The sequence below is a fragment of the Burkholderia humptydooensis genome, assembly GCF_001513745.1.
GTDB lineage: Bacteria > Pseudomonadota > Gammaproteobacteria > Burkholderiales > Burkholderiaceae > Burkholderia > Burkholderia humptydooensis.
In genome coordinates this window covers 168343-283685 of the sequence record NZ_CP013381.1, presented here as the reverse complement: position 1 = coordinate 283685, position 115343 = coordinate 168343, and the positions used below count along the sequence as shown (strand labels likewise).

Annotated in this window: 79 protein-coding genes and 9 pseudogenes (1 of these 88 running past the window's edge); 34 read left to right on the top strand and 54 right to left on the bottom strand. The window is 66.0% G+C overall.

The window, feature by feature from the left end; translation table 11 throughout:
* The first annotated feature begins 546 nt into the window (after positions 1-546).
* Positions 547-1251, top strand: coding sequence for an N-acyl-homoserine lactone dependent regulator BpsR2 (gene bpsR2, locus AQ610_RS19460; RefSeq protein WP_080595249.1), 705 nt, complete (start codon positions 547-549; stop codon positions 1249-1251).
* A gap of 116 nt (positions 1252-1367) precedes the next feature.
* On the opposite strand, the gene AQ610_RS19455 is transcribed toward bpsR2, so the two are convergent.
* Positions 1368-2225, bottom strand: coding sequence for an alpha/beta fold hydrolase (locus AQ610_RS19455; protein ID WP_006029275.1), 858 nt, complete (start codon positions 2223-2225; stop codon positions 1368-1370).
* Between the two features lie 50 nt (positions 2226-2275).
* A complete protein-coding gene (locus AQ610_RS19450; protein WP_043283265.1) occupies positions 2276-3508 on the bottom strand; it encodes a cation:proton antiporter in 1233 nt (410 codons plus the stop codon).
* A 630-nt stretch (positions 3509-4138) separates the two neighbouring features.
* Here AQ610_RS19450 and AQ610_RS19445 point away from each other — a divergent pair.
* The 10 genes and pseudogenes from AQ610_RS19445 (at position 4139) to AQ610_RS19400 (ending at position 11465) form a co-directional block, all read left to right on the top strand.
* Positions 4139-4546 carry a DUF4902 domain-containing protein gene (locus tag AQ610_RS19445; RefSeq protein WP_043283296.1) on the top strand — a complete coding sequence of 136 codons (408 nt, stop codon included), beginning with the start codon at positions 4139-4141 and terminating at the stop codon, positions 4544-4546.
* Between the two features lie 82 nt (positions 4547-4628).
* Positions 4629-5249, top strand: coding sequence for an N-acylhomoserine lactone synthase (locus AQ610_RS19440; RefSeq protein WP_006029278.1), 621 nt, complete (start codon positions 4629-4631; stop codon positions 5247-5249).
* A gap of 68 nt (positions 5250-5317) precedes the next feature.
* Positions 5318-6835 (top strand): amino acid adenylation domain-containing protein, encoded by a 1518-nt coding sequence (locus AQ610_RS19435; RefSeq protein WP_006029279.1) that lies wholly within the window; start codon positions 5318-5320, stop codon positions 6833-6835.
* 116 nt (positions 6836-6951) lie between these two features.
* Positions 6952-7971, top strand: coding sequence for an IS110 family RNA-guided transposase (locus tag AQ610_RS19430; protein ID WP_045554675.1), 1020 nt, complete (start codon positions 6952-6954; stop codon positions 7969-7971).
* A 289-nt stretch (positions 7972-8260) separates the two neighbouring features.
* The gene (locus AQ610_RS19425; RefSeq protein ID WP_006029280.1) at positions 8261-8506 is read left to right on the top strand and encodes an acyl carrier protein; all 246 of its coding nucleotides are present in this window, start codon (positions 8261-8263) and stop codon (positions 8504-8506) included.
* A 165-nt stretch (positions 8507-8671) separates the two neighbouring features.
* Complete coding sequence (locus AQ610_RS19420) at positions 8672-9595, top strand: chlorinating enzyme (protein ID WP_004528420.1); 924 nt, start codon at positions 8672-8674, stop codon at positions 9593-9595.
* A 90-nt stretch (positions 9596-9685) separates the two neighbouring features.
* Positions 9686-9982 carry a phosphopantetheine-binding protein gene (locus AQ610_RS19415; RefSeq protein ID WP_009915110.1) on the top strand — a complete coding sequence of 99 codons (297 nt, stop codon included), beginning with the start codon at positions 9686-9688 and terminating at the stop codon, positions 9980-9982.
* Positions 9983-10112: 130 nt separating this feature from the next.
* Positions 10113-10602: pseudogene (locus tag AQ610_RS19410) on the top strand (MFS transporter); the annotation flags it as partial.
* Between the two features lie 214 nt (positions 10603-10816).
* The gene (locus AQ610_RS34175) at positions 10817-11065 is read left to right on the top strand and encodes a DUF4160 domain-containing protein (RefSeq protein WP_080595245.1); all 249 of its coding nucleotides are present in this window, start codon (positions 10817-10819) and stop codon (positions 11063-11065) included.
* The gene (locus AQ610_RS19400) at positions 11052-11465 is read left to right on the top strand and encodes a DUF2442 domain-containing protein (RefSeq protein ID WP_009917079.1); all 414 of its coding nucleotides are present in this window, start codon (positions 11052-11054) and stop codon (positions 11463-11465) included. The genes AQ610_RS34175 and AQ610_RS19400 overlap by 14 nt, the downstream gene beginning before the upstream one ends.
* Positions 11466-11862: 397 nt before the next feature.
* Here AQ610_RS19400 and tnpC read toward each other — a convergent pair whose 3' ends face one another.
* The 3 genes from tnpC to tnpA are packed head-to-tail and all read right to left on the bottom strand — an operon-like array spanning position 11863 to position 14213.
* Complete coding sequence (gene tnpC, locus AQ610_RS19395) at positions 11863-13416, bottom strand: IS66 family transposase (protein ID WP_045554676.1); 1554 nt, start codon at positions 13414-13416, stop codon at positions 11863-11865.
* Between the two features lie 30 nt (positions 13417-13446).
* Entirely contained in the window at positions 13447-13791 is a 345-nt protein-coding gene (gene tnpB / locus AQ610_RS19390) for an IS66 family insertion sequence element accessory protein TnpB (protein ID WP_045554677.1), read from the bottom strand.
* Positions 13788-14213: an IS66-like element accessory protein TnpA gene (gene tnpA / locus AQ610_RS36240; RefSeq protein ID WP_231748975.1), complete on the bottom strand. Its 426-nt coding sequence runs from the start codon at positions 14211-14213 to the stop codon at positions 13788-13790. Before tnpA ends, tnpB begins: the two co-directional genes overlap by 4 nt.
* A gap of 45 nt (positions 14214-14258) precedes the next feature.
* Between tnpA and AQ610_RS34170 the strand changes: the two are divergent.
* Positions 14259-14603, top strand: a pseudogene (locus AQ610_RS34170) (glycoside hydrolase family 32 C-terminal domain-containing protein); the annotation flags it as partial.
* Between the two features lie 156 nt (positions 14604-14759).
* Here AQ610_RS34170 and AQ610_RS19375 read toward each other — a convergent pair.
* The 7 genes from AQ610_RS19375 to argH form a co-directional block, all read right to left on the bottom strand.
* Positions 14760-16154, bottom strand: coding sequence for an MmgE/PrpD family protein (locus tag AQ610_RS19375; RefSeq protein WP_051990355.1), 1395 nt, complete (start codon positions 16152-16154; stop codon positions 14760-14762).
* Positions 16151-17059, bottom strand: a complete 909-nt coding sequence (locus AQ610_RS19370) for a polysaccharide deacetylase family protein (RefSeq protein ID WP_006029673.1) — start codon at positions 17057-17059, stop codon at positions 16151-16153. The genes AQ610_RS19375 and AQ610_RS19370 overlap by 4 nt, the downstream gene beginning before the upstream one ends.
* The gene (locus AQ610_RS19365; protein ID WP_009917210.1) at positions 17056-17928 is read right to left on the bottom strand and encodes a polysaccharide deacetylase family protein; all 873 of its coding nucleotides are present in this window, start codon (positions 17926-17928) and stop codon (positions 17056-17058) included. Before AQ610_RS19365 ends, AQ610_RS19370 begins: the two co-directional genes overlap by 4 nt.
* 7 nt (positions 17929-17935) lie before the next feature.
* Positions 17936-18775, bottom strand: coding sequence for an ABC transporter substrate-binding protein (locus AQ610_RS19360; protein ID WP_006029672.1), 840 nt, complete (start codon positions 18773-18775; stop codon positions 17936-17938).
* A 96-nt stretch (positions 18776-18871) separates the two neighbouring features.
* Positions 18872-19675 carry an amino acid ABC transporter ATP-binding protein gene (locus AQ610_RS19355; RefSeq protein WP_006029671.1) on the bottom strand — a complete coding sequence of 268 codons (804 nt, stop codon included), beginning with the start codon at positions 19673-19675 and terminating at the stop codon, positions 18872-18874.
* Positions 19672-20565 carry an amino acid ABC transporter permease gene (locus AQ610_RS19350; RefSeq protein ID WP_006029670.1) on the bottom strand — a complete coding sequence of 298 codons (894 nt, stop codon included), beginning with the start codon at positions 20563-20565 and terminating at the stop codon, positions 19672-19674. Before AQ610_RS19350 ends, AQ610_RS19355 begins: the two co-directional genes overlap by 4 nt.
* Complete coding sequence (gene argH / locus AQ610_RS19345; RefSeq protein ID WP_006029669.1) at positions 20559-21992, bottom strand: argininosuccinate lyase; 1434 nt, start codon at positions 21990-21992, stop codon at positions 20559-20561. The genes AQ610_RS19350 and argH overlap by 7 nt, the downstream gene beginning before the upstream one ends.
* 126 nt (positions 21993-22118) lie before the next feature.
* On the opposite strand from argH, the gene AQ610_RS19340 reads away from it, so the two are divergent.
* Positions 22119-22997, top strand: coding sequence for a LysR substrate-binding domain-containing protein (locus AQ610_RS19340; RefSeq protein WP_009917209.1), 879 nt, complete (start codon positions 22119-22121; stop codon positions 22995-22997).
* 46 nt (positions 22998-23043) lie between these two features.
* Here AQ610_RS19340 and AQ610_RS19335 read toward each other — a convergent pair whose 3' ends face one another.
* Positions 23044-24177, bottom strand: coding sequence for a porin (locus AQ610_RS19335; RefSeq protein ID WP_006029667.1), 1134 nt, complete (start codon positions 24175-24177; stop codon positions 23044-23046).
* A gap of 245 nt (positions 24178-24422) precedes the next feature.
* Between AQ610_RS19335 and AQ610_RS19330 the strand changes: the two are divergent.
* A pseudogene (locus AQ610_RS19330) lies at positions 24423-24698 on the top strand (GntR family transcriptional regulator); the annotation flags it as partial.
* 282 nt (positions 24699-24980) lie between these two features.
* Here the strand turns inward: AQ610_RS19330 and AQ610_RS34160 are convergent.
* A pseudogene (locus AQ610_RS34160) lies at positions 24981-25797 on the bottom strand (IS5 family transposase).
* A gap of 317 nt (positions 25798-26114) precedes the next feature.
* Between AQ610_RS34160 and AQ610_RS19325 the strand changes: the two are divergent.
* A complete protein-coding gene (locus tag AQ610_RS19325) occupies positions 26115-27338 on the top strand; it encodes an IS110 family RNA-guided transposase (RefSeq protein WP_043283425.1) in 1224 nt (407 codons plus the stop codon).
* A gap of 282 nt (positions 27339-27620) precedes the next feature.
* Here AQ610_RS19325 and AQ610_RS34155 read toward each other — a convergent pair.
* Positions 27621-28110, bottom strand: a pseudogene (locus AQ610_RS34155) (PDDEXK nuclease domain-containing protein); the annotation flags it as partial.
* Between AQ610_RS34155 and AQ610_RS36230 the strand changes: the two are divergent.
* A pseudogene (locus AQ610_RS36230) lies at positions 28111-28426 on the top strand (integrase core domain-containing protein); the annotation flags it as partial.
* A gap of 97 nt (positions 28427-28523) precedes the next feature.
* Here the strand turns inward: AQ610_RS36230 and AQ610_RS19310 are convergent.
* The 10 genes from AQ610_RS19310 to AQ610_RS19265 all read right to left on the bottom strand — a co-directional run bounded on the left by AQ610_RS19310 (position 28524) and on the right by AQ610_RS19265 (position 61741).
* Positions 28524-29324, bottom strand: coding sequence for a thioesterase II family protein (locus AQ610_RS19310; RefSeq protein ID WP_045554678.1), 801 nt, complete (start codon positions 29322-29324; stop codon positions 28524-28526).
* Positions 29321-30235: an alpha/beta hydrolase gene (locus AQ610_RS19305; RefSeq protein WP_043283376.1), complete on the bottom strand. Its 915-nt coding sequence runs from the start codon at positions 30233-30235 to the stop codon at positions 29321-29323. Before AQ610_RS19305 ends, AQ610_RS19310 begins: the two co-directional genes overlap by 4 nt.
* Before the next feature lie 67 nt (positions 30236-30302).
* On the bottom strand, positions 30303-31208 hold the full coding sequence (locus AQ610_RS19300) for an NAD(P)/FAD-dependent oxidoreductase (RefSeq protein ID WP_006029660.1): 906 nt from the start codon (positions 31206-31208) through the stop codon (positions 30303-30305).
* 56 nt (positions 31209-31264) lie between these two features.
* Positions 31265-32230 carry a phosphotransferase family protein gene (locus AQ610_RS19295; RefSeq protein WP_009916649.1) on the bottom strand — a complete coding sequence of 322 codons (966 nt, stop codon included), beginning with the start codon at positions 32228-32230 and terminating at the stop codon, positions 31265-31267.
* Positions 32227-33399, bottom strand: a complete 1173-nt coding sequence (locus AQ610_RS19290) for an acyl-CoA dehydrogenase family protein (RefSeq protein ID WP_006029658.1) — start codon at positions 33397-33399, stop codon at positions 32227-32229. The genes AQ610_RS19295 and AQ610_RS19290 overlap by 4 nt, the downstream gene beginning before the upstream one ends.
* A complete protein-coding gene (locus AQ610_RS19285) occupies positions 33396-39167 on the bottom strand; it encodes a non-ribosomal peptide synthetase (protein WP_099975905.1) in 5772 nt (1923 codons plus the stop codon). Before AQ610_RS19285 ends, AQ610_RS19290 begins: the two co-directional genes overlap by 4 nt.
* Entirely contained in the window at positions 39164-48409 is a 9246-nt protein-coding gene (locus tag AQ610_RS19280) for a non-ribosomal peptide synthetase (RefSeq protein ID WP_082262297.1), read from the bottom strand. Before AQ610_RS19280 ends, AQ610_RS19285 begins: the two co-directional genes overlap by 4 nt.
* Positions 48406-51969, bottom strand: coding sequence for a type I polyketide synthase (locus AQ610_RS19275; protein WP_043283373.1), 3564 nt, complete (start codon positions 51967-51969; stop codon positions 48406-48408). Before AQ610_RS19275 ends, AQ610_RS19280 begins: the two co-directional genes overlap by 4 nt.
* Positions 51966-56657, bottom strand: coding sequence for an SDR family oxidoreductase (locus AQ610_RS19270; RefSeq protein WP_231748974.1), 4692 nt, complete (start codon positions 56655-56657; stop codon positions 51966-51968). The genes AQ610_RS19275 and AQ610_RS19270 overlap by 4 nt, the downstream gene beginning before the upstream one ends.
* Complete coding sequence (locus AQ610_RS19265; RefSeq protein WP_231748973.1) at positions 56657-61741, bottom strand: non-ribosomal peptide synthetase; 5085 nt, start codon at positions 61739-61741, stop codon at positions 56657-56659. The genes AQ610_RS19270 and AQ610_RS19265 overlap by 1 nt, the downstream gene beginning before the upstream one ends.
* Before the next feature lie 1606 nt (positions 61742-63347).
* Between AQ610_RS19265 and AQ610_RS19255 the strand changes: the two genes are divergently transcribed.
* Positions 63348-64259: a helix-turn-helix transcriptional regulator gene (locus AQ610_RS19255; protein WP_231748972.1), complete on the top strand. Its 912-nt coding sequence runs from the start codon at positions 63348-63350 to the stop codon at positions 64257-64259.
* A gap of 269 nt (positions 64260-64528) precedes the next feature.
* Here the strand turns inward: AQ610_RS19255 and AQ610_RS19250 are convergent, their stop codons facing one another.
* The 3 genes from AQ610_RS19250 to AQ610_RS19240 all read right to left on the bottom strand — a co-directional run bounded on the left by AQ610_RS19250 (position 64529) and on the right by AQ610_RS19240 (position 67905).
* Positions 64529-65623, bottom strand: a complete 1095-nt coding sequence (locus AQ610_RS19250; protein ID WP_006029868.1) for an IS5-like element ISButh5 family transposase — start codon at positions 65621-65623, stop codon at positions 64529-64531.
* 116 nt (positions 65624-65739) lie between these two features.
* A protein-coding gene (locus AQ610_RS34145; protein ID WP_085954782.1) for an IS5 family transposase occupies positions 65740-66550 on the bottom strand; the annotation gives its coding sequence in 2 pieces (ribosomal slippage) (positions 65740-66202 and positions 66201-66550; 813 coding nt in all).
* 131 nt (positions 66551-66681) lie between these two features.
* Entirely contained in the window at positions 66682-67905 is a 1224-nt protein-coding gene (locus AQ610_RS19240; protein ID WP_043283425.1) for an IS110 family RNA-guided transposase, read from the bottom strand.
* 317 nt (positions 67906-68222) lie between these two features.
* Between AQ610_RS19240 and AQ610_RS34140 the strand changes: the two genes are divergently transcribed.
* Positions 68223-69040, top strand: a protein-coding gene (locus AQ610_RS34140) for an IS5 family transposase (protein WP_085954769.1) whose coding sequence is annotated in 2 segments (ribosomal slippage) — positions 68223-68571 and positions 68571-69040 — 819 coding nt in all. Because the reading frame shifts where the segments join, the coding sequence is not laid out codon by codon here.
* 108 nt (positions 69041-69148) lie between these two features.
* Here AQ610_RS34140 and AQ610_RS36225 read toward each other — a convergent pair.
* From AQ610_RS36225 to AQ610_RS19230, 4 genes are read right to left on the bottom strand one after another with little or no spacing between them, the layout of a single operon-like run.
* Entirely contained in the window at positions 69149-69310 is a 162-nt protein-coding gene (locus tag AQ610_RS36225; RefSeq protein WP_156436730.1) for a hypothetical protein, read from the bottom strand.
* A 23-nt stretch (positions 69311-69333) separates the two neighbouring features.
* Entirely contained in the window at positions 69334-69468 is a 135-nt protein-coding gene (locus tag AQ610_RS37940) for a hypothetical protein (protein ID WP_006029646.1), read from the bottom strand.
* Between the two features lie 30 nt (positions 69469-69498).
* Positions 69499-69921 carry a type II toxin-antitoxin system VapC family toxin gene (locus AQ610_RS19235; RefSeq protein WP_043283366.1) on the bottom strand — a complete coding sequence of 141 codons (423 nt, stop codon included), beginning with the start codon at positions 69919-69921 and terminating at the stop codon, positions 69499-69501.
* A complete protein-coding gene (locus tag AQ610_RS19230; RefSeq protein WP_038740916.1) occupies positions 69912-70163 on the bottom strand; it encodes a type II toxin-antitoxin system Phd/YefM family antitoxin in 252 nt (83 codons plus the stop codon). Before AQ610_RS19230 ends, AQ610_RS19235 begins: the two co-directional genes overlap by 10 nt.
* Positions 70164-71168: 1005 nt before the next feature.
* On the opposite strand from AQ610_RS19230, the gene AQ610_RS19225 reads away from it, so the two are divergent.
* From AQ610_RS19225 to AQ610_RS19175, 11 genes and pseudogenes are all read left to right on the top strand, one after another.
* Complete coding sequence (locus AQ610_RS19225; protein WP_043283365.1) at positions 71169-71996, top strand: transporter substrate-binding domain-containing protein; 828 nt, start codon at positions 71169-71171, stop codon at positions 71994-71996.
* A gap of 91 nt (positions 71997-72087) precedes the next feature.
* Positions 72088-72735 carry an amino acid ABC transporter permease gene (locus AQ610_RS19220; RefSeq protein WP_043283364.1) on the top strand — a complete coding sequence of 216 codons (648 nt, stop codon included), beginning with the start codon at positions 72088-72090 and terminating at the stop codon, positions 72733-72735.
* 9 nt (positions 72736-72744) lie between these two features.
* A complete protein-coding gene (locus tag AQ610_RS19215) occupies positions 72745-73398 on the top strand; it encodes an amino acid ABC transporter permease (RefSeq protein WP_009916459.1) in 654 nt (217 codons plus the stop codon).
* 26 nt (positions 73399-73424) lie between these two features.
* Positions 73425-74288, top strand: a complete 864-nt coding sequence (locus tag AQ610_RS19210; protein WP_043283363.1) for an amino acid ABC transporter ATP-binding protein — start codon at positions 73425-73427, stop codon at positions 74286-74288.
* Positions 74285-75427: a histidinol-phosphate transaminase gene (gene hisC, locus AQ610_RS19205; protein WP_006029639.1), complete on the top strand. Its 1143-nt coding sequence runs from the start codon at positions 74285-74287 to the stop codon at positions 75425-75427. The genes AQ610_RS19210 and hisC overlap by 4 nt, the downstream gene beginning before the upstream one ends.
* On the top strand, positions 75424-76215 hold the full coding sequence (gene hutC, locus AQ610_RS19200) for a histidine utilization transcriptional repressor HutC (RefSeq protein WP_374189339.1): 792 nt from the start codon (positions 75424-75426) through the stop codon (positions 76213-76215). Before hisC ends, hutC begins: the two co-directional genes overlap by 4 nt.
* A gap of 42 nt (positions 76216-76257) precedes the next feature.
* Positions 76258-77808, top strand: coding sequence for a histidine ammonia-lyase (hutH, locus tag AQ610_RS19195; protein WP_009916457.1), 1551 nt, complete (start codon positions 76258-76260; stop codon positions 77806-77808).
* Positions 77809-77952: 144 nt separating this feature from the next.
* On the top strand, positions 77953-79641 hold the full coding sequence (hutU, locus tag AQ610_RS19190) for a urocanate hydratase (RefSeq protein WP_045554680.1): 1689 nt from the start codon (positions 77953-77955) through the stop codon (positions 79639-79641).
* A 399-nt stretch (positions 79642-80040) separates the two neighbouring features.
* A complete protein-coding gene (locus AQ610_RS19185; RefSeq protein ID WP_006029635.1) occupies positions 80041-81441 on the top strand; it encodes an FAD-binding oxidoreductase in 1401 nt (466 codons plus the stop codon).
* Positions 81442-81564: 123 nt separating this feature from the next.
* Positions 81565-82314, top strand: coding sequence for an electron transfer flavoprotein subunit beta/FixA family protein (locus AQ610_RS19180; RefSeq protein WP_045554681.1), 750 nt, complete (start codon positions 81565-81567; stop codon positions 82312-82314).
* A 15-nt stretch (positions 82315-82329) separates the two neighbouring features.
* Positions 82330-83259: pseudogene (locus AQ610_RS19175) on the top strand (electron transfer flavoprotein subunit alpha/FixB family protein); the annotation flags it as partial.
* 69 nt (positions 83260-83328) lie between these two features.
* Here the strand turns inward: AQ610_RS19175 and AQ610_RS34135 are convergent.
* From AQ610_RS34135 to AQ610_RS19150, 6 genes are read right to left on the bottom strand one after another with little or no spacing between them, the layout of a single operon-like run.
* Positions 83329-83553, bottom strand: coding sequence for an FmdB family zinc ribbon protein (locus AQ610_RS34135; RefSeq protein ID WP_009916997.1), 225 nt, complete (start codon positions 83551-83553; stop codon positions 83329-83331).
* Positions 83554-83560: 7 nt separating this feature from the next.
* Complete coding sequence (hydA, locus tag AQ610_RS19170) at positions 83561-84988, bottom strand: dihydropyrimidinase (RefSeq protein ID WP_006029633.1); 1428 nt, start codon at positions 84986-84988, stop codon at positions 83561-83563.
* Entirely contained in the window at positions 84985-85935 is a 951-nt protein-coding gene (locus AQ610_RS19165) for a dihydrodipicolinate synthase family protein (protein WP_009916996.1), read from the bottom strand. The genes hydA and AQ610_RS19165 overlap by 4 nt, the downstream gene beginning before the upstream one ends.
* Complete coding sequence (locus AQ610_RS19160; protein ID WP_043283359.1) at positions 85932-87101, bottom strand: NAD(P)/FAD-dependent oxidoreductase; 1170 nt, start codon at positions 87099-87101, stop codon at positions 85932-85934. The genes AQ610_RS19165 and AQ610_RS19160 overlap by 4 nt, the downstream gene beginning before the upstream one ends.
* On the bottom strand, positions 87098-88522 hold the full coding sequence (locus tag AQ610_RS19155; RefSeq protein WP_043283358.1) for an FAD/NAD(P)-dependent oxidoreductase: 1425 nt from the start codon (positions 88520-88522) through the stop codon (positions 87098-87100). The genes AQ610_RS19160 and AQ610_RS19155 overlap by 4 nt, the downstream gene beginning before the upstream one ends.
* Positions 88515-88802 (bottom strand): (2Fe-2S)-binding protein, encoded by a 288-nt coding sequence (locus tag AQ610_RS19150; RefSeq protein ID WP_006029629.1) that lies wholly within the window; start codon positions 88800-88802, stop codon positions 88515-88517. Before AQ610_RS19150 ends, AQ610_RS19155 begins: the two co-directional genes overlap by 8 nt.
* A 164-nt stretch (positions 88803-88966) precedes the next feature.
* Between AQ610_RS19150 and AQ610_RS19145 the strand changes: the two genes are divergently transcribed.
* From AQ610_RS19145 to AQ610_RS19125, 5 genes are all read left to right on the top strand, one after another.
* Positions 88967-89791 (top strand): transporter substrate-binding domain-containing protein, encoded by an 825-nt coding sequence (locus AQ610_RS19145; RefSeq protein ID WP_006029628.1) that lies wholly within the window; start codon positions 88967-88969, stop codon positions 89789-89791.
* A gap of 5 nt (positions 89792-89796) precedes the next feature.
* Positions 89797-90465, top strand: coding sequence for an amino acid ABC transporter permease (locus tag AQ610_RS19140; protein WP_043283381.1), 669 nt, complete (start codon positions 89797-89799; stop codon positions 90463-90465).
* Entirely contained in the window at positions 90465-91154 is a 690-nt protein-coding gene (locus AQ610_RS19135; RefSeq protein WP_009916994.1) for an amino acid ABC transporter permease, read from the top strand. Before AQ610_RS19140 ends, AQ610_RS19135 begins: the two co-directional genes overlap by 1 nt.
* Entirely contained in the window at positions 91132-91869 is a 738-nt protein-coding gene (locus AQ610_RS19130; RefSeq protein WP_006029625.1) for an amino acid ABC transporter ATP-binding protein, read from the top strand. Before AQ610_RS19135 ends, AQ610_RS19130 begins: the two co-directional genes overlap by 23 nt.
* 85 nt (positions 91870-91954) lie before the next feature.
* Complete coding sequence (locus AQ610_RS19125; protein ID WP_006029624.1) at positions 91955-93214, top strand: M20/M25/M40 family metallo-hydrolase; 1260 nt, start codon at positions 91955-91957, stop codon at positions 93212-93214.
* On the opposite strand, the gene AQ610_RS19120 is transcribed toward AQ610_RS19125, so the two are convergent.
* From AQ610_RS19120 to AQ610_RS19045, 16 genes and pseudogenes are all read right to left on the bottom strand, one after another.
* Complete coding sequence (locus AQ610_RS19120; protein WP_006029623.1) at positions 93205-93861, bottom strand: GntR family transcriptional regulator; 657 nt, start codon at positions 93859-93861, stop codon at positions 93205-93207. The genes AQ610_RS19125 and AQ610_RS19120 overlap by 10 nt on opposite strands.
* Positions 93862-94300: 439 nt before the next feature.
* A complete protein-coding gene (locus AQ610_RS19115) occupies positions 94301-95569 on the bottom strand; it encodes an IS256 family transposase (protein ID WP_045554682.1) in 1269 nt (422 codons plus the stop codon).
* Positions 95570-95639: 70 nt separating this feature from the next.
* The gene (locus AQ610_RS19110; protein ID WP_006029620.1) at positions 95640-97358 is read right to left on the bottom strand and encodes a tannase/feruloyl esterase family alpha/beta hydrolase; all 1719 of its coding nucleotides are present in this window, start codon (positions 97356-97358) and stop codon (positions 95640-95642) included.
* A gap of 28 nt (positions 97359-97386) precedes the next feature.
* Positions 97387-98526, bottom strand: a complete 1140-nt coding sequence (locus tag AQ610_RS19105) for a porin (RefSeq protein WP_009916476.1) — start codon at positions 98524-98526, stop codon at positions 97387-97389.
* A gap of 62 nt (positions 98527-98588) precedes the next feature.
* Entirely contained in the window at positions 98589-99788 is a 1200-nt protein-coding gene (mhpT, locus tag AQ610_RS19100; protein WP_006029618.1) for a 3-(3-hydroxy-phenyl)propionate transporter MhpT, read from the bottom strand.
* Between the two features lie 155 nt (positions 99789-99943).
* Complete coding sequence (locus AQ610_RS19095) at positions 99944-101845, bottom strand: feruloyl-CoA synthase (protein WP_006029617.1); 1902 nt, start codon at positions 101843-101845, stop codon at positions 99944-99946.
* Positions 101846-101855: 10 nt separating this feature from the next.
* Positions 101856-103304, bottom strand: coding sequence for an aldehyde dehydrogenase (locus AQ610_RS19090; protein WP_006029616.1), 1449 nt, complete (start codon positions 103302-103304; stop codon positions 101856-101858).
* Between the two features lie 37 nt (positions 103305-103341).
* Positions 103342-104172, bottom strand: coding sequence for a p-hydroxycinnamoyl CoA hydratase/lyase (locus AQ610_RS19085; protein ID WP_006029615.1), 831 nt, complete (start codon positions 104170-104172; stop codon positions 103342-103344).
* A gap of 172 nt (positions 104173-104344) precedes the next feature.
* Complete coding sequence (locus AQ610_RS19080; protein ID WP_006029614.1) at positions 104345-104845, bottom strand: MarR family winged helix-turn-helix transcriptional regulator; 501 nt, start codon at positions 104843-104845, stop codon at positions 104345-104347.
* A 60-nt stretch (positions 104846-104905) separates the two neighbouring features.
* A pseudogene (locus tag AQ610_RS19075) lies at positions 104906-105810 on the bottom strand (SMP-30/gluconolactonase/LRE family protein).
* Positions 105811-105873: 63 nt separating this feature from the next.
* Positions 105874-106101, bottom strand: a pseudogene (gene araH / locus AQ610_RS19070) (L-arabinose ABC transporter permease AraH); the annotation flags it as partial.
* Between the two features lie 55 nt (positions 106102-106156).
* The gene (locus AQ610_RS19065; protein WP_006029611.1) at positions 106157-107551 is read right to left on the bottom strand and encodes an ISL3 family transposase; all 1395 of its coding nucleotides are present in this window, start codon (positions 107549-107551) and stop codon (positions 106157-106159) included.
* A 60-nt stretch (positions 107552-107611) separates the two neighbouring features.
* Positions 107612-108730: a Wadjet anti-phage system protein JetD domain-containing protein gene (locus AQ610_RS36220; protein WP_144411848.1), complete on the bottom strand. Its 1119-nt coding sequence runs from the start codon at positions 108728-108730 to the stop codon at positions 107612-107614.
* On the bottom strand, positions 108700-113238 hold the full coding sequence (locus AQ610_RS19055) for a coiled-coil domain-containing protein (RefSeq protein WP_009916781.1): 4539 nt from the start codon (positions 113236-113238) through the stop codon (positions 108700-108702). Before AQ610_RS19055 ends, AQ610_RS36220 begins: the two co-directional genes overlap by 31 nt.
* Before the next feature lie 14 nt (positions 113239-113252).
* The gene (locus tag AQ610_RS19050) at positions 113253-114065 is read right to left on the bottom strand and encodes a hypothetical protein (RefSeq protein WP_009916779.1); all 813 of its coding nucleotides are present in this window, start codon (positions 114063-114065) and stop codon (positions 113253-113255) included.
* A protein-coding gene (locus AQ610_RS19045; RefSeq protein ID WP_006029607.1) for a hypothetical protein crosses the window boundary here: on the bottom strand, positions 114062-115343 show its 3' portion. It continues 131 nt past the right edge of the window; the window shows 1282 of its 1413 coding nt (coding positions 132-1413); its start codon lies off the right edge, out of view — the gene reads right to left on this strand; it ends in the stop codon at positions 114062-114064. The genes AQ610_RS19050 and AQ610_RS19045 overlap by 4 nt, the downstream gene beginning before the upstream one ends.

The following is a 115343-nucleotide window of genomic DNA, read 5'->3' as shown; positions in this document are numbered from 1 at the left end:
GAGCTCGCCGCCGGTGCGTCGTCTCCGGCGCCTCCAGCGGCGAGCGGCCCGGCGGACATGAAAGCCCGGTGCGGCCGCTGCCGCCGAAGTCGCCCGCGAGTCTCCCTCAGCCTTCGATCACTCGGCCGGACGCGTCGGGCGCATCCGCGCGGCCGGGGCGAATGACCGCGGCCGTGCGGCGATCGCGCGTCGAGGCTCACAAAAAATACACAGAATTGTTGCGGCATGCGTCATTTTTTCGCCTAACCGGACTAGTAAAATGTTTACCCCTCAAATTAGTCGTCACGGGCTGCAAATCGGAACATCTCCGAAAATTCCAACAATTAATTTGGAAAATTATCGGATACCCGATCAATGCACAGGAGTGCTCAAAACCGTAATTGTTGTGGCAATATCTTCGCAGTCGGGATGGAGACCCTCTTCTCCCCCCGACATCATTTCACCACCAGAGTGAACCAAAAATAATCCACACCGGACTGCAGACCTTCATCGAGGTCGGCATCTGAATACTGTTTTTTCTCAGTATTTCAATGCGAGGATATGGAGATGCACGACTTTCTTCAATTTTGGCTAAACGAATTTTCCCGCAGTGAGAACCCAAAGCACGTCATTTCCGTCTTGACCCGCGCGGCCGCGACGCTCGGCTACGAATATGCCGCCTACGGAATGCGCCGCCCCTTTCCGATCAGCAATCCGCAGATCCTCATGGTGTCCAACTATCCCGCCCGATGGCAGGAACGCTATATCGAAGCGCGATTCGCAAACGTCGACGGCGCGGTGAAGGCCGCGCTCGGCAGCGACCGGCCCGTGACCTGGAGCGCGCCCGCCAACGCATCGAAAAGCGCATTCTGGGCGGAGGCGCTGTCGTTCGGCATCGCCCACGGCTGGTCGTCCGCGTCGCGGGGCGCGGACGGCGCGATCGGCGTGCTGTCGCTGTCGAGAACGCAGGGCCCGATCGACACCGCGGAGAAGTTTCGCAACGAGAGCATCGTGCACTGGCTCGCCAATGTCGCTCATGCGTCGATGGCGCCGTTCCTGCCTGCCGCCGACGAGTTCGATCCGGACCTCACGCGCCGCGAGACCGATGTGCTGAAATGGACCGCCGACGGAAAGACAGCGTACGAAATCGCGCTGATTCTCAGCATCTCGGAGAGCACCGTCAATTTTCACGTGAAGAATATCGTCTCCAAGCTGGGCTCCACGAACAAGATACAGGCCGTGGCCAAGGCCGCGTTGATGGGGATGCTGTGACGGCCTCGTCATGACGACCGCGACCTCGGCCTCGCCCCCGAACGCCCCCCGCGCTTCGCGCGTGCCGGACCCGGCCGGCTCGCACGCTCATTCGATCGGAACATTCCGAATCCGCATCAGAGCGCCTCGCGAAGCGTCGCCTCGCCGGTGACCAGGAACGCGACGACGCTGTCGACGATATCGGCATTGCCCCGGCAGATTTCGTAGTGATCGCCCGTCACGCAAACGTTGCGCGCGCAACGACGCAACAGGCGGGATATGTCGAGCGATCCGGCCGGATCGACGTGCATGTCCGCCGTCGACACGATCGACAGCGCCGGATGCGCGACCTGCCTCGCCACCTCCCTGAGGTCGACGCCGCGGTACGCGAGGTAGTTGATCCCATACCGGTGCAGATGCAGCGCCGACGAAAACGGCTCGCGCAGATGCGTATGAAACCCGGTCTGCCCGCGCTCCTGCGCCGCGGCGATCTTCTCCTGAATCGAGCCGGCGACCGAACGGCTCTTCGCCGCCAGCGACAGGAAGATGTCCATCTGGCGCTGGATGTCGGTCTGCGCGGCGACCGAAGCCGGCAACAGATATTCGCCGCTCACGAGCACGAGGCGCGAAATCGCGTCCGGATAATGCTGCGCCGCCAGCAGCGCGACGCCGGCGCCCGAGCAATAGGCGATCACGTCGACGGGGTCGTGCCGCCCGCGTCGCGCCGTCGCCCGAATGACGCTCGCCAGATCGCGCGCGTGCGTCAGCGCGGCGATGCCGGCCTCGTCGTCGTCGCGCTCGACATCCAGCACGAATCGCGACTCCCACGTCACGACGGTGAAGCGGGACCGAAGCGCGTCGTAGAACCCGTTCAGCATCGCGTGCCGCGCGCCGAACGGCAGCACGACCACGACAACCGGCGCATCGGGATGGGCGCAGGCGACGAACGCGTTCAGCTCGCGCCCGTCGTCGGCGATGATCGATCTTCTGTTCATGTGAGAAAGCCGTTCAGGATGAGGGGCCGCCGCAACCGAGCTTCGCGGCGTCAGGCGGGGCGCAATACCGCGCGCCGCCACAACCGGACGAACGGCGTCGTCATCGCCGTCGTCGTCAGCGCGACGAGCAGAAGCACCGCATAGGCGCTTTGCGACAGCGCATGGATCTGCAGCCCCGCCGACAGCACGACCAGCTCGACGAGCCCGCGCGTGTTCATCAGCGAGCCGACGAGCGCCGCGTCGCCCCGGTTCATTCCGCAGAGGCGCGCGCCGAGATACGCGCCGCCGAACTTGCCGACGAACGCGACGCACAGGAACGGCACGAGCCACAGCCACGGCGAGGCGCCGTCGAAGCTGTCGAAGGTGACGCGCAGTCCCGAATGGACGAAGAACACGGGCAGCAGCACCGCGTTCACGAAGCCTTCCATCTGGCGCTCCCATTGCGCCTGCAGCCCCGGCACGCCGCGCAGCATCACGGCGGCGAGCAGCGCGCCGAACGCGCTGTGCACGCCGATCGCCGTGGTCGCCCACGCGCAAGCCAGCACGTACGGCACGACGACGCTCATCAGCCTCGCGGGCGACGCCCGCTTCGCCGCATCGGCGGCGAGCGGCGTGACGACGAACCGCGCGGCGAGCTTCGCCAGCAGCAGGAACGCGGCGATGCCGACGACGATATGCGACGGCCCCGCGGCATCCGCACCGGCGACGGCGATGGCCGAGACGAACGCGAGCATGATCCAGCCCGCGAGGTCGGTCAGCATTGCGGCCGACAATGCGAGCAGCGACGGCGGCGCATCGACGAGCGCCATGTCGATGACGATTCTCGCCATCACCGGCAGCGCGGAGACCGACAGCGCGACGCCGCAGAACAGCACGTAAGGCCACGCGGCGATTCGCGGCGCGAGCGCGTCGTGCGACAGATAGCCGATCGCCATGCCGCCCGCCAGCGGCAGCAGCATGCCGATTCCGGCCACCACCACCGCAGGCGGCATCTTCCTCAGCGAACGCAGCGTCGGCGCGCCGCCGAGATTCATGTGCAGCCCGATCTGGAACATCAGCGCGATCACGCCGACCTCGCCCAGTTGCGCCATGCCCGACGACGCGGCGGGGCCGAAGATCATCGCATGAAAGTTCGAATCGATCGCGCCGAGCACGGCCGGGCCGAGCACGATGCCCGCGGCCAGCTCGCCGACCACTTTCGCTTGCCCGACGCGTTGCGCGAGCCAACCGAAGCAGGCGCACGCGGCGATGATCGCCGCGAGCTGCAATAACCACATAACCATCCGGATCCTCCTCGGCTCGACCGGCGTGATGGCGGGCGATCCGACAGCGTTCGTGTCCCGGCCGACATTCGGCCGCCAAAGCCGCGTCAGTACAATGCAAAGCCTCGGCCGGAACAACTATCAAATCTGATAGTCGGTCGGCTTTTTTTATATCGAATATCGTGAAACGCCCGAATGGAGATCGGTTAAGGCAATACGGATAGCGGCGCGTTACGCCATGAATTCATATCGTATTCCCATGAAAACCGTCTCGCCGAATGCCAGTTCAATTCCGCGCGGACCGCATTTCAGACGCAATTAATTGCTTGCGCATCGATCATCGATTAGGCAGAATCCGCCGAACAAAACGCTTTGTCGCCGCATTGCCACCGCATTGTCGACATTGCCGCCGCGCTACGCCGGGCCGATCGGCGTCACGCGATATGTCCGTCCGTCATTCACGCCCGCCACGATGCGGCATGGACGCCGTTCCGTCACGTTCGCGCCGCGGCGCCGATGTCCGCGGCCGCCGCGCGGGCTTGTGTCCCGGCATGCCGCGGCCGCCGCGCATGCGCGGCGGCTCGCCGCTCATTCAACCACCGGCGCGGGCAGGCAATGCGCCGCGCCCCGCGCGTCGGAAGGAGGTATCACGTGGCCCAACGCCTAGCTCCGGCTTCATCCGCACCGGCGGCCGCCGGCCGGGACGGATACGTTCGCCTGTCGCTGCCGCAACTGGCGCGCGTGTCGCTCGCGCCTATCTGCGCGGCCGCGGACGATCAGATCCTCTCCGAGCTCTGGGACCTCGGCACTTGCGCGCTGCGCGCCGGCTATTGCGAATGGATCGACGCGCACGGGGCCGCGCCGACGACGCTCGGCTGGTCGTGGTTCGTCGACGTCGAGAAGATTTGGCGAATCGTCCCGGACAGCCTGACATCGAATCTGATGATTACCAGCGCCAAAGGCTATGACGTCGGCCCGGCAAATACCCGGCAATGTCTATTGGATTGGCTGGCCAAATTCGATTGGCGCGGATTGCTCATCCCGCTGATTCATGATTGAAATTCGAAACCTGTAGAAAATCGTAGTTTTGCAAAATTCTCACATCGTCTCTAATGTGTGCATCTAAAGAGAGTACGCACACATGATCGATACGACCGTCATAAGCGCCGCGCAACTGGATTCCACCGTCAAGGCAGCACTCGGCAATTATCGTCGGGCGATATTCATCGAGAAACTCGGCTGGCCATTGCCGTTGGTCGATGGGCTCGAGATCGATCAATTCGATCGTCCCGATACGATTTACGTGGTCGGCAAAACGGAGTCCGGCGATATCTGCGGATGCGCTCGCCTGCTGCCCACGACGAGGCCCTACCTGCTCGGCGACGTGTTCCCCGATCTGATGGGCGACGCGGCGCCGCCCTGCTCGGCGCACGTGTGGGAAATCTCGCGATTTTCGTCGTCGATCCTCTCCGGAGGGCCGGACGCGCTGCGGCAGGCTCACCGCAATACGCGCATCCTGCTCGCGAAAATCGTCCGCTTTGCGCAGGCGGCCGGCGTGAAGCGGCTGATCACCGTTTCGCCGCTCGCGGTCGAGCGGCTGCTCAACCGTCTGAAAGTCCATATTCACCGCGCGGGTCCGCCGCGGCTGATCGACGGCAAGCCGGTGTTCGCGTGCTGGATCGAAGTGGACGACATCACGCTCCAAGCGCTCGACATCGAGCCGGCCGCCGATTCGGCCGCCGGCGCGCTGCGCCATTCGTGAGCGGCCGACGCCGCGCGCCATCGCCCCCGGCCCGGCGGGCATTAGCCTTCCTGAACGCGAGAGAATCCGTGACCTCAACCAGCGTCAATCGTCTGTTCACTTCGCAAGCCCGCCTTGCGCCCGAAGCGCTCGCGCTCTCGAGCGGCGACACGCGCCTCACGTACGGCGAGCTCGAACGATGCGCGAACCGCCTGGCCCGACGCCTCCTCGACAGCGGCGTGCGGCCGCGCGACCGGGTCCTGCTCTGCCTGCCGCGCTCGGTCGACGCGGTGATCGCGATGCTCGCGATCATGAAGACCGGCGCGGCGTTCGTGCCGGTCGATCCCGCGTATTCCGACGCGATCAAGCGCGGCTATGCGAGCGACAGCGGCGCGCGGCACGCGCTCGCGCGCGCGGCCGACGCCGCGGCGTTTCGCGGCGGCGCGCTGTGCGTGATCGACGCCGACGATCTGTCGGCCGCACGCGATGACGAGGGGCCCGAAGTCGATGCGGGGCACGACGGGGAAACGCCGGTGTACGTGATGTTCACCTCCGGCAGCACCGGCCGGCCGAAGGGCGTGATCGTCGCGCACCGCGGCGTCGCGCGGCTCGTCAGGGAAACGAACTATATCCGGATCACGCGCGAGGACACGCTGCTGCTGCTCTCGCCGATCACGTTCGACGCATCGACGTTCGAGATCTGGGGCGCGCTGCTCAACGGCGCGCGGCTCGCGATCTACGAGGACGCCACGTTCGATCCGAACGCCGTCAGCCGGCTCATCGCGCGCGAACAAGTAAGCGTGATGTGGCTCACCGCGGGGCTGTTCCATCTGGTCGCGCGGCGCTTCGTCGGCATGCTGGCGGGGCTGCGCGTCGTGCTCGCGGGCGGCGACGTGCTGAGCGCCGCCGCGATCGGCGCGGTGTTCGACGCGTTCCCGTCGATCACCGTCATCAACGGCTACGGCCCGACCGAGAACACGACGTTCACGTGCTGCCACGTGATGACGGCCGACCGGCGGCCGACCGGTACGGTGCCGATCGGCCGGCCGATCACGGGCACCGACGTTCGCATTCTCGACGCCGCGCTGCGCGAGGTGCCTGACGGCGAAGAAGGCGAGCTGTGCGCAAGCGGCCTCGGCGTCGCGCTCGGCTACCTGAACGCGCCCGACGCGACGCGCGCCGCGTTCGTCGACTGCCCGGCGACGGGCAGCCGGCTCTATCGCACCGGCGACCGCGCGCGGCGCCGGGCGGACGGCGTGATCGAGTTCCTCGGCCGCAGCGACCGGCTCGTGAAGATACGCGGCTACCGCGTGTCGCTCGACGAGCTGCAATCCGTCCTCGCCGGCATTCCCGGCGTCGAGGAGGCGCTCGTCAAGGTATCCGAAGAAGGGACCGGCGAGAAGCGCCTCAGCGCGATCGTCCAATCCGGCCGCGCCGAACCGGACATGAAGGCCTACGTTCGCCGCGAACTGGCCAAGCGCGTGCCGCCGTTCCAGATTCCCGACGACATCCGGATTTTCCAGCACATCCCGCTCAACGCGAACGGCAAGCTCGATCGCCACCGGCTGCCGGTCAGCGAGACCTCGACCCTCGGAGAATTGAAATGAACGCGTCCCACCCGAAACCGTGAGAGCAGAGGAAGTGGGTGGATCCTCACGGGCCAACGGCATCGAAGTGCCCAAGTGGAAAATGCACGCATTTCCCGGCAACCGGAGGATCCACGATGAACAGTATGGCAGTGGGCGTAGATATCGCCAAGAACGTGTTCCAGGTGCATTACGTCGATCAGGGCAGCGGAGAGATCGTCAACAAGCCGATCAAGCGGGCGAAGTTTCTGGAGCACTTCGCGAACCGTGCGCGGTGCCTGATTGGGATGGAGGCGTGCGGCGGCGCACACCACTGGGCGCGGGAACTGACGCGGCTGGGTCATGAGGTCAGGCTGATGCCAGCGGAGTTCGTGAAGGCATTCAACATCCGCAACAAGAATGATGCGGCGGACGCGCGGGCGATCTGGCTGGCGGTGCAGCAGCCGGGCAAGCCGGTGGCGATGAAGACGGAAATGCAGCAGGCGATGCTGGCGCTGCACCGGATGCGCGAGCAGTTGGTGAAGTTCCGCACGATGCAGAGCAACGGACTGCGCGGGTTACTGACGGAATACGGCGAGGTGATGAGCCGGGGGCGAGCGAAACTGGACAAGGCCATCCCGGCGGCACTTGACCGGCTCGCGGAGCGCCTGCCGGCGGCGCTGATCGATACGTTGCGGGAGCAGTGGAGCGGGTTGGCGAGGCTGGACGGGCAGATCGCCGAGATCGAACGCCGGATGCGTGAATGGAAGAAGGAGGATGGAGCGGTTGCGGCGATCAGCGAGATTCCCGGCGTGGGGCTGCTGACGGCAACAGCGGCGGTGGCGATGATGGGCGATCCGAAGGCATTCAGTTCGGGGCGCGAGTTTGCGGCGTGGGCCGGCCTGGTACCGAAGCAGACCGGCTCGGGCGGCAAGGTGAACCTGCACGGGATCAGCCGGCGCGGCGACACCTATCTGCGAACACTGCTGATTCACGGCGCGCGAAGCGTGTTGAGTCATGCGAAGGAGCCCGGCCCGTGGGTCGAGCAGATGAAGAAACGGCGGCCAGCGAATGTGGTGATCGAGGCGCTGGCCAACAAGATGGCGCGGACGATCTGGGCGGTGCTCGCTCATGACCGGCCGTACCGGAAGGACTACGTGAGCGTGAAGCCAGCTTGAGTGGCTCACGCAAGAGTAGAAAGATCAACGCTTAACACAGGGTGAACGTCGAAAGGTTGCGCAGCAATCGAGTGTGATGACAAATCAGGTAGGACCGGGACTCGCTAAACCTGAATGGCTTGAAGAGCTCCGAAAGCTCGCCAGGAGAATGAGGTGCGAGTCAGCGTATTTCATAGGGGCCCGCAGCGGCAGGACCGGCTGCAACAAGGCCGGATATAGAGCTGCAGCCCATCCTGTCCGTTAAAACACACGAAAACTGTTGCAAACGGGACGCGTTCATATAGAAGCCATGACCCACACGATAGACATCACCGAAACGATTCACAACACCTGCCGCAGCGTGCTCGGGATTCCCGATCTTCAGTCTGACGAAGATTTCTTCGAGCGCGGCGTGAGCTCGCTCACGATCGTCGAGCTGCAGATCCAGATCGAGCAACTGGTGCAGCGCCAGGTGCCGACGAGCAAGCTGATGGCGGCGCCCACCGTTCAAGGGTGGTCGCAGGTTTATCGGGAGGCCGCGGCCGCCGCGTCGTGACGAGCGACGCGGCGCAGCGGCGCGCGACGGCGACGTGAACGGTGCGCGGGCGCGGCGGCATGCCCGCGCGTCGCACCGGCGCCGGCCGCTCGACACGCGCACGAGCGCAAGCACTAGCACGAACAGGCCGAACGAGCCACAACCAGGATCCAGAGGAACAACACCATGTCGCAATTCAAGCTGACGCCCGACGAAATCGCCCGCTTCCGCGAGCAGGGCTACATCGGACCGTTCAAACTCTATTCGGAGGACGAAGCGCGGGAGCGCTACCGGCAGATCCGCGCGCAACTGTTCGACCGCGAATACGCGATCTACGAGCTGCCGCCGAACAGCCCGATCGCGAACTACGACCGGCATCTGGACGTGAATCTGCTGAGCGAGCACATCATGCGCGCGGAGATCGTCCACAAGCTCAATGCGATCCTGGGCCCGGACCTCATCTGCTGGCGCTCGGAGATGTTCCCGAAATACCCCGGCGACGAAGGCACCGACTGGCACCAGGCCGACACGTTCGCGCACGCGTCGGGCAAGCCGCAGGTGGTGTGGCCCGGCGACGGCCGCTTCGGCGGCGCGGTGACGGTGTGGACCGCGTTCACCGATTGCGACGAAGAAAACGGCTGCCTGCGCTTCATGCCCGGCACGCATGAGGAAATGTTCTACGACGAATCGAAGAAGATGACCTTCGATCCGTCGAACATCAACGCGCTCGAGAAGGACGGCATCAAGCGCGGCTTCTTCGGCTACGACTACCGCAGCCTGCAGAAGGACCCGGACTGGAAGCCGGACGAGCGCAACGCGGTGTCGATCAAGATGAAGCCGGGCGAGTTCGTGATCTTCTGGTCGACGCTGATGCACTCGTCGTTCCCGAACTCGACGAAGGATCGCACCCGCCTCGGCTACGCATGCCGATACGTGCCCGCGGCGGTCCAGATCTATCCGGATACCGATACCGTCAGCGAATACGGCAGCGAAGTGAAGCTCGACAAGTACGGCGTCGTGCTCGTGTCGGGCGAGGACGGCTTCCGGCACAACCGCCGGGTCGAACGCAACGCGCGCGGCGTGCCGTTCGTGCGCCACGCCGGCGCGTAATCCGGCGCGAGCCCGGCACGGCCGCGGCGCGAAGACGGAAAACCGCCCACGGGGAGCCGCCGCTCCCCGTTTTTTCTTCGGAGGAAGACCATGACGCCCCACGTCGAAGTTCCGCACGTCCAGCGTATCGACCACGCGGTGCTCGCCGTCGTGCGGGCCGTGCTCGATCGCCCGGACGCCGCGATGAACGACGCGTTCCTGTCGATCGGCGGCTCGCTCCAGGCCGCGCAGCGCGTGGTCGCGCAGCTCCAGCACCGCCTCTGCGCGGACATCGCGCCGCACCTGCTGCTGAACAGCACGTGCATCGGCGATTTCGCCGATACGCTCGCGCGCACGCTGAACGGCGCGCCGGGCGACGCCTGCGCGCCGCCGCCGCGCTCGGTCTGAGCGCGGCAGCCGCAGACGCCAACCGCGCGCGCCGTGCCTCGCGCGAGCGCGCGCAGATTGCCCTCGCCGAAACCTTGATGCCCCTGCCGCTGGACGATCTCGAAGAAGATCTCGCCGGGCCGGCGCTTGACTCGTGCTGATCGGCCTGTGGGTGCGCGCGAGCATGGACGGATCGCAGGCATTCGTCGAGCAGGTCGAGCACGGCCGCCGCCGGCTGAAGCTGCCGGTGCGCGAGGGGCTCACCCGTCATCCGAAGGCGTACGTCTACATCGTCGCGCTGCGTCTCGCCGAGCTGTTCACGATGTATATCGTCACCGCGTTCGCGCTCAGCTATTCGACGTCGAACCTCGGCATGTCGCGCGATCTGTTCCTGAACATCGGCCTGCTCGTCGGCGCGCTGAGCGGCGTGACGATCCCGTGCTTCGCGTGGCTCGCCGACCGCTTCGGGCTGCGCCGCGTGTCCATCGCCGGCGCGCTCGTCGGGCTCGCATGCGCGGTGCCGTTCTTCGTCGCGCGCGAGGCGCGCGACCGTCTGGATCGTGATCTGCTCGGTGCTACTCGCGAACGTCGCGCACGACATGGTGGTGAGTGTCCAGCAGCCGCTGTTCACCGAGCTGTTCGCGTAGACCAAAATAAAGTCGTCACCGTTTCCGAAATAAAGATGTCAACTGGCAGGCCCAGCGAGGGTCCGCTTGGAAAAATTCATAAAAATCATATGGTTGGGCACGCGAATTAAAGTCGTCACCGTCGCGCTTCTCCGCAGGTGTCAACTCGGGGCTGATTGGATCGGCGCGGCGCCTATCCCAGGCGGTTGGGTTTGTGTAAAATGACGTCATGCCGACCGTACACCGCTTCGATGGCCTGCGCGTGGTCATCTACCCGAACGATCATCGACCCGCGCATGTCCACGTCAGAGGAGCGGACGGCGAAGCGGTGTTCGTCCTGCATTGCCCCGATGGCCCGCCCCGGTTGCGTGAGAGCTACGGCTTCAGCCGAACCGAGGTCACGCGCATCGAGGCTACCCTCACGGACGTCCTCCTCGCCCTTTGCAATGAATGGAGAGACCTTCATGGCCGTTACTGATCGCGAATTCGAGCAAGCGCAGGCGCGCATGCACGCGCTGCGCGAGCACGGCTATGCCGTGGCGGCCCGCTACGATCGCCGCAGCGCCCGCGTGGTGGTGAAGCTGAACACGGGCGTGCAGATTGCCTTTCCGGCGGCACTAGCCGAAGGCCTGAGCGGTGCGACGCCCGAGGATCTGGCGCTCATCGAGATCAGCCCGGCCGGGCTTGGTCTGCACTGGCCGCGGCTCGACGCCGACATCTACGTGCCGGCGCTGCTGCAAGGGGTCTTCGGTTCGAAGAACTGGATGGCGCGCGAACTCGGCATGGCCGGCGGACGCGCGCGCAGCGCTGCAAAGGCGAATGCCGCGCGCGAGAACGGACGCAAGGGTGGGCGACCGCGCAAAGCCGCCAATGGGTAAGGCCCAGTGATTGTCGTGCCGTTTCCCGGGGTAGAGTGGCCTCGGCGCGACAAGGGTTAGCGGTCTGCCCCTCAAACAATCGCCCATCGAATCAACGACTTCCTGACTGGTCTGAATGGCGCAGCCGATGCCCGGCCGGCCGCGGGCGGGCCGACGACCGGCCCGGCGGCCAGGACCCGTCCGGGCTGTTTAGCGGCGATCATATGAATTTTCGTGGATAGCTGTCCACGAGCCGTCGCAAAACGTATTGTCTAGCGTTAGAAATGTACGTTATACAAGCCTTGAACCCTCTCGGAGCCGCGAAGCGGCGTAAGCACCTCACGACGGCCGTCCACAATGCGACGCCCGCGTGAAGCATGATCGGGATTCGGGCTACCTGGATCTCACTGGCTGGCAATCATGCAGGCGATGGTGCTGGATCCGGCTGCCGGGGCAGTTTCTTGGCGACGTTCCAGGGTAGCAGTTCGTCGATGCGGTTGATGGGATGGTCAGCGATATGGGTCAGGACGTATTCGAGGTAGGCGCGCGGGTTGATCCCGTTGAGCTTGCACGTGCCGATCAGGCCGTACATCGCCGCAGCCCGCTCGCCCCCGCTATCGGAGCCGGCGAACAGGAAGTTCTTGCGACCCAGACTCACGCAGCGCAGCGCGTTTTCGGCCAAGGCGTTGCTGATCTCGGCACGGCCCTCTTCGCAGTACAGCATGAGCGCGTCCCACTGGTTGAGCGAGTAACGGATTGCCTTGGCCAGCTCGGATTTCTTCGACAGCGTCGCGAGCTTGTCCGTCATCCACGCCTTGATGGCTGCCAGCAGCGGCGCGCTTTTCTCCCGCCGCACGCGCAGTCGTTCAGCGGCGGGTTGGCCGCGGATATCGGCCTCGATGCCGTAGAGTTCGCCGATCAATTCGAGTACCTGTCGGGTCGCGTCGGTCGGCGTGCGGTCGTGAACCTCGTAGATGTACCGTCTCGCGTGGTCCCAACATGCAGCTTCACGGATCTTGCCGCTCTCGTACAGTTCGTTGAAGCCGCTATAGGCGTCGGCCTGCAGGATGCCCTTGAATCCGGCGAGATGGGTCTGCGGGTGGATGCCCTTGCGGTCCGGCGAGTAGGCAAACCACACCGCAGCCGGTTCCGTCGAGCCCGAACGGCTGTCGTCGCGCACGTACACCCAGAGCCGTCCGGTCTTCGTCTTCTTGTTGCCCGGCGCGAGCACCGGGATCGGCGTGTCGTCCGCGTGCAGCTTGGACGGTGCCATCGTGTAGCGGCGCAGCGCCTCAGTCAGCGGCTCGCAAAGCGCCTCGCACTGGCCGACCCAGCGGCCCATGCTGGCCGGATCGAGCTTCACGCCGTCGCGCGCGGCAATCTGCGACTGCCGGTACAACGGCGTGTGGTCCGCGTACTTCGAGACGAGGATGTCGGCCAGCAGGCTCGGATGGGCGATGCTGCGCGTGATCGGCAAGCCCGGCATCGGCGACTGCGAGACATGGTGCCCGCACGGACAGACCGTCTTGCGCCGGATCGTGCGAATCACCTTGAACACTGCCGCGACCCGGGCGAGTTGCTCGGACACGTCTTCTCCGAGTGGCTGCATGGCGCTGCCGCACTTCGGGCAGGTCGCATCAGCGTCCAGCACACGTTCTTCGCGCGGCAGATGTGGCGGCAGCGCCTCTTTCGGCGACGCGTCGCCGACCGGCGTGCTTGCGCTCGATTGGCGGGCACGCCGCACATCAGCGACACCACGCCCACCCGTCAGATCCTCGAGATGCGTCTCGAGTCGCGCGACCTCCCGATCCAACTGTTCGGACTTGCGTCCGAATTGCATGCGCTTGAGCTTGTCGATCTGCGCCTTGAGGTGCTCAATCTCAAGATCGCGTTCGGCAAGCTGGGCACGGGCCTCGCTCAGCAAGGCCCGCAGCGTTTCAACATCGTCAGGAAGTTCGGCGCCGTTCGACATGCGGCGCAGTTTACGAGCCTTCTTCGCGGTTTACAACATCGACAGTGCAGCGGTACGGCGCGGCTGCCGCCAATCGATGCCTTCGAGCAACATCGACAGTTGTGCCGCCGTCAGATGAACCTTGCCACCATCAGCCTGGGGCCAGACGAAACGGCCACGCTCAAGCCGCTTCGCGAGAAGCCAGAGCCCGTCATCGGTCGCCCACAGGACCTTCACGAGATCGCCGCGACGACCGCGGAAGATGAACACATTGCCGCCCAGCGGATTCTCCTCGAGCGCCGTCTGCACCTTTGCCGCCAGCCCCTGGAACCCGCAGCGCATGTCGGTGACGCCCGCCACCAGCCAGACGCGTGTACCCGTGGGCGGAGCAATCACGATCGCAAGCTCCCCAGTACGGCCCGCAGCGTCTCGGCGTCAACGACGCCGTCGACCTTGACGACTACGCCGCCGATCCGAATCTCGATCGTCCCGGTTCGCTGAGTCGGATGGCCGACGCCGAGTGCGTCCGGTGGCATCGCCACGCACGCCGGCGGCGTCTCATGAACCACCGACACCGGAATCAGGGATGGCGTTTCGGCCTGCAATTGCGCGCGATACCGACTCCGCCAGGTGAACAGCATGTTTGCGTTGATGCCATTCTCCCGCGCCAGCTTCGCGACCGACACGCCGGGCTCACAGGCCGCGGCTGCGAGTCGGCGTCGAAACTCAGGATCATGGTTCGGGCGCCCTTTGCGGCTACCCGGCTTGACTTCCGACTCTGTCACAGTGATGTCCATCAAATCGAAAATGATGGGCACTACTTTGATGTCGCTCCTCGTCGCCGTCTACGACGGCCGTCGTGAGGTGCTTACGGCACGCGGATCGTCTACAACACCGCGAAGCGAACGCTGACGCTCGACCGGTCGCAATCGGGCGAAACGAATTTTTCCTGCGCGTTCAGCCAGCGGCACATCGTGAACCTGGCGCTGCAAAACGGGCGGTTGCCGCTCGAGATCGTCGTCGATCGCGGCTCCGTCGAAGTGTTCGCCGGCGGCGGGCGCACGGCGATCACCGACCTGATCTTCCCGCCGCTCGCGGCCGACCGGATCGCCGTGTTCGCGGAACACGGCAGCGCGACGTTCGGTGGGTTGACGGTCACGAACCTTGCGGCGCAGGACGATGCGGAACGCGCCTGCGAGGTACCGTAGCGACGCATGCCGGACGATGCCGGCGGCACGGCGCCGATCCCCGTATCCGCGCGCGTAGCGGGCAGGACTGACGCCGCTGCAAGACAGCAACGCGGGCGCGATCGGCGATCCTGGTCGTTCGCGCGGCGGACGATATGTCGATGGCGGCACCCTGCATCAACGCATCGGCTCGCTCGCCTCCGCGTCGCCCGCGAGTGCGTCCTGCAGCACGCGCGCATCGGCCAGCCGCTCCAGCGACAGGCACGCATCGGCCAGCGCATCGGCACGCGCCTGCCCGAGCGCCGGCTCCGACAACGCGCGGTATTTCGCGAGCAACGCGTCGTCCGCGAGCGGATTGCGCGGATCGCCGAGCGGGACCGGCACGTGGCGCGACGCGGGTGCGGGGCCTGTCGCATGCAGTGTCACGGTCGGTTCGTCGAGATCGCCGAGCGACGGATCGACGTCGACCGAGATCCGATCGAGCATCGCCGCGACGCGCGGATCGGCCCGCCGCTCCTCGCGATAGACGCCGATCCCCGTGTCGCCGAACACGAGCGCCGCCGCGACCGCGTACGGTAGGCTCATCTGCGCGGACGACAGCGTCGACAGGTCGCGGCCGCCGCACATTCGCACAACGAAGCCGCTCGCGCGCACGACGATCCGCTCGATCTCGCCAGCATCGAACGTGCGCCCGCCCGCGAGCTGCAGCGTCGCGTCGACTGCCGCGTGCGCGCTGCGGCACGACGCATGCGGCTTGATCGAGCAGAGCATCAGCTTCCAGTTCACACCGAGGCCGTCGGTCAATGCGTCGGCCGCGTGCGACTGCGCGGCGAACGTGCTGAAGAAGCCTCCCCACACGTCCTCGAACACCTGCGCGGGGCCGCTCACGCCCTCGCGCGCGAACAGCGCCGCGAGCACGCCGCCTTCCGCCGCCCGCCCCGCGTGAAGCCGCTTCGTCTGCGATCCGTCGTGGATGAAACCCCACAGCCCGCCCGCGAAGCTCGCCGCATGGCCGAGCGCGTCGCGCGTGCGCGCGGCGTCGAGCCCGAGCATGCGCGCGCTCGCCGCCGCCGCGCCGAACACGCCACAACTGAGCGTCGAATGCCAGCCCGCGCCGTTGTGCGCGGAATAGCCGCCGGCCGCCTCGAGCACGCGCCGGCCGACATCGTAGCCGAGCACGATCGCTGCCAGGCATTCGCGGCCCGATACGGACCTGGCCGCGCAGGCCAGCGCGGCGAGCGCGGCCGGCAGCACGACCGCGCCGGAATGATCGCAGCCGCCGGAATCGTCGAGTTCGAGCGCGTGCGCGGCGATCCCGTTGACGAACGCCGCGTCGCGCGCGCCCGCCGCCCGGCGCGTGCCCCACAGCAGCGCGCCGCCGCGCTCGGCGGCGCCGGTCAGCGCGCGGGCGCTGCGCGTCTCGACGGCCGACGCCCCCGCGAGCGCCGCGCCGAACGTATCGAGCACGTGCCGCTTCGCCTTCGCGACGACGTCGTCCGGCAACGCGTCGGCGGGCGTCTGCGCGACGAACGCGGCGAGCCGCGTGGCGCGCGTTTGCATATCGGCCGTCATCGCGCTGCCTCGTCGGCCACGCAGCGCGCGAACACGTCGACCGGATGGCCGGGCGCATTGGCCGGACCCTGCGTACGCCACCAGCGCGCGATGTCGCGCCCCGTCGCGAACCATGCGTCACCGGCGTCGCGCATGTGCGCGAGCAACGCGCGCAGCAGGTCGATCCGCCCGGCGGTGCCGATGATTTCCGGATGGAGCCGCAGCACGCAGCAGAGCCCGAAGCGCCGAAAACCATCGAAGTCGCGCCGCCAGTTGTCGAGCACGTCGCGGTAAGACGCGATGCGCGCCTGGCCGACCGGCACCGGCGGCGACAGGTTGAACACGAAATACGGCTCGTCCTCCAGTTCGTAGTGCAACGGCAACTCGACCAGTCGCGCGCCGTCGGCGCGGCTGTTGCCGGACGGATGGAAATACGGCAGATCGTCGCCGCGCCACGACGACGACCATGTGAAACCTTCCGCGACGAGGAAATCCGCGAAGCCGCCGGCCCAGTTGCCGGTGAACGAGCGGAAGCCGTCCGCGTCGCGCCCGATCGTTTCCGCGAGCGCCGCGCGCCCGGCTCGGCACGCATCGATCTGCGCGGCGAGCGGCAGCGCGTCGAAATCCTCGCAGCGGTAGCCGCTCACGCCGAGCTCGTGGCCGGCCGCGGCGATCGCTCGCACGGCATCCGCGTGCGTTTCGGCACCGACGCCCGGCACGAACCAGCTCGCCGGCACGCCGAACTCGTCGAATGCCGCGAGCAGCCGGTCGACGCCGCGCGTCGCACCGTAGCGCCACACCGACAGCGATTTCTCGCGGCCGGCGATGCCCGGCTCCTGCGTCTCGATGCCATGGATGTCATTGAAGTCGACCGTGATCGCGACCGCGCATCGCGCGCCGCCCGGCCATGAAGGAAACGTCGTCACGTGTTGTCCCGTTGTGTCGGCCCCGCATCGCCCGCGTGCTGCGCGAGCCACCAGTCGGCCACCTCCCGGCAGCGCGCGAACCACACGCCGCCCTGCGCCTGCATGTGCCCGAGCCAGGCTTCCAGCAGCGCGATGCGCCCCGGCTTGCCGCAGACCTTCGGATGCAGCAGCGTGGTCAGGCACAGGCCGTCGCGATACACGCCGTCGAATTCGCGCGTCCAGTTGTCGAGCGTCGCGTTGTAGCCGGCGATCCGGTCGAGCCCCGCCGGAAAATCCGGATTGCGGTGATACGCGAGCGACGCGTAATCGTCGGTCTCCCAGCGGCCGGGTATCTCGACGAGCGGCGGCTCGCCGTCATGGCCGGGTAGCAGGTACGGCCGGTCGTCGCCGCGCATCGAGCTCGAATAGCGCACGCCCGCTTCGCGCAGCACGGCCAGCGTCTGCGCGCTCCAGTCGCCGGACGGCGTGCGGAACCCGACGGGCCGCACACCGAGCGTGTGCGCGAAGATCTCGGCCGACTGCGCCATGACCTCCCGCTGCCGCTCGGGCGCGAGCGTCCAGAATGCTTCGTGCCGGTAGCCGTGATAGCCGATCTCGTGGCCGCGTTCGACGATCGCCGCGCATTGCGCGGGCCACGTCTGCGCGACCCACGCCGGCACGAAGAATGTCGCGGGCACATCGAAGGACGCGAGCATGTCGAGCAGCCGGCCGAGCGCGCGCCACGGCCCGTAGCTGCCGAGCGTGAAATACGCGGGGTTGCGCCAGATCGACCCGTTCAGCATCGCGTCGCCGGTCGGGCCGTCGAGATCGAACGCGAGCGCGACGCACGCGCGCTTCGCGTCCGGCCAGCGGGGAGCAAGGCCAGTCATCGCGCGCTCAGTGCGTGCCGTTGACCATCGCCTTCGACACCGCGTGCTCCTGCAGCCCCCACTTCGTCAGGATCTTCTGGTAGGAGCCGTCCGCGATCATCTGGTTGAGCGCGGTCGTCAGCGCGCTCGAGAGCGCGGTATTGGTCTTCGCGACGCCGATCCCCGTGTATTGCGACAGGAACGGCTTGCCGACCGGCGCATACGCGTTCTGCTCGAGGCTGTTCTGGTACGGCAGCGTCTCGCCACCCTGCACGGCCGCGTCGATGCGATTCTGGCGCAACTGCATCCGCGCATCCGACGAACCGTCGGTGCCGACCACGACGATCGCGGGCTTGCCGGCCTTCACGCAATTCTCCGCGCTCCACGCGGCCGTGTTGTCCGGGAACGACGTGCGTCGGCTCGAGCCGACGCGCTTGCCGCACAGCGCGCCCATCTGCGCGAATTCGCCGGCGCGCGCCTTCAGCGTATAGAACTGTGGGCCCGTCTCGATGTAGTCGACGAAGGTCACCGCGTCGCGACGCGTCGGCAGGTCGGTCATGCCGGACAGGATCATGTCGACGCGCTGTGTCGCAACTGCGCTCATCATCTGGTCGAAGCTCGTCTCGACCCAGTTCAGCTTCGCGCCCAGCTTCGCGGCGAGCGCCTCGCCGAGATCGACGTCGAAGCCCGCGAGCTTGTCGGTCGCCGGGTCCTTGTATTCGAACGGCGGGTAGTTCGGCACGATCGCGACGTTCAGCGTGTGCTTCGCGGCGGCGGGCGCTGCCTGCGCGGCCGCGAACGAAGCGTGAAGCGCGACCGCGCCGAATGCGACGGCGGCCAGCGTGCGGGTCAGGATGGATGCTTTCATGGGGTGTCGCCTTGTCGTTGTGGAGTAATGGGGGCTACGCCCGTCTCGTCGACGAAACATTCGTTCGGGCGCTTCTGCACGGGGCGTCCGGCCCGTTCACGCAATCACGGCGGAGATGAAGTCGCGCGTGCGCGCATGCGTCGGCGCGGACAGCACCTGGTCGGGCGGCCCGCTCTCGACAATCCGGCCGGCGTCCATGAACACGACGCGATCGGCCACCTCGCGCGCGAAACCGAGCTCGTGCGTGACGACGATCATCGTCATCCCGCTCTTCGCGAGGTCGCGCATCACGGCCAGCACCTCGCCGACGAGCTCGGGGTCGAGCGCGGACGTCGGCTCGTCGAACAGGATCAGCTGCGGATGCATCGCGAGCGCCCGCGCGATCGCGACACGCTGCTGCTGGCCGCCCGACAGCTCGACCGGAAACGCGTCGCACTTGTGCCCGAGCCCGACGCGCGCGAGCAGCGTGCGCGCCTCTTCCTCCGCTTCCTTGCGGCGGCGCTTGAGCACCTGCACCGGCCCTTCGATCACGTTCTCGAGCGCGGTCTTGTGCGGGAACAGGTTGAAGCGCTGGAACACCATGCTGGTCGACAGCCGCTGCCGCGCGATCTGCCGCTCCGACAGCTCGTGCAGCTTGTGCCCCGCTTGCCGGTAGCCGGCCAGTTCGCCGTTGACCCACAGCGCGCCCGCGCTGATCGTCTCGAGCTGGTTGATGCAGCGCAGGAACGTGCTCTTGCCCGATCCCGACGGCCCGATGATGCAGAGCACTTCGCCCTGCGCGACGTCGAGCGTGATGCCGTGCAGCGCCTGGAAATCGCCGTACGACTTGCGCACGTCGACTGTGCGAACGACTGCGTTCGTCATGATGTTCTCCCGATGGTTGAGGGTCGTGCCGTTCATTTGCGGCCCGCCGCGCGGCCCGCGCCGCGTGCGAAGCGCCGTTCGACGCGAGCCTGCGCGAACGACAGCACGGTGACGACCGCGAGATACCAGATGCCCGCGACGATCAGCAGCTCGATCACACGCGCATTCGCGTAGTAGATGTTCTGCGCGTTGTGCAGCATCTCCGCGTACTGCACGACGCTCGCGAGCGACGTCAGCTTGACCATGCCGATCAGCTCGTTGCCGATCGGCGGCACGATCATGCGCATCGCTTGCGGCAGGATGATCCGGCGCAGTGCCTGCAGGCGCGCCATGCCGATCGATTTCGCGGCCTCGTACTGGCCGGTGTCGACTGACAGCAGCCCCGCGCGCACGACTTCCGACGTATACGCGCCCTGATTGATGCCGAGCCCGAGCACCGCCGCGAGGAACGGCGTCATCACGTCGACGGTCCGGAACTCGGCGATCCCCGGAATGCCGAGCGTCGGAAACACCAGCGCGAGGTTGAACCACAGCAGCAGCTGCAGGATCACCGGTGTGCCGCGGAACAGCCAGATGTAGCCCTGCGCGATCGCGCCGAGCACCGGGTTCGACGACAGCCGCATCACCGCGGTGACGACCCCGAGCACGATACCGAGCGTCATCGCGAGGACGGTCATCACGATCGTGTTGCCGAGGCCGGTGAGGATCGAACGCGCGGTCAGGAACTGGCCGACGACGCGCCATTCGATCTGCCCGCGCGCGAACGCGAGCGCCACGTAGGCGAGCGCGGCGACGATCGCGATCGACGCGACATAGCGGCCCCAGTAGCACCGGCGCACGCGCACGAGTGCGGCGGTGTCGTCCGCCGCGGCGACGGCCGCGGCCGGTGCGCCGTCGAGACGATGCGAATCGGATGCGCTCAGCATGACGGCCCCCGGTAGTCGGCCGCCCACGCGGCCTGGCGTTCGATCGCGTTGCTCAGGCGGTCGATCTGTTCGAGCACGCGCGCGGGCGACGTGCCACCGGCGCCGCCGCGCGCGGCGACGGCCGCGTCGAGCGTCAGATGCTCGCGCACCGCGGGCGCCAGACGCGCATCGACGGCCTGCAGCATTTCCGCGCTCGCGTCGGCCAGCTCGATGCCGTCGCGCTCGCATGCGCGCACCAGCGCGCCGGTGATTTCGTGCGCCTCGCTGAACGGCACGCCGGAGATCGCGAGCCAGTCGGCGACTTCGGTCGCGAGCGTGAAGCCGAGCGGCGCCTGGCGGCGCATCTCGTCGACGTTCACGCGCATCGTGCGGATCATCCCGGCCATCGCGGGCAGCACGAGTTCGAGCGTGTCGATCGAATCGAACGCGGCGACCTTGTCCTCCGCCAGGTCGCGGTTGTACGCGAGCGGCAGCGACTTCAGCGTCGCGAGCAGCCCGCTCAGGTTGCCGATCAGCCGCCCCGCCTTGCCGCGTGTCAGCTCGGCGATATCGGAGTTCTTCTTCTGCGGCATGATCGAGCTGCCCGTCGCATAGCCGTCGTCGAGTTCCACCCAGCGGAATTGCCGCGACGTCCACAGGATCACTTCTTCCGACAGGCGGGACAGGTTCACCGCGAGCATGCTCGTGACGAACACGAATTCGGCCACGTGATCGCGCGCGGCGACCGCGTCGATCGAGTTCTCGCACGGCGCGTCGTAGCCGAGCTCCAGTGCGGACAGCTCGGGCCGCACGCAGATCGCCGAGCCCGCGAGCGCGGCCGCGCCGAGCGGCGAGCGCGCGGTGCGGCGATCCCAGTCGACGAGACGGTCGACGTCGCGATATAGCGACTGCGCGTGCGCGAGCAGCTGATGGCCGAACACGATCGGCTGCGCGGGCTGCAGGTGCGTGAAGCCGGCGGTGACCGTGTCGACGTGCAGGTTTGCCTGGCCGACGAGCGCGTCCTGCAGGTCGAGCACGCCGCGCACGAGCTGGCGCGCCTTGTCGCGCAGATACAGCCGCAGGTCGTTCGCGGCCTGGTCGTTGCGCGAGCGCCCGGCGCGCAGCTTGCCGCCGAGCGCCGGCAGCCGCTGCGTGAGCACGCGTTCGAGGAACGTGTGCACGTCCTCGTCGGCGAGCGACGGCGCGATCGCGCCGGCCGCGTAATCGCGCCCGATGCCGTCCATCGCGGCGAGCAGTTGCGCGAGCTCGTCGTCGTTCACGATGCCGGCGCGGTGCAGCTCGCGCGCATGCGCACGGGAGCCCGCCAGGTCGTAAGGCGCGAGGCGGAAGAAGCTCGGGTCGGAGCGCGACAGGTTCTGCAGCGCATCGGACGGTTTCGACTGAAAGCGACCGCCCCACAGGCGTTCGATCGGTTCGGTAAGACTCATTTCGGTCGACCTCGACTCGGTTGGATTGCCCCCACTGTAGGCATTCAATTTTTTTTGTTGTAGCGAGAAATCAAATCCGTTTAAATGAAATTTTTCTCAGCACTGCCAACTCCGACGAATCCGCCGATGCGCAATCGCCTGCCCCCGCTGAACCCCCTTCGCGCGTTCGAGGCCGCCGCCCGGCGCGGCAGCGTGTCGGCCGCCGCCGACGAGCTGCACGTGACCGCGAGCGCGGTCAGCCATCAGATCCGCATTGTCGAAAGCACGCTCGGCGTCACGCTATTCGTCCGATCAAAGACGCGCGTAAAGCTCACGCCCCAAGGCGAGGCGCTGCTGGAACCGGTCGGCACCGCGTTCAACATGATCGCGAACGCGACCGTCAGGCTCGACTCGCCGGCCGCCGTCGGCGATCTCGTCGTGTCGACGCCGTTGTCGCTCGCATCGCGCTGGCTCGCGCGGCGTATCGGCGATTTTCTCGAACGCTATCCGGGTATTCATCTGAAGGTGATTCCGTCGAACGACGATCGCGAGGTCTACTCGCAAGACGTCGACGTGTGCATCCGCTACGGGGAAGGCAACTGGCGCAACCGGCGCGTCGAGCTGCTGTCGCATCCGGCGCTGTTTCCGGTCGTGAGCCCGGCGTTGATGAACGGGCCCGACGCGATCCGCAAGGTGCAGGATCTCTCGGGACGCCCGCTGTTCTGCGAGCATTCGGGCTCGTGGATGCGGTGGCTCGCGGAAGCGAACGCCGACAAGCTGCCGGACATCCGCATCCTCGAGATCGGCAATGCGCACATCGGCGTCGAGGCCGCCGCGCGCAGGCAAGGCGTCGCGCTCGGCGACAGCCTCTCCGTGCGCGACGACCTGATCGACGGCACGCTCGTGCGGCCGTTCAGCGCGGCCGTGCCCGCGCGGTATGCGTACTACCTCGTTGCGCGCCACGAGCTGGCCGACACGCCGCTCGTGACCGCGTTCACGTCGTGGCTCCACGCGCACCTCGCGTGACGGCCGCGCGTTGAACTGCGGCGGGGCCCTCGGGCCCCGCCGGCGGTCAGAAGCGATGCCGGATGCCGACCAGCGCGAGCTCCTGCGTGCGCTTGCCCGAATCGATGTCCGACGGCCCGATGACGGCCTGCGCGTCGCCCGTGCCGTTCGAGCCCGATGCGTGGCCGTAGCCGACCGATGCGTACAGATCGGTGCGCTTGCTGAGCGCATAGTCGACGGCCGCCGTCACCTGGTGATAGGTCGCCGACGAATGGCCGCTCGATTTCAGGTAGTTGTAGCCGACCTCGGCGACGAGCGGCGCCGACACTTGCCACTGCGCGTACACCGACCCGTTGTTGTAGCGCTCGCTGTCCTTGAATGCCGAGCTGGCGTCAGCCACGTATTCGGAGAAGCTGTAATAGCCGCCGAGCGTCACCGGGCCGACCGCGTATTTCGCGCCGGCGCGCAGGATGTTGATCGAACGCGCGGACGCGTAGGCCTTGTTCACCGACGTCGCGAAGATGCGGTCCGCGCTCGACGTGCCGCGCGTTGACAGCGACGCGCTGCCGTTGTCGATGTGCATGTAGCCGGCCGCGGCGCCGAACGGCCCCGCGTTGTACGCGAGCGCGCCGCTGTACGACTGGCCCGAGCCCACCGATCCCGCGACGCCGCCGAACGAATAGGTCGCGACGGCCTGCAGGCCCGACCAGACGGGGCTCGTCCACTTCACGGTGTTGTTGAAGCGCAGGCTGTTGTCCGCGTCGTCGACGTCGCCCGGCGACGTGAAGTACTCCAGATAGTTGTCGCCCTGCACCGGCTGCACGAGATCGCGCAGCGCGTCGTACTGGCGGCCGAGCGTGACCGTGCCCCAGCGCGCCGACGCGACGCCGACGTACGCCTGCCGGCCGAACTCGCGGCCGCCCTGGTTCAGCACGCCGGTGTTCACGTTGAAGCCGTTCTCGAGGCGGAACACGGCCTTGAGGCCGCCGCCGAGGTCTTCCGAGCCGAGCAGGCCCCAGCGGCTGCCGGACATCACGCCCGAGGTCAGGCCGAGCTTCGTGCTCTTGCCCGCGACGTTGTGCGTGTACTGGATCGCGTCGTCGATCACGCCGTACAGCGTGACCGAGCTTTGCGCGCACGCGTGGTTGGCCGCGCCGGCCGCGCCAAGCGCGACGGCGGACAGAATCAGTCTTCTTTTCATGAAATTTCTCGTATTGAACGGATGGGATCTCCGCCCGGCCGGCGCATGCCGGCGAGGCCCGCCAAGGTTAGGCGTTGAGATTCCCGCGCGTGACGAGAAATAAATTGCGCGATCGGCGAGAAATTCTCAGCATCGTGCGACGCGGTGGACGGCGCCTCGCCGAACCGCGACGCGCCGCGCATCCGGCGGCATACTCGCGGTATGCCGAATCCGGCAATATCTGCCCGACCGAGGTAACCACTGCGATGGATATCGCGATTCACATCGAAGGCCGTCACGACCTGACGGGGCAAATCTCCCGCCAGCTGCGCGCGGCGATCGTCGACGGACGCCTCGCGGGCGGCGCGCGGCTGCCGTCGACACGCGATCTCGCGATGCAGTTCGGCGTGTCGCGCAAGACGACGCTCGACGCGTTCGAGCAGCTCATCGCGGAAGGCTACCTGTGGACGCGGCGCGGCGACGGCACGTTCGTCGCCGACGGCCTCGCGCGCGTGCCGTACGCGATCACGCCGACGATCGTCGCGGAGGATGGGGTGGCTTCAGAGTGCGCCGGGAGACCGGCAAGGAGTAGATGGTGCAAGTCCATTACGATGAAGGTGTAGCGATCCACATCGGCCCCGAGCCGTGCGCAGGCGTCCGCGAGGATGTCGGCGAAGCGTCGGCAGGGGAGCGTGCAGGCCATCCATTGAGCCGCGACATCTACGACATCCTGGGTGCCGACGTCGTTCTGAAGACGGAAGGCAACACGGCGGGGCGCGTCATCGCAAGCGCTTCGACGACCCGGCGCGGTCTAAGAGACGGTTTCATAAAGACTGCTGGGCTCGCCGCAGGGTATTCCAGCAGATCAGGCAGCAGCCGAGTTTGAGGAACGCTTCGTGAATGTCGGCGCGACGTTCAAAGCGAATACGTAGACGGCGGAAATGATGCAGCCAAGCATGAGTACGTTCGACGACCCAACGGACTTTTCCAAGGCCACTACCGTGCGGCTGACCGCGCCGCGCGATGCTGGTGGGGATGTTGCGCTCGTGAAGGATGCGTCGGTATTTGTCGTGGTCGTAACCACGGTCGGCGTAGACGCGGGCAGGACGGCTCAGAGGCCGTCCACGCACGCCGCCGATCGGCACAATGGCCTCGATCAGCGGAACCAGTTGGGTGACGTCGTTACGATTGGCGCCGGTCAGGATCGCCGCGATCGGCGTTCCGTTGGCGTCGGTGGCGATGTGGTGCTTCGACCGGGTCGAGCTCGATCGGTGGGGTTCGGGCCAGTTTTTCGCCCGCCCCAACCGCACGAATCGACGATGAGTCGACGACCACACGGGAGAAGTCGATCTTCTCGGCTGCTCGCAGTTTCGCCAGCAGCACCGCGTGCAGTCGATCCCACACACCGGCTTGCTGCCAATCGCGCAGCCTGCGCCAACAACTTACGCCTGAGCCGCATCCCATTTCGGACGGTAAGTCGCGCCAACGAATGCCCGTCTTCAGCACAAAAAGGATGCCCGTCAAAGCCGCACGGTCCGCTACCGGCTTGCGACCGGGGTACTTGAAGCGGCGCGGCTTTGGCGGAGGTAGCAGTGGTTCGACCAGTGCCCACAGTTCGTCATCAATGATTGGCTTACCCATCTCCTTGGCCCGTCTGTCACGACGGCCAAGGTTAACAGGATGCTGAAAAAGTTAACAGTTGTTCATCGGGCTTGGCCCGACCCCGAAGGATGAAGCGCACGATTCACGATTGCTACCCACGCCGGGGTAACATGGGCACGCGGCGGCAAACGAGGTCGGCCTGGGGAATGGTGCCCCGAGCCCGCTTAACAGTTGGACCCGCAGTCCTGCGCGCACCCCGGATTGTGACGACGGGCGGTCATGCCCGCGAGCACGCTTACCAGAATTCGATTACGAGGGCTGCTGTGCCGCTGCCATTGATCTGGCAGGAGGTCACTATGCAGGTTCTCTATCCTCGCTGCGCTGGACTCGACGTGCACAAGGACACCATCGTGGCCTGCGTGCGCTGCGTGTCCGCGCCGCAGTGTCACGAGGTGCGCAGCTTCGCTGCCACCACGAGCGGACTGCTAGCGCTGGCCGACTGGCTTGGCCTGCACGGCTGCACGCACGTCGCCATGGAAGCGACTGGCATTTATTGGAAACCGGTCTGGCACATCCTCGAAGGCCGGTTCGAGCTGGTCCTGGCCAATGCCAGGCACATCCGCAACGTCCCCGGACGCAAGACGGACGTGAATGACGCGACGTGGATCGCCGACCTGCTCGCACACGGCCTGATCCGCTCCAGCTTCGTGCCGCCTGCTGCGACACAGGAGTTACGCGACCTCACCCGCACGCGCAAACAGCTCGTGCGCGAGATCGCCCAGCACAGCCTGCGCATCCAGAAGGTGCTTGAGGATGCGAACCTGAAACTGGGCAGCGTGCTATCAAACGTGCTCGGTTGCAGTGGCCGCGCCATGCTCGACGCCATCGTCGCTGGCGAGGACGATCCTGAACGACTCGCTGCGCTCGCCCAGGGCAACGCACGCAAGAAAATGCCCGAACTGCGTGAGGCACTGCGTGGGCGCATTACCGCTCATCACCGGACGCTACTCAAGCTTCACCTGGGCGTCATCGAGGCCCTGCAACACACCCTCGCCGAACTGGACGTCACCCTGGGAAAAGCGCTGGCACCGATCCGGCAATGCGTCCGCCTGCTGAGCACTATCCCCGGCGTGAGTGACGTGACCGCCCAGGTCATCCTGGCCGAGGTCGGCGCCGACATGACCCGCTTCCCCGATGCCGCCCACCTGATCTCCTGGGCAGGCCTCTGTCCGCGGAACGATGAGAGCGCCGGCAAACGCCGAAGCACCCGCGTGCGCAAAAGCGCCACGTGGCTGAAAACCGCGCTCGTCACCGCCGCCTGGGCCGCCGTACGGGTGAAAAGCACCTACCTGCACGCCCAGTTCCTGCGTATCAAGGCAAGACGCGGTCCCAAGAAAGCCATCCTCGCCGTCGCCGCGTCCATCCTCACAGCGGTCTGGCACATGCTGTCCAACGGAGTCATCTATGCAGACCTCGGTGCAGACTACTTCTGTCGGCTTGACGCCGGAAAAACCATCCAGCGCCTGCTCAAGCGGCTTGCCGATCTGGGCTATCAGCCCCAGCCGACGCCTGACTCATGAACGCTTCTTACCAGCCCCTTGGACTCTTTTTGAAACCGTCTCTTAGGCCGCCGAGGCGATCGCTATCAAAGGCTCGCGAGGAACGCCATCTCACACGCCGAGCGCCTTGTGCGATGGGCACCTCGTGTTGACATCTTTGCTTTGCTCTACGATATGGCGAATGCTTCAAACAGGTGCGCTGGGAACTATTTGCCGACGCGCCGTCCGATCGACAACGCCGAATCTCGCGCTCCGCAGAAGCCGGCTTCGAGACGCTGTCGATGTTCGACAACGCGATGCCCATCATCGCGATTCCCGCTTGTCGTCGAGCCTGGCACGTGCGGCCGCGATCGATTGGTGCAGCTTCGCCTGCAGCGTCTCGCGTGGAGGCAGGCGACGTGGATACCGCTTTGGCCGAGTTCAAGCAATTCGATCTGCTCTTACTTCTTCCCGGCGCAGAGGATGATACCGATCGGCGGCGCTTCACCCGGTTCCAGTTCGTGCTTCGCGAGCCAGCGCAAGTACAGTTCCATCTGACTCTTATACTCGCCTTGAAGGAACCGAGTTTCAGCTCGATGGCGACGAGACGCTTGAGCTTGCGGTTGTAGAACAACAGATCGAGATAGAAGTCGTCGTCGTCGATCGGCAGCCGTTTCTGGCGGACAACGAACATAAAACCCGCGCCGAGCTCCAGCAGGAGCTGCCCCATCTCGCGCAGGATCGCATCTTCGAGATCGCACTCCAGATAGTGATCGTTGAGTCCAAGAAAGTCGAGTATGTACGGATCCTTCAGGCTGACAGTGAAATCGAGTGGCTGAGCGACAACGGTTCCTGCTACATTGCCGACAAGACGCTGACATTCTCGCGGGAAATCGGCCTGAAGCCGGTCACGACACCGGTCAGAAGTCCGCAGAGCAAATGGGATGGCCGAGAGCTTCGTCAAAACGATGAAGCGCGATTTCGTGTCGTGGATGCCCAAGCCCGACGTCGGGACCGCGCTGCAAAACCTGGCCATTTCATTCGACCACTACAACGAGTCGCATCCGCATAGCGCATTGAAATCCCGCCCGCCACGCGAGTTTCGCCAGCAAGCAAATTCTCCAACCTAAGCGTGATCGCCTGTCCGGTCATGCAGGGGCAAGTCCACGTCATGCCGGATTTTTCCACTTCCAAATGGAACAGTTTTATGGGCTAGGGTCAAAGTTATCAGACTTCTTGTTGTACGTGGATTCGAGGCAGGGTCAGATTTGACCTGCCCAGTTCGTCATTCAGAATATCGAACAGCCTCGTGCCTCGATCTCGCAGAAAGAAATGGCCTCCGGGAACAAGCTCCCCACGGAAGCCGCCCGTAGCGTAGGCCTGCCACGAATTCACCGCGTCGACGCTACCCGGTTCATCCCGCCCACCCAGCGCGACGAGCCGACAATCCAGGGGCGGACGCGACTTCGGCCGGTACGTCTCGATCGCCTCGAAATCGGCGCGCAGGATCGGCAGGATCATCTTGACGATGTCGGGCTCTGCCATCACGTCAGGTGGCGTCCCGTTCATCCGCATCACCTCATCGAGAAATCGGTCATCCGGCAGATCGTGGATCGGCGGCGCGTTGCCGGTCAGGTGTGGCGCGCCGCGCGCGGACACGACGAGACACGCCGGCTGCGGCAGCCTCCGGGCCTTCAGGCGCTGAGCGACTTCGAACGCCATACTCGCTCCCATGCTGTGACCGAACAAGGCATAGGGCAAATCCAGCAGCGGCGTGATGGCTTCCGTCACTTCGTCGGCCATTTCGTCCAATCGATATAGCAAGGCATCGTGAAATCGCCGGCCTCGACCGGGCGGATGCAGGGGCCGCACATCGACGGTTGCGGGGAACCGTTCCGGCCAGCCGCGAAACACGGTCGCACTTCCTCCCGCATACGGGAGGCAAAACAATCGCTGGGCGACGTCTCCTCTCGACGGCGCCGCATCGACCCAGGAACGGGCACAAGCCCGGGTCCGTCCGGATGTCATGGCGTCACCTTGCGAATGAAATCGGCCGCTTCCTCGATGGCCCGCTTCGCCTCAGGCAAATAAGGGGTGAGCGTGGGCCACGCATGCGGCAGCCGACGCCACACTTTGAAATTCACCGCGACGCCGGCAACACGGGCCTTTTCCGCCACACGCACGGCGTCGTCGAGCAGCACTTCGCTGTCGCTCGCCTGGATAAACAACGGCGGCAAATCCGTATAGTCCCCGTAGAGCGGCGAAGCAACCGGATGGTCGGCGACCGTGTCGCCGAGATAGTAGTGGGAGAAATTCGCGACCGCGACGGCCGTCAACATCACGTCGGATTCGTCGTTCTCCTCGAGTGACGCGCCCGTCGCCGCCAGATCCGTCCACGGCGAAAACAGCACCGCGCCGGCCGGCAACGGATCCCCCGCTTCGCGCAGCGACATCAGCAGCGCAAGCGCCAGCCCGCCCCCCGACGAATCACCCGCGACCACGATCCGGCCGGGCATCACGCCTTCGGCCAGCAGCCCGCGATACGCCGCCAGCGTATCGTTGACGGCGGCGGGGAACGGATGTTCGGGAGCGAGCCGGTAATCGAGCGAGAACGCGCGCGCGTCCGCTTCCCGTGCCAGCGCGGCCGCCACGGTCCGGTGCGTGAGGGGGGAACAAAAGCAATACCCGCCGCCGTGCAGATACAGGATGACCCGCCCGATCGCGCCGGGCCGCGGGGCGGTTTCCGGTTCGATCCACTCGCCGCGCACCGGATCCGCTTCGAGCTTGCGCACGCGCCAGCCGCGCGGCGGCTTCACTTCGCCGCGCGACCACTTCGCGCTGCGCGCACGCATTTCCTGGGCTGTCAAGGTCGGCTTGCGGGTCAGGGATTTGGCTGTCCTGCGCAACAGCCACGAGAAACACACGTTTTGCCAGCTCACTGTTCGGTTTCCGATAAAGAGAAAGATGAGCCCCCCGGCGCGATGACCGGAGCGGCGCGCACGCGCGTCACGCGAACACCAGCTTGCGATGCGCGGCCAGGCCCGCGAGCGCGCCATTGCCGATCGCGAGCGCCACGGTGCCGCCACGGTGCGTGATGTCGCCGCACGCGAACACGCCCGGCACCGAGGTCTCCATCGCATCGTCGGTGCGCACGTAGGGCCCCAGCGGCCCATCCTCGATCACGCAGCCCAGCTGCTCCGCAACGGGGCTCGACAGGCGCGTGCGATTCATCGTGAACAGCCCGTCGAACACGAACCGGCGACCGTCGGCGAGTTCGACAGTCGCGCGATCGACGATGCGCGCGATTCGTTCGCGCACGATCTCGACACCCCGCCGCGCGAGCGCCTCGCGCTGTTCGTCGTCCGGCTCGAAGCTGCCGTCGGTCAGGAACACGGTCTTGCCCCACTCGGGCATCAGCATCGCTGACAGGTAGGACAAGGGCCCGCTCCCGAGCACGCCGATGCGGCCCTGGTCCAGCTCGTAGCCATGGCAGTACGGGCAGTGGAAGACGCTTTGTCCCCACCGTTCGCGCACACCGGCCAAGTCCGGCAGTTCGTCAACCACGCCGAACGCGAGCACCACGTGCCGCGCGTCGTAGCGTTGTCCGGATGCGCAGTGAAGCGCGTAGCCGGTGCCGGCCGGCTCGGCCCGGGCGACCGTATCCGCGCGCCATTGCGCGTTCGGATAGGCGAGCAGTTGCGCCTTGCCTTCCGCCGCGATCGCGTCGGGCGAGCGTCCGTCCTGGCCGATCACGCCGTGCGAATGCGCGGCGAAGCGGTTGCGGCGCGTGCCCGCATCGATCACCAGCACGCGCCTGCGGGCGCGTGCGATCTGCAGCGCGGCGGATTGTCCGGCGTGACTGCCGCCGATCACGATGACGTCGAAGTGCGTCGTGGAACGTTCTGTGTCCATGGGTCAGGTGTCCGTTGTCAGGAAATGAATCTGGGCACGCGCGGGAGGTGCGGCCATCACAGCCGCCCGCTTCCGCAGGCTTGCGCCGCGCGATCGAGCAGCCAGCGCACGATCAGCCCGGCGCGCGGCACGCGCTGCCCTTCGGCGCGGCGTCGCCGCGCAAGCTGCTGCGTGATCACGGCGAGCCGCAGCAGGCCGTACGCATACCAGTAGGCGGGTTCCGTCACGTCGCGCCCGGCGGCGGCCGCGTACAGGTCGACCAGCGCCGCGCGCGTCGGCGCGCCCGGCGTGCAGCTCGGCCCAGGCGCGTCGAGCCGCAGCAGCGACGAATCGTCGCGCTCGATCCAGTACGCGAGCGCGGCGCCAAGATCGGCGAGCGGATGGCCGACAGCGGCCAGCTCCCAGTCCACGACACCCACCACGCGCGCGGGATCGCCCGGGTCGACGAGGATGTTGTCGAGTTTGTAGTCGTTATGGAGGAACGCGGCGGGTGCGGCCTCCGGAATCCGTTCGGTCAACCAGCGCGCGACGGCCTCGAAATCGGCGTCGACCGCCGCGCCCGCCTCCTCCGCGCTCCAGCGCCGCTGCCACTCGCCCAGGATGCGGCGCAGATAGTCGGGCGGCCGGTCGGCCGGCGCGATCTCGAGCGCGTGCAACGACGCGAGCGTCGCGATAAAACGTTCCGCGAGGCGGCGCACGGTGTCGGGCGCGAGCGGCCCGCACGCGGCCGGCACGACGCCGTCGAGCCGTTCGACCAGCAGCAGCGCGGCCTCGCCGTCGTCGCCCACCGCGAGCGGTTTCGGTGCAAGGCGAAACTGCCCGGCCAGCCGGGCAAGCACGGCAAAGCGGCGCTGCGCCTCCCGCGCACCGCCTTCCGGCAGCCGGTACGCGATGACGTCGCGTGCGCCGCCCTGCACCAGGAACACTTCGCTGGCCCGTCCGCCGCCTATGCGCGTTGCCCACGCGGCGGCGCCGGGTCGGCCGAGCGCCGCCATCGCGCGTTCCGCGATCCGCGCGCTCATGAGACCTCCCGCCGGAATCCGGCGAGCGCATGGCGCGCGACCAGCGCCTTGTGGACTTCGTCCGGGCCGTCGTAGATGCGGCCCGCGCGTTCGTGCCGCCAGAGCACGTTGAGGATCGTGTCGCCGCTCACGCCCAGCGCGCCCTGCACCTGCAGCGCATGATCGAGCACGGTCTGCGTCACGCCGGCCACGAAGAACTTCGCGATCGAGATGTCGATCTGCGCGCGCTCGTGCCGGTTCTGCAGGCGCGTCGCCGCCTGGGTCACGAGCAGCCGCGCGGCGTCGATCGACGCGCGGCACTCGGCGATCCAGTTCTGCACGGTCTGGCGCGACGACAGCGGCTCGCCCGCCGTCAGTTCGCGACGGCATGCGCGCCGGCACATGATCGCGAACGCGCGCTCGCACACGCCGATCCAGCGCGCGCAATGATGAAGCCGCCCGGTCGCGAGCCGCGCCTGCACGACGACGAAGCCTTCGCCGGGCTTGCCGAGCATGGCTTCCTCGCCGACCCGGCAGGCATCCAGCGCGAGTTCGCCGTGACTGGCCCAGCCGAATCCCTCGTCTCCCATCACGCGCAGGTTGCGCACGTGGCGAAATCCGGGCGCGTCGGTCGGCACGATGAAGGTGCTGGTGCGAGCATGCAGCGGCGCCGCCTCGTCGGTCACGGCCAGCACGATCGCGAATCCCGCGCGATCGGCGCCGGACGCGAACCATTTGCGGCCGCTCAGGTGCCAAGCGCCGTCGCTGAACACCGCCTTCGTCTTCAGCGACGACGGATTCGAGCCCGCGGACTCGGGCTCCGTCGCCGCGAAACAGCTGCGCACCTCTCCGCGCAGCAGCGGCTCGAGCCAGCGCCGGCGCTGTGCGGGGGTCGCGTACTCGAGCAGCACATCGATGTTGCCGGCGTCCGGCGCCTGGTAGTTGACCGCGTAATGGCCGAGCGGCGAGCGGCCGAGCAGTTCGCCCACCTCGACCAGTTCGAGCAGGCTCAGCCCCAGGCCGCCGTCCGCGCGCGACACCTGCGGCAGCCACAGGCCGCGCGCCCGGTTGGCCGCGCGAATGCCGCTCATCAGCCGTTCGACGGTCTCGAAATCACCGTCCGCGAGCGCCGCTTCCGGTTCCGCGAGCGCCGCCTCGACGGTGGCGAATGCCGTGACGCGTGTATTCATCGTTCTCCCTCCGATTCCATGACTGAAGCAGCGTGGCGCGCAGCGGCCCCGGCCGCGCGCAACGCGGCGGCAAGCCCGCTCACGAACGGGCGGCGCATGATGCCGACGTGATCGCCCGGCAGGCGGATTGCCGTCACCTCGTCTGAGACCACCGCGCGCCATCCGTCGACGAGCGCGTCGCGGCCGGGTGCGGCCGCGTCGCGATCCTCGCCGTCGGCCGCGACGATCACACGCAGCGCCCCCGTATAGCGGGTCGCCGGGGTGTAATCGGTCAGAGAATGCGCGATGAACGCGCGCACGCGGGCTGCGAATTCGGGCAGGCCGAGCGCGTCCGGCACGACGCCCGCCTCGATCAAGCGCGCACGCAGACGCTCGATTTGCCGCGCATCGTCGAGCGCGTCGAATTCGCGTGCGTCGAAGGCGAGCTCGGTATCGGCGAGGCGCGCGAAGCTGTTGCCGATCTCCGCTATCCAGCGGCCGCCCGACCAGTTCCACTTGAGCGACTGCTGCGTCGTGACGCCCGGCGGCAGGCTGTCGACCACCGCGACCCAGTCCACCGATTCGCCCTGCCCGGCCAGTTGCCGCGCGATCTCGAAGGCGACCCAGCCGCCGAATGAATGTCCGCCGAGACGGTACGGGCCGCTCGGCTGCACGCGCCGGATATCGGCGATCAGCGCGGCCGCCATCGATTCGACGCGGCTGGCGCCGGCGCCGCCTTCGTCAGGCCCGGGCAGCACCATGCCCCATACCGCGAAGGCGTCCGGCAGTTCGGCCGCGAGCGCGCGCAGATACGACACATGCCCGCCCGCGCCAGGCGCGAAGAACAGCGGCGGCGCATCGCCAGGCGCGGACAGCGCGACGAGCGCACCCACCTGCGCGCCGCTGTCGCCCGCGCCGTCGGTTTCGATCACGCGCGCCTGCTCGGCCACCGTCTGCGCCGTCAGCAGGCGGGCCACCACCTGCGCGTCGAGCCCGAACGCCCGGCCCGCACGGGAGCAGATCCGCAGCATCAGCAGCGAATCGCCGCCCAGCGCGCCGAAATCGATCGTATCGGACGGCACCTCGCGCTTGAGCACGGCCGCCCACAGCGCGTTCAGCTCGCGCCGCAGCGCCGCGCCATGGGGCCGTGCAACGGCGGACGCACGGGTCGAGGACGCGGCGCCTGCGGCCAGCGCCGCGTGCGTCGAGGCCTCGCTCCGGTGCGGGTCGCCGCTCGCGTTCGTCGCGCCGGCGGCATCCGCGTCGCGCATCGCGGGCGCGGGTTCGCCGAGCATCATGCGCAGCGCGTGCGTGTAGTGGCCCACGAAGCGGCCGACGGTCGCCGCCGAGAAATGCCGCCGCGACGGCACCAGCATGATCCGCAGCACGCCCTGCCGGCCGTCGAAGCTGCTTTGCACGACGAGCGGCACGTTCGTCATGTCGGTCGCGTAGCCTTCGGACACGTCGATGTCGCGCACGGCTTCCTCGAGCGCGCGGAAATGCGTGAAGTTGAACAGCACGTCGAACACGGTGCCGATCTGCCGATGCAGTTCGATCAGCGGGTAGCGCCTGCGGCTGAAGATCTCGAGCTCCGCCGCCTGCACCGCGCGCACCAGCTCCACGGCGTCGCGGGTGCCGGCCGTCAGGTCGAATGCGAGCGGCAGACTGTTCAGGAACAGGCCCAGCACGCGGTCGCCGTCGGCGCCCTCGCTGCGTCCGTTGAACACGACCCCGCTCGTGACCGCATGCATGCCCGTGATGCGCGACAGCGCGAGCAGATGCACCGTCAGCAGCACGCTTTTCACGGACGCGCCCGCGCGCGCGGCGAGCGCTTCGAGGCGCATCGACTGCGCGACCGAGATCGGCACTGCCATCGGCGCCGCGTCGCCTTCCGGTTCGCGCGCGAGCCGCGTGACCGGCAGCGCCTGAAGCCGCGCGCGCCACCAGTCGCGCAGCGCGTCCGACGCGACCGCCGCGCGTTCCTGCTCGACGAACGCGCGAAACCGGCTCGCGGGCGCGGTAAGCGTCAGCGGCCGGCCGGCCACCCGCGCCGTGTAATCGGAGATCAACTCGGAGAGCAGCAGGTTGAAGCTCCAGCCGTCGAGGATCGCGTGATGCTTGGTCACGCCGATATGCATCATGTCGTCGCTCAGACGATGCACGGCGAAGCGGATCAGCGGCGGGCGCGCAACGTCGAACCGCAGGCGCTGCTCGGCCGCGCGCCAGTCGCGGATCCGCGCGTCCTGCTGCGCCGGGTCGAGCCCGCGCCAGTCGCGCACCGTGAGCGGCAGCGGCACGCGGTGATGCACATACTGCAGCGGCTCGACGTCGGCGGCGAGATCGAACGCGGTGCGCAACGCCGGATGGCGCTCGAACGCGCCGTGCAGCGCCGCTTCGAGCGCGGCGGCGTCGAACGGCAAGGCCAAGCGCTGATCGCTGACGTTGTGATACGCGGCGTCGTTGCCGTGCCGCATCTCGTTGGCAAGCATCGCCATCTGCATCGCGCTGAGCGGATACGCGTCGTCGTATGCCTGGCCGCGCGACGGCGACGTGCGCGGGGCCGGGGCGGCGGCGGGCTGCGACGCGGCGCCAACCGGCCTGACGTGCGGCGCGAGCCGCTCGATGGTCAGCGACTGCATCAGGTCGTCGAGCGAGAAATCGATGCCGACCTTGTGCGCGGCCGACAGGATCTGGATGCTCAGGATCGAATCGCCGCCCAGCTCGAAGAAATTGTCCGTGACGCCGACCGGCGTGCGCTTGAGCACGGACTCGAACACCTCGGCGAGGGCCCGCTCGACCGCATTGCGCGGCGCGACGTGCGGCCGCGCCGCGTCGCCGTCCGCCGCCAGCGCATCGGCAAGCCGGCGGCGATCGAGCTTGCCGTTCGTCGTCAGCGGAATCGCATCGATCTCGATCAGGCGCGCGGGCACCGCATGCGGCGGCAGGCGCTGCGCGAGCCAGTCGCGCAGCGCGGCGACCGACACGCGCGCCGCGTCGCGCGGAACCACGAAACCCACCAACTGCGCATGGCCGTCGACAGTTGTGTCGTCGACCATGACCGCGGCACTCGCGACTGCCGCGTGCCGGGCCAGCGTCGCCTCCACCTCGCCCAGCTCGATCCGGAAGCCGCGGATCTTGACCTGATCGTCGATGCGGCCCAGGTAGTCGAGTTCGCCGCACGCGTCGAAGCAGCCGAGATCGCCGCTGCGATAGAGACGCGCGCCGGGCACGAACGGATCGGCGACGAAGCGCGCGCGATCGAGCTCGGGGCGGTTGTGATAACCGCGCGCGACGCCCTCTCCGCCGACGTGGATCTCGCCCGGCACGCCGGGCGGCACGGGATGTCCGGCGTCATCGAGCAGGTAGACACGATAGCCGGGCAAGGGCCGGCCGATCGGACTGCGCGACGCCTGCGCGTCGCCCGGGCCGAGCATGCGCTCGGTCACATGCACCGTGGTCTCGGTGATCCCGTAAAGGTTGACGAGCACAACGCCGTGCGCATCGCTCAGGCACGCGGCGAACTGGCATGGAATCGTCGCCTCGCCGCCGAAGAACACGTAACGCAGGCTGGCCGGCAGGGGCTGCCGCGCGTCGTCGAGCGCGCGCAGCAGTTGCTTGAACGCGGTCGGGGTCTGGCTCAGCATCGTGACGCCCGTGCGCGCCAGCAGCGCAAGAAACTCGCCCGGCGTGCGCGAGCAGCGGTACGGGACGACTTCGAGCCGTCCGCCGTGCAGCAGCGCGCCCCAGATCTCCCACACCGAGAAGTCGAACGCATAGGAGTGGAACTGGGTCCACACGTCCGACGATCCGATGGAGTAGGTCCGTCGCGTCGACGCGAACAGGTGGTCGACGTTGCGATGCTCGACGCACACGCCCTTCGGCTGCCCGGTGGAGCCCGACGTGTAGATCACGTAGCAGAGGTCCGCCGGCGAGGTGTCGCGCGGCGGCGGCGCATCGACGCGCGCGTCGGCCGCATCCGCGTCCGCGTCGTCGCGGATCGTCAGCCGCGTGCCGCCGAAGCTGTCGAAGCGTTCGCGCTGCGCGTCGTCGCAGATCAGCACGCCGGCTGCGATGTCGTCGAGGATCCACGCGAGGTGCTCCGGCGGATAGTCGAGATCCAGTGGGACGTAGAACGCCCCCGCCTTCAGCACGGCAAGGATCGCGACGATGCTGTCGAGGCCGCGCTCGAACGCGAGCGCGACCGGCACGTTGCCGCGCACGCCCGCCGCGTGGAGCCGCCACGCGAGCCGATTCGCGCGCCGATCCAGCTCCGCGTAGCTCAGCGCCTGGCCGTCGCACTGCACGGCGACCGCGTCCGGCCGCACCCGCGCATGGTCCTCGAAGCGTCGATGCAGGCACCTCCGCACCGGGTCGGCGGCGGGCCGCGCCTCCGCGTTCCACTGCGCGACCAACGCGCGGGCCGCCTCGCCGCCGAGCAGCGAGACCTGCCCGACGCGCAGCGCCGCACCGCCGCGCAGGAACTGGTCGAGCAGCGCAGCAAGCATCCCGAGCAGGCGCGCCACCGACGCTTGCGCGAGGCGCTGCCGATCGAAGTGCACGCGCAGGCACAGGCGCTCGCCGGGAATCGCGACGACGGTCAGCGGGTAGTTGGTCTGTTCGACGACCTCGACGTCAGTCACGCCCAACTGCTCGCGATAGCGGTTCGCCGCCGCGTGCGCCGGATAGTTCTCGAACACCACGAGGCTCTCGAACAGCGGCGCGCCGGGCACGATGCCGCTCCAGCCCGGGATCGCGTGCAGCGGCGTATACGCATACGCCTCGGCCTCGACGTGCTGGCGATGCAGATGCCGGAGCCAGTCGCCGAGCGTGAGCGTGGGGTCGATGGCCACGCGCGTCGGCAGCGCGTTGACGAACAGCCCGACCATCTGCTCGACGCCGCGCAGTCCGGCAGGCCGGCCGGAGACCGTGGTGCCGAACACCACGTCGTCGCGGCCGCTCGCGCGCCCGAGCAGCAGTGCCCACGCGGCCTGGATCACGGTGCTCGGGGTGACCTCGCAGGCGCGCGCCAGCCGTTGCAGCGCATCGCTCGCCCCCGGATCCAGCAGCCGTTCGAGCACGCCGTGGCCGCTCGCATCGCCGGGCCGTGCGTCGTCGGCGAGTGGCAAGGGCGTGGCCGCACGGACGTCGCCCAGGCGCGCGCGCCAGAAGGCCTCGGCCGCGGTGCCGTCCTGCGCGTCGAGCCAGCGCAGGAACGCGCTGTACGGTTGGGGCGGCGGAAGGGCCGGCGCGTCGCCGCGCCGGTACGCGTCGTAGCAGGCCAGCGCTTCCCCGAGCACGATCTGCACTGACCAGCCATCAAGCAGCAGATGGTGATAACTCCATACGAATTCGTAGCGTTGCTCCCCGGTGCGAAACAACGCGCAGCGCATCAGCGGCGCGCGGCTCAGGTGAAAGCCCGGCCGCCGGTCCGCCTCGCGGTAGGCCGCGAGGCGGCGCTGCTGTTCGTCGTGGTCGAGGTGCCGCCAGTCCTCTTCGGCCCACGGCAGTTCGACGTGACGGAAGACGACCTGCACCGGCCTCGACGGCCCGTCCCACAGAAAGCCGGTGCGCAGCACACCGTGGCGCGCGACCACCGCTTCGAGCGCGCGCCGGTAGTCGGCGACGTCGAGCGCGGCCTGGAAGGTGCAGCCGACCTGTTCGTAATAGACGCCGGAATCCGGCGCCCTCAGCGTATGAAACAGCAGGCCCTGCTGCGTCGGCGTCAACGGCAGCATCGTCTCGACATTCGAGCGGGCTTGCTGGGCGGTGTTCGACAAGGTTGGATTCATGGCTGTTCGTTCAATAGCTGGAGCACTTCGTCGATATCACACTGGTCGAGATGGGCGAGCGGCAGGTCCGATGGCGTGAGGCCCCCCGCCTGCGGCGACAGGCAGTGGCTGAGCACCGCGTCCAGCGCCGTACGGAAGCGGTCGGCAAGGGCCGTGATCGTGGCCGCTTCGTGCAGCGCGCTGCTGTAGAGCCAGTCGACGTGCAGGCGGCCGTCGTGAACCTGCGCCACGACGTCGAGCGCATAGCGCCGCCGCATCGCGGCCGAGCGTGTGCCGCCGGGCGGCTCGCCGAGCCACGTGGCGCGCGGCTCGCCGCCTTCGTCCAGCCGCCATTGGCCGAGATAGTTGAAACAGATCGTGCGATCGTATCCGCCCAGTTCCGGTGCCTTGATGCCGTGACGCAGCGCGCCGTAGCCGATCCCGCTGTGAGGCACGCCGCGCATCTGCTCCTTCACCGACTTCAGGTCGCGCGACAACTCGCCGCTCAACGGCAGGCGCAGCGGATACAGGCTCGTGAACCAGCCGACCGTTCGCGATACGTCCACGCCCGCCAGACCATCCCGGCCGTGGCCTTCGAGGTCCAGCACGCATTCGGCGGTGCCGGTCCAGTCCGACAGCGTGCGCGCGAGCGCCGCGACCAGCAGTTCTTCAGGACGCATCCGGTACGCCTCACCTGCTTGCCGCAGCCAGCGTTCGGTCGTCTCCGCATCCCAGTGCAGCGATACGCGCGATTCCGTGCCGACGACGTTTGCCGATGCCTTATCGCCGTCAGTCGGCAACAGCATGCCCGGCACGTCCCTCTCTTGCCAGTACCTCAGCTCCGATTCCGGCAACGTGCGCGACCACTCCGACATCTCTCGCGACCACGCCTGATACGACACGGTCTTCGCCGGCCACTTCACCGCTTCGTTCTTTTGCAGCGCTGCATATCCGCGCCACAGGTCCTCCAGCAGAATCCGCCACGACACGCCGTCCACCGAGGCGTGATGCACCAGCCACAGCAGTCGCCAGCCTTGCTCCATCCGGTACAGGCGCGCCGCCCACAGGCTCGGACCGCTCAATCGAAGACCGACCTGCAATTCAACTGTGCTCGCTTCCAGGCATGCCTCGGCCTCCGCCTCGCCGAGACCACGCAGATCCTCGATGCGCACCTCGACCGGCGCACCCGCAGCGCTGTCCTGATGCCACGCGTTTCCGTCATGCCGCCACGCGATCCGCAATGCATCGTGATGCTGCGCGACCGCTTGAAGCGCGGCAATCAACACCTCGGCCTCGACATGCTCGCGCAGCCCCAGATATGCCCCCTGGCTGAACTGTTCCCAGTCCTTCCCCGGCCAGCCGAGATACCATGCCTGGATCGGGCTCGGCATCACTTCGCCCTGCACCTCACCCTGCTCCGCCATCACACCGCGCACTTCTTCCGCCTCGCCACCCTGCGCGGCCAGCTCGGCGATCGTCGGATAGCTGAACACCTGCTGCGGACTGATGCGCAGCCCCCGTTCCGCCGCACGCGACGCCATCTGGATACTCAGGATCGAATCGCCGCCGAGCGCGAAGAAGTTGTCCCGCACCCCCACACGCTCAAGCCCGAGCAGCCCTTGCCAAATCTCCACCAGCGCGGCCTCGGCCTCGTTGCCCGCCGCCACCGTCCCAACCTCTACCACCGGCTCCGGCAGACGCTTCCGATCAACCTTCCCGTTCGCGCTCAGCGGCACGCTGTCGAGCGCCATGACCGACGCGGGCAGCATGTAAGGCGGCAAACGCCGCGCAAGCGTGTCGCGAATCGCCGCAAGGTCGAACGTCGCGTTCGCGCGCAACAGCACATAGCCCGCGATCATCCGCCGCCCGTCGCGCTCGAACACCGACGCCACCCCGCGTTCGACGCCCGGTGCCGCCGCGAGCGCGGCCTCGATTTCGCCGATCTCGATCCGGAAGCCGCCGATCTTGACCTGATCGTCCACGCGCCCGAGGAATTCGAGATTGCCGTCGGCGAGCACGCGCGCGCGGTCGCCCGTCCGGTACATCCGCTCGCCCGGCACATGCGGGTTGTCGACGAACCGGTAAACCGTCAGATCGGGCTGGCCGAGATAGCCGAGCGCCACCCCCGCGCCGGCAATCCACAGATCGCCTGGCACGCCGATCGGCACCGCCTGCAGCGACGACGACAGCACGTAGAGGCGCTGCCCCGGCAAATGACGGCCGTACGGCACGAACGCGGCGTCGGGCGCGAGCCCTCGCGTGTCGTACCAGCACGACCAGATGGCCGCCTCGGTGGCGCCGCCGAGCGCCAGCACTTCCGGATCGGAGATCGCGGCCGCGCGAATCTGCGCGGGCAGCCCGACCGGCACGCGATCGCCGCTCAGCATCACGAGCTTCAGCGAGGGCGGCAACGTGCGATCGCTCTGCCGGCATTCGAGCAGCAGCAGTTCCATCACGGCCGGCACGGATTCCCAGACCGTCGCCCGCTCGCGCGCCATCAGGTCGAGCCACACGCCCGGCGCGACCGTCGACGACTCCGGCGCGAGCACGACCGCGGCGCCCGCCGCGAACGCCCCGAAGAAATCGAACACCGACAGGTCGAAGCCCGCCGCCGACACGCACATCAGCCGGTCGGACGCGCCGATCGCATGACGGCGCAGGATCGCCTCGATCGTCAGCGACGCGGCGCGGTGCGTGATCATCACGCCCTTCGGCTTGCCGGTCGAACCCGACGTGAACATCACGTAGGCGAGATCGTCGAGCGCGACCTCGGGCAGCGCGGCATCGGCTGCCGCGCTCTCGTGCGCGTCGATGACGATCGCGCGCGCCGCGACGCCATCGAGCAGCGACAGATTCGCGCGCGTCGTCAGCACGTACCCGACCGTCGCGAGCACATCGCGCAGGCGCCCCGGCGGCATCGCGGGATCGGCCGGCACGTAGGCGCAGCCCGCGCGCATCACGCCCGAATACGCGGCAACCGTGCGCGTGCCGCGCGGCAGCAGCACGGCGACCGGCTCGCGCCGCGCGCCCGCCGCCGCGACCGCCCGCGCGACACGCAGCGTCTCGTCGGCCAGCTCGCGATAGTTCATCGCATCGCCGTCGCCGACGATCGCGGGCGCGAGCGGCGTGAGCCGCGCATGCCGTTCGATGCCCGCGTGCAGCAGATCGCCCTCGCCGACGGGCGGCGTTGCGTTCCAGTCGTGAATCAGCCGGCGCGCCTCGCCGTCGTCGACGAGCGTGAGGTCGCCGAGCCGCGCGTCCGGCTGCGCGGCGAGCTGCGCGAGCACGTGCAGGAAGCTCGCGCCAAGCCGGCCAATCCCCGCGTCGTCGTAACGCGACGTGTCGAAATCGACAAGGAGCACGGTATCGTCGCCCGGGATCAGCTGCGCGACGAGCGGATAGTTGGTGCGCGTCGCGACGGCCGCGAACTCACTGACGTCGAGGTCGAGACCGACGTCACGCCGGGCCAGCGTCCGGTCGACCGGGTAGTTCTCGACCACGAACAGGCTGCTCAGCAGTGCGTCGCCGTCGTAGCCCGCCCAGCGCTGGATGTCCGTGAGCGACGCGGCCCCGAGCCGCGCCCGTTCGCTCTGCTGGCGATGCAGGTCCTGCAGCCACGACGAGACGCGCGCGTCGTCGTCGATGCCGACGCGCACCGGCACCGTGTTGATGAACAGCCCGACCATCTGTTCGACGCCCGGCAGCGTCGCGGGGCGGCCGGACAGGGTCATGCCGAACACGACGTCGCGCCCGCCGCCTGCATAGCCCAGCGTCAGCGCCCACGCACCCGTCAGCAGGCTCGCGCGGGTCACGCCGGCGTGCCGCGCGGCGCGGTCGACCTGATCGCGCAACGCGGGGGTGAACGTGAACGCGCGCCGGCCCTGCCCCTGTGGCTGCGGGCCGCGCGCAGGCGATGCGAAGCCGATCGGCGTGGGCTCGTCGATGCCGTGCAGCACCTGTTTCCAGTACGCGGCCTGCTCGCGCGGATCGCGCGCGGCCAGCCAGTTCACGAACGGCAGGAAGCGGCTGCCCGGAAGCGGACGTGCGTCGCCGGCGCCCAGCCCGGCATAACGGTCGAGAACCTGCTTCAGGATCAGCGGCACCGACCAGCCGTCGACGATCGCGTGGTGGTAGCTCCACAGGAAGCGCCATGCATCGCCGGGCTCGCGCACCAGCGTGCCGCGCAGCAACGGCCCGCGTTCGAGATCGAAGCCGCGTTCGCGGTCGAGTTCGCACAGCGCGGCGAAGCGGCTGGCGCAGGTGTCCGCGGACAGCGCGCGCCAGTCGAGCACGTCCCAGCCCGGTTCGAGCCGGTCGTGGACGATCTGGACCGCGCTTTTCAGGTTGCGCCACCGGAAGGTCGTGCGCAGCGACGCATGCGCCGCCGCGACGTCGGACCACGCGCGCTCGAATCGCGCCACGTCGAATGCGCCGGTCATTTTCCAGTGCAGTTGCTCGACGTACAGCGATGCGCGCTCGTCGGCGATCGAATGGAACAGGATGCCCTGCTGCAGCGGCGTGACGCCGTACAGCGCCTCCAGGCGCGGATGGTCGCGCTCGATGGCGTCGATATCGTTCTGGTCGAGATGGGCGAGCGGCAGGTCCGATGGCGTGAGGCCCCCCGCCTGCGGCGACAGGCAGTGGCTGAGCACCGCGTCCAGCGCCGTACGGAAGCGGTCGGCAAGGGCCGTGATCGTGGCCGCTTCGTGCAGCGCGCTGCTGTAGAGCCAGTCGACGTGCAGGCGGCCGTCGTGAACCTGCGCCACGACGTCGAGCGCATAGCGCCGCCGCATCGCGGCCGAGCGTGTGCCGCCGGGCGGCTCGCCGAGCCACGTGGCGCGCGGCTCGCCGCCTTCGTCCAGCCGCCATTGGCCGAGATAGTTGAAACAGATCGTGCGATCGTATCCGCCCAGTTCCGGTGCCTTGATGCCGTGACGCAGCGCGCCGTAGCCGATCCCGCTGTGAGGCACGCCGCGCATCTGCTCCTTCACCGACTTCAGGTCGCGCGACAACTCGCCGCTCAACGGCAGGCGCAGCGGATACAGGCTCGTGAACCAGCCGACCGTTCGCGATACGTCCACGCCCGCCAGACCATCCCGGCCGTGGCCTTCGAGGTCCAGCACGCATTCGGCGGTGCCGGTCCAGTCCGACAGCGTGCGCGCGAGCGCCGCGACCAGCAGTTCTTCAGGACGCATCCGGTACGCCTCACCTGCTTGCCGCAGCCAGCGTTCGGTCGTCTCCGCATCCCAGTGCAGCGATACGCGCGATTCCGTGCCGACGACGTTTGCCGATGCCTTATCGCCGTCAGTCGGCAACAGCATGCCCGGCACGTCCCTCTCTTGCCAGTACCTCAGCTCCGATTCCGGCAACGTGCGCGACCACTCCGACATCTCTCGCGACCACGCCTGATACGACACGGTCTTCGCCGGCCACTTCACCGCTTCGTTCTTTTGCAGCGCTGCATATCCGCGCCACAGGTCCTCCAGCAGAATCCGCCACGACACGCCGTCCACCGAGGCGTGATGCACCAGCCACAGCAGTCGCCAGCCTTGCTCCATCCGGTACAGGCGCGCCGCCCACAGGCTCGGACCGCTCAATCGAAGACCGGCCTGCAATTCAACTGCGCTCGCTTCCAGACGTGCCTCGGCCTCCGCCTCGCCGAGACCACGCAGATCCTCGATGCGCACCTCGACCGGCGCACCCGCAGCGCTGTCCTGATGCCACGCGTTTCCGTCATGCCGCCACGCGATCCGCAATGCATCGTGATGCTGCGCGACCGCTTGAAGCGCGGCGATCAACACCTTGGGCTCAAGGTGTTCACCCAGGCCCAGATACGCCCCCTGGCTGAACTGTTCCCAGTCCTTCCCCGGCCAGCCGAGATACCATGCCTGGATCGGGCTCGGCATCACTTCGCCCTGCACCTCACCCTGCTCCGCCATCACGCCGCGCACTTCTTCCGCCTCGCCGCCCTGCGCGGCCAGCTCGGCGATCGTCGGATAGCTGAACACCTGCTGCGGACTGATGCGCAGCCCCCGTTCCGCCGCACGCGACGCCATCTGGATACTCAGGATCGAATCGCCGCCGAGCGCGAAGAAGTTGTCCCGCACCCCCACACGCTCAAGCCCAAGCAGCCCTTGCCAGATCTCCACCAGCGCGGCCTCGGCCTCGTTGCCCGCCGCCACCGTCCCAACCTCTACCACCGGCTCCGGCAGACGCTTCCGATCAACCTTCCCGTTCGCCGACTGCGGCAACGCATCGAGCCATACCCAGGTGCGCGGCACCATATAACCCGGCAGCCTCGAATCGAGCCACGCCTGCACCTCGCCCGCATCCGCCGCGGCCCGCGCCTCCGGCCGCGCGACGAGATAGCCGACGAGTTGCTTCTCGTCCGCCGCGCTGCGTCGCAGCGCGACCGCGCAGCCGCTCAGCGCGGGATGCTGGCCGAGCGTCGCCTCGATCTCGCCGAGTTCGATCCGGTAGCCGCGCAGCTTGATCTGAGCGTCGATCCGGCCGAGGAATTCGAGCACCCCGTCGCGCCGCCAGCGCACGCGGTCGCCCGTTCGATACCAGCGCCCGCCGTCTGGCGGCTGCGTGTCGACGAAGCGCTCGGCCGTCAGGTCGGCGCGCCCGAGATAGCCAAGCGCGAGCCCGTCGCCGCCTGCCCACAGCTCGCCGGGCACGCCGACGGGCACGAGACGCCCCCGCGCGTCGACCACGCGCACCTCGGTATTGCCGATCGGCCGTCCGATCGGAATCGAGCCGCGCCGCACGTCGGCCGCCGTCACGCGATGGCTGCAGGTGAACGTCGTGTTCTCGGTCGGACCGTAGCCGTTGATCAGCGCGACGCCCGGGCATGCGTCGAGAAACGCGCGGCAACTCGCGACGGGCAGCGCGTCGCCGCCCGCCAGCAGTTCGCGCAGGCCGCCGAGCGCGGCCGGTTCCTCGTCGACCATCATGCGGAACAGGTCGGCCGTGAGCCACATCGTCGTGACGCCGTCGTGCGCGATCGCCGCCGACACGGCATCGAAGAACGGCATGCCCGACGCCGCGAGCACGAGGCGGCCTCCGTTCAGCCAGCAGCCCCAGATCTCGAACGTCGACGCGTCGAAGCCGAGCGGCGACTGCTGCAGCATCACCGTTGACGCATCCAGCCGCGCATACGCGCCGCCCGTCGCGAGCCGCACGACGCCGCGATGCGGGATCGCGACGCCCTTCGGCTGGCCGGTCGACCCCGACGTGTACATCACGTAGGCCAGGTCGTCCGCCGTCGCGCGCCGGGCGTCGCCGGCGGCGTCCACGCGCGCGGGCGCGGCCTCGGCTTCGCAGTCGGACAGGCGCAGCACCGTGCCGGCGTAGTCGCCGAGCCACCCCGTGTCGAGCCCGTCGGCGACGATCACGAGCGCGGGGGCCGCATCGGCCAGCATCGCGCGCAGGCGCGCGGCTGGATAACCGGGATCGAGCGGCAGATAAGCCGCCCCCGCCTTCAACACCGCGAGGAACGCGGCGAGCAGGCGCGGCGAGCGCTCGCCCGCGACGCCCACCACCGCGCCGGGCGCGACGCCCGCCGCGCGCAGCGAGGCGGTCGCGCGATCCGACCAGCGATCGAGATCCGCGTAGGTCCAGCGCGCGGCGCTCTGTTCGAGCGCGGTGCGCCCGGGATGGGCCGCCGCCTGCTCGCGGAACAGCGCGACGATCGTGGCGTCGGCGCGATACGGCTCGGCATGCCGTCCCCACGCGCGCAGCCGCGCGGCTTCGTCGTCGGACAGCATCGGCAAAGCCTGCGCGTTCGCGTCGGGCGCGGCCAGCGCCGCACGCAGCAGCGCGAGGTAGTGCGTCCCGAGCTGGCGGATCGTGTCCGCGTCGAACAGGTCGGTGTCGTACTGCCAGACCGCGAACGTGCCGCGCTCGTCGCCCTCGATCGACAGGTAGAGATCGAAGCGCGCGAACGGGCTGTCGAGATCGAACGGCGTCGCCGTGCCGCTCGCGGTGCGCACCGCGGGCAGGCGAACGTTCTGGAACGCGAACACGGTCTGCGCGAACTGGTCGTGCCGCGGGCCGCCGCGCGCGCGCAGCCGCTCGACGATCGCGTCGAGTGGCACGCCCTGCTGCGCGAAGGCTCGCGCCGTGACGTCGCGCATCCGGTCGACCAGCGCGCCGAAGCTGTCGTCGTCGCGCACGTTCGCCGCGAGCGCGACCAGGTTGACGAAGTAGCCGGCGATATCCTCGGCGGCCTGGAACGGCCGGTTGGCCGCCGGGGTCAGCGTCAATACCTGGGCCTCGCCCGTGTAGCGATGCTGTAGCAGCGCGAACGCGCTGAACAGGGTCGTAAACAGCGTCGTGTTGCGCGTGCGCGAGAACGCTGCGGCCGCATCGATGCAGTCGGCCGGGATCTCGACGCGCACGGTGCCGCCGCGCCGGTTCGGCGCGCTCGGGCGGGCGCGGTCGCCGCGTATCGCCGGCACCTCGTCGACCGCCGCGAGCGTGTCGACCCAGCTGTCGAGCTGCGCGGCATAGTCCGGCGTCGCCATCCAGCGGCGCTGCCAGGCCGAGAAGTCGCGATAGCTCAGGCGCGGGGACGCGGCCTGCGGCGCATCCTGCGCCTCCGGCGCGGCGAGGTACGCGCTGAAGTCGCGGATCAGCACGCTCATCGACCAGCGATCGAAGATCGCGTGATGGATCGTCAGCACGAGCACGGCCAGCCGCTCGGGCGTCGAGAACAGATCGACGCGCCACATCGGCGCGCCGCTCGCGAACGGCACACGGGCCAGTTCCGCGGCCCGCGCGCGCAGCGTGTCGTCTCCGTCGACCACCCACTGCTGCAATGCGACGGCCGGCTCGGCCAGTACGGCCTGCCGTTGCGGTTCGCCGTCGACGAACACGGTGCGCAGGATGTCGTGCCGGCGCGCGAGCGCCGCGAACGCGCGGGCGATGACCGCCGCATCGACGGCGTCCGCGAGTTCGATCGCGGCTTGTTCGTTGTACATCGCCGGATCGCCGAGCTGCGTCGCCGCGACGAGACGGGCCTGCCCCGGCGACAACGCCGCCTCGTCGCCGGCCTCGCCCGGCAGCGCCGGCGCGAGCGGCGCCGCGCGCGCGGCCTCGTCGTCGAGCACGCGCAGCAGCGCCGGCTTGGCGTCGCGCAAGCGCGCGACGAGCGCGCCGTCGAGCGCGCCCGGCGGCCCCTGGACGTGAAGCTGGTCGCCGCGGCGGTGCAGCGTGATGCCCGCGTCGGCAAGATCGGTCATGAGCCGGGCCATGGTCATAGCGTGATTTCCTCCGAGTCGGCGCCAGCGGCCGACGTCTGCTCGGTCACGAGCCGGCGCTCCACCTGCGTCATGACGCGCTCGATCAGCGCGTCGAGCGACGAGCCGTCGATCATGTGCGTGATCGCAATCGACACGCCCAGCGCGCGTTCGAGCGCATTGCGCAGTTCCGCACCGGTCAACGAGTCGACGCCGAGATCCAGCAGCGAAGCCTGATGCGACAGCGCCGCCGGGCTGGACAGCACCGCGCGCAGTTCGGCGTCGAGATACTCGGCCACCTGCGCACGGCGCGCGTCGGCCGTGCGGCCGCGCAGTTGTTCAAAAGAAAAGGTCCGCGCGCGCGCGGCCGGCGCGCGGCCGGTGAGGCCTCCGATCAGGCGCGGCAAGTCGGGCTGCGCGGCGATCCGGTCGACATCGATCGCCGCGACGACGACATGCGGCTCGCCCGTGAACGCCTGTTCCAGCGCCGCGAACGCGTCGGCTTCGCCGAGCGGATGCAGGCCGCCCGCGCGAATCCGTGCGGCCGTCTTCGCATCGGCCGCACCCATGCCGGCCGCCCACAGACCCCAGCCGATCGACAGCGCCGGACGCGCGCGCACGCAGCGCCGCTGCGCGAGCGCATCGAGATACGCGTTCGCGGCGGCATACGTGGCCTGGCCGTGACGACCGACCACGGCGGAGATGGACGAATACAGCAGGAAGAAGTCGAGCGGCTGCGCGTCGGTCAGGCGGTCCAGCAAGACCGCGCCGCCCACCTTCGCGCGCAGCACGTCCGCGAACGCCGCGGCGTCCAGCGTGTCGAGCGGCGCATCGCGCACGACGCCCGCGCAGTGCACGACGCCGCGAATCGGCCGGCCGGCCGCGGCGAGTGCGTCGCGCAGCGCGCCTGCGTCGGCGATGTCGGCCGACGCCACGCGCACGTCGACGCCGTCGGCGCGCAGGCGCGCACAAGCGGCCTGCACGGCGTCGCCGGTTTCGGCGCCGCGGCTGATCAGCAGCAGATGGCGTGCGCCGCGACCGGCGAGCCAGCGCGCGGTCGCGAGGCCGAGCGCGCCGGTGCCGCCCGTCACGACATAGGCCGCGTCGGCATCGAGCACTGGCACCGCGTCGGGGGTGCCGGCGCCGGCGCGCCGCAGGCGCGGCACCAGCACGGTCGCGCCGCGCACCGCGAGTTGCTCCTCCTCGGGGGCGTCGGCGAGCAGCGCCGCGAGCGTGTCGAACGACGCCGGCGAACCGTCGACGTCGATTGTGCCGCGCCAGGCCTGGCCCTGCTCGCGCCGCGCCACCCGCACGGCCGCGCTCAGCGCGGCGGCAACGGGATCGGCGTCCTCCGCCGGCCCAGTCGCCATTGCGCCGCGCGTGACGACCGTGACGGGGCCCGCTGACAGCGTTGCCGCCAGATCGCGCGCCAGCGCGCCCAGCAGCGCGCCGTGGCGCGCGATGGCCGCCACCGCCTCGTCATCGGGCGTCGCGGCATCGAACGCGAGCACGATGCCGAGGTCGGCCGGCCCCGCGCAGCGGATCGCGTCGTGATCGGCCGGCACGATCGTGCAGCGCTCGCCCACGGCTTCGAGCGCGTGCGCCACCTGCTCGCAGCATGCGGGGTCACCCGCGACGATCCGCGCGCCCGCGCGGCGTACACCGGCCGTCGTCGCCAGCGGCTGCCATGCGACCCGGTACAAGGGCGACGCGGCCGTCGCGCGGCGCTCGTCGATCCAGTAGCGCTGGCGGTCGAAGGCATAGGTCGGCAGCAGCGCGAGACGGCCTCTTGCGCCGCCCGGCGCCGGCCAGTCAACCGGCTGCCCGGCCACGTAGCGCTGCGCGAGCGCCGACAGGCGCTCGGCCGGGTCGCGCGCCTCGTCCGCGTCGGCGGACGCCGCCGCGCGGCCGGGCGGCATCGCGCCGCACACGCCGCTGCGCACGGCCGCCGCCTCGCCGCGCGCGAAACGGCGCAACTCGCGCACCATCTCGTCCGCGCTGGCGGCCACCACCGCGAGCCGATGCGTGAAATGCGAACGCGCGACGTGCGACGCATGACACGCGGCCGCCCACGCCGATGCATCGAGACCTTCGAGATGATCTGCATAGCGCACGGCGTTGCCGCGCAGCGAAGCGTCGGACTTCGCGGAGACGGCCAGCAGCTGCACGCCCGCATCCGAGGTCGCGCCGGCCGCCTCGCCGTCGTCGCCGCGCGGCGGCGCGACGACGATCGCATGCGCATTGGTGCCGCTGAAGCCGAACGAGCTGACGCCCGCGATACAGGGCGTGTCGCCGGTATCGATGGGTTCGTTGCCGAGCGCAAGGCGCAGGGGCAGCGTGTCCCATTCGATGCCGCGATTGGGCGTGCGCACGTGCAGCGTGGCAGGCACGACGCCGTGGCGAACCGCGAGCACCGCCTTGATCAGCCCGGCGATCCCTGCCGCGCCTTCGAGGTGCCCGAAATTGCTCTTGATCGAGCCAAGCAGCACGCGCGCATCCCGATCACGACCCGCGAACACGGAGGCGAGCGCCGCCGCCTCGATCGGATCGCCGAGCGCGGTGCCGGTGCCATGGGCCTCGACGTAGCGCACCTGCGACGCGTCGACGCGCGCGGCGCGCAGCGCGCTGCGCACCAGCTCGCGCTGCGCATGCTCGTTCGGCACGGTCAGGCCCGCGCTGCGGCCGTCGTGATTGACGGCCGAGCCCGCGATCAGCGCGTCGATCGTGCGGCCGGCGGCCTGCGCGTCGGCGAGCCGCTGCAGCACCACCACGCCGCAGCCCTCGCCGCGCACGAAGCCGTCCGCGCCGTCGTCGAACGAGCGGCAGCGGCCGCTCGCCGACAGCATGTGCGCCCGGCACTCGGCGGCGGTCGACACTGGCGACAGCACCACGTTGACCCCGCCGACGATCGCGATGTCGCATTCGCCCGCGCGCAGCGCATTGCAGGCGAGATGCACGGCGACCAGCGACGACGAACAGGCGGTGTCGATCGTGAGCGTCGGCCCGTGCAGGCCGAGCACGTGCGACACACGCCCCGCGAGCACGCTGGGCGCATTGCCCGACGCGGTGTACAGGTCGACGTCGTCGGCCTGGCGAAAGCGGTGCGCGTAGTCCTGGTGCATCACGCCCGCGAACATCCCCGTCGCCGAACCCTTCAGCTCGGCGGCCGGAATGCCGGCGCGCTCGATCGCTTCCCACACCACTTCGAGCAGCATGCGCTGCTGCGGATCGAGCATCGCCGCCTCGCGCGCCGAAATTCCGAAGAACCCGGCGTCGAAGGACACGATGTCGTCCAGGAAGCTGCCGGCCCGGCAGTAGATACGGCCGCTCGCGTCCGGGTCCGCATCGAAGTAGCGCTCGGCGTCCCAGCGCTCGACCGGCACCTCGCGCACGCCGTCCGCGCCGTCGAGGAGGCGCTGCCACAGCTCCTCGGGCGAATCGGCGCCCGCGAAGCGGCAGCCCATGCCGACCACGGCGATCGGCGCGTGCAGTTGCTGCTCGACGCCGCCGAGCTTGCGCTGCAGGCGCTCGATCTCGCGCAGCGCGTTCTGCATCAGGACAGTCGTATCGATCTGGCTCATTGCGCGCCCGCTCCCCGAAGTTCGTCCAGTTTGGCGGAGAGCATTTCGACGATCTCCTCTTGCGACAGCTGCGCCGTATCCGTCGACATGTCGACGTTGGCGGCGTCCGCCCGCGCGGCCGCAAGCGGCACGGCGGGCGTCGCGGGCGCACTGTCCGCCGCCCCGAAGATCGTGCGCGCGAGATGGTCCGCGAGCGCGGCGATGGTCGGGTTCGAGAAAATCACCGTGGTCGAGATCGTGCGGCCGAAGCGTTTTTCGAGCCGCACGCGCAGATCGGTGATCAGCAGCGAGTCGAGGTCGTAGTCGAACAGCGAGCGCTCCGGATCGAGCGACGCGAGCGGCGTGCCGGTCACGGCCGCCGCGTCTTCCGCGAGCAGCTGGAACAGGCGGGCGCGCCGTTCGTCGGCTGGCAGCGCGAGCAGTTCGGCGACCGACGACGTGATCGCCGCGCCGGCCTGCGCGGCGGCAATCTCGGCGAAGCGGCTCGCCGGCACATGCGGCGGCCATTGCTCGATCAGCTTCGGCCAGTCGACCGGCAGCAGCACGATGTGCGGCGGCAGCGCGGTCGCCAGCGCGATCTCGAAGGTCGCGCAGCCGCATTCGGTTTCGATCTGGCCGATGCCCAGCTGCGCGAGCCGCCGCTTCGCGGTCGCGCTCGTGCGGGCCAGCATGCCGACGTCCTGCCACGGCCCCCAGGCGATCGACAGCGCGGGCAAGCCTTGCGCGCGGCGGTGCGCGGCGAGCGCATCGAGGTAGGCGTTCGCCATCGCATAGGTCGACTGCCCCGGCGCGCCGAACGCGGCGGCGGCCGACGAGAACAGCACGAAGTGCTCAAGCGGATGACGCCGGGTGCGCTCGTGCAGGAGCCATGCGCCGTGGGCCTTGCCCGCGAGCGTCGCGGCCAGCGATTCCGGCGTGACGTCGACGACGAGACGATCCTCGACCACGCCCGCCAGATGGCAGATCCCGCGCAGCGGCGGCAGCGTCGCATCGATCTCGGCGAGCAGCGCATCGACGTCCGTCTCCACCGCGACGTCGGCCTGCCGCACTCGCACGTCGACGCCGTCGCGGCGCAGCGCGACCAGTACCGCCTCGGCGGCGGCATCGGCCGGCCGGCGGCCGGTCAGCACCAGCGTGCGCGCGCCGAGCGCCACGAGCCAGCCCGCGACGCGCAGGCCGAGTTCGCCGAGGCCGCCCGTGATCAGCCAGGTCGCGTCCCCCGCGAGCGCGAGATCGGCACGGCGCGGCAGCGCGCGTTCTTCGAAGCGCGGCGCGCTGACCGCATCGCCGCGCACCGCGACTTCCGTCTCCCTGTCGATATAGTCGAGGCCGCGACGGATCGCATGCGCGTCGCCCGCATGCAGCGCGAGCGTCTGCAGATGCGGGGTTTCCATCGCCACCGCGCGCGACAGCGCCTGCAGCGGCGCCGAAGCGGGTGCGTCCGGCGCGAGCACGACGGCGATCCGGCATGGCTGGTCGCGTCGTGCCGCGGCGGCGAACAGCGCGAGCGCCCCTTCGTAGCGCGCCGCATCCGGCGCGTCCGCGCGCGCGTCCACCCCGCGGCAATCGACGATCAGACCGGCCCGGTCGAACGGAATCTCGTCCACCCGCGTGACGACCTGCGCGTCCTTGCGCTCGTCGCGCAGCAGCGAGGCCAGCCCCGCGGCGACCTGTCCCGCATCGCGCACGATCACGATCGGCTCCGGCAAGGCGGCGCGCGCGCCGTCCGCCACGTCGCGCCATTCGACCGCATAGCCGTCGCGCAGCGGCTCGATGCGCAGCAGTTCGTTGCGCGTGACCTCGCGCGATTCGAGGCCGATCAGTTCGATCAGCATCCGGCTGCCGTCGAATACGCTCGCCTGCCCGCGTCCGGCCGACGCGTGGCAGCGCATCCTGGCGCCCGTGCGCCCGTGCAGCGTGAGCCGCGCGATACGGGTCGGCACGAATGCCTTGCTGCCCTCGGGCCGCGCGGCGGCCGCCACTAGCTGCAGCACCGAGTCGAGAATCCCGGGGTGCACGTGCCAGCCCTCATCCTCGGCGTCGGCGCGCATCGCGCAGGACGCCTCGCCGTTGCCGACGACCATCTCCGAGAGCCGCCGGAAGGTCGGCCCCATGACGACGCTGCGCGCGCGCAGCCACATATCGAGCAGATCGGCGGAAATCGCTTCCCCCTGCACCGCTTCCGACGGCGCGACGCCCGGTGCCTCGCCGGCGTCGACCCGTGCCGTCGCGTGGATGTCAACGGTTTCGGGCGTCAGCACCGTGGCCTCGAAGCCGTCGCCATCCCGCACCAACTGCAGCTGGACTAGCCGCGCCGCGCCCGGCGGAATCACCAGCGCGGCAGGGAAACGCAGGTCGCTCAGCACGCACGCGTCCGATCCCGTGAGTGCCCGCGCGCCGTCGGCGATCATCACCGCGAGCGCCGCGCCGGACACGACGACCTTGTCGTAGATCACGTGATCCTGCAGGAACGGCAGCGTGGCCACGCTCCACTCGGCGTCGAAGAAGGTCGCGTTCAGCGCGGGCGCGTCGGTGCGCCGCCCTAGGAACGGCGTCGCGCCGCCCGTCGCGAAGCGCGGCGCGCGGTCGATCCAGTGCCGCTGGCGCTGGAACGGATAGGTCGGCAGCAGCACCCGGTTGCCGCCGCGGTAATGCTGCGCGAGATCGAGCGTCATCCCGGCGGTCCACAGCCGCGCGAGCGCATCCGGCGACGCCGGATCGAGCGACACCATGCCGCCCGCCTGCGCGCCCAGCGCCGTGTCGCCAAAGTCGAGCACGTATTCCGCGCCGGCTGCTTCCAGCGCCGCCGTGGCGTCGGCAGCGCTCGCCGCCGCGGCGTTCGCCAGTTCGGCGCGCACGGCCTCGGCGCTGTTGAGCGGCAGGCCCGAGGCCGCGCCGATCCACAGCAGCGACGGCGCGACGGCGCGGTCCGCACGGCGCTGCCGCGCATCGTCGACGCTCAGCGCGCCCGCCGCGAAGGCCGCCGCGAACACGCCGTCGCCCGTCGCGCACACGCTGGCCGGGCTCACGCCGCTCGCTTGCCAGACCTGCACGCGCGCAAGCACCCCATCGAGGTCATGCGCGCCGCCGAACGCGAAGCTCACTTCCGGCACGCGCGCCGGCACCTCTGCCGCGATCACGCCCGCAGCGGGTTCGCCGGCGGCGAACGCGCGCAGCGCGTCGATCAGTTCCGCGCGGGACGCGGCGCGAAACGCTGCGCGCTGTTCCCAATGGCGACGCCCGAGCGCCGCCGTCAGGCATACGTCCTCGATTCGCAGCTCGGGATGGCTGTCGAGAAACGCCGCATAGTCCGCGCACAGCGCGGGCAACGCCGCGCCGCGCGCCGACAGCAGCAGGAGCGGCGCGGTATGCGACGCGCGGGGCGCGCGCGGTGGTGCGGCCTCGACGATCACGTGCGCATTGGTGCCGCCGATGCCGAACGAACTCACGCCCGCGCGCCGCACCGGCGCGTCCCACGACGACGTCGCCGCCGGCAGGTAGAACACCGAGTCGCCGCGCAGCGCGTCGATCGCGTGCGCCGCGCCGACCGCGGCCGGAATCTGCCCATGCTCCACCGCGAGCGCGGCCTTGATCAGCCCGCACGCGCCCGCCGCCGCGTTCAGGTGCCCGACGTTCGCCTTCAGCGTGCCGAGCGCGCAGCGCGCGTCGGCCTCGGCGCGCTCGCCCAGCGCCGCGCGCAGCGCCGCCAGCTCGACCTCGTCGCCGATCGCCGTGCCCGTGCCGTGCGTCTCGACATAGCCGATCGACGTCCCGTCGACCTCGCTGAGAGCCAGCGCCTGACGGATCACGTCGTTCTGCCCGCGCCCGCCGGGCGCGGTGAAGCCGACCTTCGCCGCGCCGTCGTTGTTGATTGCGCCGCCACGGATCACCGCCATGATCGGATCGCCGTCGGCGAGCGCATCCTCCAGGCGGCGCAGCACCACCACGCCCGCGCCGTTGCCGAACACGGTGCCGCTGCTGTCAGTCGTAAACGGTCGGCACGCGCCGTCCGCGGACAGGATGCTGCCCTCCTCGTACACATGCCCCTGCCGCTGCGGCAGCGCGACGCTCACGCCGCCCGCGACCGCGAAGTCGCACTGGAAGCTCAGCAGCCCCTGCAGCGCCTGGACCACCGCGACGAGCGAGGTCGAGCAGGCCGTCTGCAGCGTGATGGCCGGGCCGCCGAAATCGAGCCGATACGCGACCTGGGTCGCGAGATAGTCCTTGTCGACGCCGACCCATTGCTGCAGATAGCGGTTCGGCGACGCGCGGTCGAGCCGGTCGTGCACGTGATCGACGAGATAGTCGACGGTGGCCGAGCCGGCCCAGATGCCGACCCGCGCGTCGCACACCGCGCCGTGCCCGGCCCGTTCGAGCGCCTCGTGCACGCATTCGAGGAAGATCCGCTGCTGCGGATCCATGGCCGCCGCCTGCGCGGGCTGGATGCCGAAGTACGCGGCGTCGAACTGGTCGACGCCGTCGAGCGGGCCGCCCGCGCCGACGAAGCCGGGCTGCGCCAGCACCGTCTCCGGCACGCCTTCGCGGCGCGCCGCGTCGGCGCCGAAGCGCTCGATCGCGACTCGGCCCTCGGCGATCATCGACCAGAACTGTTCGAGGGTGGCCGCGCCGGGCAGGCGGCAGCTTGCACCGATGATCGCCACGGCGTCGACGGGTATGTCGTAAGTCATCACAAAGCCTCCTTGCGTGCGCGCACGCGCTGTCGATAGGCCCGCACGCCATTAACGTCGGTCATGGGGGAAAGGTCCGCGTCGCCCGACCCGGCGCGCGCAGCGAGTGCCCGGACAGTGGCCAGCGAAAAGAAATCGACGAGCGGCGGCACCGCGACGCCGCGCGACGCGAGCAGCGCGCGCAGCCGCACGATGTGCATCGAGGTGGCGCCCGCATCGAAGAAGCCCTGCTGCGGGTCGATGTCGACGCCGACCACCTCGGCGAATGCGGCGCGCATCTTCGCCTCGAGCGACGCGTCGCGCCGCGCCGCGACCGGGGCGGCCGACGTCACCGGAACCGGCGCCGCGAGCGCGGCGAGGCGCGCGCGGTCGACCTTGCCGTTCGCCGTCAGCGGCAGTGCATCGAGCACCATCACGTGATGCGGCTGCATGTAGGCAGGCAGGCGCAGCACCAGCTCGGTGCGCACGGCCGCGACGAGGTCGCCGTCCTGTCCGGGACGCGCGACCACGTGCAACTGGATCACCGTTGCGCCGTTACGGCGCGCCACCGACGCCACCGCGCGCGCGAGGCAGCCCGCGCGCATCGCGGCCGCTTCGATCTCGCCCAGCTCGATCCGATAGCCCTGTACCTTGACCTGCCCGTCCATGCGTCCGAGCAGTTCGAGTTCGCCGTCGGGCAGCCAGCGCGCGAGGTCGCCGGTGCGGTAGAGCCGCTGCCCGTCTGCGTCGACGAAGAAGCGGCGCGCGGTTTCCGCGTAGTTGCCGAGATAGGCGAGCGCGAGCCCGCGCCCGCCGAGCAGCAGTTCGCCCACCACGCCGTCCGGACGTTCGCGGCCGTCCGGCGTGCGCACGAAGCACTGCTGGTTCGACAGCGGCCGGCCGTACGGAATCGACGCAAGCACCGCGTCGGCGGGCGCGATCGGGTGTACGACCGACCAGATCGACACCTCCGTCGCCCCGCCCAGGCTGATCGGCTGAAGCGCCGGAAACGCGTCGCGCAGCCGCGCGGCCAGCCCCGGCGGGATCCAGTCGCCGCTCAAGAGCGCGACGCGCAGATCCGGCGAGCGCGGCGCGGCCACGTCGAGCAGCAGTTCGAGCACAGCCGGCACGGAGTTCCAGATCGTGACCTGCGCGTCACGCAGCGCGTGAGCGATCGCATCGGGGTCGCGCGCACGCTCAGGGAACACCACCGTGCCGCCGGCGGCCAGCGCGCCGAAGATGTCGTAGACCGACAGGTCGAAGGCCAGCGACGACACGCACAGCGTGCGATCGGCCGGGCCGACCGCAAAACGCGCGTTGATGTCGTCGATCGTGTTCGCGGCGGCGTCGTGCGCGATCAGCACGCCCTTGGGCCGCCCCGTCGAGCCGGATGTGAAAATCACGTAGGCCGCATCGCCGGCCTCGGTGTCCGCCAGCAGCGCGGGCACGCCGCGCGGCAGCGGCAAGTCGAGGCGCAGCGTCGGCACCGGCAGCTCCAGGCCGCCCGCCGTCACGACCGCGTGACGGGCGCCGGCCTCGCCGAGCAGTTCGTCGATGCGCGCGCTCGGCCAGGACGGCTCGATCGGCAGGTACACCGCGCCCGCCATCACGATGCCGAGCAGCGCCGCGACCGCGCGCGGGCCCGGCGCGACGAGCGCCGCCACCACGTCGCCGCGCGCGACGCCGCGTTGCCGCAACGCGCTGGCGATATCTTCCGCGTCATGCAGCAGCGCGCCATAAGTCAGCGCCGTCTCGCCCTGCCTCACCGCGACCGCGTCCGGCGCGACGCGCGCGTGTCGCACGATCGGCGTCTCCAGCCGACGCGGCGCGCGCTCGACCGCGGTGGCATTGGCGGCCGCGCGCCGCGCCGCCTGCTCCGGCGCGAGTCGCGCGATCGTGGGCCGCCCGGCGGCCGCCGGCTCCGTCGCGAGCGTTTCCAGCGCGCCAAGGAAGGCGGCGAACATCGCATCGACCATGCCGTCCGGGAACAGCTGCGCGACGAACTCCCACATCACGGCCACCTGCTCGCCGCGCCGGCCGAGAATCGCGTGTAGCGACACCTGCGGCGTCGGATTGGCCATGTCGACCACGCGGCCGACGCCGTCGAGGATCGCCAGGTCGTCCGCCGGGTCGCCCGACAGCAGGCTCGTCAGGACTACCGGCATCAGCACCGGCGCGCCGTTGCGGCGACCGAGCTCGCGCAGGATCGACACGCCGGAGCACCATGGCTCGTCCAGGTCGGCCCAGACTTGCCGCTGCACCGCCCGGGCAAACTCGGCGAACGAAGCGTGACGCTCGCGCAGGGAAAGCAAGGTATTGCTGGTGTAGTCGCCGATCGCTTCCCCGGCTTGCGCCGCACGCGTATTGCAGGTCACGTTGAGCGTGAACTCGGGCGCCGCCGACCACAATCGCACGACGTCGGCGAACGCGGCGGTGCACAACGAAGCGAGCGTGACGCCCAGCGCCTGCGCGCGCGCCGTCAGCGCCGCGGACAGCGGCTCCGGCAATTCCCGGCGAAGATTGACGAAACGTGGGTCGACGACGTCGGCGAGCGCCATCGCCGCCGGCAACTCCGGCGCGGGCGCAATCGAGTCGACGCGGCGCAGCCATGCTTCGCGGCGTTCATCGGGCAACGGCGGCGGCGCGAGCGGCACGATGCCGGGAGACGGCTCGCGAGACGCGCCGTGGACCAGTTCGCGCACCAGCAGCAAAAAGCTGCGCAGGTCGCCGGCGAGCAGCCCCAGGCGCACATGCAGGATGGCCATCGTATCCGTGATGCGGCTGAAGCATGCGGCGACGGGGCGTCCGTTGCCGTCGGCCAGCTCCGCGCGCACGGCGCACAAGCGCTCGGCCAATGTCGACTCGTCCAGATCGCGCAAGTCCTGCTGAGGCAGGACCGGATCGTAGGCGTGTGCCTCGAAGATCGCACGCCCATCGCCGCGCACCGCCATCCGCAGCGCGGGGTGGCGTTCGACAAGCTGCGCCAGCCGCCGGCCCAGATCGGGCACGCGGGCATGGTCGACTTCGAAATCGACTCGAATATGCGGTTGGACACTACCGAGCGGCACGCCGCTTTGCTGGCCGATCCAATACGCCTGCTGCATCTCGGACAACTCGAACGGCTGGTCAGCCTCATAGTGCCTCGGCGCCGCGGGGGCCGCCGTCGGCGCGCTGCGCCTGTCGATGATCTCGCGCTTCAAACTATCGGCCGACGCGGCGAACAGCGTCGCGAACGTCAAGTCCACGCCATGGCGCGCGCGCACCGACGCGGCCAGCCGAGCGGCCGACAGCGAATCGAGTCCGAGGTCGATAAGCCGGCTGGCCGGCTGCGCCGCAGCCCCCGGCACAAATCGCGCGATCTCGGCCAGGATAGCGTCGCCGGTCATGCCGCCGCCGTCATCGGCAACGATCTGCAAGTCACCGCGCAGAAGCGCGTCGCGCGTCGCCGCCCGGCGGGTCTTCCCGCTCGACGTACGAAGGATGTTCCCCCGCCGCAGCAACACGATGCGCGCCGGCGCGACGCCGTGTTCGTTCATCAACACCGAGCGAATCACCGGAATGATCGCGCGGGCCGCCGTCTCGTCGCAGCCGCTGCGCACCTCGGCGCCGACCAGTATCCCTTCGCCGTCCGCGCTTTCGATCGCCGCGGCGAATACCCGCCCCATCCGGATGGCGGGGTGGCATCCAGATATGGAGTCCTCAATATCATGGCAATAAAAATTCCGGCCGCCGACGATGATCAGATCCTTCAGCCTGCCTGCGACGAACAGCGAGCCGTCGTGCACGAAGCCGAGATCGCCGGTCCGCAGCCACGGACCTTCGCCATCGTCGAGTCGCGCGCGAAAGACCCGCTGCGTTTCTTGAGGACGACACCAGTAGCTCCGGGCGACGGTTCGCCCGGTCACCCAGATTTCTCCGATGACATCCGGCGCGCACGGCCGGCACGTTTGCGGATCGACGATCTTCACGCGCGTGTCGATCAGGCTGGTGCCGCACGATGCGAGTTCGACACCGTCCCGATGCGGGACGACGCGGCCGAGCGCCAGCGCATCACGCTCGAAACGCGCGCTGCGCGTCCCCTCGCCACTGCGTCCCGACGCCACCTTCAGGGTCGCTTCGGCCAGCCCGTAACCGGGGATCACCGCGGATGGCCGCAAGCCGAACGGCGCGAACGCCGCCTCGAAGCGGCGTACCGTCTCGCACCGAATCGGTTCGGCTCCATTGAGCGCGAAGCGCAACGAGGAAAGATCAGTTTCGGGCGCGAGATCGGCGGCGCGATCCGCGCATAACGCGTACGCGAAATTGGGCGCCGCCGTGTGCGTGCCGTGCACGGTCGCGATCGCCCGCAGCCATGACATCGGCTGTGCGATGAATTTTTCCGGCGGCATCAGATACGCGGTGAAGCCGCAGTACAACGGCGTGAGAATGCCGTAGACGAGCCCCATGTCGTGGAAATACGGCAACCAGCTCACCATGATGCTGTCGGCGTCATGCAGCGCGGCGCTGTCGAGGTCCCTGATCGTCGCGCGCAACCCCGAGTGCGTCACCGCGACGCCTTGCGGCGTTCGCGTCGAGCCGGACGTGTATTGCAACAGGGCGGGATGGTCGTCGGTGACCACGCTCAGGAACGGCGCGCGACGTTCGCCGTCGTCCGTGCGCATCCACTGAATACCCGGCAGCGCCTCACGCTCCTCGGCGGTCAACGCAATTGCCGCGCCGCAATCCTGCGCGATCGCGAGCATCGTGTCGCGGCCATGCCGAGGCGCCACGGGAACAGGAATCGTGCCGGCCAGGCAACAGCCGAAGAAGGCGGGAATGAAATCAAGAGGATTCCGAAAAGCCAGCATCACGCGATCGCTGACCGACGCGACACGCGCCAGGCGAAACGCAATTGCGGATGCGCGTTCGCATAGACCCGCATTGGTCAAACAAACATCTTCCGATGAGCCGACGGAAGCGAACGCAGGAAAATCGGGGGCCGCTTCGGCACGTGACATCAATTGCCCGGCGATCGACTCGGCGTCGGAATACGTGGAAGAGCGACCGTTCCGAGCCTTGTCGTCGACGGGAGGCGGGGGCGATGCGCCGATACGAGAGGTGCTCATGATGTCGCTTTCCTATTTTGGCTTTCGTTCCGGCTGGCGGTGCAGACGCGCCGAAGGAGACCGCATGCCGCCGCGCGCGGAGAACGAAGTGCGCGCCATCCTTTTCGCTCGGCGCGTCGCACGTGGGAGTCATCGGGCTTCATGCGCCGGCGCACTGTCACGCATCCGTCCGTGGGTAGTTCTCGACTGACACTGAAAACTTGCCAGCTCACATCGGAAATCATCGAGTATCTCCTTGTCACACCTACATCAATATCCGGCTGCGCAACAACATTCGCGATCACGTCGACTGCGAGCCGCTGCCGCTCGAAATCGGACATGTCACGAGCCGAGCATCGACGGCTTGCCGGGCGCCGCCTCGTGAATGACAGGGCCGTCGGTGAAGGTTTCTTGCCATGAATGGCTGCGGTACGCGCGCCTCGACGCGCGCGCCGCATGAAAAGACATGCGACTGCGCGCGTACGAACAAAATGCGAGCGGCTCCGACTTAACCTCGCTGTTCAGATGAGCAGCGCTTCGGATCTTGACCACTCGAGCAACTCTTTATCGAATATGCGCTTACATTGTCTATAACCGCGTTTCCTCGTCCCCATCTCCATTGCGGAAATTTGCTGAAAATTGCTCTCGATCCATCTCGATTCATTGGAAACATGCACATAGCCAACATCTAATTGATCGTCAATTGACAACGATTGACAACCAGTCGCAAATTATTTTCCATGTTAAGGTTGATTGCCTCACATTTGGTACATTCCGCCATTCGTTTAGCGATGCATTCCCGGCCGCTCGTGACGCCCACGATTCAGCGACGCGGCATCGTCCAACGTATCGAGCTCCCGCATCTGCCTCGCCCTCCCTGCGCTGCCGGCGCACGAGACCCATGCGCGGCAAGGCAGACGCAACGCACGCCCGGGCTGATCGAGGGACGAGCCGGGAAATCGGCAAGAAAGCAACATTGTCTGCCCTTGGCGCGATTGCACGAGGGCACATGCCAATATGGCGGAAAGTCCCTCGCAATTGGGGCGCGCCGCATCAGTGCACGCGCATTGCTTCATTACATCCACGCTGCATTCCGAATAATAGAATGCAATCCGAAAAAGTCATTTTTATCTCGTGAGACGGCCATCTAATTTATGAAGCGCTGATTTCGATTTGAACGTTTTTTGTTTATATAAGTCATATGGTGCTGATGGTCACAAGCCAACAGGAAAATACAAAACGGCTATCGGAAGCCGCTCACCGATATTCGCCATTGATTCCCGTCTGTCAGCGAATGAAAAGTGATTCTTCGTCATCCCAAACAAGGAGCCCGAAAGATGCGCACAGCGACTTCTTAAATCAAACACCCGCTTCGCCCACGTCAAAGCGAGTTCGCGCGAGTCCGCAGGAAGCGCCTACGCTCGCTCACCGCCTTCGAATCAGGCCGCATAGCATTGGATCATGCGCTACGACATCACACATTCCGCCTCACTCCATCCTGTGCCTCCCGGCTCTGTTCGAGCGCTTCCCCGCGGAACACGTCGAGCATTACGCAAAGCGCCCCTTTTCGCCCGAGCTTTCACCCGTGACTCCGTTTGTTGCAAGCATAAGAAAATTGAGGCCACCCATGCATTCCGTCACTACCCGCGACAACATCCCCGTCTCAGCCGATGCGCCCACATGGCTTCACTATCAAGACCGCGATCATGCGAGAGTGATCCCGCTCATGCAGACCGACATATGCGGCATGTACCGGTGCGAAGTGTTGTCCGAGACATACCAGGTCGAGATCGAAAGCAATCGCCACCTGTTTTTCCTATACGACCGGCGCGCCGTGTCCACGGGCAGCACGTGGATCGACGGGCGGCGCGTCGCAGGGCCGCGCCGGCTCGACGTCGGGCTCGACTACTTGCCGCCGCTGCATGCGCTCCGTTGCAAGGGCGGCTCGGGCGGCAAGGTCAGCTATTTCATATTTGCCGTGAATGCTCGCGAAATGGGCTTCGTGGACAGCGCGTCCTCAATGCTCAAGCCGGCGATGAACGTCACCGGCGACGTGCTGCTCAAGCTCATGCGGCACATCGTGGACACAGCGACCAATCGCCACAAATGGCCGTACTTTCACGATCACATGGCAGTCGCGCTGCTGTCCGAGATGCTCCGGCTTCAATCGACCGAAGACAACGCGAGCGGCAAGAGATTCTCCAGCGCGCAGCACCAAAGACTGACCCATCACATCGACGAAAATCTGAATTCGTCGATCACTTTGAGGGACCTGGCTGGCGTGGTCGGGCTAAGCGTGTACCATTTTTCCCGTACGTTCAAGCATCATTTCGGCGTGTCGCCGTGCAAATACATCACGGAAAGAAGAATCGAGAAAGCTAAACGGCTGATGCGTCGGGGAAATATGCGGCTGCTGGACATCGCGATCGAAGTCGGCTTCCAAAGCAACACTCAGCTGTCGCGCTCGTTCCGCCGGGTCACCGGGCAATCTCCGCGCTGCTATCTGATGTCCGTTGACGAAGTCGCGCAAAGTACGTAGATCGAAATACAGTCGTCACAATTTGGCTGACAACGATGTTGTCTCGCGTCGCAGTCGCTCGTGCTGCGCGACTCATACTTGGTCGAGTAGCCCAAGGGAATCGCACCCTTAGCAGGCTGTTGAAAAGCGCCTCGTTTTGATGGCTGGGGCACTGTTTAAAAGGGTTTCGTATGCGATTGGCTGCTGAGTTGCGGATAAATCGTCGCGGCTGCCCTGCTGGCGAGCGGGCCAGCAGGCGCGTTGCCGCGCGACGGTCGCGTTTGGGCGGCTCATTTCACTGCTCCCTGCGGCACCGCCGCCAGTATTCGGGCCATTCGAGTCAGGTTGCTCGCCAGCATCGTCAACTTGAAGTGCTGGTCGACTCGCTTGATGCCGCGATACACGGTCTGTCGAATCCTGCCGACGGTCTTGCCCCAGCCGAAGTGCTCCTCGATGCGTTTGCGAATCACCTGGCTGATGCCGTAGCCGACGTGCCGCGACGTGCGCCCGTCGATCGCGCTACCGCCCTGATGCGCGTCGTTGCGTGCGACATGCGGCGTCACCTTGCGCGCACGACAATCCCGCACAAAGTCGCGCATGTCATAACCCTTGTCGGCCCCAAGCGTCTTGGCATGACGGCCTGGCACGCAATCGAGCAGGCGCAATGCGCTCGCGCGTTCGCCAAAGCCATCGGCATGGCTGACCACCGCGCCAACCACCAAACCCGAACGGTTCTCCATCAGGATGTGCCCCTGGTAACACAGGATGGACGGCGTGCCTTTGCTCTTCCTGAACAGCCGCGCATCCGGATCGGTGCTCGACTCGTGAGTCTCGTTGCTGCGCCGCTTGCCCTTCCAGTCGGTGTCGACATTGCGGCCGCCACCGGCCGGCGGATCGTCCGAACCGTCCTTGGGCCGGAAGCTCTTGTGGCTGGCCCACGCCTGGATCAGCGTGCCATCGACCGAGAAGTGTTCTCTGGACAGCAGCCCTTGCTTGTCGGCCAAGCTCATGACTTCGGTAAAGAACGCTTCGACCACTTCGTGCTCGAGCAGACGATCGCGGTTCTTCGAGAACACCGAGTGGTCCCAGACGGCGTCTTCGATCGCCAACCCGACGAACCAACGAAACAGCAAGTTGTAGCGCATCTGCTCCATCAGCATGCGCTCGCTGCGCACCGAATAAAACACTTGCAGCAGCAACGCACGCAGCAGCTTCTCAGGCGCAATCGAGGCTCGACCGCTGTCTGCATAGATCGTGCTGAACAGCCCGTTGAGCCGCTTCAACGCCTGATTGACCAGCAGCCGAAGCGGCCGCAGCGGGTGATCGGCCGGCACGAAGTCTTCCAGCTTCACCGTCGTGAACAGCGGTTCTTGCATCTCGTCCATTCCGCGCATCGCTCTCGTCTGCCCAAGATCATGAACACGATATCTCTAACGCACCGCCCGCAGCGCCCGTTTACACCGTATCCAATTTCAACAGCCTGTTAGAAGCTGTTGCGAAATTAATTGGACGCTGTCTTGAGTTTGTTCCAGCAAATCAAGCAGCAGGCGAGCGAGAGGAATGCCTCATGCACGTGTGCGTACCGTTCGTAGCGAATCTTGAGCCGTCTGAATGCATGAAGCCAGGCAAAGGAACGTTCAATGAACCAGCGTGTTTTACCGAGGCCACTGCCATGAGGCGAACCGATTTTGGCAAGCAAGGGCGTGATGCCTCGTTCGCGCAGACGTTGCCGGTGCGGCTCGGAACTGTAGCCTCGGTCACCCTGAACAATTTTCGGTTTACGCAGAGGACGTCCGCGTTTTCCTCGAATGGGAGGAATCGCCTCGACCAACGCATCGAGTTGCGTGATGTCGTTGCAATTCGCGGCGGTCAGGATGACCGCGAGCGGGATGCCTTGCGCGTCGACGATGAGGTGGTGCTTGCTGCCAAGCTTGCGCCGGTCCGTTGGGTTCGGTCCGGTTTTTTCCCGCCAGCATCGCGCGAACCGACGAACTGTCGACGAGCGCACGCGAGAGGTCGATTTCGCCACGGCGACGCAACTCGGCCAGCAGCGTCTCGTGGATGCGTTGCCAGACGCCGGCCTCTTGCCATGCAACCAGCCGTCGCCAGCACGCCGTGCCTGAGCCGCAGCCCATTTCCTGCGGCAGCAGATTCCAGGCGATGCCCGAGCGCAGCACGAATACGATGCCGGTCAGCACCGCCCGGTCCGGTGTCGGTTTGCGTCCCGCATATCGGCGGTTCCGCGGCGCTCGCTTCGGCAGCAAAGGTTCGATGAGTGACCACAGCTCGTCGTCTATCAGTTCTTTGCGCATCGCTTCCTGGCAGGCAAAACAAGACAGGAAGTTAACACCCTCTCGAAAAAGTTAACAGACCTAATTCGTAATTTCGCAACAGCTTCTTAGAGACGGTTTCAAAAAGAGTCCAAGGGGCTGGTAAGAAGCGTTCATGAGTCAGGCGTCGGCTGGGGCTGATAGCCCAGATCGGCAAGCCGCTTGAGCAGGCGCTGGATGGTTTTTCCGGCGTCAAGCCGACAGAAGTAGTCTGCACCGAGGTCTGCATAGATGACTCCGTTGGACAGCATGTGCCAGACCGCTGTGAGGATGGACGCGGCGACGGCGAGGATGGCTTTCTTGGGACCGCGTCTTGCCTTGATACGCAGGAACTGGGCGTGCAGGTAGGTGCTTTTCACCCGTACGGCGGCCCAGGCGGCGGTGACGAGCGCGGTTTTCAGCCACGTGGCGCTTTTGCGCACGCGGGTGCTTCGGCGTTTGCCGGCGCTCTCATCGTTCCGCGGACAGAGGCCTGCCCAGGAGATCAGGTGGGCGGCATCGGGGAAGCGGGTCATGTCGGCGCCGACCTCGGCCAGGATGACCTGGGCGGTCACGTCACTCACGCCGGGGATAGTGCTCAGCAGGCGGACGCATTGCCGGATCGGTGCCAGCGCTTTTCCCAGGGTGACGTCCAGTTCGGCGAGGGTGTGTTGCAGGGCCTCGATGACGCCCAGGTGAAGCTTGAGTAGCGTCCGGTGATGAGCGGTAATGCGCCCACGCAGTGCCTCACGCAGTTCGGGCATTTTCTTGCGTGCGTTGCCCTGGGCGAGCGCAGCGAGTCGTTCAGGATCGTCCTCGCCAGCGACGATGGCGTCGAGCATGGCGCGGCCACTGCAACCGAGCACGTTTGATAGCACGCTGCCCAGTTTCAGGTTCGCATCCTCAAGCACCTTCTGGATGCGCAGGCTGTGCTGGGCGATCTCGCGCACGAGCTGTTTGCGCGTGCGGGTGAGGTCGCGTAACTCCTGTGTCGCAGCAGGCGGCACGAAGCTGGAGCGGATCAGGCCGTGTGCGAGCAGGTCGGCGATCCACGTCGCGTCATTCACGTCCGTCTTGCGTCCGGGGACGTTGCGGATGTGCCTGGCATTGGCCAGGACCAGCTCGAACCGGCCTTCGAGGATGTGCCAGACCGGTTTCCAATAAATGCCAGTCGCTTCCATGGCGACGTGCGTGCAGCCGTGCAGGCCAAGCCAGTCGGCCAGCGCTAGCAGTCCGCTCGTGGTGGCAGCGAAGCTGCGCACCTCGTGACACTGCGGCGCGGACACGCAGCGCACGCAGGCCACGATGGTGTCCTTGTGCACGTCGAGTCCAGCGCAGCGAGGATAGAGAACCTGCATAGTGACCTCCTGCCAGATCAATGGCAGCGGCACAGCAGCCCTCGTAATCGAATTCTGGTAAGCGTGCTCGCGGGCATGACCGCCCGTCGTCACAATCCGGGGTGCGCGCAGGACTGCGGGTCCAACTGTTAAGCGGGCTCGGGGCACCATTCCCCAGGCCGACCTCGTTTGCCGCCGCGTGCCCATGTTACCCCGGCGTGGGTAGCAATCGTGAATCGTGCGCTTCATCCTTCGGGGTCGGGCCAAGCCCGATGAACAACTGTTAACTTTTTCAGCATCCTGTTAACCTTGGCCGTCGTGACAGACGGGCCAAGGAGATGGGTAAGCCAATCATTGATGACGAACTGTGGGCACTGGTCGAACCACTGCTACCTCCGCCAAAGCCGCGCCGCTTCAAGTACCCCGGTCGCAAGCCGGTAGCGGACCGTGCGGCTTTGACGGGCATCCTTTTTGTGCTGAAGACGGGCATTCGTTGGCGCGACTTACCGTCCGAAATGGGATGCGGCTCAGGCGTAAGTTGTTGGCGCAGGCTGCGCGATTGGCAGCAAGCCGGTGTGTGGGATCGACTGCACGCGGTGCTGCTGGCGAAACTGCGAGCAGCCGAGAAGATCGACTTCTCCCGTGTGGTCGTCGACTCATCGTCGATTCGTGCGGTTGGGGCGGGCGAAAAACTGGCCCGAACCCCACCGATCGAGCTCGACCCGGGTCGAAGCACCACATCGCCACCGACGCCAACGGAACGCCGATCGCGGCAATCCTGACCGGCGCCAATCGTAACGACGTCACCCAACTGGTTCCGCTGATCGAGGCCATTGTGCCGATCGGCGGCGTGCGTGGACGGCCTCTGAGCCGTCCTGCCCGCGTCTACGCCGACCGTGGTTACGACCACGACAAATACCGACGCATCCTTCACGAGCGCAACATCCCCACCAGCATCGCGCGGCGCGGTCAGCCGCACGGTAGTGGCCTTGGAAAAGTCCGTTGGGTCGTCGAACGTACTCATGCTTGGCTGCATCATTTCCGCCGTCTACGTATTCGCTTTGAACGTCGCGCCGACATTCACGAAGCGTTCCTCAAACTCGGCTGCTGCCTGATCTGCTGGAATACCCTGCGGCGAGCCCAGCAGTCTTTATGAAACCGTCTCTTAGATACTGGAAGGTGTCGCGGGGCGGTGTAAAGGAGCCGGGGATGCGCGGCGAGATAGAACGCGATCTTGAACGACTGGCACTCGTTCTCAAGCAGATCAGGGCGCTTGAAGTGCAGCAAGAGCAACAGGTTCACAGTGGTGTGTAACCGACGGTCGCGCGGCTGACGGCAACGCGTCGAGCACGCCAGTGTACGTATCGAGGCCGGCGGTGCTCAGCTGGGCGTCCACCTGGGCGATCGCTTCGGTTTGGGTGTTCATCGTGATCTCCGGTATCGAGGCGGTTAGGCGGTGCCGATCCTGGCGGCGCACGCATCGGCCAGGGCGCGCACGTCGGCGGCCACCGCTTTCCAGGCGAGCTGGCAGCGCGTGACCTGATCGTCAGGCGCATCCATCAGCAGTTCGTCGACCGTTTTCATCGTCGCTCCTGGCAAAGGCGTTTCGTTCAGCTAACTGACGCCGGCGCTCGTCGGGACGACCACGCTCAGTCCCGGCAGGTCCGCGAAATCCGCCACATTCAGCGTCATCAGCACGTAACCGTGCTCGATCGCCTGCGCGGCGATCCACAGATCGTTGTAGCGCGGGCGCGGCGAGCGGCCCGTCTGCTTGACGGCGGCTGCCAGCACGCCGAACGCGGCCGCGGTGTGACGCGTGACGTCGAGCACGGGCCGCCGCTCGAGCTGGCGCAGGTGCGCGGCGCGTCGCGCGCGCTCGGCCGCATCCGCGCAGGACTGCACACCGAACGCCAGTTCGCCGAGCGAGATCGTCGAGATGAACACCGGTGCGTCGCCGGCTGCGTCGATCACAGCACGCGGCGCCACCATCCCTCCAGCGAGCCCCACCCATACGCAGCTGTCGATGATCACGCCCACGGGTCTCGCACTCCGTCTTCGAAACCGGTGCGGCTGTCATGCAGCCAGCGAGCCGCGTCCTCGGCGCCGATCATCGGCAGACCGGCGAGCGCCTGCGCGGCGTTCATGGCGGGTTCGGCGGGCACCAGGCGCGCGATCACGGTCTGGTTGCGTTCGACCACGATGGTCTCACCGTGCCGGGCGACCTGGTCGAGGATCTGGCGGGTGTGGCGCGCCAGATCGGTGGCGGTGATGGTGGGCATGATGGCCTCCTGATACACTGAATATGTATTATACGTATTCGGAAAGGCCGAAAGCAAGGTAGATTCCGGCCCTATGGGGTTTTCACGCATTAAACGCAATGCCGCTAACTCCCATTAGCGGCATTGATCGCTGTCTGCCGTTGGCATATGTAGGTCCGACCGCCGGCTGGCAGGAGAATGCTGCCAGTCGTCGCGGTTGTTGCACGGGTGAGCTACAGTTATCGTCTAACAAACAGCGTTCGCGAGCGCAGGATGAACTTCGAACTACTGGTTTGGATTCAACACCCCATCTATAAGGATCCCGAAGAACGCAGCATGTGACTTTCATCGCACTGCGCTCGAGCACAGCATTAAGCGTCGCACTGACGCCGGTCTCGCCAACTGCGCGAGCCCTTCGCAAGCATCACATTGTTGATTCGCCTCACATCCGTTGCGCATGCGGAACTTGCCTAGCCTCCACGCCGCATTGCGGCTCGCAGCGTCACCACACATCGTCACCGAGTCGTGGCGTCTTTGGACGAGTACATTGTCCTTGGAGCTTCAGACCCGGTAGTTACCCACCGCGCCTGTCCAAGTAGGCAACTGCTGGTCGTACAGCAGGTCACGGCACGTCAAGCTGTGCGTGACAAGGCACAAGCGAGCTTTACCGACAACTACATGCCGCTTGACGCGCGGCTGACGGCGACACGTGTCGCACTGCTCTGCAGAGCATAACCACCATTACCGGCCGACCCTCATTCACCATCCCGCGAACGCAGGACAGTTCCGGAAATATCAAGACAACAAGGCCGCATACCCATCCCGCAGGTTGGAGGCCCCAGAACGGCGCGGTATATACCACTCCAAAAAACTACCGTACAACCACGGGTAAACGATGCAAAAAAGCCACCACCTCCCTAAAATTGGCTGTATATACTGCGCCCAACATGTATAGACCGAGAGACGCAGTGGTGGGGCTGAGGGCCACGATCCCGCCAATCCATTCATTCCCTCTGGAGAAATTCGATGAAGCGTGTCACTGGTTGGAAACGATATGTGTTGGCATTGGCCTTGGGTGCGGCAAGTGTGTCCGCCTTCGCCGAAGACGAACTGGCAAAGGTCAGGAAAGCCGGTGAGCTGGTTGTCGGCACCGAAATGCAGTTCGCCCCGTTCGACTTCCTGGAAAACGGTCAGCAGGCAGGATTCAACAAGGATCTGTTCGCTGAGGTCGGCAACGAACTGCGTGTAAAGGTACGCTTCATCGACCTGCCGTGGGCAAGCGTGCTGCCCGGCCTCGAAGCGGGCAAGTTCGACATGGTCGGCGGCCCCCTGACTGTGACGAAGGCACGCATGGATCGTTACGCGTATACGCTGCCGATCGCCGATGCAACCGATGCTCTGCTCAAACGCACCGGCGACGCGTCGATCAGGCAATCATCGGATATTGGTGGCAAGACGGTCGGCGCACAAAAGGGTTCAGCACAGTTAGACCAACTGAAGAGCTATGCAGCGACACTGCCGAAGCCGCCTGAAATCCGCGAGTACGTGGACAATAACCAGGCATATGCAGATCTGGCCACTGGCCGCATCGTGGCTGTCGCGAATTCGGTAACGAACATCGCCTATGTCGCGAAGCAGCGACCGGGCGTGTTCTCCGTGGTGCAGCCGTCGTTCGGCGCGAAGGTCTACTACGCGTATTGCATGCGCAAGGATGCGAGCAGCAAGTCACTCCTCGACGCGTTCGACGCCGCCCTCGTTAAGATTCAGGCCGACGGACGTCTCGCTGCGTTGCAGAAGAAGTGGCTTGGCGTCGCGATGGACATGCCGTCCACGCTGCCGACCCCAAGTTATTGAACCCGACACCACCGGGGTCCGTGCGCGGGTAGCTCCCGGCTGCCCGCACGCATACCCGTCCGGCGGCATGATCTTTCAGACGCCATTTGCCATGTTCGACCTGACCACCTTCATGCAATCCATGCCGCTCCTCGGGAAGGCAGCCCTCACTACAGTGGGCGTCTCGCTGGCCGGGCTTGTCTTCGGCTTCTTCATCGGCCTTGCCGTTTGTGCCTCGCGGTTATCCCCAAATCGCTCGATAAGTGCAATCGGAGCCGCGTACGTATTTGTGTTCCGCGGAGTGCCGCTGCTCGTACAACTTCTGCTCGTGTACTACCTGCTGCCGTTCGTGGGCATCAATGTGCCACCGCTCGTCGCAGCAGTCAGCGCCGTGTCGCTATGCTCCGCTGCGTACGTTGCGGAGATTCTGCGGGGCGGATTCCTGAGCGTCCCATACGGGCACATTGAGGCCGCGCGAATGCTTGGCATGCGCGCGTTCGCCACGCTCTGGCGTATTAAAGTACCGCAGGCAACACGACTCACACTGCCGTCGCTCGCGAACGAAATGGTGCTGCTCATCAAGGCCTCGTCGTTGATCTCGGTTGTCGGCGTCGCCGAAGTCACCCGCACTGCGCAGAACATCGCCGCCAGCACCTACCGGCCGCTCGAAGCCTACCTGGCCGCTGGCCTGATCTACTTCGTGATCAACGGCACGCTCGCGGCTTTCGCTCATCTGGCCGAACATCGACTGCACGCCTGAGGTCACGCAATGAAACAGTTCGACCCTGCCGTCATTACGCAGAACCTGCATCCCATCCTCTCCGGCTTTGGCGTCACCATCGGCACCTGGACCGCCGGCGTGGCGATCGGCATCGCGATCGGCTTCGTCGTTGCCGTACTCCAACTCTTCAGCAATCGCTGGATCCGCGGCGTGTTGCGCGCCTATATCGAGTGCTTCAGGAGCACCCCGTTCCTTGTACAGCTCTTCATCCTGTACTACGGGGGCCCCGCACTGGGACTCACACTCGGCCCTGTCACCGCCGGCGTTCTCGGCCTCGGCCTCTATGGAGGGGCCTACTTTGCCGAAGCTTTCCGCTCCGGATTTCGCTCGATCCCGCCCGGACACCTCGAGGCGGCTCAGTGTCTCGGACTGTCCCGCTGGCAGACGGTGTGGCGCGTGCAACTACCTCAGATGCTCGTGCTGATCGTGCCCGCACTCACCAACCTGACGATCGTGCTGAGCAAGGAAACTGCCGTCCTGTCCATCGTCACCGTGCCCGAGCTCACGTTCGTGCTGACCGGCATCGGCTCCGAAACGTTCGCTTTCGTGGAAACACTGCTCGTCCTGTGCGTCTGCTATCTCGCGCTGGTCGAATTCACGTCACGCGCCGGCGCCTGGGTCGAAACTCGTCTCGCCCGTTGATGCGCCCATTCGAGGACTCAAGTCAGATGAACGTTCTAACCGATATCACCGCATCTTCCGCCCATGCGCTGTCTGCCTCAGACGCTGCACCGCTTATCGAGGTTCGCGAACTCGGGAAGAGGTTCGGCGAGGTCGAAGTGCTGTGCGGTGTCGACCTGGAGATCAGGAAATCAGAAGTAGCCTGCATTATCGGGCCGTCCGGGTCCGGCAAGAGCACGCTACTGCGCTGCCTTGCCGCGCTCGAAAACTACGACCGCGGGGAGGTGCGGATCGAAGGCGAATTGCTCGGCTATTCGATCCGCAACGGTCGACGCGAGCGCGCGTCGCTGGCAGAGATCAACCGGGTACGGCGCAACGTCGGCATGGTGTTCCAACAGTTCAACCTGTGGCCGCACATGACCGCGCTCGGCAACGTCACCGAGGCGTTGCAGCGCGTGCGCGGCCTGTCGCGCGACGAATCGCGCCGGCGTGGTATGGCGATGCTGGAGACTGTCGGGCTCGCTCACAAGGCCGACGCGCATCCGTCGAAGCTCTCGGGCGGTCAGCAGCAGCGCGTCGCGATAGCTCGGGCATTGGCGATGGAGCCGCACATCATGCTGTTCGATGAGCCGACGTCAGCACTCGATCCTGAACTCGTCGGAGAAGTCCTGCAGGTCATGAAGCAGCTTGCCCGCGAAGGCATGACGATGGTCGTGGTTACGCATGAAATGGGATTCGCCGCGCAGGTCGCCAACAAGGTCGTGTTCATCGACCAGGGCCGCATCGCCGTTCAGGGCTCGCCGGATGATGTTTTTCACGACACTACGCAGCCCCGGCTGCGCCAGTTCCTGCAGAACTACTTCGACCGCAACGCGTTCTGGACACAAAACAACGACAAGGATTCTGCATGACACCGACCGAAATGTTCATCGACGCCACCCGCTCCGAAGTGCGCGCGCTACCTGTCTACAACGCGGGGTTGTCGGCCGACTATGTCCGCGAGCACTTCGGCGTGACGCACGTCGCCAAACTCGCCAGCAACGAGAATCCGTTCGGTGCGAGCGCCCGTGTCGGCGATGCACTGGCGCAGGCACTGGCCGACGGCGTCAGCGTGTATCCCGATCCGGCGTGCAACATATTGCGTGCCGCGCTGGCCGCACAACTCGCAATCAACGGAGGACAGCTCTGCTTCGGCAACGGCTCGGAAGACCTGCTGTCAGTAGCCGCGCACGCATTTCTCGCGCCTGGTGATGAAGTCGTCACTGTCGCGCCGTCGTTCGGCCTGCACGTCATCTGCCCGAAAAGCGTCGGAGCCACAGTCAAGACCGTTCCGATGCGCGATTTCGAGTTCGACGTCGAGGCGCTTTGCGCGGCGCTGACGCCGCGCATCCGGATGCTAATCGTCAGCAATCCGTCGAATCCCGTCGGCTGCGCAATGAACGGTGGGCAGATTCGGCGACTGCTGTCCTGCGTGTCACCTGGCACCCTCGTGCTGTGGGACGAGGCCTACTACGAATATGCGCGCGTCGCCCCTGATTACGCAGATTGTCTGGTTTTGCTTGCCCAATCCGGGCTGCCGTGGCTCGTGCTGCGTACGTTCTCGAAAGCGTACGGACTCGCGGGGATGCGAATCGGCTACGGGATCGCGTCGGATACGCGACTTGCCGAGTTGCTGAACCGGGTACGCACCCCGTTCAACATCAATCACCTTGCGCAGTGCGCGGCGATAGCGGCGCTGTCGGACGTCGGGCACGTCGCGACGAGTGTCGAGCACGTTGGCAGGGAGCGAGAGCGGATGCGTGCATCACTGGTCGCGCTCGGCTATGCGCCGGCGCGCTCCTATGCAAATTTCCTGTTCTTCGATGCCCATGAGGACGCCGCCGCGCTGTCGCAACGGCTGCTGTCGGAAGGCGTAATCGTCAAGCCGTGGCGCGAGTCGGCGTACGATCGCTGTCTGCGTGTATCAATAGGCAGCATCAACGACAACGACATGTTTGTCGACGCGCTTGCACGCGTGCGAGACGATGCCAACACGAGGAGTCTGCGTTGAAAACCGCTGAACGCGATCCTATCTCGACCGGACAGCATGGAAAGTCAGTTTCGGCCCCTAACTCATCGTCGTTGGCTCGCTACGAGCAGGTCAAGGCGTACGTCCTCGACAGTATCGATTCCGGTGCGTGGCAGGCCGGCGACCGCATCCCGTCGGAGCTGAGTCTCGTAGACATGCTCGGTGTGTCGCGGATGACAATCAATCGAGCCTTGCGCGAGTTGAGCGACGACGGCGTGCTGACACGGCTATCGGGTGTCGGCACGTTCGTCGCCGAGGCCAGGCCCCAGTCAACCCTGCTGACGATCGCCCATATCGGCGACGAAATCCGTTCACGCGGCCATGAATACACTTTTTCGATCCTCCTGCAGACGCGGGAAACCGCTTCCGTCCAGGTGTCGAGCGCACTCGGACTCGGTCCGGGCGCCTCAGTGTTCCACGTGATCTGTGTTCACCGCGAAAACGGACTACCGGTGCAACTCGAAGACCGCTATGTGAATCCAGCCGCCGCACCGGATTTTCTCGCACAGGACTTCAACACCATCCGGCCTTCCGAGTACCTGTACAGCACGGTGCCCTTGGGCGAAGTCGAGCACGTCGTCGACGCGGGACTCGTAACGGCGACCGAGGCCACTCTGCTCGAAATCGCTGAGGGAGAGCCGTGTCTGACGCTCGTGCGCCGTACCTGGACCAACGGCAAGGCGGTCACCTTCGCGCGCTTCATTCATCCTGGTTCCCGGTACCGGCTGGGCTGCCGCTTCACCCCCGCTGCGACCCGGCGGCAGGGCTGATCTTAGCCATACTCCGTTCATCGCCTTTTGAAGCTGACCATTATGACCTCCATCGACCATCCGATTACCCTGATCCCCGGCGAAGTAGGACTTGACCAGTTACGCAAGATCGCGCGTAAGCCCGTGCGCATTGAAATCGATTCGCGCGCGCTTGCCAGCGCCGCACGCAGCCACGAAGTTGTCGACGACGTCATCGCGCGCGGCGCGGTGGTATATGGCATCAATACCGGGTTCGGAAAGATGGCGCAGACTGTCATCCCGTCCGACAAACTCGCTGAACTCCAGCGCAACCTCGTGCTGTCGCACAGTGTCGGCACCGGCCCGCTGCTCGAAGACAACACGGTACGCCTGATCATGGTGCTAAAGGCAATTAGTCTTGCACGCGGCCATTCTGGCGTCCGCCCGGAGGCCATTCAAGCGCTGGTGCGTCTGATCAACGCAGGGGTTTGCCCGTGCATCCCGGCTAAGGGATCGGTCGGGGCATCCGGCGACTTGGCGCCGCTCGCCCATATGACGTCGACGCTGATCGGTGTCGGCGACGCTCGCATCAACGGCGAACGCGTGACTGCGGCTGAGGCGCTCCGGCACGCCGGCGTCGAGCCGCTGCAGCTCGGACCTAAGGAGGGACTGGCGTTCCTGAACGGTACGCAGGTCTCGACGGCGCTCGCACTGATCGGCCTGTTTGCCGCAGAAGACATCTTCGCGGCCGCGGTGCTCGCGGGTTCTCTGTCGCTCGAAGCCATCAAGGGGTCGCTCGCGCCGTTCGATGCGCGTATTCACGCAGCGCGCGGACAGCGGGGGCAGATCGACGTTGCCGCGGCGTACCGGAGCTTGCTCGAAGCCAGCCCGATCGTCGCATCGCATCGTGACTGCGGTCGCGTGCAGGACCCTTATTCAATCCGGTGCCAACCGCAGGTCATGGGGGCATGCCTCGACAGCCTGCGTCACGCAGCCGAAGTGCTGCGCATCGAGGCCAACGCGGCCTCGGACAATCCGCTGGTATTCGCCGATCAGGGTGAAGTCCTGTCTGGCGGCAATTTCCACGCGGAGCCGGTCGCATTGGCGGCGGACAGCATCGCCGTTGCAATCTCCGAGATCGGCGCGCTGTCCGAGCGGCGCCTTGCTTTGTTGCTCGATGCCAATTTATCGGGCTTGCCACCTTTCCTCGTAAGCGACGGCGGGCTGCACTCGGGCTTCATGATCGCCCAAGTGACCGCTGCTGCACTCGCGTCCGAAAACAAGTCGCTCGCGCACCCGGCAAGCGTCGATAGCCTGCCGACTTCGGCCAACCAGGAAGATCACGTTTCGATGGCGACGTTCGCCGCCCGTCGCCTTGGCGAGATGGCAGAAAACACGGCCGTTGTGGTCGGCATCGAAGCGATGGCGGCCGCGCAGGGTATCGATTTTCATCGGCCACTTCGTTCGAGCGAAGCGCTCGAGCACGTAATCGGTGAGATCCGCAAGGACGTAGCCTTCTACGATAAGGATCGCTATTTCGCAGACGATATCGCCGCGATGAAGTCATGGGTAGCGCATATCGAGCCGCCGGAATCAGTGGCAAACAAGCTCCCCAGCCATTCGTCGATGAACTGACGGTCGGTTGCGTCGAGAAGTCGACACGAGAAGCCAATTGATTTGACGATCACTCATCCTGCGCTACATCAACGATGCGTATTTAGGGATACGAATTGCTAAACATGCGTCTGCCCGATGAAACCAACTTGATTAAGAGTCGACATGAACAATCGGAAACATATTGACCCGCGTTTCGACCCAACTCGTACGATCCGCGCGCCGCGCGGCAGCGAGAAGACCTGCAAGAACTGGCTCGCCGAGGCCGCGTACCGGATGATCCAGAACAATCTCGATCCGGAGGTCGCCGAGCATCCGCACGCGCTCGTCGTCTACGGCGGCATCGGCCGCGCGGCGTGCAACTGGGACTGCTTCGACCAGATCCTCGCGTCGCTGAAAGACCTGAACGGCGACGAGACGCTGCTCGTGCAATCGGGCAAGCCGGTCGGGGTGTTCCGCACGCACGAGAACGCGCCGCGCGTGCTGATCGCGAACTCGAACCTCGTGCCGCACTGGGCGACGTGGGACCACTTCAACGAGCTCGACCGCAAGGGCCTGATGATGTACGGCCAGATGACGGCGGGTAGCTGGATCTACATCGGCAGCCAGGGGATCGTGCAGGGCACCTACGAGACGTTCTTCGCGGTCGCGAACCAGCACTTCAACGGCGATCCGGCGGGCCGCTGGATCCTGACGGGCGGGCTCGGCGGCATGGGCGGCGCGCAGCCGCTCGCGGCGACGATGGCGGGCTTCTCGATGATCGCGGTCGAGTGCGACGAATCGCGGATCGACTTCCGCCTGAAGACGCGCTACGTCGACAGGAAGGCGAAGACGCTCGATGAAGCGCTCGCGATGATCGACGAGGCGAAGCGCGCGGGCAAGCCGGTGTCGGTGGGCCTCCTCGGCAACGCGGCCGACGTGTTCGCGGAGATCGTCGCGCGCGGCATCACGCCGGACTGCGTGACCGACCAGACGAGCGCGCACGATCCGATCAACGGCTACCTGCCGCAGGGCTGGAGCGTCGAGCAGTGGCGCGAGGCGCAGAAGGTCGATCCGCAGAGCATCGTGCGCGCGGCGAAGCAGTCGATGGCGGCGCAGGTGCGCGCGATGCTGACGCTGCAGGCGCGCGGCGCGGCGACGCTCGACTACGGCAACAACATCCGCCAGATGGCGCTGGAAATGGGCGTCGAGAACGCGTTCGACTTCCCGGGCTTCGTGCCCGCGTACATCCGGCCGCTGTTTTGCGAAGGCAAGGGGCCGTTCCGCTGGGTCGCGCTGTCGGGCGATCCGGAGGACATCTACAAGACCGATGCGAAGGTCAAGGAACTGATCCCCGACGATGCGCACCTGCACAACTGGCTCGACATGGCGCGCGAGCGGATCGCGTTCCAGGGGCTGCCCGCGCGGATCTGCTGGGTCGGCGTGAAGGATCGCTATCGCCTCGGCCAGGCGTTCAACGAGATGGTGAGGAACGGCGAGCTGAAGGCGCCGGTCGTGATCGGCCGCGACCACCTCGACACCGGCTCGGTCGCGAGCCCGAACCGCGAGACGGAGGCGATGAAGGACGGCTCGGATGCCGTGAGCGACTGGCCGCTGCTGAACGCGCTGCTGAACACGGCGGGCGGTGCGTCGTGGGTGTCGCTGCATCACGGCGGCGGCGTCGGCATGGGCTTCTCGCAGCATGCGGGCGTCGTGATCGTCGCCGATGGCACCGATGCCGCGCACGAGCGCCTCGGCCGCGTGCTGTTCAACGATCCGGCCACGGGCGTGATGCGTCACGCGGACGCCGGCTACGAGCTCGCGCAGCGCACCGCGAAGGAAGCGGGCCTGAAGCTGCCGATGCTCGGACGCTGAGCATGACGGCACGCCATCACGTGCCGGTCGGCGCAACGCTGATCCGAGTGGCGGATCTCGTCGTGCCGTCCCGAAAGAGCGGCATGGAGTGACTCGCTAGGGCGTTTCGCGACAGCGAGTTTCCGTGGCAATCCAGTCCACATGCCAATACCCGCCCGCGTTGAATCAAAAACGTCGGCGAGAACCCAGCAATCCATTGCAACCTTGACAACGAAGTGCAAACATGAATAGCAGAGCATTTCGAACGTTGGCCCTCAACCAATCGAGTCCGCAACATCTGCGGCCCGTCGCTATTACAGACGAGCATTACCCGACTCCATCCGCACTTGCGTGGCCCCCAGCTGATGGCCGTCGCTCGGGCGTATCCCCATCTGCGTGCAGTACCCGGAGAATCGAAGCATGACTGAGGTCCGAAATTTCGTTATCACATCCTTGCGCGATGCCTTGGGAGCTGACGCTGTTCGGGTTGGCGCCGAAATCAACGATCGCTTTACAACGGACTGGACGCGGCACGAGCCTGCTCGTCCCGCCGCATTGCTGTTGCCTCGCACCACAGATGAAGTGTCGCGCGCAATGGCCATCTGTAATGACGCGCGGCAATCCGTTGTCCCGCAGGGCGGCATGACAGGGCTATCTGGCGGGGCCGTTCCTTGCAGCGCGGACATTGCAATGTCACTCGAACGTATGGCCGGTGTCGAGGAAATCGATGCCGCCTCCGCGACAATGACCGTGCTTGCCGGCACTACTCTGCAAACCGCACAGGAGGCCGCCGCCAGCGCTGGTTTCGAACTTGCACTTGACCTTGGGGCGCGTGGTTCCTGTCAGATTGGCGGCAACATTGCGACAAACGCCGGCGGTAATCGCGTGATCCAGTCTGGTAACGCGCGCGATCAGGTTCTTGGACTCGAAGTCGTACTTGCCAACGGCGCGATTCTGAGTTCGATGAACAAGATGATCAAGAACAACACCGGCTATGACCTCAAGCATCTGTTTATCGGCTCGGAAGGTACGCTCGGCGTTATCACGCGCGCGGTACTGAGATTGCGCCCGCAATGTGTAGTCCGGCACACCGCGATGGTAGCGTTCGATTCCTATAATCAAGCGGTATCGCTCCTGCGGAAAATGACCGGTCGTTTCGGCAACGAAGTCGGCGTGTTCGAACTCATGTGGTCTGATTTTTTTGATTTCGGTGCCTCCTTGGTGGACGGTGGGCGCTCTCCATTCGCGCAATCGTGGCCGCTCTATGCGTTAATCGAGCATACGAGTCTCGACCGTGAGGATCATGGGGAACGGTTCTCGGAATTCCTCTTCGGCCTGCTCGAAAACGAAGTGATCAAAGATGCCGTGGTTGCGCAGTCGGTTGCCGATGCGCAGGCTCTGTGGGCAATACGGGAATGCACGGCGGAATTCCCGGTCCATCTGGACCCGATCAACTTTGATGTCAGCCTGCCGACAGGAGCCATCGGCGAATTCGTCGACCGTTGTCGTGCAGCTCTGAACGAGAAGTGGCCCAAGAACGCGTCATATTTTTTTGGTCATATTGGCGATTCGAATCTCCACCTGACAGTTGACGGGCATTCTGTGCCCGACGTCACGCATCACGATGTGTACAGCTTCGTCTATGAAATGCTGAGGCCGTATCGAGGATCGATATCCGCAGAACACGGTATCGGATTGCTCAAACGGGACTTTCTTGGTGTGTCCCGCACTCCCGAAGAATTAGCTGCCATGATTGCCATCAAGGCAGCGTTGGATCCGAACAGAATTCTTAATCCTGGCAAAGTTCTACCCAGCGCATGAGCCTTTCGTTCCCGAGCTGGCAGATTGCCTGCTCGCGAGTTTTGACTGGTTTCCGCAAGAGCGGCTGAGCATCCGAAAATGGTCATATGACCGGGTTCTCCGGTCTTTTGTATCTGGGAATATATGAGAATTCTGGCACCAGTAAAAAGAGTGGTCGACTATAACGTGAAGGTCCGCGTGAAGTCGGATGGCACGGGCGTCGATATCGCGAACGTGAAGATGTCGATGAACCCGTTCGACGAGATCGCCGTTGAAGAAGCGGTGCGCCTGAAGGAAGCGGGCGTGGCGACCGAGGTGATCGCGGTGTCGGTGGGCGTCGCGCAGGCTCAGGAAACGCTTCGCACGGCGCTCGCGATCGGCGCGGACCGCGCGATTCTCGTCGAATCGAACGACGAGGTGCAGCCGCTTTCCGTCGCGAAGATCCTGAAGGCGCTGGTCGACAAGGAGCAGCCGCAGCTCGTGATCCTCGGCAAGCAGGCGATCGACGACGATTCGAACCAGACGGGCCAGATGCTCGCCGCGCTCGCGAACCTGCCGCAGGCGACGTTCGCGTCGAAGGTGACGGTAGCCGACGGCAAGGCTACCGTCGCGCGCGAAGTGGACGGCGGCGCGGAAACGCTGTCGCTGACGCTGCCGGCGGTGGTGACGACGGACTTGCGCCTGAACGAGCCGCGCTACGTGACGCTGCCGAACATCATGAAGGCGAAGAAGAAGCCGCTGGAGACGGTGAAGCCGGAAGACCTGGGCGTGGATGTCGCGCCGCGTCTGAAGACGCTGAAGGTGGTGGAGCCGCCGAAGCGCGCGGCGGGTGTGAAGGTCGCGGACGTGAAGACGCTGGTCGAGAAGCTGAAGACCGAAGCCAAGGTGCTGTAAGGGGAGCGCAAAGAGATGACGATTCTGGTGATTGCGGAACATGACAACGCGTCGATCAAGGCAGCCACGCTGAACACGGTGGCCGCGGCAACGAAGATCGGCGGCGACATTCACGTGCTGGTCGCGGGCCACGACGCGCAGGGCGCGGCGGCCGCGGCGGCGAAGATCGCGGGCGTATCGAAGGTGCTGCTGGCCGACGCGCCGCAGCTCGCGGACGGTCTCGCGGAAAACGTCGAGGCGACCGCGCTGAACGTCGCGAAGGACTATTCGCACATCCTCGCGCCGGCAACGGCCTACGGCAAGAACATCGTGCCGCGGATCGCGGCGAAGCTGGACGTCGCGCAGATCTCGGACATCACGGCGGTCGATTCGGCCGACACGTTCGAGCGCCCGATCTACGCGGGCAACGCGATCGCGACGGTGCAGTCGGGTGATCCGATCAAGGTGATCACGGTGCGCGCGACGGGCTTCGATCCGGTCGCGGCGGAAGGCGGCAGCGCGTCGGTCGAGAAGATCGACGCGGCGGCGGACGCGGGCATCTCGCAGTTCGTGAGCCGCGAAGTGACGAAGCTCGATCGTCCGGAGCTGACGAGCGCGAGCATCATCGTGTCGGGCGGCCGGGGCCTCGGCAGCGGCGAGAACTACACGAAGGTGCTGGAGCCGCTGGCGGACAAGCTGCAGGCGGCGCTGGGCGCGTCGCGCGCGGCGGTGGACGCGGGCTACGTGCCGAACGACTATCAGGTGGGCCAGACGGGCAAGATCGTCGCGCCGCAGTTGTACATCGCGGTGGGCATCTCGGGCGCGATCCAGCACCTGGCGGGGATGAAGGATTCGAAGGTGATCGTCGCGATCAACAAGGATCCGGAAGCGCCGATCTTCAGCGTGGCCGATTATGGCCTCGTCGGCGATCTGTTCACGTCTGTTCCCGATCTGATCGAACAATTGTATGCGGTCACGCTTTCGAGTTTGATCAACCGCTTCGCCAAGGGGGAGCGATGTGAAAATGGTCGAAGGCTACGGCTCGCAGCAGGGGCAATCGAATCGAGGCTTTAGATATGCACCGCTGTCGCCCTCATGCGTAGCGTCGTGATTCGACCGGAATGTCGACGGGAGCGTGAGTCTGACACGCGGCGCATGTTCCCCGCATCGCGGGCAGCACGCAGGAATATCTCGTTCGGAGACCGTGCGGCGCGCGTCAAATACACCGCAGCCGGGGCATGCATACTCGTACGTCGGCATGTCGTGGTCATCCGAGCGCGCCGAGCTCGCCCCGCGCGACAAACAGTCCGCGTCCCGTCGGGCCGACCCACTCGCCATTGTCGACAAGCCATTGTCCACGCAGCATCACTTTCTTGACACGCCCTGTCACTTGACGCCCTTCGAACAGTGTGAAATCACAGTCGCTGTGCTGTGTGTGCGCGCTGATCGTATGTCGTTCGTCAGGATCGAACAACACGATATCCGCGTCACTGCCGATCGCGAGCGTACCTTTCCTTGGAAACAGGCCGAATAGTTTCGCCGGAGCAGTTGACATCAATTCGACAAACCGGTTCAGTGAAATCATGCCGCTGCACACGCCGCCGTCGTAGACGACCGTCATCCTTGTCTCGACGCCCGGAACGCCGTTCGGAATCTTGGAGAAATCGCTCGCGCCGAGCGGTTTCTGATTGAAGTTTCCGCGATGGCCTTCCTTCATGCAGTAAGGGCAATGGTCGGTGGAGATCAATTGCAGGTCGTCGGTCCTGAGCGCCGTCCAGAGCGCATGCTGCGCTTCCTTTGAACGCAGTGGCGGACTCATCACGTAGCGGGCCAGATCGAAACTCTCGTCGGCATAAACGGACTCGTCGAAGAACAGATAGTGCGGGCAGGTTTCAGCGAAGACCGGAATGCCCAGGTCGCGCGCTTCGATCACGTGCTTGAGGGCTTCCTTGGCAGAAAGATGCACGAAGTAGACGGGCGCCTCCGCGAGCTCGGCCAGCTTGATGCCGCGGTGGGTCGCTTCGCCCTCCATGATGGCCGGACGAGTCAGTGCGTGATAACGGGGCGAAGTGTGACCCTGAGCGATCGCTTCGCGGATCAGCAGATCGATCACAGTGCCGTTTTCCGCGTGGAGCGCGATCATCCCGCCATGCTGGCCGACCATGCGCATGGCCTGGAAGATCGCCGCATCATCGGACATCACGGTCCCGGGGTAGGCCATGAACATCTTGAAGCTCGACACACCTTCATGCCGGATCGCGTCACGCATGTCTGCCAGAACTTGCTCGTCGACTTGCGTGACGATGACATGGAAGCCATAGTCGATATTGGCAGCGGACGACGCTTTTGCCCCAGCGCGCGCGATCGCTTCAAGCGGGCTCGTGCCGGGCGTCTGCAGCGCGAAGTCGACGATCGTGGTCGTGCCGCCAAACGCGGCCGATCGCGTGCCGGATGCGAAATTGTCGCAAGTGGTCGACGTGCCGAAGGTGTTTTCCATGTGAGTATGGCAGTCGACCCCGCCGGGAAACACGAGCAAGCCGCTGGCATCGATCACGTGGGTGTCCGGGCCGACTTCGAGCGCGTGACCGATGCACGCGATGCGTTCCCCCTCGACGATGAGGTCGGCGACGTAGTCGTCGACCGCCGTGATCAGGCGACCGCCCTTGATGAGGGTACGGGGTGTGGCGTGCGTCATGTGGAACTCCGGTCTGGTTCGAGGGCAAGGGCGAGGGCGGCTTCGAGACGGAAAATTTCGTCGGCGGACAACGATGTGACTGGCGGGCGTGCCGTCGGATGTGGAAACTTGCCGGCCAGGTGAAGGCACGCCTTGAGCCGCGCGGTGGCGCGCGAGCCGGGCGCGGTGCCGTAGATCGCCTTGGCGAGCGGATAGAGCATCGAGTGCATGCGCTGCGCGTCGGCGAGCCGACCTTCCGCCACCGCGCGATAGAGCGCAACGATCTGCTCCGGAACGAGCGCCGCGAGACTGACGAGACTGCCCTCCGTTCCTAGGGCAAAGCATGTGAACAGATGCTCGTCGCCGGAGGCCATCACGGCGACGTGCGGCGCGACCTCCCGCAGGAGCCTCCGATTCGCTTCGTATGCACTGGTTTCCCAGCTACCCTCCTTGACGGCAACGACGTCCGGCAGAGCGGCGAGCGCGGCGAGCGTATCGGGCGGATACGCCATTGCACCGGTACTGACGCCTGCCTGATAAAGGATCATCGGCAGCCGCGCAGTGGCGTTCGCGATGCGGTGGTGAGCGAGGACGATGTCACGATCGGTGGACAGCGCCCAGGAGAATGGGGGGAACAAGAGCAGCGCATCGGCGCCTGCGAGTTTGGCATCGTCAGCATGGCGTTGCGCTTCGTAGCTGTCCTCCGCGTTGACGCCCGCGACGATGATCGAACGATCGCCGCAAACTGCATGCGCGATTTCGACGACGCGTCGTTTTTCATCGCGGGAAAGTACATGGTTTTCGCCGGCGTGCCCGTTGACGAGGAGGCCGACGATGCCGCGCACCGACGTGACATCGTCGAGATGGCGGGCGAGCGCGGTTTCGTCGAGCGTGCGACCGTGCGCGTCGAGCGGGCATAGCGTGGCGGCGTACACGCCGTGAAACGGGTGCGGTGTCGAGGGAATCATGCGGTGGCTTCCGGTGAGGTCAGGGTGGGCGTACCCGTTGATGCGATCAGCCGCGCGGGGTCGAAGAGCGGCATTTCGAGTGTCCGGCCAAGCATCGCATCGGCCAGCAACTTGCCCATATAGGGGCCGCTCGTATAGCCGGAATGCACACAACCGATTACCCAGGCATCGTCGTGCCCGGGTAGCGCGCCGATCATCGGCATCGCGTCCGCGGTTTCCGCCTCGAGGCCGAGCCAGATTCTTGCGACGCGCGCGTGCTCGAGAGCCGGAATGACGTGCTGCGCGAGACGCAGGTTGCCGATCAGGTTCTGCGGCAAGGCCTCGACTGCGCCACGCGTGCGGTCGCCGATGCCTTGCCAGCCACCGCCGATCAGGACGGTGCCGTTCGCGAATTGCTTGAGTGAGAGGAGCCCGTTTGCGATGCTCAAAACCGAGCGCATCACCGGCGGCATCCGCTCGGTGACGATCAATTGATTGACGAGCGTCTTGACCGGAATGTGAATGTCGAGCAACGCGAGGAGTGGTTCCAGCCATACGCCGCCTGCCATCACGAGACGCGTCGCCTCAACGGACACGGCACTATCCGGGCCGTGCAGGCGATAGCGGCCATTCGCGCGGTCAATATGCGTGACGGGCGTATGCTCCAGAATCTCGACCCCCGCTTCGCGCAACGTTGCGTGATAGGCGCGCCCCGTCAGATAGGCAGTTGCGAAGCCGTCGGTAGCACAGAATGCCGCTTCGCGTACGGCGGGATTGAGCCCGGGCTCGATCCGGCATGCGTCAGCGGCGGATATCAGATCGATTGCAGCGCCGTATTGACGGCGCGCATCGGCCCGCTTCCTCAGCAGCGCGCATTCGGCATCGGTGAACGCGAGCGACAGTCCCGCGGCGGGCGTCGCGAGTACGCCGCCGCCGAGCCAGGTGTCGGCATGCATCCACATGTCCCATGCGCGGAGGGCATATGGAACGAGAGCGGCTCGCGTCATGTGCAGCGTCAGCGTGCCGGCGTTTACGCCCGACGCAGCTCGACACAGCGCATCCCGTTCCAGCAGCACGACGCGCATCCCGGCGCGGGCCAGAAACAAGGCGGTCGTGCATCCCATGACGCCGCCGCCGACCACGGCAGTGTCGTAATGACCGGAGATCCGATGGGGTTTCGCTTTCATAGCGGTGCAGCCTGCGGAATCGGAATATCGTCATAGCAAAACGTCCCGGTGAGCGCTCCGATGGGAACGAGCCGCAACGGCGCGCGCGCGGTCAGGCAGCCGGCTGCTTCGCGTGTTCCGACCTCCGCACGGCGCGCAAGCAATTCGCCTGCAATGTCGCCGCAGGTACGCCCCTGGCACGGTCCCATGCCGCAGCGTGTCCAGGCCTTCAACTGATTGATGTCGAGTGCACCGGCATCGATCGCGGCGTCGATCTCGCTGCGTCGTACGTCTTCGCAACGACAGATGATCGTATCTGCCGCAATCGCGTCCACCTGGCCCGGCCGCAGGGCCATCAGACGGGCCATGGCATGACCGGCCCGTGCCGCCTTCCGATATGCATGGCGCAAACTGTCGATCCGTTCGGTCACGCGCGCGACATCGGGCGCCGACAAGTCGAGCGCGCAGGCGTTGCCTGCGAGTTTTCCGTGAATGGCGGCCGCTGCCGCACCGGCGATCCCGGCCGCGTCGCCCGCGACGTAGAGGCCGGACCGGGATGTCCGGCCGTCATCGTCGGCACTGGCAGTCCAACCTCCGGCATCGCGGGAATAGCGGTGCGACGCGCCGAGCAGGCGCGTCACATCGGTGGAAGGCGTGAGGCCGTGGCCGACCGCAACACAGTCGGCGATAACCGTCGTGTGCGCGCTGTCGATCGGACGCCCGGCGGCATCGCATCGAGCCAGCGTGGCGAGCAGGCGCTCGCCGTGCGGCTCGACGCGCACGATGGTATGACGCGAGTGAATCGGTACACCGGCACGCCGGATGACACGCCACCAGTCGAAACCTTGGCGCAACAGGTTGAGGCGCGCCGACATCGACGGTAGCGTGCGCAACCAGTCCGCATGTCCCGCCAGATCGGCTATCCCGACGACCTGGCCGCCTTTCATGATCGTTTTCGCCGCGACGGCGGCGAGCAGCGGCCCACATCCCGCAACGAGCGTCGTTCGCCCGGGCAGCCGGTGCTGCGATTTCAGCAGGATGGTTGCGGCGGCAAGACCGATGACACCCGGCGTCGTCCAGCCGTCGAAAGGCACGACGCGTTCCGTCGTGCCGGTTGCGACGACGAGTGCGCGCGCGTTGCATTGAACCAGGCCGCGCGGCCCGACTGCGTCGATGCGGTAGTTGCCGCCGATCGACCACACCGCATGATCGGTGAAGACGGACACGTCGCTCGTTTCGACGGCTGTTCGCAATGCGTCGCCATTCTCGCGCTCCGCGTCGCCGTCGACCGGCCGCGGATCGACGGGCGCTCGATAGACCTGTCCGCCAATCGCACGATTCTCGTCGAACAGCGCCACTTTCAATCCTTCCCCGGCTGCGGCAAGCGCCGCGTTTGCACCAGCCGGTCCACCGCCCAGCACGACCAGATCGAAATCAGTCATGGACGCAGACCTCCGGAACTGACCGAACGCGCAGTGCCGCCGTCACCGTCGTGCGGCAAGCGAGCAAGCGTTCGCCGTTGACCATGACGAGGCATTCCTGACAAGACCCCATCAAGCAGAACATGCCGCGCGGCTGAAACAGGCGGGGACTCTTGCGAAGCGTCTTGACGCCGGCGGCGAACAGGGCCGCCGCGACGCATTCACCCGCGCGGGCAGTGAACTTTCGTTCGTCGAAGAAGAATTCGACCGTGGCAGCCTGATCCGCGATCTCGTTTCGCATGACGTTCTCCGGTTGCACAGCGTTGCTTGACAACAATTTTGGGCGATGATTTGATACTAACGTATACGATTCGTATACGCAAAATGGCCAAAAAAATCGTGCTTCGAGGCGAGCGTTTTCAGCCCGAATCTTTGCAACCCGACCCGTATCGTTAGGAGCTTTCCATGCAGCCTCCGATCATCCTGAGCCGTCTTCTTGCCGCCGGCCTCGCCGCTGTCGCGCTGATCGGCGCGTCCCCGGCCCACGCGCGTTCACTGCAAGAAATCCTCGAATCAAAGAAGATCGTGTTCGGTATCAATCCGAATTTGCCGCCGCTCGGTTTGTACGACGCGAAGAATACGATCGACGGCTTCGATGTCAGCGTTGCCCGCAAGCTGGCCGATGCGCTCAGTGTGAAGCTCGAGATCGTTCCCGTCGGATCGGCCGATCGCGTGCCGTTCCTGATGGCCGACAAGATCGATGCGGTGATGGGCGGCATGACCCGCAACCCGGACCGTTTGAAGGTGATCGATTTCACCGATCCGGTGAATACCGAAGTGCTGGGCGTCCTGACGACGCAGGCCACCACGTTCAAGGACTACACGCAACTGAACGATCCCTCGGTCAGGCTGGTGCAGGTTCGCGGCACGACGCCGGTGAAGCTGATCCAGGAGCAGTTGCCCAAGGCGCAATTACTGCTGCTCGACAACTACCCGGACGCGGTGCGCGCGATTGCGCAGGGGCGTGCCGATGCGCTGATCGACGTGCTCGATTTCATGCTGAGCTATACGAAGAACTATCCGACGAAATGGCGAGTCGTCGATTCACCGATCGAGGTCGACTACGATTGCATCGGTATCCGAAAGGGCAATACCGCGCTGACCGAACGTTTGAACAAGGAAATCGCCACACTACATAAAACAGGCTTCGTTGCGGCCAGCTGGAAGCGCTGGTTTGGCGGCCCGATGCTGCACGATCCGACTACGGCGCCTATGACCGCCGAAAAGTGACGACGATGACACTTCAGTTCGCCCCGATCCTCGAACAGTGGCCGTATCTGCTCGCAGGTGCATGGTTGAGCCTGCAGATCGCCATGCTCGCGTTCGTGTTCGGCATGCTGATTGGCGTCGTGTGCGCGTCCATTGTGCATTACGGGCCGGCATCGCTACGGCGAGTTGTCGCCGCCTACGTCATGTTCGCGACCAACACGCCACAGCTCGTCCAGATATTCTTCCTGTTCTTCGCGCTGCCGGAAGTCGGCGTGACGCTGAGCCCGTTTTCGGCGGTACTGATCGGCGCGACCTTCAACGCAGGCGCCTACCTGTGCGAAATCCAGCGCGCCGGTTTCGCGTCGGTGCGTCGAGCAGAGATAGAGGCGGCAGAGGTGCTCGGGTTTTCGACCTCGCAGATTGTGCGTTACGTCATCTTTCCGCATGTGTTGAAAGTCATGTTTCCGCCGTTGTCGAACCAGTTCATCATGATGACGCTCGGTACCTCGATGGCATCGGTGTTCGGTGTCGAGGAACTGACCGGGCGGACGTTCAATCTCAGTTCGCAGACGTATCTGTCCATCGAGGCGTTTAGTGTGGCGGCGGTGATGTACATCGCGATCACGTTGATTGCGACGTTCGCGCTCGCGGCATTTGGGCGATATGCCTGCCGAGCGAAGATAAAGGTGTTTTGATGGTCGATACTGCCGCGTCGGAACTGCGCCATCTGTTCTCCTACTACAACGCCGCGCTGCTGGTACAAGGTTTCGTTGCGACCCTCGTGCTCTCCGCCGTCGGGTGTGCCGCAGGCTTTGCCATCGGGTTCGCCGTCGCCGTGGTCCGGGTGACGCGTACCCGCGCACTGGCGCCGGTTCGGGCGCTGCTATTCGCGTATTGCGTCGTGTTTCGGCGTATACCGTTCCTCGTCAAATTGATGCTTGTGTTCTTTGCGAGCCAGTCAAGCGGCGCAAAGCTGTCGACATTTGCGGTCGCGCTCGTCAGCGTAAGCCTGATTGCGTCGGCATATCTGGGCGAAATCGTTCGAAGCGGGCTCGAATCCGTTCATCCCAATCAGCGCGAGGCGGCCGTCACATTGAATTTCGGTTACTTGAAAATGCTGCGGTATGTGGTTGTGCCACAGGCTTGGCGGGTGATCGTGCCGCCGACGTTCGGTTTTTTCGTCATGTTCATCAAGGATACCGCGCTGGCCTCGCAGATCGGCGTGATGGAGCTGACGTCCGCCGGAAAGGTGCTCAACGACAAGGGATTTTCCGCCGGCCTCGTCTACGGCGCGATTCTGCTGCTGTATTTCGTCATGTCTTACCCGCTGTCGCGTTTTGGAAAGCATCTGGAGAAGAGCCTTGCCGCAACTCGAAATCGTTGATCTGAAAGCGTCGTATGGCCCGCATACCGTCCTCGAAAGCATCAACCTTTCTATCGAGAAAGGCGAGGTCGTCAGCCTGATCGGTCCGTCCGGATCGGGCAAGAGCACATTGTTGCGCGTGCTGCTCGGGTTACTGCCGCTTGCGCAGGGCAGCGTGCTGCTCGATGGTCGCGAGATCGATTACACCAGCCGCGAGCGCGTGCGTGCGTTGCGTACAGATGTCGCAATCGTGTTCCAGCAATACAACCTGTTTCAGAACATGACCGCGCTCGAGAACGTGATGATCACGCCGACGAAGATTCGCGGCAGGCCGAGCGAGCAGGTGGAACGGGAGGCTACGGCGCTGCTTACGCGTGTCGGTCTGGCTCACCGACTGCATGCGTATCCGGACGAGTTATCCGGCGGTCAGCAGCAGCGCGTCGCGATCGCCCGTGCGCTGGCGCTGAAACCCAAGCTGCTGCTACTCGACGAGGTGACTGCCGCACTCGACCCCGAACTCGTCAACGAGGTGCTCGATACGATTCTCGAGCTGGCGCGGGACGGCATTACGATGGTGATCGTGTCGCACGAGATGAGCTTTGTTCGGCAGGTATCGTCGAAAGTCGTGTTCATGGCTGGCGGACAGGTCGTTGAGTCCGGATCGCCGCAAGCAATTTTCGATGCCCCGCAAGAATCACGGACGCGAGAGTTCGTGGGAAAGATTCTGCGCCATTGAGCCGGTTCGGCACCGGAAATCATGTTCGCGTCGTGCACCGTTGGTGCAGCGGCGCGGTAGCTCACTGCCATTCAAGGAATCCCAAATGGATGCAAAGTTGCTTTCAGCGGCGCTGCTCGACACGATCGATCGAAATTTCGCAACACAGGTCGATTTTCTCGCCGCACTTGTGCGTAAGCCGTCAGACAACCCGCCCGGCGACTGCGCCGCACATGCGGACATGGCAACCGACTGGTTGGAGACACTGGGCTTCACCGTCGAGCGGCATTCGGTGCCCGCGCCTGAGGTAATGGCGGCCGGTATGGTCAGCGCGACCAATCTCGTCATTCGCCATCGTTTCGGCGACGGCCCGGTTGTGGCGCTGAACGCGCATGGCGATGTCGTTCCACCGGGCGATGGATGGACTGCGGATCCGTACGGTGCCGAAATCCGGGACGGCTGGATGATCGGCCGCGGCGCCGCCGTATCGAAATCCGATTTCGCGACCTATGCGTTCGCGCTCAAGGCGCTGATCGATAGCGGCGTGCCGCTGGCCGGTACAATCGAACTTCATTTTACATACGACGAGGAGACCGGCGGCATCGTCGGTCCCGCATGGCTCTTGAAGCAGGGCATCGTGAAGCCCGACTATGCGATCTGTGCGGGCTTCTCGTATTCGATCACGACCGCACATAACGGTGCGGTGCATCTGGAGGTGACGGTGCGCGGCAAGTCGGCGCACGCCGCACGGCCCGATACGGGGCATGACGCGCTCGAGGCGGCCACGGCTGTGCTCGGTGTGCTCTACGCTCACCGGGACACGCTGCGCGAGATCCGCTCGACGACGCCGGGCATCTTGCATCCGACGCTCGTCGTCGGCCTGATCGAAGGGGGTATCAATACGAACGTGGTGCCGGACAACGTAACGTTCCGGCTCGATCGGCGCGTCATCCCGGAGGAATCGCCTCACGACGTGGTGAGCGACCTGAAGACACTGATCGGCACGGCAGTCACCGGTTGGCCCGGCATTGGCGTGGAGATTCGCGAAGTTCTGGTGACGTCGCCGCTGCGCGCCATCGATGGCGCAGAGCGCTTGTCTGCTGCACTCCAGCGGGCGGCCAAGGAGGTGTTCGGTCAGGATATCCCGACGGAAGGCGTGCCGCTCTATACGGATGCACGCCTGTATTGCGAAGCAGGTGTTCCGACGGTCATTTACGGGGCGGGCCCGCGTACGCTGCTCGAGGCGAACGGCCACCGCGCCGACGAGCGCGTGGCAATCGAGGACCTGCGCATCGCGACGAAAACGGTCGCGTTGGCGCTGCAGGACTTACTCGGGAGTCCGACGCACGAGTTGAATCAGCCATAGGTACCTTCGGCCAGACGCTCGAGCACGTAGCGGCGGAGATTCTGAAGATGGGTACGCACGGCGGCGCGCGCTGCCTGTGCGTCGTCCGCCAGATAGGCTTCGAGAATCGCGAGGTGTTCGGCGCGATCGTCCTCGATGCGATTAAAGGGCGTAACCAATTCGAATAGCCGACTGTTGGTTCGAACGAGTTCGATCGTTCGCGCCAGTACATCGTTGCCGCTCGCGCGGGCCATCAGCGTATGCACCTGGTCGTCGACTTCCCAATGTGCCTGTTCCTGCTGGCCGCTGCTGAGAGACTTGATTTTCTTGACAAGCTGGTGAATCTGCTTTTTGTCGATCTTGCCGATGGCGAGTGCGACTGCCTCGGACTCTAGGAGTTCTCGCACCTTCATTGCCTGAAAGTATTCCTGCGCGCTGACGAGGCGTACCGAGTATGAACGCGCACCAGAGCGAACCAGCAGGCCTTCGCCTTCAAGGCGGAGGAGCGCTTCACGCATCGGCGTGCGCGAGATGTTCAGTTCCTCGGCGAGGCGTCCTTCGACGACCGGGCCGCCGCTTCTGAGCGCTTTGTCGAGGATCATGCGGCGCAACGTCTGGTAGGCGAGTTCGCCAAGTTTTTCGGAATGGAACGGTGCGGGCGCTGTCATATGTCTCGCGGATGGATTTTTCAGTATATTTATTGTATACGTTGGACGAGTGTGGTGGGCTTGCAAGCTGCGGAACAGAAGATCCATTGGGGATGCGAGCCGCGTATTGTTCCTGAGTTGGGTCCAGCCGAATTCCGTGTCAAGCACGATGCCGCGCATCTTTCGACTCCCGGCCGCCCCTCTTATAGCACAAGCAGTGTCGACGATGCTGGTCGTTAAAACGCCCATCGGTGGCGCTGCTTGTTGCCAAGTTCCGTCGAGGGACCTAGGCAGGGCCGTGCGGCCCCTATAACTAAAGAGCGTCGACGCGACGTTCATCGCGGCTAGCGGAGCGTGCCTGTTTTTCTTAAGATTGTTCGTGGACAGCGAAGGAGGCCGGACATGAACCCATTACTTCGGAGGTGTCAGGAATTTCGTGTGCTGAGGCCGGTTAAGAATCTCAGCTGATGGCGGAGGTGAATCGCTCGCCGAACAGAATGGCGAACTGATTGACTGCTTGCCGCCAAGTGATAGGCGGCATCTTCCAATCCTTTTCGATGTTGCGCAAGGCCAGGTACAGCAGCTTGCTGGCGGCTTCGTCGCTCGGGAAGTGGCCGCGGCTCTTGACGATCTTGCGCAACTGCATGTGCATGCTCTCAATGGCGTTGGTCGTATATACGATTCGACGCACCTCGGGCGGATAGGCGAAGAACGGGATCACCTGTTCCCACTGGCGCTGCCACATGGCCGCGACGGTAGGGAATTTGCGCCCCCACTCGCTCTGCGCAAAGGCGTCGAGCGCCGCGGCCGCCGCCTCGGCCGTGGTGGCCTGATAGATCGGCTTGATCGCGGCAGCCAGCGGCTTGCGGTCCTTCCAACTCGCCAGATTCAGCGAATTGCGGATGAGATGCACAATGCAGGTCTGGATTTGGGCGGCCGGATAGACTGCCTCGATCGCTTCGGGGAAGCCGCGCAATCCATCGACCACCGCGATCAGGATGTCGTGCAAGCCGCGGTTCTTCAACTCGTTGAAGACCTTCAGCCAGAACTTGGCGCCTTCGGTTTGCTCGATCCACAAACCCAGCACTTCCTTGCGGCCGTCGGCGCGGATGCCCAATGCCAGATAGACCGCCTTGTTCTTGACCATGCCTTCGTCGCGGATCTTCAGCCGCAGCGCGTCAAAGTACACGATCGGATACATGGCCTCGAGCGGGCGTTGCTGCCACTGCTCGACGTCGGCCAGCACCTCGTCGGTGACCGTCGAAATCAGATCGGGCGACACCTGCAGCCCGTACAGTTCCAGCAGGTGGCCCTGAATCTCGCGCACGCTCATGCCGCGCGCATACATGCTGATGACGTGGTCGTCGAAGCCGGGCAGGCGGCGTTGATACTTGCCGACCAATTGCGGCTCGAACGTCGCCTGCCGATCGCGCGGAATATCCAGCTTCAGCTCGCCGTTGGGCGTCAGGACCGTCTTGGGACTGGTGCCGTTGCGGTGGTTGCCGGCCTTGCCCTGCTCAGTCTCGGCTTCCAGATGGTGGCTCAACTCGGCCGCAAGCATACGCTCGGCCAGTTGCTTCTTGAGCTGGCCGGCCAGCCCCGATTCGCCCAGGATCGACTCGGCGTCCTTGCTCTGCACCTGCGCAAGGAGTTGATCGATCAGTTCATCGGGAAACAGCTTCGGCGCCTTCGGGTTCTTGCTCTTCTTGGTCACGGTTGCTTCGGTCATAGAACGTTATTTCCCTTATCGTCTCATGACCTCGGCACACTAAATCTGACAGGCTCCACGCGCGGCAACCTCACCGGCAACTGAAACTCCCCGCCGAATTCACATCCCCCGCCCCGCTATACCGCGCCACTTTCGGATAAGGACACAGCGGCCGCGTCCGCCCCGCTCCCCATGCCGTCGGCACTTCCGCATTCGGCACCGCATTCCCCGCATCGCGCGCGGTCGCCACGACCGCCTCCGGCGGCTGCCCCTGCTCGACCCACGCAACCAGCGGCGTCAACATATCGAACTGATCCGCCGCCGGCCCGCCCGAACAATGATTCATCCCCGGCACCGGATAGAACCGCGCGAAATCCGACGCATCCCCGCCGTTCGCCTGAGCGAGCCGCGCATACCAGTCGCGCGTATCGTTGAACGAAAACACCGGATCGCCGGTGCCGTGATAGACAAGCAGCTTCACACCGCGCGCCTTCAGCGCCGACAGGTTCGTCTCGTCGGGCGGCGTCATGAACGACCACGCGGATTCCGCATACACACCGCTCGTCGCGAAAATCGCCGGCGCGTCGTTATCCATGTCGAAGCCGAGCGCGAAGCCCGGCAGGTTCGCGAGCGTCGCCGCGGGCTTCGGCGGCGTCACGAACGTGAACGCCATCGCGGCCGGGTCGAGCGTGACCGAATTCGACTGCTTCCACGCGGCCCAGCCGCTGCCGGCAACGCCCGGGTCGTACGGAAAGCTCGCGTACAGCGCCGCGCCCGCGCTGTTGCGCGCCCCCGCGAACACGTTGGCGAGCGCAGTCTTCTGCGCGCCCGTCAGGCACGCGCCGGTGCGCGCGCCGTTTGCGCAGGTCGGAATGTCCACATCTACGCTGAAGTGCGCCTGGCACGCGGCAACATCCTGCACCATCCCGTCGGCCACACCGTCGAGCGCATCGCATTTCTCCACGATCTTCGCGCCGACGAACTGGCGCTCGGCGTCAGTGAAGCCGCTGCGGATGTCCGGCAGCCCGTTCGATCCGGTCGCCGACGCGATCTTCGCGAACTGCTGTGCACCGTACATCTCGCCGATCGCCGCTTTCGGCAGGTGAAAGCCCGGATCGCCCGCGATGATGCCGTCGTAGTCGCCCGCGTTGCGCACGGCCGTCACCATCGCGTGACGCCCGCCGTTCGAACAACCGCCGAAATAGCTGCGATCGGGGGCCTTGCCGTACGCGAGCCGGATCACCTGCTTGGCCATCGGCGTCAGTGCGTCGACGGCGCCGTAGCCGTAGTCAATGCGCGCCTGCGAGTCTAGGCCGAACAGCGGATTCTGCGCGGCGCTGTGCCCGGAATCCGAGCTGATCACGGCGAACCCCATGTTCAGCGCATCGTTCAGCGGCCCGCCGCCGCCAATCTCGCCGGTCGCGGTCACGACGTTGCCGTCGAGCCCGCCGTTCGCCTGGTAGAAGAAGCGGCCGTTCCACGCCTTCGGCAGGCGCATCTCGAAGCCAATCGCGTAGGTCTTGCCGTCCACGGGGCTCACGCGCTCGTTCATCTTCCCGGCGATCACGCAGTGTTCGGCGATCGGCTTGCCGGCCACCGTCAGCGCGCCCGCGGCGGCGGTCGTCACCGACGTGAACGACGTGTTCGCATACGCGAGCCGCGCGGCGAGCGCGTCGCAGGTCTGCGTCATCGCGGCCGGCGTCGCGGCGCTCAAATGCGGAGAAGCCGGCGAGATCGAATCGTCGCCGCCGCAGCCGGCGAGGATCGCGGCGGACAGCGGCGCAACGCAAAGGAGTACGGATTTGTTCATGGTGTCTCCGTTTCGTCGGGAACGCGGCTCAGAACAGATGCTTGACGCCGACCATCGCGCCGAGCTGGTTCATCCCGGCGCCGGGCGTCGTGCCGGGGCCGCCGCCGCTGACCGCGTAGCGCGCGTGCGCGCTGTTCCACAGATACGAGGTCTGCGCGTAGACCGAGGTGCGCTTCGACAGCGCGTAGGTGGCACGCAGCGTCGCCATCGTCGCGCGCGTATCGTGCGCGGTGTTGACGATCCGGTAGCCCTGGCCGTCGACCGTGAACAGCGGCGTGAACGCATACGACGCACCGACGAAGAACAGGTCCGAACGTGCGCCCGGCGCGGCAGGCGCTTCGGTCGTCACGCGCCGTCCGAGCCAGCCCGCGCCGATGCGCGCATGGCCGACGTTCACGTAGCCGCTGACGTGCGTGCGCGCATCCTTGTCGGCGCTGGTCGTAAAGGCGGCGGGCGCGACGCCGTCGAAGAAGTTCGCCGCCGCGTTCGCGCCGCCGCGCTGCTCCTCGTACGACGCGGCGACGCCGAACAGCGCGCTGTCGTACTTGAGCATCACCGACCAGTCGCGGCATTCGACCGCGTGGCCCGGCACCTGCCCCGCGCACGTGCCCTGCCCCGGCGAATTGCCGGTGCCCGCGCCGTCGCGGCCGAACGAATAGCCGGCGCCGAACGTGAAGCCCTTGTAATTCGCCGTGTACGTGACCGCGTTGTCCGCGCGGCCGTTCGGCACGTAGGCGTCGAGCGAACCGAGGCCGTAGATGTCCGGGCCGACGATGTCGGCGCCCTGCAGCGCGAGGTAGGTCATCATGTACTGGCGGCCGAACGCGAGCGTGCCGAAGCCGCTCTTCAGCCCGACGAACGCTTGCCGGCCGAACAGCCGGCCGCCCTGGCCGAGATCGCCGCCGCGCACGTTGAAGCCGCTCTCGAGCACGAACACCGCCTGGTAGCCGCCGCCAAGATCCTCGGTGCCGCGCAGGCCCCAGCGCGACGGCAACTCGCCCGTCACGGCGGGCATGCGCACGACGTGGTCGCCGGCCGCGTTCGCGTGCGACACGTATTCGATGCCGGTGTCGATGATCCCGTACAGCGTCACGCTCGACTGCGCATGTGCGCTCGCCGCGGCCAGCGCGCATGCGCCGGCGGCCAGCAGGGCCTGGGTGTTCTTCATGATGACGTCTCCGAACCTGTGTTGATGTCGCGCTCTGATGGCGCTCGTGGATGAAACGAAATTCAGTCGCCCGCCTGCGGCCGCCCGATCAGCAGCCACGCGGCGACGGCGGCGACGAGCGTGACGGGGATGCTCGCGCCGATCACGACCGGCGCACTGCGGCCTGCGGCCAGCAGCGTCGCGGCTGCGAGCGGCCCGACCACGGAGCCGAGCCGGCCGACGGCAACCGCCGCGCCGACGCCTGTGCCGCGCATCGCGGTCGGGTAGTAGATCGCCGCGAGCGCGTACAGTACCGACTGCCCGCCGATCACGAACATGCCGGCCGCGAACGCGGCCGCCGCGAGCGACGCGAAGCCCGGCGCCGCCGCCAGCGCGGCGAGCGACAGCACGATCCCGGCGTACATGCCGCCGACGACGCGCGTCGCGCGCATCCGGTCCATCGCCGCGCCGATGCCGAGCGCGCCGAGCCCGCCGCCGACGTTGAACGCGATCTGCACGAGGCCGACGTGCGCGCGGTCCAGCCCGCGCGCCGCCATCAGCGACGGCAGCCAGTTCAGCAGGAAGTAGAGGACGATCAGCGTGCAGAAGTAACTGACCCACAGCGCGAGCGTGGACAGCGTGCGCCCTCCGCCGAACAGCGTGTGCGCGACGCTCGCGCGCTCGGCGCCGGCGACGCCGAGATACGCGCGCGACTCGGGCAGCAGACCGATCAAAAGCGGCACGAGCAGCAGAGGCCCCACGCCGCCGACGTAGAAGATGTGGCGCCACTCGGCGTCGCCGGCGAGCAGCACGCCGATCAGCGACGCGATCACGCCGCCGAACGGAATGCCGCAGTACATCGCGGCGACCGCGCTGCTGCGCGCGCGCGGCTCGACCGCTTCGGACGACAGCGCGATCAGGTTCGGCATCGCGCCGCCGAGCCCGATGCCGGTCAGCACGCGCACGGCCACGAGCATCGCGAAGCCCGCCGCCTGCGCGGTGGCGATCGACAGCAGCCCGAACAGCGCGACCGATGCGATCAGCACGCGCTTGCGGCCGAACCGGTCCGCGAGCCGGCCGCCGAGCATCGCGCCGGGCAGCAGGCCGAAGGTGCCCGCGCTGAACGCGATGCCCATCTGCGACACCGTGAGCCCGAATTCGTGCGCCATGCGCGGCGCGGCGACGCCGACCGACTGCAGGTCAAGCCCTTCGAGCAATGCGATCGCGAAGCACAGCACGAGGGTCGTCGCGATCGCCGGCTTCTCTGCAACATAGGTGTTCATTTTGTCTCCAGTCCTATGCAAATCCCACGTGCGCGTCCGCCGCCGGCCAGAGGCTGACGAACGCGCTGTCTCCTGGTCGAGCGGCAGCCGTTATCAGGCAGCCTGATTTATTGGTCGAAAAATGCCGGTCGGCAGCTCACCCGACCGGCCAATGCTCAAGCGTGGATCACATCCGGGTCGCCGGCCGCCGGATCGCCGCGCGTCGCGTCGTAAAGCGCCTCGATCGCCGCCGCGCGATGCTGCTGCACGGCCGCCTGGTTCAGCGAGCCCTTGTCGGTGACTTCGCCGAGATCGAGCGACGGCGGCGTATCCATCAAGCGGATGCGCGCGACGAACGTCGAGCTGCCAGTCGCGCCGCGATTGAGCCGTTCGAGCCACGCGGCGAACGCCGCGCGCACGGCAGGCGCGCGCAGCACGTCGGCCACCGCCGCATCGCCGCCGAGCCCGGCCAGCGCCCGGCACGCGTCGACGCGCGGAAACACCAGCAGGCCGATGTCGTCGCGATTGAGCCCGGTCACGACCACGTCCTGCACGTAAGGCGCGCCGCTCGACACCGCCTGCGCACGCAGCGGCCCGACGCTGACGAAGGTGCCCGTGCTCAGCTTGAAATCCTCGGTCAGCCGGCCGTCGAACTGCAGGCCGAGCTCGGGCCGCGCCGGATCGGCGAACGTCGCCGCGTCGCCACTGCGGTAATAGCCTTCGTCGTCGAACACGTCGCGCGGATCGACGTCCGCGTGCCAATAGCCGCGCATCACGTTCGGCCCCTTGAAGCGCAGTTCGAGCTTGTCGCCGCACGGCGCGAGCTTCACGTCGCAGCCGGGCGCGGGCAGGCCGATGTAGCCCGAGCGCATCAGCGGGCCGGTCGTGAACAGGCACGACGGCGACGTCTCGGTCATTCCGAGGCCCGCCATGATCCGGATGCGTTCGCCGCAATGCGCTTCGGTCACGCGGTCGAGGCGGTCCCACACCGCTTGCGACAGCCCCGCGCCGCCGAAGAAGAACAGCTTCACGCGCGAGAAGAACGTGGCGCGCAGCACGGCGTCGCGCTCGAGCGCGGCGGTCAGCTCCTCCCAGCCCTTCGGCACGTTGAAGTAGATCGTCGGCGCGATCTCGTGCAGGTTGCGCACGGTCTCGTCGAAACGGCCCGGCACCGGGCGGCCGTCGTCCAGGTACAGCGTGCCGCCGTTGTACAGCGCGATGCCGAGGTTGTGACTGCCGCCGAACGTGTGGTTCCACGGCAGCCAGTCGACCAGCACCGGCGGCTCGCGCGTCAGTTCCGGCATCGTCTGGCGCAGCATCTGCTGGTTGCTGCACAGCATCCGGTGCGTGGTCGGCACGGCCTTCGGCTGCTTCGTCGAGCCGGACGTGAACAGGATCTTCGCGACGTGATCGGGGCCGACCGTCTCGTGGACCAGGTCGATCGTCCGCGGCACGGTGTCAAGCAGGCGCGCGAACGGCACGGCGTCGCGCCGGCCATCGGCCTGGCCGCTTTGCGCGACGATCAGCGTCGCGTCGGCCGGCAGCGCCGCATCGAGCGCGCGCGCGAACGCGTCACCGTTGGCGGCGAACACCGCGCCCGGCCGCAGCACGCCGAGCGTGTGGCGCAGCTTGCCGTAGTCGGTCGACACCAGCGAATACGCAGGCGAGATCGGCGCATACGGCACGCCGGCCAGCATCGCCGCGAACATCAGTTGCAGGTGTTCGAGGTCGTTGCCGGACAGCACCGCGAGCGGCCGCTTGGCCGACAGCCCGAGATCGGCGAGGCCCTGCCCGAGCGCACGGGCGCGCTCGAACATCTGCGCGTAAGTGATCTCGATCCAGCGGCCGTCTTCGCCGCGGCGCGCGGCGAGTACGCGGTCCGGATGCGCGTGCGCGCCGTTCGCGAGGCAATCGGTCAGGCGCTCCGGATACGCGCCGAGCGGTTCGAGCGCGCGCAGCCGCCAGGTGCCGTCGGCGTCGCGGCGGATGTCGGCGTCGCCCTGCGCGACCGCCGCCGCGCGATAGCGTGCGCCGCCGGCGTTGCGATCCGCGGCGTGCGAGGTAATCGATGCGTTCATCGTTTCCCTCTCAGATCGGATAGTGGCGCGGCGCGGTCTGCACGGTGATCCAGCGCAGCTCGGTGAATTCGGCGATCGACGCTCGGCTGCCGAAGCGGCCGTGGCCGCTCGCCTTCACGCCGCCGAACGGCATCTGCGCTTCGTCGTGCACGGTCGGGCCGTTGATGTGGCAGATTCCCGATTCGATCCGCCGCGCAACCGCCAGCGCCCGCGCGATGTCGCGGCTGAACACGCTCGCCGCGAGCCCGAACTCGCTGTCGTTCGCGAGCGCGACCGCGTCGTCGTCGCTGTCCGCGCGCAGGATCGCGACGACTGGCGCGAACGATTCCTCGCGATACAGGCGCATGTGCGGCGTCACGCCGTCGACGATCGCGGGCTGCATCACCGCGCCTTCGACGCGACAGCCGAGCGGCAGGTGCGCGCCATGCGCACGCGCATCCTCGACCAGCGACGCCGCACGCGCGGCCGCCGACGCATCGACCATCGTGCCGAGCGCATAGCCCGCGTGCGGATCACCGGCGACGAGCGAGCGCGCCTTCGCGGCGAGCCGTTCGACGAGCGCATCGGCGATCGCCCGCGCGGCGATCACGCGCTCGGTCGACATGCAGATCTGCCCCTGGTTGAAGAATGCGCCGAACGCGATCGCGTCGACGGCGGCGTCGAGATCCGCGTCGTCGAGCACGAGCACCGGCGCCTTGCCGCCGAGTTCGAGCAGCACCGGCTTCAGGTGCGCCGCCGCGTGGCGCGCAATGATGCGCCCGACGTGCGTCGAGCCGGTGAAGTTGACGCGCTTCACGTGCGGATGCGCGATCAGCCGTTCGACGAGTGCCGGCGCGTCGTCCGCCGCGTGCGTGACCACGTTGACGACGCCAGCGCCGAGCCCCGCGTCGTGCAGCACCGCGCCGACCAGCGCGTGCACGCCGGGGCACGCCTCGGACGCCTTCAGCACGACCGTGTTGCCGCACGCGAGCGGCATCGCGAGCGCGCGGGTGCCGAGGATCACCGGCGCATTCCACGGCGCGATGCCGAGCACGACGCCGCACGGCACGCGCATCGCAAGCGCGAGATTGCCGGGCACGTCGGATGGGATGAGGTCGCCGTCGATCTGCGTCGTCATCGCGGCCGCCTCGCGCAGCATGTTCGCCGCGAGCGCCACGTTGAAGCCGTACCAGCCCGGCGTCGCGCCGGTTTCCGCGACGCCGGTCGCGACGAACGCGTCGATGCGCGCGTCCATCAGGTCCGCCGCCTTCAGCAGCCGGCGGCGGCGCTCGGTCGGCGCGAGCGCGGCCCAGGCGGGAAACGCGCGGTGCGCGGCGTCGACCGCCGCGTCGACGTCGGCGGCGCCTGCGGCCGGCGCCCGCGACGCGAGCGCGCCGGTCGCCGGGTTGAAACGGTCGAAGGTGCGCCCGTCGCGCGCCGCGCACCATTCGCCGCCGATCAGCATCTGTCTGTCGGTCATTGGTGTCTCCAGTCCCATGCCTGCATGGCAGTATCGATCAGCGCTTGTACGCCTGCAGCCCGGGCTTGATCGCCTTGTCGTCGAGGAACTGCTTGAGCCCCTGCTCGCGGCCCCGCTCCGGGTCGCGCAACTGCGCCTGATCGAGCTTCGCGTACAGGTAATCCTCGCACTGCTCCCACGTCAGTTCCCGCGACCGCTTGAAGCCGTGCTTCGCCGCACGCAGCACGACCGGGTTCTTGTCGATGAGGCGCGCGGCGAGCGCGATCGTCGCGTCGCGCAGCTCGGCGAGCGGCACGCTGCGGTTCACGAGGCCCATGTCTGCCGCCTCGACGCCGGTGAACGTATCGCCCGTCATGATGTAGTGCAGCGCGCAGCGATGCCCGACGGTATCCGCCATCGCCTTGCTGACGAGGTTGCCCGGCGGGATGCCCCAGTTGATCTCCGACAGGCCGAACACCGCTTCGTCGGCCGCGATCGCGAGATCGCACGCGACGAGCGGCGAGAAGCCGCCGCCGAAGCACCAGCCGTTCACCATCGCGATCGTCGGCTTGCCGTACATCCGCAGGCGCCGCCATTGCCACTCCGACGCGTCGCGCCGCACCTTCTCCTGCAGCGCGTCCGGGCCGCCGTCGATTTCGCGGAAGTACTCCTTCAGATCCATGCCGGCGGTCCACGCGGTGCCCGCGCCGGTCAGCACGAGCACCTTCGCGTCGTCGTCGAACTCGATCGCGTCGAGCACCTGCAGCATCTCCTGGTTGAGCGTCGGGCTCATCGCGTTGCGCTTGTCCGGGCGGTTCAGCGTCACCCACGCGATGCCCGCCTCCACTTTTACCTCGACGGTCTGCCAGCGGTTGTCGTACTTGCTCATATCTGTTCCTGTGATGTGTTCCAGTGCCGATTCGGTGCGCAGCGCCTCTGCTGCGAACGGCTTCATTTAATATCAGGCTACCTGATATTGCAAGCGACAAAAACGCCGGTGTAAACCCTGTCGTGGATATCCGGGACAGCGAACTACCGGCGGTTTCGTGGGGTCGGGAACGTCAGCCGCGCAGGTTGCGGACGAACACTTCGAGCACGCGCTGCACATGCGCGGCGTCGTCGGCGGGGAGTTCGCCGAGCATCCGGCTTTCGAGCGGACGCAGCACGGCCTCGCATTCGCGCAGCATCGCCGCGCCGTCGTCGGTCAGCGTCAGCAGGATCACGCGGCCGTGCGACGGATCGGCTTCGCGCGTGACGAAGCCGCGAGCCGCCATCACGCTCATCACCTCGTTCGCCGATTGCGGCGTGATGAACGAACGTTCGGCGAGCTGCGCGTTCGACGATGCGCCGCGCGCCTCGAGCACCGACAGCGCCGTGTACTGCGCGAGCGTGATGCCGAGCGGCGCGAGCGCGTCGGTCATGTGACGGCGCAGCAGCCGGTCGAGGCTGCCGATCACGTAGGTGAGGCGTTGCGGCGCGCGCGCCTTCGGCTTGTCGCCCGCGGCGCGGACGGCGTTCTTCGCGTTCCTGGAATTCGCGGACTTGGTCGGTGCAGTGCTCATGACGCGGGCCGGATGAAATTGCGGGCCATCTTACCAGCACGCGATGCGCGGCTCTCGCGGTCAGCCGCGCACCGTGCGCTTGAACGGGAACCGCGCGGTCGGCGAGCCGCGTATCGCGTCTGCGCAACGAACACGCCGCCGGCGTGCGCGTCATTCGCAAGCGCGGCATCGCTCAGCCCGACGCGCGCGCTCGTCACGTACAGGCGCCCTGCATCGTCGAGCGCCGCGCAGTTCGGCTGCGCGGTCGGCACGGCGATGCGCTCCGTTTCGACACCGTCCGGCCCGTAGCGCACCACCCGCCTTCCGCCCCATTGCGCGTTCCACAGCCCGCCGTCGCGATCGATCGTCGAGCCGTCCGGGTCGCCGTCCGCATCAGTCAGGCGCGCGAACGACCGCACGCGGGACGTGCCGGCGCGGCCGTAGTCGCAAACGAGGATTTCGCGCACGAGCGAATCGCAGAAGTACATCTTCGAACCGTCCGGCGAGAACGCGATGCTGTTCGCGATCGTCGCCGGCGGCAACACGAGCCGTTCGAGTGTGAGGTCGGCATCGAGCCGGTAGAACCCGCCGACCGCGCGCGGCGGCTCACCGTCTTCGTCCTTCATCCGGAACACGAACGCGCCGTGCGGATCGCAGCGGCCGTCGTTGAGCCGTGTCGGCTGGCCGGGCTCGACGTCGACGATCCGCGTGAACGTCTCCGTGCGCAAGTCGAAGAACGCGAGATGCGTCGCGAGCCCGACGAGCAGCACGTCCGGCTCGTCCGTCAGCGCGAAGCACGCGAGCCGCTCGGGCATCGGCCAGTGCGTCGCACCCGTGCCGTCGGCGCGGCATCGCCAAAGCTGCGCGCCTTCTATGTCGACCCAGTACAGCGTGCCGGTCGCATCGCACCACGTCGCGCCCTCGCCGAGCGTGTTGCGGCCGTCCACCAACAGCGTCGCCCGTGCCGCCTGAATCTGATGTTGCATGTCGTCTCCAGAATGTCTGCCTGTATTCGCGCGCAGCCGCCCCGACAGCATCCGGCCCCGCCGTCAGACCCGCATCGCACGCCGCCGAGTGCGACGATACTGGTCGAACAGCACCGCGAGCAACAGAATGCCGCCCCGTATCAGATATTGGTAGAACGTCGGCACGTTCAGCAGGCTCATCGCGTCCTGCACGGACCCCATGATCAGCACGCCGACGAGCACGCTGGAGATCGTCGCGACGCCGCCCGTCAGCGACACGCCGCCGAGCACGCACGCGGAGATCACGCCGAGGCTAGAGAGACGCTTTTATACTTTTCGGGTATCCGTTTTTTGCGGTTGATTTGGGCTAAATTTGCCCTTCCTCGATCAACCGTGCCAGTGTTGATATGTCGACGCCGTAGTTTTTCGGCTCGTGTGTTGATAGCGTCCGTTCGCGCGGTAGCTTCGGTGGTTTTTCAACCACAAGCAGGTCCGTCAACGCCATACCCATCGCGTCATCCGGCAGACCATGCTTCAACATGTCGTCCACCTCGCGCGGCTTGACGCGCCGCTCGAACTTCGGGCGGCTGCTGGTCCGCTTGAACGCGCCCTCGGCGAACAGGATCTTCGCCCGCAGCGCCTCGAAGCTGTAGCCGCGGCCGAGACGGTTCATCACCCGGATTAGGTTGTTCAGACTCTCCGTGTAGGCGTTCGTCACCGGATGCTCGAAGTACGCCAGGACCTCGGGCATCCAGTTCTGGACCGCCTTGGTCAGCGGCTCGAAGTGCCCGTGCAGACCGTGCGGGATGGACTTATACCAGTCGCCGAAGGCGTCGTACGCCTCGTTGGGTGTCCGACAGTCATAGATCCCATAGAAGGCTTCCTTGAGCCTGTACGCGTCGCCGAGCAGCGGATAGTTCAGCGTCCACCCTTCCATCAGCAACCGCTCCTGATCGGTCAGATCGTGCTCGCGCTTGAGCAGCACAAACCCGTCGCGCATCAGGCCGCGCCGCTGCTTGGCGGTCAGATTTTCCCGCGTGGCCTTGCGTGCGGACTCGACGGCGTCGTTCGCCATGCGCACGACGTGGAACTTGTCCACGATGATCGTCGCATCAGGGAGCACAGCGCGTGCGGCGTCGCGGTACGGCCGCCACATGTCCATCGCCACGTACTGCACCTTGTCGCGCCCTTGCAGCCCGTAGAAGTACCGTTCCACCGTCGTCTTGTTTCGGTTCGGCAGGAGCTCCACAATCGTGTTGTTGGCGATGTTGGTGATGACTCCGCGCGGGCGGATCAGGTGGATCTCGTCGATCCCCATCCACTTCGGCGTCTCGAAGCGGATGTGCTGTTCCAGTTCGTTCACGTAGTCGCGGAAGACGGACCGCACGGTGCTCTCGACGATGCTGACCTCCTCGGCGATGCTGGCGAACGTACGCTTGATCGCCTGCCGTCCGATCCAATCCACAAGCCGCTTGGTCATCACGCGCTTCTCGTCGACTTCCGGCAGCGGCTCGCTGAACGTCTTGCTGCACACGCGGCACTGCATGCGACGCGTGCTGACGTACATCCCGACGCGCTTGCCGTGCATTGGCAGGTCTTTGACCAGTTGCTCGCGGCGGCCGAAGCCGACGAGGCGATCGGAATTGCAGTGCGGGCAGTGCGTGGGCGGCTGCTTCACCTCGACAGAGAGGTGATAGTCGTATTCGTTGTGCTCAACCGCAATGACAGTGTACGCGGCCAGGTTCAGGATGTTCGCAGGCATTTCTTCTTCGAGGTGGCCGGGAGCGAGATATTACAGATGGCGGCAAGAACTCATCGCACATCAGGGCAGCTCGACCTCATCAATCGAAAATCTGGACAGCCGCAGGATATCTTCGCGACACACCGCCTCTTGGTCCACGCCACGTTCCAGGCAAAACGGGATAAGGCGCTCGGCGTCGGAAGGCACGCCGTCGATGTTCCCTTGACGCTCCTTCGCGGTTGCCTTGGTATATGGGTGCGACCTGCCATCATTGGCAATGGCGCACATCGACCAATAAATGGCACTGGCCCGCAAGGCTGGAATTCTCGCACGCAGGCTGCCGTAAATCCGCAGCCCCTCGCGGTCGAGATCGCCCCAGAATCGAATGCGCGAGTGATTCAGCAATACGCCGGGAGCCGGTGGGTTTCCTGCACGCACGAGCGGGATCTGCCCGGCTGACGCGCTGACAGTCTCGATCAGCGCATTGCCGTAGGCTTCGCCAAATCGCGACAGGCCATAACCGTACGTCGCAACTAGCGCTACGCTGGATGCGCACCCGGAAGCTAATGCTTCCTCGAAGGAATGGGGATTCTCGATCAACAAGACGGCTTCCGGGACTTCGGGCCCGGCAACGAGGAGATAGGAGGGCGCATCGGGGAACGAATCGATCTCGATCCCGAATGCTCGAAGCGCAGCCGCAGGTAAGCTGCCGAGGAGCTTTGACGACCCGAGAAGATATCGCGCTGAACGAACAAACGCTGGCACTCCACGTTCAGCCACCTGCTGCGCCCGCAGTGTGAGCAAGCCTTGCGTCAACGCGACAAGATCGGTATCCGAGAATCCTGCCAGACGATCGTGGCACGGCACAAGTGCAGATACTTCGCCATCAGTCAGCCCGCTGCTTCGCAGAGCATGATCCCAGCGGATGTGCGATTCGGGTAACTCTGGGTTCGGCTTGGCCATGGTCAGCGACACCCGACCAATTGCTTCGCCGTGAGAGGACACGCCCCGAATCGCACCTTGCCTGGATAGCTTCCCGAGGGCGAGTTTTACCGCGATGGGGCTTATGCCAGATGCGTCGGAAATACGCTCGATGAGACCTCGCGGCTGAAGACTGTCGCGTCCGGCCATGAGTTTGCGCAGGACACCAACAATATTTTCCTCTCCGTTCACGCAAGGGACTCCGGAATTTTGTGCCATGACGCCAGTTCCATCACGCCATCGTGCGTACCCACCTCCGCAGGCTCGAGCAGCCTGCGAGTCTCACTTTCGGCGTACATAAGATTGCCCCCGATCTCGCGACCGACGATATACGACGGGAAATAGGCGAAGTCGTTTTTGTAGTTGGCGTCGTGGCCCGTGATAATCAGCTGGAATCTGCCGCGAGTCCTCTTCACGCCGTCCAACGCATCGGTGATGAGTCGCTTGTCCGACAAATGGGAGAATGCGCCGTCAATAATCACAAACGACGTTCTGAGCCGTCGCGCGCGCTTGCGCTGCGCGCTGCTCACGTTCTGCATCTGTAGCTCGCGCTCAGTAACGTAGTCTGCCATCTTGACGATCCACAGCAGTGTCATGGCAACACCCTGTCCCGACGAGGCCATGTTTTTTTCCAGCTTCAACGGCTTCCGGCTGATGGAGGGAATGCATACCTTGATTCTCGGTTCAAGAATGACGTTCCGATAGAATTCCTCGCGAATTTCCTTGCGCATGTCTCGTTCGTAATGCGCTCTGCGCGTCTCATCATCCCCGAGTGCCTCACGTCCCTTTTCAGCCTTCTCCACCTTCTCAACGATGCTTGTAAGAACAGTCCGAACGTCATTAGTGTCGGCGATCCTCGCGGTGATATCGAAGCCGGCTGAAATAATCTCTCCCGAAACGTCGTCGCGGGACGGCTTGAACACAGATCTCATCGTTTCAAAGTTTCCGGGCAGCCGGCGCGTGAAATTCTCAAGCCACGACCCTATGTTCGCCCACTCCTCGTCGAGGTGTTTGCGAGCCGTTTCGTTCGCAGCCAAGCTCTTCGCATAACTGTCGTCGGCGGCCGAGATCATCCTGAACAGTTCGCCAACATCTGCCTTGCCTCGCTCAAGACCGATACGGAACTGCTCGTTCATGCCAATGGATGGATCACCCTTTACCCGGTCAATTTCAGTAGACAGCTGTCCCTGGGCAGTCTCGCACGCGCGCTGCGCCGCGTCGACGCGGTGTTTGAGAGATGCTGCGTCAATGTCATCCAACGGCTGCCGCAAATCTAGGAGCGCGCTCGCAACCTCCATTGGTGACGCACTACGACGGATAGCTTGAGCAGCCAATAACAATGGGTGAGTTAACAGATCGTCAGGCGGCAGGTTCACAGGTGCGCATTGTGTGCCCGCCATATCCCGATATTTTCTTCTCAGCTCGCGAACGAAGTTGTCAATGTGGGCTGTCGCTTCGAAGATTGCCGGAAGTTGCTCGCCAAACCGGTCAAGCTGCCTCTCGATCTCCGGTATCTGCGCGTTGGTAATGCGGTCACGCTCAGGCTCGATCACCGCAAGCCGCTCCTCAATTTCTCGCGGGCGCTTGTCACCGGACCTGACGAACGATTCGGCGAGATCAAATCGGAACGTTCGCCTTATGTCGGCCTTGTCTTTTTCCACTTCTAGTTTGCGCTCTTCCTCCGGTGCCGCAGTCATGAAAGACGGGCCACCTCCGCTTACAAACCGCTCGATGCTTTTCAGTTTGGGAATATTCGTGGCATTGACACTGGCATCCCGGAGCGCCGCTTGAAGGGTATCGCGCGCGCTTGTGATGCGCCGAAGTTCTTCTTCGCATCGGTCCAGTTGCTCCGCAGCGAGCCGAGCAAGCTCATCCAGTCGTGCCAGTTCCTCTTCGAATACCTCTTCGGATTTGCCGCCCAGTAGCCGGCGATATTCGACGACCGCGCGAATGGCAGCGATCGCGTCCGGAGATGCCCTGTCCTCCAGACGAGGCAGTTCCGTTTCTATGGTCCCGAGGGCTTTCGCGAGGGTGGCGTCAAGGTCCGGGTATCCCTTTTTGACGGCTTCCCCAGCCTTCCGTACGGCGACCGCCTCCTCCGATTCCGGATCGAGCGCGGCGATCCGGCTTTGCATAGCCTCAATGGCGTCCTTCTGCGTGGTGATTCGTTCGTCGAGAAGTTGCTTTTCTCTCGGGACGAGGGAGGGGTCCAGAAGGCAGTCCACCGGACGGGTCCGAACGCCCACTAGCCAAGTCTTGGCGACCGAGCCATTCCAGGCGATATCGGCCGTCCGACAGAACTCGGCCAGTTCCGCCGCTACAAAAACCGGTGACTCGATTCCGTTTGCCGCGAGATTGCGGGCAACTGCTGCGGCCCTCTCGGCATTGTCGTAGACCGGGGAAAAGAGCAGCGCAGAGAAGAGGGATAGCACGCTCGACTTCCTCTCCTGAGGCAGCCCCAGCCCCTCAATTACCGTATGAAGCGGTAGGGCATCCTCGCCCGCCAGGGAAAGCACTTCACGGGCAACCTTTCCCGGTGCGACGGCGGCCTTGTCAAGATCCCTTCGGCGAGCTTCAAGGTCGCCAAGGTCGGCCCTCAACTCCTGAGTCTCGCCAACAAGCGCCTCGCGTTCGGCTCCTCTGTCCTTCAGCCAGATTTCCGGGGCAACGTCCTCGCCGTAGCGAGCCCGAAATGCCATCAAGGCTGCGAGTGGTTCAGACATTTCCGCTCGACGGTTTCGGATCCCGGATTGGCGCTCGATCGCCTGGCGCAACTCAGTCGTGACCCGACCAGGCAGACCATCCGGGTTTTCGTCACCGAAGCGGGCGACAAATGCCTTCGCCAAGGGGCGAAGGCGTAAGAGCTCGTCAACCTGTTTCGATCGGTCGTCGCGGGCCTTGGCCTTTTCGTTAGAATTCTTTCGCGCTTCGTCCGTGCGCCGCTTTACGTCCGTGATCGCCTGGGTGTTCTCCGCCAACGCGCTTTGCGCGTCGTCCCGAAGGTGCTCCAGCATGGCAGCGAATTCGGCTGGATCAGCGTCCGTGCCGTGCTCGCGCGTAAACTCCTGCCAATCGTTGAATACCTGCCTGCTCTCTCTGACCTTATCGCGATGGGTGGTCAACGCTCCTTCCGCAGCCGCAAATTCCGACTGCACGCGGCGTCCCGTCTCAGCAGGGGAAGCCAATTCCAGCTCGGAGAAAAGGCCGCTCTCGACCATGCGTCTATATTCGCCTTGCTGCTCCCCGATTCGCTGCTGTTCGCCCCGGAGCTGCGCGCTTTCGGCCGAAAGTGCATCCCGTTTCTGCGCGAGATTCGCGCGCGCTGCACGCGCCTCCGCCTGCTGTTGTTCGAGCTTACGCCGCTCAGTTCTGGCAGGGTTCGTATCGCCGTGCTGCTTGACCCACGTGAAGGCTTCTTCGACGGCCCGAATAGCGCTTTCCCGAGTGTATTGTCCGATGAAGTTGGTCGACGCTGCTAACAAGGCCGCAGCGGCGTCGAGCCCATATAGCTTGGCGGCTGGGCCCGACGACCTGCCCAAAACAGAACTATCACAATAAAAATCAATGACTTGCGATTTGTCGGCCGCTTCAACACCGATTTTTTGGCGATCTGCGCGCTGATTGATTGCACTGGGCTTCTCACCAGTAAACGACTCGAAGGCCCGATCCGGCAGATACCATTCCCCGCGCTGCATGACCATCGCACGGGCCAGGGAAGGAGCATCCTCGGGCGGAGCTAGGGGGATGCCCGGCACTGGATCATCGACGACAACCGTCTTCAGCGCGGCGTACTGCAACGAGAATTCTGCGAGCGTCCGGTTTGCAGATGCCTTGGCTGCATTGACCGCTTCGGCCCGGCCCTGGATCCGCTTGAGCTCCTCCAGTAGACGGCGCGTCTTTTCCAGATCCTCCGCAGTCCTTGCCGTTCGTACCTTGGCCTTGATGATTCCCTGAACCTTCTGGTGGATGGTGTCTTCGATCCCGCGCTCGTCGGAATATTCGTCGAAGCTGCTCATCATGTCGACAAGCAGTTCCGGGGCCAGTCGCTCGTAGAAGACAGCTTCAGAGAAGTCTCGCCGGCCTGGATTCACGTCGAAGTAGCCGCTGCTCCCTTCTGCGCCCTTCGCCTTTTGATACACCAGTTGCTGCTCGATGCCTGCCATATCGAACAGGCCTCCAACGTACTCCCGCCAGTTGGATCGAGTCGCCTCACGCTGCGTAGCCGGAAAGCAACCCGGCATTGCCGACAGGGTTTCAAGAAAGGGGGAATTCCCGATGAGCGTGATGCGGTTTCCGGAGCGTCGTCCGATGGGACAGTCCTCCAGCGTGCCCTGGTATGCATAAACGCGCCACGTGCCGCTTTCTCCTGAGTTCCCATAGACACCAAATACCATCGGGTAGCCGCCGGCATCACCTCCCCCCTGCACGACGAGGTCTACTGGCGACTCATCGTCCACCCGAATGTAGGTTTCTATGCGCACGTGCGAATAATGTCCGGTGGACATAGGGGCGAAATGTTTCTTTCTGATATCCCCCAAGCTCTTGTCGGATCCCAGCATCGCCAGGACGGCATGAACGATGGTGCTCTTGCCCCTGCCGTTCGGCATATTGATCGCCGTGTTCCAGCCTCCCAAGTCGAATACTTGGAGGGTCCAGTCCGGTCTCCAAGGTTCCTCCCGGCGACTGTTCATGAAGTTCGATACTTCGATTCGATTGATGAGCGGCATCCTGGCTTCCGTTCCTATTGGTCGGTGTCGCGATCTGAAAGCACCCGTTCACCACGCAGCAGCGCCACCGTCTCGCTCGTCGTTTCTGCTGATTTGGGAGGCATCAGGTAAGAGAGTTCGTGCGAGGCGGTATCAGCCATTTCTATGGCGGCCAGGATTGTTTGACGCCATTCGTCCTTGTTGCCGGTCGGTTCGATCATTCCGGCATCTTCCATGACTTTCAGGAAGCGCGAAGCCCACGTCGAGATTTTCCCTTTGTCTTTCCAAAAGTGATCCCAGATGATGCCGGCATCGCCATCCGGGCGACCAGCGTTGCCCATCTTCTCGATTCCGGCGGCAAGTTCTTCGATGAATAGCCTCCTCGAGACAAACGCGTCCCGGTAAGCCTGGACGTCGGATGTCGCGCGATCGATCTTTTCGTAGAAAAAGTATTGCAACGTTAGCCACAGCCGGGCTGTCCAGAATATCGTTTCGTGCCTCTTGGCTTCCTTGTCTCCACCGCGCCCATCGCGCATCGCGTCGACATACCAGCGATCATCCACATAACCTGCAATGACCTCGCCGCGCTTGCGCGTCAAGACCCAGATCGTGTTCGGCACCCCAGCCTTTGGGGGAATGCCGAATTCGATGGCATCTCTATCAATGAGAGAGAACCCTTGCGCGTTGAGGAATTCTTCGAAGTCATCCAGTTCGGCCGAGTTGCAGTTGGCGAGGACCCGAGCTGCATCCTTTTCGCCATCCCGAAGGCCTCGGTCAGGCGGGTTGCCTGCGATCTCCCGCCACCGAAGAAGGTAGGCGAATACAAGACCCATCTCTCCATGATTCATGGGGTACGCTCCATCAAAGCAATTAGTGGATCGGAGCCGGTGAAACGATCTTTCCCTATACGAATGTCGAATCGTTCGCCGGTTATGCCCACTGCGATGTTGAATCCCTCGCCATCAAGATGCTCGGGTGCGGAGTACACGCCTAGAAAATCGGCTGGCGTTTCGTCAGCCTCCATGACGAATCCGATCGTCGTCAAAAGCTCTGATAGGGATGCTGGCCCATCCTTCAGTCTGTCAATGACCAGCGCTCTGTTCCTTAGAATGAAATCGAGCAACCGCCCGTGGCTTGAACGACTTTCCGGATCGAGGGTGAAGCTAGAAACAGGCGGCGTGTCGTCATCACCAGCAAGGGCCGCGAAATCGACAGAGCCCACCATTTGTGAGGGGGCAAAATAGCCTGGCCGCACGCCCCAAGGCATGATTCCGGCGAGCAGTGCAGCGAGGCGCGCAGCGTCTGGGCGGCTGTCTCTGGACGTAAGGCCATCGATGACCGCTAGAAACGGGACACCGCCACCTCCCGCCGTCCTCGCGCGTTGAGCCGTTTCGAGAAACGCAACGAAGCGGCGTGAGAGCGCTTCTACGTTCTGCATCACGAGTTCCACCTCGGTCTGAAGGTTTCCGATTGAGTAGACGACTCCGTGGCGAGACGCCCAATGGTCGAAGTCATCTCGCGTGCGTTGATCAAAGATTAAAGTGCAGGCACGTTTTACTACGTCGGTCGCATCTCGTAACGAATCTGCAATGCCCGATCCATTTTCCACCAACATGTCGCGGATGTCAGCCAGCGTCGGCCGTTCCATCGCCGAGGTAAGCTGCTTGTGTTTGGATGCGATATCGAGCACCATCATTTTGCAGAATCGGGGGACGTCACCGAACTGTCCACGCTCGATCGCTTTGACCAGTTTATCTGCGTCGATGTCGCTGTATAGCCAGCTTTCCTTCATCGCGGAAACGCGGAGAAGCAGCCGCCCGTTCTCCGACAACTGCACCTGCCCAAAACCGCGCGCTTTCTCGACCAGTGGAGTTGTATCCTTTGTCAACCCAAGAGCAATGCCACCACGACCATCCTCGACGCCGAACCGGATTTCTCGCTCGTGCGCTAACGATTCGATCACGAAATCAACGTCATCCGCCGTGACGAATGAAACGCGACGCCTCAGCGGCTCAAACACGTCCGCTATCGCCACGTAACTCGGGCCACGCTCCATTTCGATCTCGCGCAATGTATCCAGCAACAGCAGCGCGACGGTCAGCAGGTAGCCCGCTCGCTCGGGCGTC

Coding starts and splice junctions, on each gene's coding strand:
- AQ610_RS19365 (WP_009917210.1), bottom strand. CDS start 17,928: ATGACTGGCCTTGCTCCCCGCTGGCCGGACGCGAAGCGCGCGTGCGTC.
- hisC (WP_006029639.1), top strand. CDS start 74,285: ATGACACCGACCGAAATGTTCATCGACGCCACCCGCTCCGAAGTGCGC.
- AQ610_RS19240 (WP_043283425.1), bottom strand. CDS start 67,905: ATGCAGGTTCTCTATCCTCGCTGCGCTGGACTCGACGTGCACAAGGAC.
- AQ610_RS19055 (WP_009916781.1), bottom strand. CDS start 113,238: ATGCCGCTCATCAATCGAATCGAAGTATCGAACTTCATGAACAGTCGC.
- AQ610_RS19255 (WP_231748972.1), top strand. CDS start 63,348: ATGCATTCCGTCACTACCCGCGACAACATCCCCGTCTCAGCCGATGCG.
- mhpT (WP_006029618.1), bottom strand. CDS start 99,788: ATGAACACCTATGTTGCAGAGAAGCCGGCGATCGCGACGACCCTCGTG.
- AQ610_RS19160 (WP_043283359.1), bottom strand. CDS start 87,101: ATGAAAGCGAAACCCCATCGGATCTCCGGTCATTACGACACTGCCGTG.
- AQ610_RS19270 (WP_231748974.1), bottom strand. CDS start 56,657: ATGACTTACGACATACCCGTCGACGCCGTGGCGATCATCGGTGCAAGC.
- AQ610_RS19065 (WP_006029611.1), bottom strand. CDS start 107,551: ATGCCTGCGAACATCCTGAACCTGGCCGCGTACACTGTCATTGCGGTT.
- AQ610_RS19220 (WP_043283364.1), top strand. CDS start 72,088: ATGTTCGACCTGACCACCTTCATGCAATCCATGCCGCTCCTCGGGAAG.
- AQ610_RS19125 (WP_006029624.1), top strand. CDS start 91,955: ATGGATGCAAAGTTGCTTTCAGCGGCGCTGCTCGACACGATCGATCGA.
- AQ610_RS19050 (WP_009916779.1), bottom strand. CDS start 114,065: ATGAATCATGGAGAGATGGGTCTTGTATTCGCCTACCTTCTTCGGTGG.
- hydA (WP_006029633.1), bottom strand. CDS start 84,988: ATGACGCACGCCACACCCCGTACCCTCATCAAGGGCGGTCGCCTGATC.
- AQ610_RS19355 (WP_006029671.1), bottom strand. CDS start 19,675: ATGAACGGCACGACCCTCAACCATCGGGAGAACATCATGACGAACGCA.
- AQ610_RS19250 (WP_006029868.1), bottom strand. CDS start 65,623: ATGGACGAGATGCAAGAACCGCTGTTCACGACGGTGAAGCTGGAAGAC.
- AQ610_RS19215 (WP_009916459.1), top strand. CDS start 72,745: ATGAAACAGTTCGACCCTGCCGTCATTACGCAGAACCTGCATCCCATC.
- AQ610_RS36225 (WP_156436730.1), bottom strand. CDS start 69,310: ATGAACACCCAAACCGAAGCGATCGCCCAGGTGGACGCCCAGCTGAGC.
- AQ610_RS19110 (WP_006029620.1), bottom strand. CDS start 97,358: ATGAACAAATCCGTACTCCTTTGCGTTGCGCCGCTGTCCGCCGCGATC.
- AQ610_RS34175 (WP_080595245.1), top strand. CDS start 10,817: ATGCCGACCGTACACCGCTTCGATGGCCTGCGCGTGGTCATCTACCCG.
- AQ610_RS19210 (WP_043283363.1), top strand. CDS start 73,425: ATGAACGTTCTAACCGATATCACCGCATCTTCCGCCCATGCGCTGTCT.
- AQ610_RS19285 (WP_099975905.1), bottom strand. CDS start 39,167: ATGAATCCAACCTTGTCGAACACCGCCCAGCAAGCCCGCTCGAATGTC.
- AQ610_RS19450 (WP_043283265.1), bottom strand. CDS start 3,508: ATGGTTATGTGGTTATTGCAGCTCGCGGCGATCATCGCCGCGTGCGCC.
- AQ610_RS19415 (WP_009915110.1), top strand. CDS start 9,686: ATGACGCCCCACGTCGAAGTTCCGCACGTCCAGCGTATCGACCACGCG.
- AQ610_RS19225 (WP_043283365.1), top strand. CDS start 71,169: ATGAAGCGTGTCACTGGTTGGAAACGATATGTGTTGGCATTGGCCTTG.
- AQ610_RS19085 (WP_006029615.1), bottom strand. CDS start 104,172: ATGAGCAAGTACGACAACCGCTGGCAGACCGTCGAGGTAAAAGTGGAG.
- AQ610_RS19140 (WP_043283381.1), top strand. CDS start 89,797: ATGACACTTCAGTTCGCCCCGATCCTCGAACAGTGGCCGTATCTGCTC.
- AQ610_RS19115 (WP_045554682.1), bottom strand. CDS start 95,569: ATGACCGAAGCAACCGTGACCAAGAAGAGCAAGAACCCGAAGGCGCCG.
- AQ610_RS19265 (WP_231748973.1), bottom strand. CDS start 61,741: ATGAGCACCTCTCGTATCGGCGCATCGCCCCCGCCTCCCGTCGACGAC.
- AQ610_RS19325 (WP_043283425.1), top strand. CDS start 26,115: ATGCAGGTTCTCTATCCTCGCTGCGCTGGACTCGACGTGCACAAGGAC.
- AQ610_RS36220 (WP_144411848.1), bottom strand. CDS start 108,730: ATGGCACAAAATTCCGGAGTCCCTTGCGTGAACGGAGAGGAAAATATT.
- AQ610_RS19185 (WP_006029635.1), top strand. CDS start 80,041: ATGACTGAGGTCCGAAATTTCGTTATCACATCCTTGCGCGATGCCTTG.
- hutH (WP_009916457.1), top strand. CDS start 76,258: ATGACCTCCATCGACCATCCGATTACCCTGATCCCCGGCGAAGTAGGA.
- AQ610_RS19095 (WP_006029617.1), bottom strand. CDS start 101,845: ATGAACGCATCGATTACCTCGCACGCCGCGGATCGCAACGCCGGCGGC.
- AQ610_RS19155 (WP_043283358.1), bottom strand. CDS start 88,522: ATGACTGATTTCGATCTGGTCGTGCTGGGCGGTGGACCGGCTGGTGCA.
- AQ610_RS19300 (WP_006029660.1), bottom strand. CDS start 31,208: ATGGACACAGAACGTTCCACGACGCACTTCGACGTCATCGTGATCGGC.
- AQ610_RS19340 (WP_009917209.1), top strand. CDS start 22,119: ATGCGCAATCGCCTGCCCCCGCTGAACCCCCTTCGCGCGTTCGAGGCC.
- AQ610_RS19360 (WP_006029672.1), bottom strand. CDS start 18,775: ATGAAAGCATCCATCCTGACCCGCACGCTGGCCGCCGTCGCATTCGGC.
- AQ610_RS19310 (WP_045554678.1), bottom strand. CDS start 29,324: ATGACATCCGGACGGACCCGGGCTTGTGCCCGTTCCTGGGTCGATGCG.
- AQ610_RS19295 (WP_009916649.1), bottom strand. CDS start 32,230: ATGAGCGCGCGGATCGCGGAACGCGCGATGGCGGCGCTCGGCCGACCC.
- AQ610_RS19420 (WP_004528420.1), top strand. CDS start 8,672: ATGTCGCAATTCAAGCTGACGCCCGACGAAATCGCCCGCTTCCGCGAG.
- hutU (WP_045554680.1), top strand. CDS start 77,953: ATGAACAATCGGAAACATATTGACCCGCGTTTCGACCCAACTCGTACG.
- AQ610_RS19425 (WP_006029280.1), top strand. CDS start 8,261: ATGACCCACACGATAGACATCACCGAAACGATTCACAACACCTGCCGC.
- AQ610_RS19080 (WP_006029614.1), bottom strand. CDS start 104,845: ATGAGCACTGCACCGACCAAGTCCGCGAATTCCAGGAACGCGAAGAAC.
- AQ610_RS19350 (WP_006029670.1), bottom strand. CDS start 20,565: ATGCTGAGCGCATCCGATTCGCATCGTCTCGACGGCGCACCGGCCGCG.
- AQ610_RS19145 (WP_006029628.1), top strand. CDS start 88,967: ATGCAGCCTCCGATCATCCTGAGCCGTCTTCTTGCCGCCGGCCTCGCC.
- AQ610_RS19455 (WP_006029275.1), bottom strand. CDS start 2,225: ATGAACAGAAGATCGATCATCGCCGACGACGGGCGCGAGCTGAACGCG.
- bpsR2 (WP_080595249.1), top strand. CDS start 547: ATGCACGACTTTCTTCAATTTTGGCTAAACGAATTTTCCCGCAGTGAG.
- AQ610_RS37940 (WP_006029646.1), bottom strand. CDS start 69,468: ATGAAAACGGTCGACGAACTGCTGATGGATGCGCCTGACGATCAGGTC.
- AQ610_RS19375 (WP_051990355.1), bottom strand. CDS start 16,154: ATGACGGCCGATATGCAAACGCGCGCCACGCGGCTCGCCGCGTTCGTC.
- AQ610_RS19335 (WP_006029667.1), bottom strand. CDS start 24,177: ATGAAAAGAAGACTGATTCTGTCCGCCGTCGCGCTTGGCGCGGCCGGC.
- AQ610_RS19440 (WP_006029278.1), top strand. CDS start 4,629: ATGATCGATACGACCGTCATAAGCGCCGCGCAACTGGATTCCACCGTC.
- AQ610_RS19120 (WP_006029623.1), bottom strand. CDS start 93,861: ATGACAGCGCCCGCACCGTTCCATTCCGAAAAACTTGGCGAACTCGCC.
- AQ610_RS19165 (WP_009916996.1), bottom strand. CDS start 85,935: ATGATTCCCTCGACACCGCACCCGTTTCACGGCGTGTACGCCGCCACG.
- tnpC (WP_045554676.1), bottom strand. CDS start 13,416: ATGTCGAACGGCGCCGAACTTCCTGACGATGTTGAAACGCTGCGGGCC.
- AQ610_RS19105 (WP_009916476.1), bottom strand. CDS start 98,526: ATGAAGAACACCCAGGCCCTGCTGGCCGCCGGCGCATGCGCGCTGGCC.
- AQ610_RS19090 (WP_006029616.1), bottom strand. CDS start 103,304: ATGACCGACAGACAGATGCTGATCGGCGGCGAATGGTGCGCGGCGCGC.
- AQ610_RS19430 (WP_045554675.1), top strand. CDS start 6,952: ATGAACAGTATGGCAGTGGGCGTAGATATCGCCAAGAACGTGTTCCAG.
- AQ610_RS19290 (WP_006029658.1), bottom strand. CDS start 33,399: ATGAATACACGCGTCACGGCATTCGCCACCGTCGAGGCGGCGCTCGCG.
- argH (WP_006029669.1), bottom strand. CDS start 21,992: ATGAGTCTTACCGAACCGATCGAACGCCTGTGGGGCGGTCGCTTTCAG.
- AQ610_RS19280 (WP_082262297.1), bottom strand. CDS start 48,409: ATGACCATGGCCCGGCTCATGACCGATCTTGCCGACGCGGGCATCACG.
- AQ610_RS19400 (WP_009917079.1), top strand. CDS start 11,052: ATGGCCGTTACTGATCGCGAATTCGAGCAAGCGCAGGCGCGCATGCAC.
- AQ610_RS34135 (WP_009916997.1), bottom strand. CDS start 83,553: ATGCCGACGTACGAGTATGCATGCCCCGGCTGCGGTGTATTTGACGCG.
- AQ610_RS19135 (WP_009916994.1), top strand. CDS start 90,465: ATGGTCGATACTGCCGCGTCGGAACTGCGCCATCTGTTCTCCTACTAC.
- AQ610_RS19150 (WP_006029629.1), bottom strand. CDS start 88,802: ATGCGAAACGAGATCGCGGATCAGGCTGCCACGGTCGAATTCTTCTTC.
- AQ610_RS19230 (WP_038740916.1), bottom strand. CDS start 70,163: ATGCCCACCATCACCGCCACCGATCTGGCGCGCCACACCCGCCAGATC.
- AQ610_RS19180 (WP_045554681.1), top strand. CDS start 81,565: ATGAGAATTCTGGCACCAGTAAAAAGAGTGGTCGACTATAACGTGAAG.
- AQ610_RS19275 (WP_043283373.1), bottom strand. CDS start 51,969: ATGAGCCAGATCGATACGACTGTCCTGATGCAGAACGCGCTGCGCGAG.